This window comes from Xanthomonas dyei (assembly GCF_002939865.1).
Classification (GTDB): domain Bacteria; phylum Pseudomonadota; class Gammaproteobacteria; order Xanthomonadales; family Xanthomonadaceae; genus Xanthomonas; species Xanthomonas dyei.
The window spans coordinates 1-112,759 of sequence record NZ_MDEE01000015.1 but is presented as its reverse complement, the minus strand read 5'-3'; the positions used below and the strand labels follow the sequence as shown (position 1 = coordinate 112,759).

The window sequence follows — 112,759 nt, the reverse complement described above, 5'->3', positions numbered from 1 at the left end:
AGCGTCGCCGAACGTCAGTTGCATGGATGATTCCTCAACACGAGGCGGGTAGTGTCGCGCATCTGCCGTGCTTTGTTCAGAGGTTCCTTAGGTTCGCCGCGATAGCGCGATCGATTACCAGGCAAACGGCGCGGTGACCGTGCGTGCCCCGAGCAAAAACGCATCGGCCACATGCACGAACGGAGCGACATCCACCTCCGATTCGCCGGCACGCACCAACTGCACAAACCGCCGATACAGGCCATCGTATTCGCTCGATGCGGGCACGACCTGCGCCTGCCCGTCGATGTGCAGTTTGGCACCGCCTTCGCTGAGCATCAGTACGCCCTGGGTGGTTTCCACTTCGATATCCCAGCGTTGGTGGCCGGTCTGCAGGAAGTCGAATTCCGCCGTCACCGGCACGCCGGTGGTATCGACAAACGCGAGCCTGGCATACAGCGGCGCCTGACGGTTTTGCGGTGTGTGCAGCTCGGCCTCGCGCAATGCGAAGCTGCGCGGCAACAGGTGAGTGACGATGGACAACGCATTGATGCCGGGATCGAACACGCCCATGCCGCCGGGTTCGAGAATCCAGTCCTGACCCGGATGCCAGTGGCGGATGTCTTCCTTCCAGGTGATGTGGGCACGCACGATCTGCTTGTCGGCCAACCACGCGCGCGCAGGCTCCACGCCGGCCGCGCAACGCGAATGCCAACTGGTGAACAGGCTGCGCTGCGCCTGCTGCGCCACCTTGCGCAGGTCGTCGATCTCGGCAAGCGTGGCGGCCGGCGGCTTTTCCAGAAACACATGCCGGCCAGCGCTCAACGCTGCCTGCGCCAATGCATGCCGCCCCACCGGTGGCGTGCACAGGGCGACGGCTTCAAGCTCCGGATGCGCGGCGAACGCTTCATCCAGGGTGTGATACGCCGGGACGCCATCGACCGTGCCATGCCGGCTCACCGTGGCCACCAGCTGCACGTCCGGGCGCGCGGCGATGGTCGGCACGTGCTGGTCGCGGGCGATCTTGCCGATCCCGACAAGGGCAATGCGCAATGCGTCTGGATGCTTCATCGAAACCTTCGTGCTGATAGAGGAGGTGGACCCGCCGCGCTGTGCTGCCTGCGGCGAAGGGAGCTGGCCGACGCAACGTCTGGTCAGACCTCCTGCCACACGTGCGACGGCGCAGTGTACGACCCGGGCATAGCCCGCTGCGAGACATCGCTCCTGCTTGTTTTGCTATACCTGCGTGGCTGCCATGCAGCGGCTTCGTCAGTACTGCGCAGCTGCAACGCCTGCTGAAAGATGCGATACACGCCGCCGCGCCGATTGCGGCACGCGTCTTGACGGCCCGCGGCCATTGCAGCGATTAACGCCCTGCATCCGTACGGATCGGGGTCGCCGGCCGGCACACAGGCGCCACTCATCGCAGGACTGCATCGATGCTGCATCACGTCTCCATTGATGTTGGCAACATCGCGGCATCGGCGTCCTTTTACGACGCCGTGCTTAGAGCACTCGGCTAGGTGCGGGTGTGGTCGGACCTGGAGCCGGGCACGCCGGATCAGGCCGTCGGCTACTGGAGTCCCGGTGGCGAGGACTGGCCGGCTGTGAAACAACAACAGGCAACGCAACGCGCACCGAGCCGCGGATTCCATCTCGCATTTGCGGCCAGCACCGCTGCTGCGGTAGATGCCTTTCATCTGGCCGCACTTGAGCACGGCAGTCGCAGCAGCGGCGTGCCGGGTTGGCGACCCGACTATGGCAACGCGTATTACGCCGCGTTCGCCATCGACCCCGATGGCCGCCACATCGAAGCGGTGGTCGACCCCACCGCACAAGCGCCTGCCAGCGGTATCGGCTCGCATCGTCATGCTGCTGCGCTTGCGGTCGTCCGTTGTCTGCGGAACTCGCAGCGACGACCGAGTGCGGACTACATCTCCAGCACCACTTTGCCCAGATGGCTGCCCTGCTCCAGATAGCGATGCGCGGCGGCCGCCTCGCCGAGCGGGAAGCGCTTGTCGATCAGCACGCGGATCTTGCCTTGTTCGATCCATAGCCACACCACGCGCTCGACCTCCGCGGCAAGGCGCGCCTTTTCGTCGGCATTGCGCGGACGCAGGGTCGAGCCGGTGAGGATGGCCTGCTTGCGCATCAGCTGCGGAATCGGCACCTCGATGGTCGAGCCGGCCTGCGAGGCGATGTAGACGATGCGCCCGCGCGGGTTGAGCGCTTCCAGCGTATCGGCAAAGACCGCAGCGCCGACCATGTCGAGCGCCACGTCCACGCCGCCATGCGCTTTGGCCACGTCCACAAACGATTCGCTGGTGGAATCGATCGCCACATCGGCGCCCAGCTCGCGCGCCTGCGCCGCCTTGCCGGCCGAGCGCGCAGTGGCCAACACGTGCGCACCGGCGGCCTTGGCCATCTGGATGGCGGTGACGCCAATCCCTGAAGTCGCACCATGCAGCAACAGCCATTCGCCGGCCGCCAAGCGGCCATGCTCGAACAGGTTGGTATAGGCAGTGAAGATGGTTTCCGGCAACGCGGCCGCCTGCACCAGATCCATGCCGGCAGGAATCGGCAGCACATGCCGCGCATCGACCGCCGCATATTGCGCATAGCCACCGCCGCCCAGCAGCGCACAGACACGCTCGCCCACCTTCCAGCGACCGGCCGGCTCCACGATCTCGCCGGCCACTTCCAGACCCAGCGTTTCCGGCGCGCCCGGCGGCGGTGGATAGTGCCCGGCGCGCTGCAGCAGATCCGGGCGGTTGATGCCCGCCGCATGTACGCGGATCAGCACCTGCCCCGGCGCCGGACGTGGGCGCGCCTGTTCGGTGGCATACAGCGCGTCGGCGTCGCCCTTGCCATCGCGGATGGCGATGGCGGTCATCGTGGTGTCGGACATCAAGGCGCTCCGTTAAAGGGGCGCCCAGTGTAGGCAGGCAGATGTCAATACGTGGCGTAGAGCATGCGATGCGGCTGCACACCAGGCCTGCATCGCGCGCGACTGCGTGCAGCGGACGCGCGTGGCGATGCTCACTCCTGGTCGGGAGCGACGCCCTGGTCGATGTACTGGCGGATCGCTTCGAACACCTTGGACGTACCGTCGTCCTGGCCCGACGACAGACGCGCCGCAAAGTCGCTCAGCAACTTGCTGCCATCCACACCGGGCTGTTAGAAGGCGAACGCCAGATCGCCGACGCTGCGCGCCAACGTCACCCAGATGCGGCCCAGCGATTCGGCGATAACGTCCATTTCCTGCTCTTGCATGTCGCGCTCCGATCAAGTGGCGCGGGGTACCCAAGCCTGCTGCGCACGCCGCGTCATGCGGCGATCGCACGCAAGCAGGCTCGACCATGCAACCGCTGCACTGCGTACCTGCATGCTTGCGATTGCAGCTAACCAATCGAGACATTCGCAACCAAATATGCATTCATCGCGATGAAGCGATATTATGCGGGCACGATCCGCCGGACCCGCCGCGATGACGCATCTCAGCTTCGAGTTTTACCCGCCCAAGACCGACGACCAGCGCGCACAGCTGGACCGCACCGCGACCAAGTTGAAGGGCTATGCGCCCGAATATGTGTCGTGCACCTTCGGCGCCGGCGGCTCCACGCTCAGCTACACCTCCGAGACGGTGCGCCACCTCAAGCAGAAGCACGGCTTCGAAGCCGCGCCGCACCTGTCCTGTGTCGGCGGCAGCCGCCAGGAGATCCGCGAACTGCTCAAGCTGTATCGCGCCATCGGCTGTACCCGCATCGTCGCGCTGCGCGGCGATCTGCCCTCGGGGATGGGGCACCCTGGCGATTTGCGCTATGCCTCGGAACTGATCGCCTTCATCCGCGCCGAGCACGGCGATGCCTTCCGGATCGAAGTCGGCGCGTATCCGGAAACCCATCCGCAAGCGGTCGATGCCTTGAGCGACCTGCGCTACTTCAAGGCCAAGGTCGATGCCGGCGCCGATGCGGCAATCACCCAGTATTTCTACAACGCCGATGCCTACTTCCATTTTCGCGATGCGGTGCAGCGCATGGGCGTGGAGGTGCCGATTGTGCCCGGCATCATGCCGATCTCCAATTTCTCGCAGCTGCGGCGTTTTTCCGAGCAATGCGGTGCCGAGATCCCGCGCTGGATCGGCAAGAAGATGCAGTCCTACGGCGACGACGCCGATGCGGTGCGCGCCTTCGGTGCCGAAGTGGTGGCCAGTTTGTGCGAGCGCCTGATCGCCGGCGGCGCACCGGCGCTGCACTTCTATACGCTCAACCTGGCCAAGCCGACCACGCAGGTGCTGCAGTTGCTCGGGCGCTGAGGGCGGTCGCGCGCTATAACCACTTGCCGCAAACCGCCAGTAGAAATGCTTCAACGCACGCGGGCGCGGCCAGCTACGCCACACCCGCAGGCGTGCACTCTTTCGCGTTCCTCGCCAGCTCACGCGCGCCCGGCTACGCTGCGCGGATGTCTCGCCTCCTGCCAGTGATGTTGTTGCTGCTTTGCCTGCCTGCCGCCAACCGCGTGCAGGCACAGGAGATCCGTCGCTGCGTCACGCCGGACGGGCAAACCATGTTCACCGACCGCCGTTGCGAAGACGTGGGCGCTGCAATGCGCGCCACGCCGGCTGCGCGCACGCAGGGCAACACCGGGCTGCACCGCTATGGCTGCCCACGCAAGCTGAGCGAGCTGGTGTCGCTCCTGCAAAGCGCCGTGGACAGTCGCGACGTCAATCGCCTGTCCAGTCTCTACCTGTGGAGCGGGCAATCCGACGCAGCGGCCAACCAGGTGCTGAGCCGGCTGGAAGCCATCGTGCAACGCCCGCTGCTGGACATCGCACCGATGTATCCGCAGACCGATACGCCCACCGGAGATGCAGACACCGCCGCGGCAACCCCGTCGCTGGACGGCAGCACGATCGATGCGCCACTGCCCGCGCCCACACGCCCACGCCCGTGGGGCCTGCGCCTGGAACAGAACCTCGCCAGCGGCACGCCTGCGCGCAGCGTGTTGCGCTTGCGCCGGCAATACAACTGCTTTTGGGTGACGTTTTAAGGCGGTTTACGAACACACTGCGTGCATCACACGGACCTCGCCCCGCATGCTCACTCAGCATTGGCACGCGCTGCCGCAGTTCTTTGACCACGCTGCCTGCTCCGCCAAACGACACATCGCTGTTTTGTCAGCAGCCACACACTGGCAGCGAGGTTGGATCGGTCCATCACACACGTGGGTTGCAGCGCCAGACCGTCTCTACTGCGAACACCCTCACGCGGCTTTGCGTGCGCAGCGCTTCCCCGCGCGCCAGGATGCACGGGTGACCGGCAACGGATTCACGCAGTCGGCGACCACCACATGGTCTTGGCGTAGATTGGCCTGCGCAAGTGCGTAAGCGATCAGGTAGCCGGCCGGCCCGACCTCGGTCGCGAGTTCACCGCTCTCGCGCAGTGCCTGCTCGATCGTATCGATGCGCAGATAAAACGCGGGGCATTGCATCAGCAAGGCCTGAGCGATGACGCTCTTGCCCACGCCCGGCAATCCACCGAACACCACCAGGGTCGGTGGCGATTCGCTCACTGCGGCCACAGCGAGCGAATCGCCGCAATACCTTGTGCGCCATGCGAGCGTGCTTCGCGCAGGTCGGCCGCCTGCATGCCGCCGAGCGCGTAGATCGGCAACGACACCTGCTCGCGCAGGGTTTCGAAGCCGTCCCATCCCAGCGGTGTCGCACCCGGATGCGATGCGGTGGCCTGCACCGGGCCCAGCACCGCAAAATCGCAGCCAAGCCGCTGCGCGTGGCGCAAATCCTCCACCCCATGGCACGAGGCGGCCACCAGGTGTTCGGCGGGCAGCGGGCGCTCCTGCAAACCGGCCAACTGCTCCGATCCCAGATGCACGCCGATACCAAGTTCCGCAGCCAGCGCGATATCGCGATTGAGCAGCAGCTGCGCGCGCGTGCGCCCGCGCAGGTTCATCACCTGCTGCAACAACGCCTGCCAACGCGCTGGCGCGACCTGGCGCCCGCGCAGCTGGATGCGGGTCACGCCGTCCTGCAGGGCGCGCTCCAGACTTTCCAGCCAGCGCGCATCGTCGTCTGGCTCGGGCGTGATCAGATAGCGGTCGGGCTGACGCAGCACACCCACCACCGGCACGTCGGCCGGCGGCATCGAATAACGCGCAAGTTTGTCGGCCGCCACCCAGGTCATGGCCTGGCCTTCGCGACCGCGCGGGCTGCCTTTCCAGGATGCGATGTGCCGCACTTCCAGGCGCAGGCGCTTGTCCGGATACAGCTGCGGCACGTCCATGACCCACTCGCCGACCTGGGCCTCGATACCGAGTTCTTCATTGAGCTCGCGCACCAGCGCCTGCTCGGAGGTTTCGCCGGGCTCGCGCTTGCCGCCGGGGAATTCCCACAGTCCGGGCATGTCGCGGGTTTCGGTACGCCGCGTCAGCAGGATGCGGCCGCGCGGGTCGGTGATTACGCCGGCAACGACGTGGATGGATCGAAGGGAATCGGGCATGCAACAAGAGTGCCGCGAGTCAGCGGTTCAGCGCAATCGCTTGAGGGCGGGGATTGCGAATTCGGGATTGGTCAAAGCGCAGCACGCGTGCTTCTGCCAATCCCGACTCCCCAATCTCCAATCTCCAATCCCGGCCTACAACGGCTGCCCGATCCGCCACAACACGCCACTGGGATCATGCAGGGTGAAATCGCGCGCGCCCCACGGTCGGTCTTCCAGCGCACTAAAGCTCACCCCGAACTGCTCGTCCACCCCCAAGTCATGCACGTGCTGCCACCACCCGTCAGCATCGTCCACCCACAGATGCAGCATCAGGTTTTCGGCCAGCTCGCGCAGATAGAAATCCTGCAGCAAGAACGCACAATTCGCACCGTGTCGAAAGCAGGTCACGTTGCCCACCTCGTCCTCCTGCACGAAGCCCAGTGCGCGATAAAAGCGCTGCGACAACGCGTAGTCGCGCGCAGGCACGAACACCTTCAGTTGCTGGCTGGACAACGACATGACCGCACTCCACGCAGGACGTGGGCCTGAGCATACGCCCGCAGTCGCGCAGGCGGAAAAGCATGTCTACGGCGGGGACAATGAGTACCGCAACAGATGCGGGAGCGTAGAGCGGACCTCGCCGTGCTGACACTCATCGGGAGAGCGCTCGCCAAGCGTGCTCTCCGTCCACACTCTAGTTTCTTGAAACCGCCGTCGACTCTCCGCGAGCAACGCCCGGCAGGAGGCGCCAAAGGCGCGGGGCTCGGAAACCAGGCCATGTCCCCGCCTCCGCCACACGTATCCGGCTTCCCAGGAAACCCACGGATACGCGTCGTCAGCAGAGCTCGCTTGGTAGAGGGCGCATGCCGAAGGCGCAAGCATCAAACGCGAACACGTATCCCTGAGTACGCCATTCCGTCACCGGACTTTCGAAAACCCCCAAGAATCCCTTTCGTAGGTAGAGCCCCCTTGGTAAGGGGGGCGCGCCCAAGGCGCGGGGATCGGAAGCAATACCGTGAGCCCGCTATCCGCGTTGCGGATAGCGGGTGCGCAGCCCGCTTCGCGGGCTGCGTCACGGTCAGCTCAGCTGAGCTGACCGTGGCAGTGCTTGTACTTCTTGCCGCTGCCGCACGGGCATGGGTCGTTCCGGCCCACCTTGGGTTCGTCGCGGATGACCTGCGAGACCGGTACCGGTGCGCTGCCACCCTGCATCTGCTCCACTTCCTCGTCGGCGCCGTAACCGCCTGCGTCCTGGTGCTGGAACTGCGAGGCCATCAGGCGTGCTTGCGCCTGAAGACGTTCCTGCTCTTCCAGCTCGGCCACTTCCTCTTCGCTGCGGATGCGCACGCGCGCCAGCAGGTTGACCACTTCGCGCTTGACGTTCTCCAGCATTTCGGAGAACAGCTCGAAGGCTTCCTTCTTGTATTCCTGCTTGGGCTGCTTCTGCGCGTAACCACGCAGATAGATGCCTTGGCGCAGGTAATCCATCTTGGCCAGATGCTCCTTCCAGCCCTGGTCGAGCACCGTCAGCATCACGTGCTTTTCCAGCGCGCGCATGGTGTCGTTGCCCACCGCCGCTTCCTTCTCTGCAAAGTGCGCATCCACCGCAGTCTGCACCTTGGCGGCAATCTGCTCGGCGTCCAGTTCTTCCTGCGTGCGTGCCATTTCGCGCAACGCCATCGGCATGCCCAGCTCCGATTCCAGCGTGGCTTCCAGTCCCTGCAGGTCCCACTGTTCGTCCACCGAATTGGGCGGCACGAAGCGAGCCACCAGGTCATAGATCACATCGCCACGGATGCCATCGACGTTGTCCTTCACCGACTCGGCGTCCAGCAACTCGTCGCGCTGCGCGTAGATCACCTTGCGCTGATCGTTGTTGACGTCGTCGAAGTCCAACAGGTTCTTGCGGATGTCGAAGTTATGCGCTTCCACCTTGCGCTGCGCCTTTTCGATCTGCCGGCTGACCAGGCGATCTTCGATGACGTCGTCTTCCTTCATGCCCATCATGCGCATCGCCTTCTGGACCCAGTCCGAGGCGAAGATGCGCATCAGATTGTCTTCCAGCGACAGATAGAAACGCGACGACCCCGGGTCGCCCTGACGACCGGCACGGCCGCGCAACTGGTTGTCGATACGCCGCGATTCGTGGCGCTCGGTCCCGATGATGTGCAGGCCGCCGGCCGCCTTGACCGCGTCATGGCGACGCTGCCAATCGGTCTTGATCTTGAAGCGCGCGTCTTCGCTCGCATCCTCGCCCAGCGCGTGGTACTCCGACTCGAGCGAACCGCCCAGCACGATGTCGGTACCGCGACCGGCCATGTTGGTGGCGATGGTCACCGCGCCCGGCTGACCGGCGTTGGCCACGATGGTGGCTTCGCGCTCGTGCTGCTTGGCATTGAGCACTTCGTGCTGCACGCCGGCCTTGCGCAGATGCTCGGACAGCATCTCCGAGGTTTCGATCGAGGTGGTCCCCACCAGCACCGGCTGGCCGCGCTTGGCGCAGTCTTCGATGTCGGCCAGCACCGCGTTGAACTTGCCCTTGCGGTTGAGGAACACCTGGTCCGGATGGTCCTTGCGCACGGTCGGGCGGTTGGTCGGAATCACCACCACTTCCAGGCCGTAGATGCTCTGGAATTCGTAGGCTTCGGTGTCGGCCGTACCGGTCATGCCGGACAGCTTCTTGTACATGCGGAACAGGTTCTGGAAGGTGATGCTGGCCAGCGTCTGGTTCTCGCGCTGTACCGGCACGCCTTCCTTCGCTTCGACCGCCTGGTGCAGGCCGTCGGACCAGCGACGCCCGCTCAGCGTACGGCCGGTGAATTCGTCCACGATCACCACTTCGCCATCGCGCACGATGTAATCCACATCGCGCTGATAGATCGCATGCGCACGCAGCGCCGCGTTGAGGTGATGCACCACGCTCAGGTTCTGCGCGGCGTACAGGCCGTCTTCGGCGTTTTCCAGGATGCCGGCCTGCATCAGCAGTTCTTCGGCGTGGCCCATGCCCGCCTCCGACAGATGCACCTGCTTGCCCTTCTCGTCGATCCAGTAATCGCCCTCGCCTTCCTCGCTTTCCTGCTTGGTCAGCTGCGGCACGATCCGGTTGACGCGGATGTACAGCTCCGGCGACTCGTCGGCCGGGCCGGAAATGATCAGCGGGGTGCGCGCTTCGTCGATCAGGATCGAGTCGACTTCGTCGACGATCGCGTAATGCAGATTGCGCTGATAGCGGTCCGCGCGCGACAGCGCCATGTTGTCGCGCAGATAATCGAAGCCGAACTCGTTATTGGTGCCGTAGGTGATGTCGCTGCCGTAGGCCTCGCGCTTGTCGCTATGCGGCATGCCCGGATACACCACGCCCACGCTCAGCCCCAGCCAGTTGTACAACTTGCCCATCTGCGCCGCGTCGCGACGCGCCAGGTAGTCGTTGACGGTGACCACATGCACGCCCTCGCCCTGCAGCGCGTTGAGGTACACCGGCAGGGTCGCTACCAGGGTCTTGCCTTCGCCGGTGCGCATCTCGGCGATCTTGCCCAGATGCAGCACCATGCCGCCGATCAGCTGCACGTCGTAGTGGCGCATGCCGAGCACGCGGCGGCTGGCCTCGCGGCACACCGCAAACGCCTCGGGAAGGATCTTGTCCAGGGACTCGCCGGCGGCAAGCCGCTGCTTGAACTCCGGGGTCTTGGCTTGCAGCTCGGCGTCGGAGAGCTTCTCGATCGTCGGCTCCAGCGCATTGATCTGGGTGACGAGGCGGGTGAGCTGGCGCAGCTGGCGTTCGTTACGACTGCCAAAGACACGGGTAAGCAGACTGTTGATCATTGAAGAAACCGGTTGAAAAGGAACGGTTTGACCGACGCCGGTCCCCAAGACCCGACCGCCGTAAACGAAACAGGGCGCACTGCGCCCTGTCATGGCAACACCCTATTGTAGCTTGGGGCGAGCCTTCACGAATCAAGCACCTCCATCGGAGCGTGCCATGCCTTCGTCAACCGCGCCCTCGGCGCCCCACTGGTGTATTGGTGTCGCCCAGGAACTTGCGCGGATTGACCACGCGGCCATCGGCCCACACCTCGAAATGCACGTGCGCACCGGTGGAACGACCGCTGGAGCCGGCCCTGGCCACCTGCTGGCCGGCACGCACCAGATCGCCTACCTTCACCACCAGCCGCGAGTTGTGCGCGTAGCGGGTGACGTAACCGTTGCCGTGATCCACTTCGACCACATTGCCGTAGCCGCCACGCACACCGGCGTAGCTGACCACGCCGTCGGCGACCGACATCACCGGGTCGCCCACGTTGGCATGGAAGTCCACACCCTTGTGGAAGGCCGAACCGCCGTCGAACGGATCGGCGCGGCCGCCAAAGCCGGAGGTGATGTAGGTGTTGCGGATCGGCATCCGCGAGGGCACCGAATTCTGCTCGAGCTGATGATCGAACATCAGCGCCGCCAGTACGTTCAGTTGTTGGCCGGAGGCGGAGAACTGCTGTTCGACTTGCCCTAGCGTCTGCTTGAGCGATTCGACCGGCATGTCGCTGACCGTCTCATCGCCGCCACCGACGCCGACCGGCTCGTCGAAGTCGAACTCGCCGTCCTTCAACTTGCCCATTTCGGTCAACCGCTCGCCCAACGCATTAAGGCGGGTAGCCTGCGCTTGCAGCTCGCCCATGCGTGCGGCCAGTGCATTGACCTGCGCCTGCGAGGCGCGCTGCGCCTGGGCCAGCTCGGCCTGCTGCTGCGCGACCTTGGCCTGCAGCGCGGAATTGGTCACCATGCCGGTAGCGGCGCTTGCACCGACGCCGATCAGCATGCCCAGGCCGAGCACGGCACCGAGCACCACCATCGGTCGGTCCGACGCAAAACCCTGGAACTGTCGAGCCACACGCTGGGCCCTGGTTTGCCGAGATTTGATTACAACTTTTTTTAACGCCATATGAGTGTCATGTCCAAGCCCAAGTCCAACGCACGCAACCCTTCCGCTCCGCAGCAGGCCATCGAGGCCGCGCTGGGTGAAAAGGCTGGCGACCCCTTGCGCCGCGCCTTGTGGCTCGATGCGCTGGACCGGCAGTTGCGCCCCCTGTTACCGCCCCATCTGGCCACCCGTTGCCGGTTGGCCAATGTCCGGGGCGAACAGCTCGTTTTTCTGGTTGATTCACCGATCTGGCATGCCAAGGTGCGGCTCGCCGAGACCCAACTTCTTGATGCCGCCCGGTCCATCGGGTTGAAGGCCACCGCAGTGACCGTCAAGACGGCAAGCACTCCACTGCATTCCCCAATGCAGCAGAACCGCGACCGTCCACGGCCGGTGTCCGAAGCCACGCACAAGGGTCTGCGCGAGGCACTGGCATCCTTGCAGGACGTCGTGCCGACCAAGCGGTGACGTCCCTGCCGCCATCTCCGGGCGGCCAGCAGTGCGTGAAAAGATTGCGAAGACCACGCACGACCCGACGCATCCTAGCGGTCATGGCGCCCGCAGGAGTTAGAGAAGTCTTAAAAAAGAGTTAAGAACGGGACCTAAATCCGACCTGGCTCACGCTTTCGGTGCCGATTGCGGCATTCCCTGACACATAGCCACGGGGTAGACACAGTCGGCGAACGGCCAGCGGCGGGGGGCGGGGGCGTTTAGCCGATCTCATGCAGCTACCCATCGCCATCGGGCAGAAGCCGTGCGAACCTGAAGGCGGCGCGGCGGGTCTTGCCTGTCTCAGGCGTAGACGGGGCTGGCGTAGGTCACCGGCGGTTGCTCGGTTCCTTCGGGGAAGCTGACCCATTCCCAGGCGGCCTGGTCCGCCAGCAGCGCGCGCACCAGCTTGTTGTTGAGCGCATGCCCGGACTTGAAGCCTTCGTAGGCGCCCAGAATGGCGCCGCCGGCCAGATAGAGGTCGCCGATGGCATCCAGGATTTTATGGCGCACGAATTCGTTGGTGTAGCGCAAGCCGTCTTCGTTGAGCACGCGGAACTCGTCCAGCACGATGGCGTTGTCCATCGAACCGCCCAGGCCCAGATTGCGCTCGCGCATGTACTCAAGGTCGCGCATGAAGCCGAAGGTGCGGGCGCGCGAGATTTCCTTGACGTAGGCCGAGGTGGAGAACTCGATTTCCTGGCGCGATTGCTTGGCCGGGATCATCGGGTGATTGAATTCGATGGTGAAGCCCAGCTTGTAGCCGTCGTACGGCTCGAAGCGCGCGACCTTGTCGCCCTCGCGCACTTCCACCGGCTGTTTGATGCGGATGAAGCGCTTGGCCTTGTTCTGCTCGACGATGCCTGCCGACTGCAGCAGGAACACGAACGGGCCGGACGAACCGTCCATGATCGGCAACTCGGCCGAGGACAGTTCGACGATGACGTTGTCCACACCCAGGCCGGCCAGTGCCGACATCAGGTGTTCGACGGTCTGGATCTTGGCGCCGTTGCAGGTCAGACCGGTACACAGCGTGGTCTCGGTGACCAGCTCGGCATCGGCGGGGACTTCGATGACCGGTTCCAGGTCCACACGCCGGAACGCCACGCCGTGATCGACCGGGGCCGGTCGCAGCGTCATGTACACCTTGTCGCCGCTATGCAGGCCGACGCCGGTGGCGCGAATGGTGTTTTTAAGAGTGCGTTGCTGGGTCATATGCGAAGTCTGGAGGAACAATGCAGACAGACGCTGAACCGACTGTCTATTGGGTAAACATTATCCGAATTTTAACAAATTACGCGTGATGAGAGGTGTCATGCCACTGTCTTGCCATTGCAAAAGCTGCCGGATCGTGACCGATCCGGCAGAAAAGGACATGGCATTACAGCCCCGACAGCGGTCGGGTGGGGCGGGCTACGCCGCCGTGGCGACGCAGCCGACGCCCATCAGTCGGCCTGGCGGCGCAGGAACGCCGGGATATCCAGGTAATCGTTGGGCAGGTCTGCGGCCGGCGGTGCAGCATTGCCGGCACTGTGGCCGCTGCCGACCGAGTCGCTGCTCGGACGACGCAGGCCCAGGCCCATGCTGCCGCCGACGGCCTTGGACACCGCGTCGCCGCTGGTGGTGTCGAAGTCGCCGAATTCCGGCTGGCCGGTGGTGGCATTGCGCACCAGCTTGATCGGCGCGCGCTGGTCCGGACGCTGGGTCTGGCGGGCAACCGCACGGTTCAGGCCGGTGGCCACCACGGTCACGCGCACTTCGTCCTGCATGTCCGGGTCGAGCACGGTGCCGACGACCACAGTGGCATCTTCCGAGGCGAACGCTTCGATGGTGCGGCCGATCTCGTCGAACTCGGCCATGGTGAAGTCCGGGCCGGCGGTGATGTTGACCAGGATGCCGTTGGCACCGGCCAGGTTCACATCGTCCAGCAGCGGGTTCTGGATGGCGGCTTCGGCAGCGGCCTGCGCGCGATCGTCGCCGCGTGCCGAACCGGTGCCCATCATGGCCAGACCCATTTCCGACATCACGGTGCGCACGTCGGCAAAGTCGACGTTGATCAGACCCGGACGCACGATCAGATCGGCGATGCCCTGCACGGCGCCCTGCAGCACGTCGTTGGCAGCGCGGAAGGCCTGGATCATGGTGGCATTACGGCCAAGCACGGTGATCAGCTTTTCGTTTGGAATGGTGATCAACGAATCGCAATGCTGGCTCAGTTCCTCGATGCCCTTGAGCGCTACCTGCATGCGGCGACGGCCTTCGAACGGGAACGGCTTGGTGACCACGGCCACGGTCAGGATGCCCATCTCCTTGGCCAGCTGCGCAACCACGGGGGCCGCGCCGGTACCGGTGCCGCCGCCCATACCGGCGGTGATGAATACCATGTCCGCACCCTGTAAGGCGTCCATGATGCGCTCGCGATCTTCCAGCGCCGCCTGACGGCCGACTTCCGGATTGGCGCCTGCGCCCAGGCCCTTGGTCACGTTGGTGCCGAGCTGCAGCTGCAACTTGGCGCCGCAGTTCTTGATCGCCTGCGAGTCGGTGTTGGCGGTGATGAATTCCACGCCATCGACGTTGGTGTTGACCATGTGCGCAACCGCGTTACCGCCGCCGCCGCCCACGCCAACGACCTTGATGACCGCGTTGGGAGCCATCTTTTCGATCAGTTCAAAATGTGCCATGTCAGTGTCCTCTTGAGATGCCGTGAATGGGGAATCGGGAATGGGGAATCGGAGTGCTCCGTTCGCCAGCCCAACACCCGCATGTCGGCGAATGTTGTTGTTTGAATACCGGGAATGGGGGAGTCGGGAATGGGGAATCGCAGCAACGAATCACCTTCACGCCAACCACTGCCTCCTCGGCGGAACCACAAAAAAATTACGTCCTGCCCGCTCTCACCGCTCTCCACTCAAACCTGCCGCAACCGCTCTGCCTTTGCTTCAACCAATTCCCGAATCCCAAATCCCGATTCGTCAGAATTCGCCGCGATACCAGTTCTTCAATTTCTTGAACAAGCTTCCTGCGCGGCCGGTCGGGATCGACGGGCGGCGCGGGTGTTCGATCTGGCTGCCCATCAGCAACAGGCCCACGCCGGAGGCGTGCACCGGGTTGCCGACGACTTCGCCCAGGCCGGTGACGTGCTGCGGAATGCCCACGCGCACCGGCATCTGCAACATTTCTTCGGCCAATTCGACCACGCCTTCCATCTTCGACGCGCCACCGGTGAGCACCATGCCGGCGCGCACCATTTCTTCGAATCCGGAGCGGCGTAGTTCGGCCTGCACCATTTCAAAAATTTCTTCGTAACGGCCCTGCACGGCCTGCGCGAGCGCATGACGCGGCATGCGGCGCGGCGGGCGGTCGCCCACCGACGGCACCTGGATGCTTTCTTCGGCGGTGGCCAGCTGCGCCAGGGCGCACGCGTAACGCACCTTGATCTGCTCGGCTTCCGGCGTGGGCGTGCGCAGCATGTGCGCGATGTCGTTGGTGACGTGGTCGCCGGCGATCGGCAGAGAGGCGGTATGGCAGATCGCGCCCTGCACGTACACCGCCAGGTCGGTGGTGCCGGCGCCGATATCCACCAGCACCACGCCCAGCTCGCGCTCGTCGGCGGTCAGCACGGCAACCGACGACGCCAGCGACGACAGCACCAGATCGTCCACCTGCAGGCCGCATTTCTGCACGCACTTGGTGATGTTGGCGGCGGCCGATTGCGCGCACACGACCAGATGCGCATGCACCTCCAGGCGCACGCCGGTCATGCCGACCGGGTTGCGGATGCCTTCCTGCGAATCGTCCAGCACGTATTCGCGCGGGATCGCATGCAGGATGCGTTGGTCGGCAGGAATGGCCACGGCCTTGGCGGCGTCGAGCACGCGCTCCAGGTCGCTCCAGGTCACTTCGCCATCGCGGATCGGCACGATGCCGGGCGAGTTCTTGCACTGCACGTGGTTACCGGAGATCGATGCGTACACCGAGCGGATTTCGCAGCCGGCCATCAGCTCGGCTTCTTCGACTGCGCGCTGGATCGACTGCACGGTGGATTCGATATCCACCACCACGCCGCGCTTGAGACCGCGCGACTCATGCGAACCGATGCCGATCACTTCGATCGGATTGCCGGGCGAGTACTCGCCGACCAGCGCGACGACCTTGGAGGTGCCGATGTCCAGTCCAACGATGAGGGATTTGTCGCCTTTGCGATTCATGTCTTAAAGCCGGGAATAGCGAATGGGGAATGGGGAATAGTCAACAGCGGTGCACGAATGCGGGGAGTATTGAGAACAAGTGCGTGAGGCGCAGCGGGCGATGCCTGCTTGGGCTTCTTCTCCATTCCCGATTCCCCATTCTCCATTCGCCTTTCAACGGTAAAGCCGTTGGTATAACGCAGGTCGGCACGCGCGATCGGGCGCTGCGGGTCGGCCAGCTGCGGCAGCACGCGCGCGAACCGTTGCAGACGTGCGCGCGCATCGTCACGTCCGATCATGATCTGCAGACCATTGCTCAGCCCCAGCGACCAGCTGCCACGCGCGTCCATCTCCAGACGTTCCACATCCAGGCCGGTCGGCGCAAACAAGGCGCGCGATTCGTTGTACAGCGCGACCACATCCTGGGTCTTGCTGTCCGGCCCGCCGAGTTGGGGCAACTTGAAATCCTTCAACAACGGTGGGGTGCGGAATAACCGGCCCTGTTCGGACAGCATGCGGTCGGTGCCCCAGCGCGCGAACGGCTTGTGTTCGGTCACGCGCACTTCCAGCACGTCCGGCCAACGCTTGCGCACCTGCGCACTTTCCACCCACGGCAACTGCGCAATGGCGTCTTGCGCCTGCTGCAGCTTCACTGCAAAGAAGCCGGCGCGCGCGTACGGCAGCACCACCGCGCGCAATTGTTCGGCCGGCACCCGTTTGAAATCGCCGGACACCCGCAACTTCGCCAACGGCCAGCGCTCGGCACCCACCCACCCATTGAGCACGGCCACCACCGGCAACGCGACCAGCGCCACCGCAATCAACCAGGCCAGGATGCGCAGGGTGGCGTTCATTGGCACGCTCCGCGCGCTGCGGGACCGGGGACCGGGGACCGGGGACCCGTAAAAGCCCGAGCAAACGCGCGGATGCTTTTGTTGTTCCCGGGTCCCGGGTCCCGGGTCCCCTGTCCCGGATTCATAGCGTCTGCTCCAGCACGCGCCAGACCAGCTCTTCGAAATCGATGCCGAGCTGACGCGCGGCCTTGGGAACCAGCGAGTGGCTGGTCATGCCCGGAGCGGTGTTGACTTCGAGCAGATACGGCTGGCCGCTGCTGCGATCGCGCATGACATCGACGCGCCCCCAGCCGCGTGCGCCAGCGGCGCGAAAAGCGTCCAATGCCAGCTGACCGATCTGGGTTTCGGCATCGCCATCCAGACCCGGGCACAGGTACTGGGTGTCGTCGGCCACGTACTTGGCGTTGTAGTCGTACCACTGGCACTTGGGCACGATGCGAATCGACGGCAGCGCGGTCTCGCCCAGAATGGCCACGGTGAGTTCGTCGCCTTCGATCAGTTGCTCCATCAACAGCGCACCGTCGTAGCGCGCAGCCAGCAGCACCGCTTCTTCGAGCTGGGCCTGATCGAACACGCGGCTGATACCGACGCTGGAGCCTTCGTTGGCCGGCTTGACGATCACCGGCAAGCCGATCTGCCGTGCAGCGGCGTGGATCTGGTCTGCGCTGGCGCCGGCAGCCAGACGCGCGTAACGCGGCGTCGGCAGATCCAGCGACAACCACACCTGCTTGGTGCGGATCTTGTCCATGCTCAACGCCGAGCCGAGCACGTTGGAGCCGGTGTACGGGATGCCGAAGGCTTCCATCAAGCCCTGCACGATGCCGTCTTCGCCGCCGCCGTTATGGCCATGCAGCACGTTGAACACACGGTCGAAGCGCTGCGCGACCAGCGCCTGCGCCAAGGCGGGAATACCGTCCACCGGCTGCGCATCGACACCGCGCGCGCGCAGCGCGTCCAGCACGTTACTGCCGGAATTCAACGACACTTCGCGCTCGGACGAGGTGCCGCCAAGCAGCACGGCGACGCGCCCGAACGCGGCGGGGTCGCTGGTTCGCGACGGTGCGGGACCGGGGACCCGGGACCCGGGACCCGTAACAGCAGAAGACGCGGGCTGCACGATCTGCTCTTCACCGGTCCCGGTTCCCGGGTCCCGGGTCCCGATAGAGGACGCGCTCATGCCTGCTCTCCGACAAAGCCGTGATGGATGATGTGCTGGGCCACATAACCGATGTCGCCGGCCCCCATCATCAACAGCAGATCGCCGTCCTGCAGCACGTCCGGCAACACTTCGGCCAGGCCGGCAATCTGCCCGACCACGACCGGCTCGCTACGGCCGCGCGCACGGATGGCACGCGCCAGGGCACGCGAGTCTGCACCGGGAATCGGCGCTTCGCCGGCCGGATAGACTTCGCTCAACACCAATGCATCGACGGTGCTGAGCACGGCGGCGAATGCGTCGAACTGATCGCGGGTACGGCTGTAGCGGTGCGGCTGGAATGCGACGACCAGGCGCTTGTCCGGCCAGCCACCGCGGGCGGCGGCGAACACCGCTTCCAGCTCGCGGGGATGGTGGCCGTAATCGTCGACCACCCGCACGCGCGCACCGGTGCTGGTGGTGACTTCGCCCAGATCGTTGAAACGCCGGCCGATGCCCGCAAAGTTTTCCAGCGCGCGCGCAATGGTCTGCGGCTCCACGCCGAGCTGCCAACCGATCGCGGCAGCGGCCAATGCGTTGAGCACGTTGTGACGGCCCGGCAAGGCCAGCGTCACCGGCGTGGTGGAGCCTTCGGGCAGGCGCAAGGTGAAGCGCATGCGCGGGCCGTCCTGCACTACATCTTCGGCGCGCACGTCGGCGTTTTCGCTCATGCCGTAGCTCATCACATGGCGCGGCGTCTTGCCGGCCAGCGCGGCCACTTCCGGGTCGTCGATGCACAGCAGGGCCAGGCCGTAGAACGGCAGGCGCTGCAGGAATTCTGCGAATGCCGCCTGGATGCGCGAGAAATCGTTGCCGTAGTTTTCCAGGTGATCCGAGTCGATGTTGGTGATCACCGCCATCAACGGATTCAGACGCAGGAAGCTGCCATCGCTTTCATCGGCTTCGGCCACCAGCCACTGGCCGCCGCCGAGCTTGGCATTGGCGCCGGCCGCCAGCAGTTGCCCGCCGATGACGAAGGTCGGGTCCAGGCCACCTTCGCTCAGCACGGCCGCGGCCAGGCTGGTGGTGGTGGTCTTGCCGTGCGTGCCGGCGACTGCAATGCCGCGGCGGAAGCGCATCAGCTCGGCCAGCATCGCCGCACGCGGCATGATCGGAATGCGCTGGCTGCGCGCTTCCATCAGCTCGGGGTTGTCTTCGCGGATCGCGCTGGACACCACAACGCAATCGGTGCCGAGCACGTTGGCGGCCGAGTGGCCGCGCATCACGCGCGCACCGAGCTTGGCCAGGCGGCGGGTGGCTGCATTGTCGGCGTTGTCCGAGCCGGACACTTCATAGCCCAGCGTCAGCATGACCTCGGCAATGCCGCTCATGCCGGTGCCGCCGATGCCGACGAAGTGCACGCGCGGAAATGCGCGGACCAGATCGCCACTGTCCTGCAGACGGCGGATCACTGGGCACCTCCGATGGAGGTGGCGGGACCGGGGACCCGGGACCCGGGACCCGGGAAGAGCGAAGCAGCGGCAGCGCGTTGCGCCTGCCCATGATGATTATCTGCGTGCATACCTGTCTGCTGTGGATTCTGTTGTTCACGCCCCCCGCGTTGCGGATCGCGGGTCCCGGTACTTCCATGCCGTTGATCGTGCTTGCCACCGGTCCCCGGTCCCCGGTCCCCGGTCCCGGCTTCATACAAAACAATGTCGGCGATACGCTCGGCGGCATCCGGCTTGGCCAGGGTGCGGGCGGCTTGCGCCATCGACAGGCGGCGCGCGGGGTCGGTGAGCAGGGCCTGCAAGACCTGCTGCAGGCGCACGGGCAACGTGTCGTCCTGCTTGAGCAGCACGGCGGCGTCGGCGCCGACCAGGTATTCGGCATTGCGGGTCTGGTGATCGTCGACGGCGGCGGCAAAGGGCACCAGCACGCTGCCGACACCGGCAGCACACAGCTCTGCCAGGGTGGAGGCGCCGGCGCGGCACACCACCAGGTCGGCCCAGGCGTAGGCGGCGGCCATGTCGGCGATGAACGGTTCGACGCTGGCATTCACTCCGGCCTGCGCGTAGGAAGCCTCGGCTTCGGCGCGCAGTTTTTCGCCGCACTGGTGGCGCACTTGGACATCCGGATGCCCGAGCGCGGCCAGTGCCGACGGCACGGCTTGATTCAATGCGCGTGCGCCCTGGCTGCCGCCGAGCACCAACATGCGTACCGGGCCACCCCGCCCAACCAGGCGTGCGGCCGGTGCAGGAAGCGCGGCGATTTCTGCGCGCACCGGATTACCCACCGCTTCTTCGCCAGCGAAACTGCCGGGGAAACCGGTCAGTACGCGGCGCGCAAAACGCGACAACACCTTATTGGTCATGCCAGGCGCGCGATTTTGTTCGTGCACGAGCAAGGGCACGCCGAGCAGGCGGGCAGCCAGGCCGCCTGGGCCGGCCGCAAAGCCGCCGAAGCTGACCACCGCGCGCGGCTGCCGCTTGCGCAACACAAAGCCGGCAGCGCGTACCGCGCGCATCACCCGCACCGGTGCGCCAAGCAACTTGATCACGCCCTTGCCGCGCAGGCCGCTGATGGCCAGCGTGTCGATCTGGATATCGTGCTGCGGCACCAGCCGCGTTTCCATCGCACCGTCGGCGCCCAGCCAGGTCACCGGCACGCCGCGCGCGCGCAGCACCTTGGCCACGGCCAGACCCGGGAAAATATGCCCACCGGTGCCGCCTGCAAGGATCATCACAGGTTGAATCCCCGCAGATGGATGCGCGGGTTTTTGCGAGGGATTCGCGTCATGCACGCTCATGCGATCCTCCCGAAGGTCGGTTCCACACGCGGCTGCATGCGGCTGGTGCCACGCAGGATGGCCGATGCCGGCGCCACCGACGGTGCTGCCGTTGACGTCGCTGCCACCGGTGCAGGCGCAGCAGCGGTCTCGCGCTGCGGCTTGCGTCCCGCTGTATAAGCAGGCGGCGCCGGATCGACCACCGGCTCAGCCGGCTCGGAGGGCACAGTGCCCGCGCCCTGCGGCGACAACTTGCTGCGCAGGCGCTCGGCGCGATCCATTTCATAGGACACGCGTAGCAGCAGGCCCATCGCCACGCAGGTCATCAGCACCGACGAACCGCCGGACGAGATCAGCGGCAGGGTCAGGCCCTTGGTCGGCAGAATCCCTAGGTTCACGCCAATCGACACGAAGCTCTGCATCGCCACCCACAGCCCGATGCCGAAGGCCACGTAACCGGAGAAATGGCGCTTCATTTCCACGCAGCGCATGCCCACCCAGAACGCGCGGCCGACCAGCAGCGCGTACAGGGACACCACACCGCAGACGCCGATGAAGCCGAGTTCTTCGGCGATCACCGAGAAGATGAAGTCGGTATGCGCTTCTGGCAGATAGTTGAGCTTCTGCACCGAGGCGCCCAGGCCCACACCGGTCCACTCGCCACGGCCGATCGCCATGAGCGCATTGGACAGCTGGTACCCCGAACCGAGCTGATCGACCCACGGGTCCATGAAGGAGGTCACGCGCCGCATGCGGTACGGCTCGAAGATCACCAGCGCCACCAGTGCCGGCAGCAGCAGCAGGATGGGCAGGATGATGCGCCCGATCGGGGCGCCGCCGAGCACCAGCATGCAGGCAGTGACACTCAACAGCAGCATCGACGAACCGAAGTCCGGTTGCAGCAACAGCAGTGCCACCAGAAATCCGACCACGAACACCGGCTTGAGCATTGCCTGCCAGGTTGCATTGACCTCGTCGCGGAAGCGCACCAGGTAACTGGCCAGCCAGATGATGTAGAGCACCTTGACCGCTTCGACGACCTGAAACTTCGACACGCCCAGGTTGATCCAGCGCCTGGCGCCGTTGACGCTGCTGCCCAGGCCCGGCACGAACACCACGATCAGCATCACAAAGCAGCCCAGCAACAGCATCTGGTTGTGCTGCTCGATGGTCTTGAGTTCGGTGCGCATGGCCCAGAACGCCAACCCGATACCGACGCCCAGAAACAGCAGGTGGCGGGTGAGGTAATAGAACGGGCTCTCCGACAGTTCGATCGAACTGGACGCAACCATCACCACGCCCAGCGAGGCGAGCGTGGCCGCCGCGCCGAGCAGCCACGGGTCGTAACGGCCGCCGATGGCGTCCAGTCGTGTGGCCTGGCGGGACATGTCGTTCATCAGCGCACCTTCAACGTGGCAAGGCCGATCAGCACCAGCACCACCGAAATGATCCAGAAGCGCACGATCACGCGCGGTTCCGGCCAACCTTTGAGTTCGAAGTGGTGATGGATCGGCGCCATGCGGAACACGCGCTTGCCGGTCATCTTGAAACTGGCCACCTGGATCATTACCGACAGCGTTTCGATCACGAACACGCCACCCATGATCACCAGCACCAGTTCCTGGCGCACGATCACCGCGATGGTGCCCAGCACCGCGCCCAACGACAGCGCGCCGATGTCGCCCATGAACACCATGGCGGGATAGGTGTTGAACCACAGAAAGCCCAGCCCTGCCCCGGCGATCGCCGAGCAGATGATGATCAGCTCGCCGGCGCCGGGAATCAGCGGGATTTTCAGGTATTCGGCAAACACCACGTTACCCGAGGCATACGCAAATACGCCCAGTGCGCAGGCCACCAGCACGGTGGGCATGATCGCCAGACCATCCAGACCGTCGGTGAGGTTGACCGCGTTGGAGAAGCCGACGATCCAGAAATAAGCGATCACCACGAAGCTCACGCCGGCCAGCGGCAGCGCGATCGACTTGAACATCGGAATGTAGAAGGTGATCGCCGCCGGTACGTCGGCGGTATAGAACAGAAACAGGCCGGCGGCCAGGCCGAAGATCGACTGCAGCAGATACTTCCAGCGCGACTTCAGACCATTGGGATCGCGGCGAACGATCTTGATCCAGTCGTCGTACCAGCCGATCGCACCGAAGCAGAGCATCACCGCCAGCACCAGCCACACGTAACGGTTGCGCAAGTCGCCCCACAGCAACACCGACAAGGTGACGGTGAGCAGGATCAACGAGCCGCCCATGGTCGGCGTGCCGGCCTTGGAGAAATGCGTCTGCGGGCCGTCCTGACGGATCGGCTGGCCGCCCTTGAACTGGGCCAGCTTGCGGATCACCGCAGGGCCCATCCACAACGACAGGAACAACGACGTCAGCGCCGCCAGAATGCCGCGGAAGGTCAGATAGTTGAACAGCCCGAACAGGCTCTCCAGTTGCTGCAGCCAGCGGGCCAACTCAAGCAGCATGGGAGGCATCCTCCGACGGTGCGAGCAGCGCGGCGACGATGCGATCCATGGCGCTGCCGCGGGAGCCTTTTACCAGAAGGGTGGTGGAGCCGGGACCGGGGACCGGGGACCGGGGACCCGGGAGGGCATCCATAGACTGCGATTGCTGATCGTGAATCAAAACATTTCCCTGCATATTTTCTGGTGCGTGCTGTTGCTTTTCCCCGGCCCCGGCTACACCCAGGTCCGCGTGCAATGCATCGATCAATTCCGCATGTGTGGCAAACACGCGACCGCCCTCGCCGAACGCCTGCGCGGCAGCGGCACTGAGCTCGCCCAACGCGTACAGACGCTGCAACTTGGCCGCGCGTGCGCGACGTCCGGCCGCGGCATGCAGTACCGCGCCTTCGGCGCCGAGTTCGCGCATGTCGCCCAGCACCAGCCAGCCAGCGCCAGGCGCGGCGGCCAGTGCATCGATGGCCGCATCCAACGAGCCGGGGTTGGCGTTGTAACTATCGTCGATCAGCACTGCGCCACCGGGCAAACGATGGGCGATCTGCCGGCCAGCCACTGGGCGCGCCCGCGCCAGGCCAGCGGCGATGATCGGCAGCGCGATCCCGGCGCCCATCGCCAATCCGGTCGCAGCCAATGCGTTGAGCACGTTGTGGCGGCCCGGCAATGGCAGCGCAATCTGCGCCTCGCCCTGCGGGGTTGCCAGCGTGAACCGTGCGCCATCGGCCTGCAGTTGCAGCTGACGTGCGGTGATATCGGCGCTGGCCTGCAGGCCATAGCGCAACACGCGACGGCCCTGCACCGGCTGCGCGTGCAGTTGCTGCTCGAACCAGGCGCCGAAGGCATCGTCGGCATTGATCACCGCCACGCCATTGGAGGGCAGCGCGGCGTAGATCGCACCCTTGGTCTGTGCGACGCCGAGCAGGCTGCCCAGGCGCTCCAGGTGCGCCGGCGCGATGTTGTTGACCAGCGCAACATGCGGCCGCGCGACGTCGGTGAGGTAGGCGATATCGCCCGGCTTGCCGGCACCCATTTCGTAGATCGCAACATCTGCGTCGTCCGGTGCGGCGATCACCGCCAGCGGCAAGCCGATTTCGTTATTGCGATTGCCCGGCGTGGCATAGACGGTGGTGCCATCGACACGCCCTGCTTCGGTCAGGATCGACAGCAGCAGTGCCTTGACGCTGGTCTTGCCGTTGGAACCGGTCAACGCGATCACGCGGGTGGCGCGATCGCGCTGCATGCCGGCGGCAATGCGTGCCAGCGCCAGCTCGGTGCTCTGCACCAACACCTGCGGCACGCTCAGCGTGGGCAACAAACGATCCACCAGCAAACCGCTGGCGCCCTGCGCGAGCGCATCGGCAGCGAAGTCGTGTCCATCGAACCGCTCGCCGCGCAGCGCCACATACAGGCTGCCGTTGGACAGCGTGCGCGTGTCGTTGCCGACCGCATCGATCATGGCATCGTCGCCGTGCAGCTCGCCGCCAGCCCAATGCGCGATCAACGACAGCGGGGTGAGCTTCATGCGCGCACTCCCAGCACGGTGCGCGGCAGCAAGGCCTGCGCCGCCACCGCTGCATCGTCGAAGGCATGCTGCACGCCGGCCACTTCCTGGTAGGGCTCGTGACCCTTGCCGGCGATCAGCACGATGTCCGACGCGCTGGCCATGGCGATGGCCTGATGGATCGCAGCGGCGCGATCGCGCTGCACGATGGCCGCATCCGGGCGCGCAAAGCCGCGCACGATATCGGCAACGATGACATCGCCGTCTTCGCCGCGCGGGTTGTCGTCGGTGACGATCGCCACATCGGCATTGAGTTCGGCAATGGCGGCCATCTGCGGGCGCTTGCCGGTGTCGCGTTCGCCGCCGCAACCGAACACGCAGATCAGCCGGTCCTGCGCATGCGAGCGCAGGCTGGTCAGTGCCTGTTCCAGCGCGTCGGGCGTGTGTGCGTAATCGACCACCACCAGCGGTGCGCCATGCGCGCCGCCGAGACGATTCATGCGGCCGTGGATCGGCTGCAGCTGGCCCAACACCTGGGCGATCTGCGCCGGCGCATGGTCCAGCGCGTGCAAGGCACCGGCGACCGCCAGCAGGTTGTCCACGTTGAAGCGACCCAGCAATGCCGAATGCACGGCGTGGACGCTGGCATCGATCCGCAGCGCGAAGCTGATGCCGTTGTGATCCAGTTGCAGGGCGTCGGCGCGCACCGTGGCGCCAGCCTGTCCGCGCGAACTCACGCCGATCGCGCGCAGCGCAGGATCGAGCGAGGCCAGCAGCGTGCGGCCGAAGGCGTCGTCCAGATTCACCACCGCAGCCTGCAACCCAGCGCGCGTGAACAGCTTGGCCTTGGCCGCGCCGTACTGCGCCATATCGCCGTGATAATCGAGATGATCGCGAGTGAGATTGGTGAACACAGCCACGTCGAAATGCACCGCATCCACGCGGCCCTGATCGAGCGCGTGCGAGCTGACTTCCATCGCTGCGGCTTGCGCGCCTTCATCGCGCAGCTGTGCCAGCAACGCGTGCGTGGACAGCACCAGCGGCGTGGTGAAACCGGTCGGGACGGCGCTGCCATACAGGCCGACGCCCAGCGTACCGAGCGTGCCAGTGGGCGTGCCGAGCAAGGTCAGTGCCTGCGCAAGCAACTGCACGGTGGAGGTCTTGCCGTTGGTGCCGGTGACGCCCACCATCCGCAATGTGTGCGACGGATGACCATGAAACTGATCGGCCATGCTGCCAATCCGCGCACGCAAGCCGGGCACGGCGATGGCGTCGGCAGGCGCCGGCAGATCGGCAGGCGCGGGCGGCTCGAACAACACCGCTACCGCACCATTGGCGCGCGCCTGCTCGACGAAGCCCAGCCCATGCGCGCCGAAGCCGGCGATCGCCACGAACGCATCGCCTGGGCGCACTGCACGGCTATCCATCACCAGGCCGGACACCTGCACATCGCGCGCAAGGGTCAGGTCCGGCAGCAGCTGCGACAGCGGCATGGCGCGGCTCACTGACGGCTCTCCTGCAACGGCGCAGGCTGCGCAGGCGCTGGCGGCGGTGCGATCGCGGTCGGAATGCCGGCCGATACTTCGTCCACCGGGTCCGGTACCAGCGCCGGGTCCAGATCTGCCGGTTGCGGCTTGACGATCGGTTGACCGGTCTTGCCGGCGGCCTGCGCGGCCAGCCACGACTGGATATCGTCCGGCGGCACGTCCATCAACCGCAGCGCACCTTCCATCACCTTGTGGAACACCGGTGCCGACACCAGGCCGCCGTAATACACCTTGCCCTGCGGATCGTTGATGACGATGACGGTGGCAAAGCGCGGGCGCGTGGCCGGCACCAGACCAGCGAACAGCGCGTTGTAATGCCCGCGCTCATAGCCGTTGGCGCCGTTCTTGCGCGCGGTACCGGTCTTGCCGGCCACGTGATAGCCCAGGATCGCCGCGCCCTTGGCACCGCCCTGGGTGACCACGGTTTCCATCATGTCGATGACCTCACGCGCCACCTCGGGGGTGATCACCTGACGGGTCTCGTTGTGCTGGCCACGCACGAAGGTGGGCGGCGTCAGCTTGCCGCCGTTGCCCAGCGTGGCGTACGCCTGCGCAATCTGCAGCGGCGTCACCGACAGGCCGTAGCCGTACGACATCGTGGTCTTGGACGGGCCGCTCCAGCGCGCCGGCTGCAGCACCACACCGGCCGATTCTCCCGGAAACCCGCTATGCGGCGCGCTGCCATAACCGAAGTTGCGGATCGACTGATAGAACGTCTGGTCCGGCACCTTGGCCGCGATCTTGGCCGCACCGATGTTGGAGCTGCGGGTGATCACGCCGGTGACGTTGAGTACGCCGTTGTTGCGCGGCACATCGCGAATGGTGAAGCGCCCCACCGACATATAGCCGGGGTTGGTATCGATGACGGTGTCCTTGGTCACCACGCCGGCAGTCAGTGCGGTGGCCACGGTCAGCGGCTTCATCGTCGAACCCGGCTCGACCAGATCGGTGACCGCGCGATTGCGCCGCGCCGACGGATTGATGCCGGTCACCGAGTTGGGGTTGTAGGTCGGCAGGTTGACCATCGCCAGCACTTCGCCGGTGGCGACATCCATCACCACCATCGACCCGCCAGCGGCATTGTTTTCGACCAGCGCGTTGCGCAGTTCCTTGTAGGCCAGGAACTGGATGCGGCGGTCGATGCTCAGCGTCAGATCCTTGCCCGGCTGCGCCGGACGCACCAGATCCACGCTCTCCACGATGGCGCCGCGCGCATCGCGCACCACCTTCTTGGAGCCGGGCTTGCCGCGCAGCCATTCGTCGAAGGCCAGCTCCAGCCCTTCCTGGCCGCGGTCGTCGATATTGGTGAAGCCCAGCACGTGGGCCATCGCTTCGCCTTGCGGATAGAAGCGACGGAACTCGCGCTGCGAAAACACGCCCGGAATCTTCAACTCGACGATCGCATGCGCCTTGTCCGGGTTGATCCGGCGCTGCAGGTACATGAATTCCTTGCCGGCCTTCTGCGCCAGCTTGGCGTTCAACTCGTCCAGCGGCTGGCCGAGCGCCTTGGCCAACTCGGGAATGCGGTCGGGGTTGCGCAGCAGTTCCTGCGGATTGACCCAGATCGATTCCACCGGCGTGGACACCGCCAACGGCTCGCCATTGCGGTCGGTGATCATGCCGCGCGAGGTGGCGATCGGCAGCTCACGCAGATAGCGCGCTTCGCCCTGGCGCTGATAGAAATCGCGGTTGACAAGCTGCACGAATGCAGCGCGCCCGATCAACGTCACCGAACACAGGCCCAGCGCGATGCCGACCAGGGTCAGCCGGCCGCGCAGATTGAAGTTGCTGCGGGGGCGGTTGCGACCGGCTTTCATGGCGCACCTCCGTGTGCGCGGAGTGCCCGTGCAAAACGGCTGTCGTGCCGTTGTGTCATGGGCGAAGATGCATGTGCGCCACCCTGCGGGCAGCTTGCCCGTACACAACGGCTGTTGTGCGACTTCGTCATGGGCGCACCACCACGATGTCGTTGGTCTCCGGGAACTTCATCCCGATGCGCGCACGCGCGACCTGATCGACACGGTTGCTTTCCGCCCAGGTGGCCTGCTCCAGCTGCAGCCGGCCGAATTCGATGTTCAACTCGTCACGCGTGTGTTCGAGCTTGGACAACTGCACGAACAGCTTGCGGTGCATGTGGCGCATGTACACCACCCCGATCGCCGAGGCGATGCTGCAGGCCAGCAGCACAATCAGCAGCAGGCGGCTCATTGGACGTCTCCGTTCGGAGACGCCGGGAATCGGGAATCGGGATTTGGGAATCGGGGAGCAGCGCTGTCGCCGTTATCCATTCCCGATTCCCCATTCCCCATTCCCAGCTTCTCGGCCACGCGCAACACCGCGCTGCGGGCGCGGGGGTTGATGTTCAACTCGGCGTCGTCGGCCTTGACCGCGCCGCTGATCAGCTGCAGCGTCGGCACGAACGGCTGCGCTTCGGGCAGGCGGCGGTTGCTCGGCGGGGCCTTGGCGTAGCGGGCCATGAACTGCTTGACGATGCGGTCTTCCAGCGAGTGGAAGCTGATCACCGCCAGCCGGCCGCCCGGCTTGAGCGCGCCCAAAGCGGCGTCCAGCCCGGCTTCCAGATCGGCCAGCTCGCGGTTGATGTGGATGCGGATGGCCTGGAAGCTGCGTGTGGCCGGATGGGTCTTGCTGTCGCCGCGCGGCATCACCGAGGCGATCAGGTCGGCCAGCTGCGCGGTGCGCAACAACGGCTGCTCGGTGCGGCGCGCCACGATGGCGCGCGCGATGCGGCGGCTCTGGCGCTCTTCGCCATAGGTCCACAACACATCGGCGATCTCGCGGTCGCTGGCGTGGGCCAGCCACTGCGCAGCGCTCTGGCCGCTGTCCGGATCCATGCGCATGTCCAGCGGGCCGTCCTTGCCGAAACTGAAACCGCGGCCGGCCACGTCCAGCTGCGGCGAGGACACGCCCAGGTCGAGCAGGATGCCGTCGACGGTCGCAGCGGCGACCACCTGACCGAGCCCGGCGAAGCTGCCGCGATGGATGGACACGCGCGCATCGCCGCCGAACGTCTGTTCGGCCACCGCGATCGCTTCAGGGTCCTTATCCATCACCAGCAGTCGACCTCCCGGGCCAAGGTGTTCCAGCACGCCGCGTGCGTGTCCGCCACGCCCGAACGTGCCATCGAGATAGGTTCCGCCTTCGGTCACCTGCAGGCCATCCAGAACCTGCGTGTACAGCACCGGCACATGGGCCGCCGGCGGCTGCGACACCGGGTGACCGGGCTGCGCTTCACCGCGCATCCGGGCACCCCGGCTCACAACCTGAGATCGAGCAATTCATCGCCCAGATCCCCGTCAGACAATGTCTGCTGGATCAGTGCGCGATGTGCCTGCTCGCTCCAGAGTTCGAATTTGTCGCCCATGCCAAGCAGCACGGCCTTCTTCTCGATGCCGACCGCGTTGCGGTGGCTGGCCGGAATGCTCAGACGGCCATTGGCGTCCAACTCAAGCACGGCAGAGGAACCCACCAGTTTTTGCTGCAGCGTGCGGACCACGCGCTGGGTGTTGGGCTTGGACATCACATCGTCGCGCACCCGCTCCCACTCCTTCTCCGCATACAGCCACAGGCAACCGGCTTCGAACGGGTTGTAGGTGAGCACCAGGCGGTTGCCGCTCACACGCGTGACCAGGTCGCGATACGCGGTTGGTACCGCCATGCGCCCTTTGTCGTCCACCGTGATGGCAGTCTCGCCCTGAAACACCGAATGCAACCTCGAATACCCGCTGGGGGATCATTGAACCACGAAAAACCACAAAACACCTGGTTTTCCCTCCGATGCCCACCTTAGCAGCGCGCCAAAGGTTGTCAACAGTTTTCAAGGTCGCAAATCGCCAGTCGCATCAATGAGTTGCAGCACTCTTTAGAGACTTGTTCAAAGCTTATCCACAAGTTGCTGTTTCGTCTCAGATTTTGAGATTGAACAAAAATTCAGGGGCGTGAAGGCCGCGTAAACCCGACCCGCGTCTCACTTCACACTGCGCCAGCAGCACCCTGCGACTGCGCAGACGGGCGACAATCGCCGGCATGTGCTTAGTCGCTCTTGCCTGGAAAACTCACCCGCGTTGGCGCCTGCTGCTGGTAGGCAACCGCGATGAATTCCACGAACGCCCCACCGCACCGCTTGCGCGCTGGGCGGCGCCTGCCGACAGCGTGCTGGCCGGGCGCGACCTGCGCTCGGGCGGAAGTTGGGTCGGACTGGGCAGCGACGGCCGAGTGGCCGTGGTCACCAACGTGCGCGACCCGATGGCCACCATGTCCGGGCGCTCGCGCGGTCATCTGATTGCCGACTATCTATCCGGCAGTTCCGACGCTACTGCCTATGTCCAGGAACTGGCTGCGGACGGACACGCGTTCCCACCATTCAACCTGCTGCTGTGCGACGCCGAGCGCTGCGAACACCTCAGCAATCACCCGCCGCTGGCACGCACGCTGGCTCCCGGCATCCATGGGATGTCCAACGGCCCGCTGGACGCGCCCTGGCCCAAGACCGTTGCGCTAACTGCGGTCTTGCATGACTGGTGCGCCACAGGCAGCGAGGACCTGCAACCGCTGTGGACCGCCTTCGGTAACGCCGCCGTCGCTTCCGACGATGCCCTGCCTCACACCGGCGTCGATCTACCCACCGAACGCCTGCTCTCGGCCGCCTTCATCGCCGGCCAGAGCTACGGCACCCGCGCCAGCACCATCGTGGCGGTGGATCATGAAGGCAGCGGCTTCATCCACGAACGCCGCTTCGGCCCCGGTGGAACATTCCAGGGCGAAACACGGCTGGACATCTTCGGTACGCGTTGACACTGGGCAATCATGCGCATAGCGTGCGCATGAACGACAGGAGGCCGCCCATGAGCCGTTACTACGACAGTTCCGCGCAAAAGAAACCGCTGAACCTGACCATCAACTCGGACCTGGCCGCACAGGCACGGGCGATGACCGGCAACCTGTCGGCAAAGGTCGAAGAACTGTTGGCCGACTACGTCGCCAAAGAGCGCGACAGCCATAGCGCCAGAGCGATGGAGTTGCAGCGCGCCGCAAGCGAATGGAAGACCTTCACCGACACGCACGGCTCCTTTGCCGACGAGTTCTCCACCTTATGACCGACCAGTTCGATGTCTACGCAAACGTCGGACAGAACAAGAACATCCCCTACGTGGTCGTGGTCCAGTCGAAGATCTTCGACGCCGCCCCCCGTCGCGTCGTCGTACCCTTGGTGATCAAATCCAAGCACTCGCCGACCCCGTCTCGCTTCACCCCGGAATTCACCGTCGCCGGCCAACGCGTCATCCTGCAACCCCTGGAAATGACCTCGGTGCCGCTTGCAGTGCTCAACAACCCTGCCGGCTCCCTCAAGGACCAAGGCCAGACCATCATCGATGCCCTGGAGGAGCTGTTCACCCGCTCATTCGGCTAGCCATCTCGCCAATACGGGCAAGCGAGCGCATCGCGCAAGCGCCTCGACCAACCACCTAACTGCAAGCCTCCTTGAGTCAAGGGGGCGCGGCGACAGCCGCGGGGGTTCTGGCATGCCCATCAAATCGCTGGACGCGCCATTCAACCAGTCACTCGGCTAACCATTCCGCAATTGGGGCAAGCGAGCGCATCGCGCAAGCGCCTCGACCAACCACCTAACTGCAAGCCCCCTTGAGTCAAGGGGGCGCGGCGACGGCCGCGGGGTTCTGGCATGCCCATCAAATCGCTGGACGCGCCATTCAACCAGTCACTCGGCTAACCATTCCGCAATTGGGGCAAGCGAGCGCATCGCGCAAGCGCGTCGACCAACCACCTAACTGCAAGCCCCCTTGAGTCAAGGGGGCGCGGCGACAGCCGCGGGGTTCTGGCATGCCACGGAGCGGGACCCGCGTTTTGTACCGCCGCAGGCGGTACGAAGCGTGGGCGCCTTTTTTGGGCCTACGCCCAAAAGAGGCGGCGGAGCCGGCCGATAAGCCGGGTTCTGTCGTGGACAGTCATTCGTCTAGGCGCTACGTCACCGCAGCGCTCAAGCAACCTACCCGGATCCAGCGCGGGCCACGCCAATGGATCCCTATTTGGTCTTGCTCCAGGTGGGGTTTGCCGTGCCGGTCCGTTACCGGACTCGCGGTGCGCTCTTACCGCACCATTTCACCCTTACCACGCGCCTCTTGCGAGACCGTTCGGCGGTATCTCTCTGTTGCACTTTCCGTCGGCTTGCGCCGCCCAGGCGTTACCTGGCACCTTGCCCTATGGAGCCCGGACTTTCCTCGGCACCCTTGCGAGTGACGCGACTGTCTGGCCGACTCCGCCGGGGCGCATTCTACGCTATCCCCACAAGCCAGAACGGCGCAGCGTTTCCAACCTGCCATTGACCGTAGGAGCGCACCCGGACGCGAGCAGCCTTACCGAGAAAGCGTCATCGCAGATCACAGTGCGCTCGCGACGACCACCCTAGCCGCCATACAACGCCTTGCGCGGCGCACCGGTCAGCTCGGCGGCGAGCTTGGCAGCGGTGGAGGGCGGCAGGTGTTCGGCGAGTTTGGCGTAGACGCGGCGGCCTTCGGCGAGTTGGCCTTCGGCGGCGTCGGCGGCGCCCTGCACCATCACCACAAACTCGCCCTTGCGCTGGTTGTCGTCGGCTTCGACCTTGGCCTGCAACTCGGCCAGGCTGCCGTCGAGCACGGTTTCGAACAGCTTGGTCAGCTCGCGGGCGATCACCGCCGGGCGGTCGTCGCCGAAGGCCAAGCGCAGGTCGGCCAGCGAATCGACGATGCGGTGCGCCGATTCGTAAAACACCAGGGTGCGGGTCTCGCCAGCCAGGTGCGCCAGGCGCTCCCGGCGCGCAGCGCTCTTGGCCGGCAAAAACCCCTCGAAGCTGAAGCGGTCGCTGGGCAGACCGGCCACGCTGAGCGCGGCAATCGCCGCGCAGGCGCCCGGCACCGGGCTGACCTTGATGCCGGCGACGCGGGCGGCGCGCACCAGCTTGAAGCCGGGGTCGCTGACCAGCGGGGTGCCGGCGTCGCTGACGATGGCCAGCGACTCGCCCTCGCGCAGGCGCGCCACGATGCGCTCGGACATGGCTTCTTCGTTGTGGTCGTGCAGGGCCAACAGCGGGCGGTCGATGCCGAAATGGCTGAGCAATTGGCGGGTGTGGCGGGTGTCTTCGGCGCAGATCGCGGCCACGCCACGCAACACCTCCTGCGCGCGCGGCGACAGGTCGGCCAGATTGCCGATCGGCGTGGCGACCACGTGCAGGGTTCCAGGGGACATCATCAGCGGTCTTCCGGGGCAAAGGGTAGAATCGTAGCGGTTTTCAACGGACCGCCCTGGCGGCCCCTGTCCAATGGATCTGAAATGAACAAGCGTGTTGCAAGGATCTCCGCCCTGTCGTTGCTGGTCATGCTGGCGGCCGGCTGCGCCACCAGCAGCGTCACCCAAACTGCCTCGCCGACGCAGAGCGCGGCGCTGGCGTTGCTGGACCAGGGCAAGCCGCGCGAAGCGGCGCAGCAGCTGGAAGCCGAAGCCGCCGGTGCCAGCGGTGCGCAGCGCAGCCGTCTGCTGGCCGCGGCCGCATTCGGCTGGCACGACGCCGGCGACGATGCCCGTGCACGCACGCTGCTGGCGCAGGTCAACGCGCGCCATCTGAGCGGCGAAGAGCGCGCCCGCTTCGCGCTGCTCACCGGCGAGCTGGCGGTGATCGACAAGCAGGCCGCGCAGGCGCTGCAGGCGCTAGGCGACAGCCCGCAGGGGCTGACCCAGCCGCTGCAGACGCGCTGGCTGGTGGCACGCGCCGCCGCACTGGAAGCCACCGGCGACCTGTTTGGCGCCGCCGCCGACCGGGCACGCGCCGATGCCAGCCTGACCGGCACGCCGCGCAGCGACAACCAGCGCGCCATCGTGCGTCTGCTGGCGGCGCTGGACGATGCCACGCTCAAAGGCCGCACCGCCGCGCTACCGGCCGGCGACCCGCTGTACAACTTTGCCGGCCGCGCGTTGATCAGCCGCGGCCTGGCGTTGCCGCGCGCATTCGATCGCGATGCGCAATGGGGCTTCGACACCAGCAAGCGTCCGCCGGCCGAGCGCGACGGTTACCGCCCGCCGGTCAAACTGGCAGTGCTGCTGCCACTCACCGGCAATCTGGCCACCGCCGCCGCGCCGGTGCGCGATGGGCTGCTGGCTGGCTACTACGCCGAAACCCGCCGCCGCCCGGAGGTGCAGTTCTTCGACACCGCCGGCACCGCCGCTGGTGCCAACGCCGCCTACGACAAAGCCGTGGGCGCCGGTGTCGATTACGTGGTCGGCCCGCTCGGTCGCGACGAAGTCAGCGCGTTGTTCGCGCGCGGCCAGCTCGCCGTGCCGGTGCTGGCGCTCAACCGCCCCACCGACAACAAGGCGCCGCCCGCTGGCAGCGCGGGTTTCTCGCTGGCGCCGGAAGACGACGGCATCATGGCCGCCGAATATCTGCTCTCGCGCGAACGCCGCAACGTGCTGATCGTGGGCACCGGCGACGACAACGGCAAGCGCACCATCAAGGCCTTCCGCGACCGCTTCACCGAGCGCGGCGGCAAGGTCGCCGGCAGCATCAGCGTGGCCGATGCACCGGGCGACATCGGTGCGCAGCTGCGCAACTACGGCACTGCCGATGCGGTGTTCCTGGCGGTGCGCGGCAACACCGCGCGCGCGCTGGCGCCGCAGCTGGCCTTGAGCGGGTTTGCCGGCAAGTCGCGCGTGGGCACCTCGCAGCTGGTGGCCGGCACCGGCAAGGTCGAAGACGACCTGGCGCTGGACGGCATCATCTACCCCAGCGAAACCTGGACCGCGCTCGGCGTCTCCGGCCTGCCGGCGGCCAGCCAGGTCGCCAGCACCCTGCCCAGCGCACGCGGCCCGGCCGCACGCCTGTTCGCGTTCGGCTACGACGCCTGGAAGATCAGCGCATACCTGGAAAAACTCGCCACCGGCACCGACGGCGGCCTGCGCGGCGCCACCGGCACCTTGCATCTGGACGGCTTCGGCAATGTGCTGCGCACCCCGGCATGGTCCACCTTCAACGGTGGCCGCCCGGTGCCGATCGCCGACGGTCGCTGAGCCATGCCGGCAGCGCGCCAGCAACGTGGTGCGGCAGTGGAAGCGGCCGCACGCGTGATGCTGGAGCAGGCCGGCTTGCGCCTGGTGGTGAGCAATGCCAACTACCGCGGCGGCGAGCTGGATCTGGTGATGCGCGACGGGCCGGCGCTGGTGTTCGTGGAAGTGCGTTACCGCCGCGACATCCGCTTCGGCGGCGGCGCGACTTCGGTGGATGTGCGCAAGCGCCGCAAGCTGGTGTTGGCGGCGCAGTTGTTTCTTGTCTCTCACCCCGCGCTGGCAGCGCTGCCGTGTCGCTTCGACGTGGTCGAGGCCAGCGGCGAACCGCCGGTGCTGCACTGGATCCGCGACGCTTTCCGCGCCGACGATTGCTGATGCTTCAGAAGTTCGACTAACGACGTTCGATGCCGACCATCATGACCCACGCCGCAGTGCCGTTGGCACTTTGGTACGCCAGCGACCGCGGACGCATTTCGCCGCGTTTGCTCGGTGCCGGCATCGTGGCGGCGATGTTGCCCGATGCGGACGTGCTGGCGTTTGCGTTGCACGTTCCGTATGCCGATGCGTTCGGTCACCGCGGCGTCAGCCATTCGTTGTTGTTCGCCAGCGTCGTCGCACTGCTCGGCGCGGTGGCACATCGCAGCCTGCGTGCGGATGTCGTGCAGGCAGCGGTGTGGCTGTTTGTCTGCAGCGCATCGCACCCGATCCTGGATGCGATGACCTCCGGCGGGCTCGGCGTGGCGTTGGCCTGGCCGTGGAGCGAAACGCGCTGGTTCGCGTCGTGGCGGCCGATTCGCGTCTCGCCGTTCGCCAACGGGTTTTTCAATGCGCGCGGCTTGAACACGCTGCTCTCCGAGCTGCGTTGGGTCTGGCTACCGCTCACCGTCGCCGCACTGGGATTTCGATGCATCCAGCGCGCCGCACCACAGGATCACCCGCAATGACCGATGTACTTCCCACCGCGCTAGCCGAGCTGTTGGCCGCGCGACTTGGACCCGATGGCTGGTTGACCGGTGCTGATGCGCGCCGCCGTTATGGCGAAGACGATTCGCATCGCTGGGCACTGCCCGCCGCGGTGGCGTTGCCGCGCGATACCGACGATGTGGTGGCGATCGTGCAGGCATGCCGCGCGCATGGCGTGCCGATTGTGGCGCGCGGTGCGGGCACCGGCACCACCGGCGCTGCGGTGCCGTTTTCCGGCGGCGTGGTGGTGTCGATGGCGCGCATGAATCGCATCGTGGCATTGCGCCCGGAAGACCGCTGCGCCGTGGTGCAGCCGGGCGTGCTCAATGGCGATCTGCAGCAGGCCTTGCAGCCGCATGGTTTGTTCTGGCCGCCGGACCCGTCCAGCGCGGAGATCTGCAGCATCGGCGGAAATTTATCCACCAACGCCGGCGGGCCGCGCGCGGTGAAATACGGCGCCACCCGCGACAACGTGCTTGGCCTGGTGGCAGTGACCGGCACCGGCGATGTCATCCGCTGCGGCGGTGCGTACACCAAAAATTCCACCGGCTACGACCTCACCCATTTACTGGTTGGCAGCGAAGGCACGCTGGCGATCATCGTCGAAGCGACCTTGAAGCTGACCCCGCGCGCAGTTGCGCAAGCCGGGCTGCGCGCGTTGTACCGCGATGCCGCCAGCGCTGCGGCCGCGGTGTCGCGGCTGATGGCGCAACCCACCACGCCGACGATGCTGGAATTCATGGATGCCAGTGCGATCGCGTTACTGCGCCGCAATGGCAGCGACGTGCCCGAGGCTGGCGCAATGTTGTTGATCGAAGCCGATGGCGATCACGACACGCTGCCTTACGCATTGCAGGCCATGCACGATGCCGCCGATGGCGAGGGCGTGCTCAGCCTGGACATCGCCGCCGATGGCAGCGCGCGCGACAAACTGTGGGCGGCACGCCGAGCGTTGTCCCCGGCATTGCGCACCATCAAGCCCGGCAAGATCAACGAAGACGTGGTGGTGCCGGTATCGCGCATCCCGGAGCTGGTTGAAGGCGTGGAAGCGCTGGCGGCGGAATTCGCGCTGCCGATCGTCGCCTTCGGCCATGCCGGCAACGGCAACCTGCACGTCAACATCATGTACGACCCGGACGATGCCGACGAAGACGCGCGCGCGCATGCGGCATTACCGCGGGTCTTCGCGCTGGTGCTGTCGCTGGAAGGCACGCTCTCCGGCGAGCACGGTATTGGCGTGGCCAAGCGCGATTTCATGACCCAGGCCTTCAGCGCACCGACGCTGGCGGCGATGCGCGCGATCAAGGCCGCGCTGGATCCGGATGGGATCTTGAATCCGGGCAAGGTGCTGCCGCCGGCCTAGTGCGGGTATTGCTTCAACGCGTCACACCGATAAAGCGCAGCCCCACACCCGGTTCGGTGACGATGTAATGCGGGTCGGCAGCGTCGTCGTGCAGTTTCTGGCGTAGCTTGCCGACCAGGATGCGCAGGTAGTGGGTGTCCTCTTCGTGCGTAGGGCCCCACACTTCGCGCAGCAATTGCGGTTGCGTCACCACGCGGCCGGCATGTTTGAGCAGCAGCGCGAGCAAGGCGTATTCCTTGCGACTCAACGGGATGGCTTCGCCATTGAGGGTGACTTCGCGCAGGCCCAGATGGATGTGCAGGCGGCCATCGTCGAATACGCTTTCTTCCACCGTGGTGCCGGCACCGGCCTGACGCAACAGCGAGCGGATGCGCGCCATCAGTTCCTGCACGCCGAACGGCTTGGTGACGTAGTCGTTGGCGCCGGCATCGAGGGCGGCGACCTTTTCGGTTTCGCCGGCGCGCACGGTGAGCATGATCACCGGCACGTTGGACCACTGGCGGATCTCGCGCAGCACTTCATGGCCGTCGCGATCGGGCAGGCCGATATCCAGCACCATCAGTTCGGCGCCCTGCCCGGCCAACAGCGCCAGCCCTTCTTCGCCGGTGCCGGCCTGCAGCACGCGGTATCCCTGCGCGCGCAGGCTGATATCGAGAAAACGGCGGATCTGCGGCTCGTCGTCGACGATCAGCACGCGGGCGGGCGGGATGGCAGGGGTGTCAGTCGGCATCGGGGCGAGGTGGCGCGGCAGGAACGAGCAACGGCAGCGTAATGCGGATCGTGGTGCCGTGACCATGTCCCCCGGCCAGCGCCTCGACGCTGCCACCGTGCGCGCCGATCATGCCCTGGCAGATGGTCAGCCCCAGGCCGGTGCCGTGACGGCCGCGGTCGCCGCGTTCGACGCTGTAAAACATGTCGAAGATGCGCGCGCGCTCGTCTTCGGGAATGCCCGGCCCCTGGTCGCCGATATCGATCTGCAAGGCGCCGCTGCGCCGCTGCGCCTGCACGGTGACGGCCATGCCCGGTGGCGAAAACTTCGCCGCATTTTCCAGCACGTTGAAGATGGCTTGTTCCACCAGCGCCGGGTGCACCCAGATCGCCGGCAGGTCGGCGGCCAGGTCCAGTTGCAGGCGCACATCCGGTTGGTAGCGCTGCAGGCGGCGGGTGGCCGAGCCGATCAACTCGTCCACGCCGATCCAGTCGCGATTCAAGGTCAGCCCGGTGTGGCCGAGCTTGGTCATGTCGAGCAGGTTCTGGATGTAGCGATCCAGCCGCTCGCCTTCGAGCTGGATGGTGTCGAGCAAGGCGTAGCGATCCTGCGCATCCATCGCATCGCCATAACTGGCCAGGCTGCTGGCCGAGCCGATCATCGAGGCCAGCGGCGAGCGCAGGTCGTGCGAGACGGACGACAGCAATGCCGAGCGCAGGCGCTCGGTTTCGCCACTTACACGTGCGCCTTCCAGATCGGCGACCAGCCGCGTGCGCAGCGCGGCCTGGCCGATGTCGTCCACCATCGCTTCGGCCAGCCGACGTTGCTCCAGGCCAGGACGCTGCACGGCCTGCCGGAAGCGCAGCGCCGCCACGCCCAGGCTGCCGCGCTCGTGGCGTACCGGCAGGCACCACCATTGCGCACCGGCCAGCGTATCGGTGAAGCGGCCCGCAGGTTGCCCATGCCGCTGCGTCCACTCCGCCGCGCTGCGGTCGAGTGCGCCGAAGCTGGCCGGTGCGTCGCTTTCGCGTTGCTCCAGGCGCAGCCAGACCTCGGCATCCAGTGCGGTGGTCAATGCTCGGCGGCCGGCTTCCAACACCTGGCCGAGATCGGCGGCCGTGCTCAGCTGGCGGCCAAGCGCCTGCAGCGCGTTGGCATGCGCATTGGCCGCACGCAGTGCCAGCACCTGGCTCCGCAGCCGCGAGGCCAGGCGCCCGGCGACCAATGCGGCGATCAGGAACAGACACACCGTCACCACGCCCTGGCGCGCACTGATGTGCAAGGTGAAGCGCGGTTCGATGAAGAAGAAGTTGTAGGCGACAAAACTCAGCAATGCTGCGATCACCGCCGCGGCCATGCGGGTGCGCGACGCGACCAGCACCACGGCGACGATGAACACCATCGACAGATCGTCGATATCGGTCCAGCGCTGCAACAGCCACGCCACAGCCACCGCACCGGCGGCGGCGATGGCGGCAAAAGCCAGGTCGTAGCCCTGCAGCCAATGGCGTGGATTGCGCCAGCGCTGACGCGCGCGTGCACGCGCATCGGCGGAGCTGACGATGACCAGTTCGTAATGCGCGCCACGTTGCAGCAATTGCTGGGTCAAGGTGCGGTTGAACATGCGCGCCAACGGACGCTCGCGGGTACGCCCGAGCACCAGGGTCGAGATGCCGTTTTGCGATGCGAAATCCAGCAAGGCCTCGGCGACATTGGCGCCATGCAGCAACGCGGTGTCGCCACCCAGGCGACGCGTCAGTGCAAAGGCGCGGTCGATCTCCAACTGCCAGCCGGCATCGGCCACGGTGCGCGTCTGCACGGTCACCACCGTCCACGGTGCATCGCGGCGTTCGGACAATCGCCGCGCCACCCGCACCAAATACTCCGAGCTGCCACGTCCATCGATGGCCACCACCACGCGGCGGCGCAGTGCGGCGGTACCGGGCAACCCACGCGCGGCCTGGGTATCGCGCAGATCGCTGTCGACGCGGTCGGCGGCGGTCTGCATCGCCAGTTCGCGCAGCGCGGTCAGATTGGATGGCGAAAAAAACGCCTGCAAGGCCTGCGTCGCCTGTTCGGGCAGATAGACCTTGCCCTGCTGCAGGCGCTCGATCAGTTCGCGTGGCGGCAGATCCACCAGCACGATGTCGCGCAAGCGATCGAACACCGCATCGGGCACCGTTTCGGACACGCGCACGCCGGTAATGCGCAGCACGATGTCGTTGAGACTTTCCAGATGCTGGATGTTGACCGTGGTGTAGACATCGATGCCGGCATCGAGCAGTTCGACGATGTCCTGCCATCGCCGCTCGTGACGGCTGCCGGGCACGTTGCGATGGGCCAGCTCGTCGATCAGTGCCAGGCGCGGCTTGCGCGCCAGCAGCGCATCCAGATCCAGTTCTTCCAGCGTGCGGCCTTGGTAGCTGACACGTGTGCGCGGCAGCAGCGGCAAGCCGTCCAGCAATGCGGCGGTTTCGCTACGCCCGTGGGTCTCCACAATGCCGGCCACTACGTCCATGCCCTGTCGCAAGCGCTCGCGCGCCCGCGACAGCATGGCGTAGGTCTTGCCCACGCCAGGCGCTGCGCCCAAAAACACCGTCAGGCGCCCGCCGTGTTCGCGTTGCAGTTCGCCGATCAGCGCGTCGGCTTGTTGGGTGCGGGCGTCAATCATCGGGAATGGGGAATGGGGAATGGGGAATCGCAAAGCCTACAGCTGCACGATGATCCTAGTGCTTTTGCTTCACCCCATTCCCGATTCCCGTTTCTCCATTCCCGGCCTGATCCAACGCAAGATTCAACGCCAGCACATTCACCCGCGGCTGGCCAAGCAGACCGAACTGTGGCGCTTCGGTGACGCTTTGCAGCAATGCGGCGACGCGTTGCTCTGGCCAGCCGCGCGCGGCGGCGACGCGGCGCACCTGCACCTGCGCGCCCGCAGGGCTCAGATGCGGGTCCAGGCCGCTACCGGATTGGGTGAGCAACTCGCTCGGCACCGCATCCGGTGCAATCCCGTCGCGTGCGGCGACATCTGCGCGCGTGGCGGCGATGCGTGCCTGCAGGTCGGGATTGGAGCGCGCCTGGTTGCTGCCGGCGGCCGCAGTGAGGTCGTACTTGGCGGCCGATGGACGCGGCTGGAAATAGCGCGCAGCGGTGAACGGCTGCGCGACCAAGGCCGAGCCGACCACGCGCGTGTCCTGGCGCAGCAACGAGCCATGCGCCTGGGCCGGAAACAACGCGTCGGTGATGCCGGTGGCGATCAGCGAATACGCCAGGCCCAAGCCGAACAGGATGAACAGCGCGAGGATCATCGAGGCGCGTAACGCCCCGTCGTCGCGCAACGGCAGCGCAGTGGAACAATGATTGGCGGAAGACGTGGTCATGGCTCAGGCACCCAGGGTGGCGACAAGCGCCAGATCGATCAGTTTGATGGCGGCAAACGGCAGCACGATGCCGCCTAGCCCGTAGATCAGCATGTTTCGGCGCAACAAGGCGGTGGCGCTGGATGGACGAAACCGCACGCCACGCAAGGCCAGCGGAATCAACGCCGGAATGATCAGCGCATTGAAGATCAGCGCTGCCAGCACCGCATGGCGCGGGCTGGACAGCTGCATCACGTTGAGCGCGGCCATCGAGGGAATCGCCGCGGCAAACAACGCCGGCAGGATCGCGAAATACTTCGACACGTCGTTGGCCAACGAGAAGGTGGTCAACGCACCGCGCGTGATCAACTGCTGCTTGCCCACTTCGACCACCGCCAGCAGCTTGGCCGGATCCGAATCCAGATCGACCATGTTGCCGGCCTCCTTGGCCGCCTGCGTCCCGGAGTTCATCGCCAGGCCGACGTCGGCCTGGGCAAGCGCCGGTGCATCGTTGGTGCCGTCGCCCACCATCGCCACCAACCGACCGCCAGCCTGCTCGGCACGGATGCGTGCCAGCTTGTCTTCCGGGCGCGCCTGCGCGATGTAATCGTCCACGCCGGCTTCTGCGGCAATGGCGGCAGCGGTGAGCGGGTTGTCGCCGGTGATCATCACCGTCTTGATGCCCATCGCGCGCAACTGCGCGAACTTTTCCTTGATGCCCTGCTTGACCACGTCGCTCAATTCGACCACGCCGAGCACATGCCGGCCTTCGGCGACCACCAGCGGTGTGGCGCCGCCGCGTGCCACTTCTTCGATACGCCCGTTCAACTCCGGCGACACCGTGGCGCCCTGTGCCTGCACATACGCCACGATTGCATCGCCGGCACCTTTACGAATTGCGCGACCGGCCAGATCGACCCCCGACATGCGCGTCTGCGCGGTGAAAGCGATGAAATGCGCAGCTTCCGGTTCGACGGCCACGGCACCTTGTTGGCGCGCGAGCTTGACGATGGATTTGCCTTCCGGCGTGGGGTCGGCCAGCGAGGCCAGCATCGCGGCATCGCGCAGCTGCGCACGATCGATACCGGCCAACGGATGAAACGCGGTGGCCTGGCGGTCGCCGTAGGTGATGGTGCCGGTCTTGTCGAGCAGCAGCACGTCCACATCGCCAGCCACTTCCACCGCCTTGCCGGATTTAGCCAGCACATTGGCCGACAACGCGCGGTTCATGCCGGCAATGCCGATCGCCGGCAACAGGCCGCCGATGGTGGTCGGGATCAGGCACACCAGCAATGCGATCAGCAGCAGCGGGTCCAGCGTGACACCGACAAAGCCTGCGATCGCCGGCAGCGACGCCACCACGATCAGGAAGGTCAATGTCATTGCGGCCAGCAACAAGGTCAGCGCGATTTCGTTCGGCGTCTTCTGTCGATTGGCGCCTTCCACCAGCGCGATCATGCGATCCAGAAAGCTGTGGCCGGGTTCGGCCGTGACCTTGAATACGATCTCGTCGGACAGCACCCGTGTGCCGCCGATCACGCCACTGCGATCGGTGCCGGCTTCGCGCAGCACCGGTGCCGATTCGCCGGTCACCGCCGCCTCGTTGATGGTGGCAAGGCCGCGCACGATCTCGCCATCGGCCGGGACGAATTCGCCTTCGGACACCATCACGTAATCGCCCGGGCGCAGTTCGGCCGCCGGCACGCGGGTTTCGCGCCCACCCAATGCGGTTTCGACGCGGCGCGCGATGAGGTCCTTGCGCGCACGGCGCAACGATGCCGCCTGCCCACGGCCACGTGCTTCGGCAATGGCTTCGGCAAAATTGCCGAACAACACGGTGACAAACAAGATCACCGTCACTGCCCAGCCAAAACCGGCATTGCCATAGCCACTGGCAGTGATCACCGCTGCCAGCAGCGTGCCGCCCATCACCACCGCCATCACCGGGCTACGCAGCAGATGCCGTGGCGACAGCTTGATAAAGGCCGCACGCATCGCTGCGATCAGCACCGCAGCATCGAACAACGCTGCGTCACCGCGCTCGCGTTTTTCAGTTGTATCGATCGTAGACATGCTCATTCTCAGGACGCCGCCAGGGCGAGGTGTTCAGCGATGGGGCCCAGCACCAGTGCCGGCATGAACTGCAGCACGGTCAGCACCAGCACGATCGCCATCAAGGTCAGCGCAAAGGTGGGTGTTTCCACCTGCAGGCTGCCGGCCGATTCGGGCGCGCGCCGCTTTACCGCCATGCGCGCAGCCACCATCAACGGCAGGATCAAGGCCGGGTAGCGGCCCAGGGCCAGCACCACCGAACAACTCAGATTCCACCAATACGTGGCATCGCCCAGCCCTTCAAAACCCGAGCCGTTGTTGGCGAAAGCCGAGGTGTACTCGTAGAACACCTGGCTGATGCCGTGGAAGCCCGGATTGGAATTACCGGTCAATGCCGGCACCGCCAATGCCACCGCGGTAAAGCCCAACACCACCAGCGGCTGCAACAAAATCAGCAGCGCCAGCAATTGCACTTCGCGCGCTTCGATCTTGCGGCCGAACAATTCGGGCGTGCGCCCGGTCATCAAACCGGCCAGAAACACGCTTAATAACAGGTACACCACAAATTGCTGCAGGCCACAGCCGATGCCGCCCCAGATGGCGTTGATCAGCATATCCACCAACGTGACCAGGCCACTCAGCGGCGCCAGCGAGTCGTGCATTGCATTGACCGAACCGTTGGACGTCTGCGTGGTCAACGCCGCCCAGAGCGCGGAAGCATCGGCGCCGATACGCACTTCCTTGCCTTCCATCAAGGCCGGCGAGGCGGCACTGGCCGAATGCGCTTCGGACCAAACCAACAAGGCCGTGGATGCCGCCGACATCGTCAACATGGTGCCGAATACCAACGCGGTGAGTCGCTTGCGCCCGGTCAGATAGCCGACCATGAACACCACGCTCATCGGCAGCAGCACCAGTGCCAGGGTTTCAAGCACGTTGCTCAATGGCGTGGGGTTTTCCAGCGCCACCGAACTATTGGGGCCATACCAGCCACCGCCATTGGTGCCGAGCTGCTTGACCGCCACCATCGCCGCCACCGGTCCCACCGGAATGGTCTGCGTGGTCATGCCGGCGCTGCTGTCCAGCGGTGCGGCAGTGGCCGCGCCTTGCAGCGTGGATGGCACGCCTTGCCAGCCGAGCAACAACGCCCACACCAGAGAGAGCGGTAACAGCACGCGCACGCTGGCACGGATGACGTCGGCCCAGTAGTTACCGACGTCGGCCTCGGGTAGCGCCTCTGCGCTTGACGTTGGCGGGTGCCCTGCATGGCGCGCCAACGCCGTCTCCGGCTCGTCCTGGCCGGCCACCAATGGCCGGGCGCCCGCCGTCGCGTCCGATAGCAACGCGGCATCGGACACGCGTGCGACGGCGCGCCCACCGAACAACGCGCGCAAGGTCGCCACCGCCAACGCCAGACCCATCATCGGCGTTACCACCTGCAGACCGACGATGCCGGTCATCTGCGCCAGATATGAGAGCTGCGCCTGGCCGGAGTAATGCTGCTGATTGGTATTGGTGAGGAACGACACCATGGTGTGCAGCGCGGTATCCCAGCGCATGTTGGGGATGCCATCCGGGTTGAACGGCAGCCACGCCTGGGTCATGAACACGCCCCAGGTCAACAGCCCGACCACCAGGTTGCTGAGCAGAAACGCGATGGTGTAGCCGCGCCACGACATGCCCTGCTGCGGGCGGGTGCCGAGCAATGCGTACAACGGCCGTTCGACCCAACCGAACAGCGCGTCGCCACGCATCGGTGCACCACGCATCACCGCCGCCAGATAACAGCCCAGGGGCCATGCCAGCACGATGGCCAGCGCATAAACAAGAAAGATTTCACTCATTGGAGCGCACTCGCATCAGAAGTCTTCGGGCCGCAGCACCACGTACAACAGGTAGGCCGCGGCAACGAGTACGGCCACGCCGCACAGCAGGGACAACCAGACAGGCATGTCGGCTACTCCCCGTGACACGCACAAGGGCGCAAGGCCGCTGCGCTGCGCGCAGACGCGAGCTGCAGCTGCATGACAACAGGGCAAGGCGCTGCCGCACCGCGCGCGCAGCGCCGATGGAGCAGACAGGTCAAGGGATGCATCAGGATCGTCCACGGCGGAACCGCTCCGCCACTGCGCGCAGTCTCGTCCCGAGCTGCGTAAAGTCGCTATGGACGTGCCATGGGCGTCGCGTAAATTCCGCATAAAAGCGGTCGAGCGGTGGTTGGTCGATGCCTGGAGTGTTTGCTTGCCTTGGTGCGGTTACGGCTTGGAAGCTGGCGATTGGTTGGTTTGGCTGAGGGTGGGTGATCGAGCGGGGGTTAGTCGAGGCGGTTGGTCGAGGGCGCACTGCCCTGGCCGGTTCCGGGACACGCCGTGAATCCGTCCGTGGAGGCTCGGTGGCGGCATCCATGCCGCCACACGGTCCCGGAACCGGCCAGGGCAGTGCGCCTGTCGAGTTGGTTGCGTGCGGACGGAATGGCGTGCAGCGGTGAAGAAAGGTGAGGCTGGCGGATTCATCAAACTGGCACCACTGTAGTTCAAACAGCGCTATAGGCGGCGCCGTCTTTGCTTATGCGTAGCGTTATTCAATGACAAGAGCGCGGTGAGTAAATTCATCTGCGCGCACAGCATCCACACGCGAACGATGCACTGCTTTTTAACCATGCATGCCTAGATCTCGAATGGCCCTTGCCCGCCCACCGTCGCAGGACCTTATGCGGCATGGATGCCGCATAAGAGCCTACAGGGACGTACTTGCGGCGTGTCCTGCGATGGTGGGCGGGCAAGGGCCCTGCAGCGACCGCACAGATCAGCGGCTTCTCGCCGTCGCTCATCGAACGCAACGACATGCAAAAGTGCGAGCACGCTTTGGCAGCATCTGAAAACCCAAGCCAGCGTGATCGCAGGGCGCGTTGCCCTACCCGCTTGCGAAGTACGCCATCAACCGATCACTCAGAGCTCCCTAGCGGCATCCATGCCGCCAAAGGGCCCACAAGAAAATCCCATTTGTTCGCAATCTGCACACCAGCCACGCAAGTGCAGTCGCAAGACGAAAACGCTTACTGGCGATCATCTACCACGCGAACAGAGGCCAAGTGTTGCCCTGAAGCCTTACCGCAGCGGTACGTTCAACACCGATGGCGTTGCCACCGGCGAGGTAAACGTCACCAAGCCGCCGCCATCGCTTGCGTCGGTGTAGCGCGCATCGCGGGTATCGATGACCAACACCAATCGCTGTCCTGCGGGGATTTCGGCGGCGGCGGCCTGCAGCGACCAGTCCAGGGTCACCGCGCGGCCGGGCGTTGCATCGCGCAGCGAGTACGGCGCATGCGTGATCAACGAGGCAACGCCCAACGCGTCCATGCGGTACAGATACGCAAACAGGCTCACCTTCGATTGCGTGGGCACCACCGTGATGCGTAACGATGGACTGCCCGCCAGCTGACGCACACCGCTAGCCGGCGACCCGACCCACACCGCCGCGCCAGCGCGGGTGACCAGCGGAATCGAGGTGGTCACCGGCAAGCCGATGCCTTGCAACAGGCCGCTGACCAGCACCACGCCCGAGTCGGCCAGGGTCGGCAGGTCGGTGGCAATGCGCGATTGCCACCCGCTGGCCGTGCCAGCGATCAATCCGCCGGTAGGGCTGAGCAGCCCGGCCGGTGCAGACAGACCCAGGCGCGTGGTGCCTTGCTGCACCGATGCCCAATCCGGATACGTCAGCCATTGCCCGGCGCGCGGCGATAGCCGCACCGGCGCTTCGGCATCCACGCCATTGCGCACTTGCTTCAGATAGCGATCGAACCAACGCGTGGCCGCGGTGTAAACCTCGTTGGGCAGGCCCAAAGCGCCGGGCAGTTCCGTGGTGGCGTGATCGCCCTGGCTCAGCAGCAGTTGCTTGGGCCCGCGCAGCTGATTGAAGAAGGCAATGGTCTGATTCGGCGGGAACAAGCCGTCGTTGAAGGCATTACCCAGCAGCACTGCGGTGCCGCGCGCGTTGAGCGCGACCACGTCGGTGACCGGGCTGCGCGAGGCCGCCTGCGGCAGGAAGCCCTGCACCGCACCATCGAAATCACCCTGCGCTACTTTCGTACCGATCTGCGCCAGATCCGGGCCCGCGCGTCCGGTCAACGCGCCCGCGCCGACCAGCAACCCGACACCCTGCTGGCTGACGGTGCGATTGGAATACAGCGAGGCCTCCAGATCGGCCCAGCCACTGAGCGCGGCCACCGCCTTGATGCGCGGGTCGCGCTCGGCGGCCAGCAGGCTGATGCCCGCGCCATAGGAGATGCCGGACGCGCCGATCGCATTCGGGTTGGCCGGCGTATGCGCCAGCGCCCAATCGATGACCGCACTGACGTCTTCCACCGTGTCCGGCCCGGCGATGTCGATCTGCCCGGCCGAATCCCAGAACCCGCGCGAGGTGTAGCTGACGACGACATAGCCATCGCTGGCCAGCTGAGTGGCGCGGCCCAGATATTCCAGATTGGGCAACGACCAACTGGCCGGCATCACGATCAGCGGAAACGGCCCGCTTCCCTGCCCCTGCGGCACCAGCACCAACGCCCCCATCGGCGCGCCATCCCAGCCGGGGATGCGCTCGTAGGTCTTGCTGAAGGCGCCCGCCACGGCCGATGCCGACGACACCAGCAACGCCACCGCGGCGATGCCACGGATCCAAACCTTGTTCATGCTGCCTCTCCCACGCAAGGCCGGGCCGGGATAGCCCAGCGGCAATTGCCATGCATCCGTGGTTCGGGGGGAGAACGCCGCGAACGTACCAGACGGTACGGTATGGGTTCAAGGCGGGGATTCGGNGGGATTCGGGATTCGGGATTCGGGATTCGGGATTCGGGATTCGGGAGTCGGGAGTCGGCGGCCGGCGTTGAAAAACCGCGTACAGCGTCCAAGCACCAGTCGTCGAGGACCGTCAGCGCAGCGGCACCAGCCGCCAACCCTCAACCGACGAAGTGCTGATACCCGCGCTGGGGCGGTTGCCAGGGATGTCCATCGGCGTCGTGCACCACCACGCCTGGTGCGGTAACGATCTGGCCGATGCGCGTGGCAGCCACGCCAGCAAATGCCATCGCCTGCAGCACGGCCTCGCGGTGCTGCGGGGCGGCGGTGAAACACAGTTCGTAGTCGTCGCCGCCGCCCAATTGCCAGCCGATGCACTGCAACGCGCTGATGGCGTCGCTGCGCGGCATCTGCGGCAGATCAGTCAGTGCCAGGTGCGCGCCCACACCGCTGCGCTCGCACAGATGGCCCAGATCGGCCAGCAGGCCGTCGGAGACATCCACGCACGCATGCGCAAGCCCACGCAGCCGCAATCCTGCCTGCACGCGCGGCTGCGGACGCAGCAGCCGGCCGCGCCATGCTTCATGCAATAGATCCGCCGCCACATGCGTGACATCCAACGCACCGGCCTGCCACAGCGACAACGCCGCCGCCGCTTCGCCCAGCTGGCCGGTCACCCACACGTCATCGCCCACACGCGCGCCATCGCGTCGCAGCGCAGCCCCCGGCGGCACGCTACCGATGGCGGTGACCGCGCACGACAACGGCCCGCGCGTGGTATCGCCACCGACCAACGCGATGTCATGCGCATCGGCAAGTGCGAAGAATCCGTCGGCAAATGCGTCCACCCACGCCAGATCGTCGTGCGGCAAGGACAGCGACAAGGTGCACCAGCGTGGCTGTGCGCCCATCGCGGCAAGGTCGGACAAATTCACCGCCAGCGTCTTCCAGCCCAGATCGTCGGGCAGCGTTTCGTGCGGAAAATGCACACCGGCATTGAGCGTGTCGGCGGTGATGGCCAACTGCTCGCCGGCCGGCGGCTGCAGCAGCGCTGCGTCGTCGCCGATGCCCAATGGCACATCGGCACGCGCGGCGATGCGCGCGCGCAGACGCGCAATCAGATCGAATTCGGGCATGGCAACGGGAATCGGGAATCGGGAATCGGGAATGGAGAATGGAGAATCGCAAATGCGGCGGGTGGTCGCGAGCAGTGGGGCTCTTCACGATTCCCCATTCCCGACTCCCGATTCCCGCGACTCAGGCGCCGCTGGCGCCCGACTCGACCTTGCGCCACTCCACTGCAGCGCGATCCAGCACGCCGTTGACATAGGTGTGGCCGTGTTCGGAGCCGAAGCGCTTGGCAGTTTCGATCGCTTCGTTGATCACCACGCGGTACGGCACGTCCTGCCGATGCAGCAATTCATAAGCGGCCAAGCGCAGCACCGCACGTTCGATCGCATCGACCTCTTCCACGCCGCGATCCAGATACGGCGTCAACGCAGTATCCAGCTCGGCGCGATGGGTGAGCACGCCTTCCACCAGGCTTTCGAAGTACGCCAGGTCGGCCACTTCGTGCGCCTGCTCATGCGCAAACTGGCCGATCACCTGCTTGGCGAAACCGCCGGAGATCTGCCAGGCATACACCGCCTGCAAGGCGCGGCGGCGCGCGCGCGAGCGCAGCACCGGGTCGATGCCGTCGCGACGGCCGTGGCGGGCATGTCCACCGGATTTGCTCATGGCAACAACTCCATCAAATTCACCAGTTCCAGCGCGGCAAGCGCGCATTCCTCGCCCTTGTTGCCATGGCTGCCGCCGGCGCGCGCCTCGGCATCTTCCACCCGCTCCACCGCCAGCACGCCGTTGAGCACCGGCACGCCGGTCTGCAGCTGCACGCTCATCAGGCCTTCGGCGCACAGGTCGGCCACATGTTCGTAATGGCGGGTATCGCCACGGATCACGCAGCCCAGCGCAACGATCGCGCCGTGCTGGCCGGACTGCGCCACGCGGTTGGCGGCGATCGGAATTTCCCAGGCGCCCGGCACGCGGATCACGTCGATGGCGTCCTCGCCGATGCCGTTGCCGGCCAGGCTCTGGCGCGCGCCGGCAACCAGCACGTCGGTGATACGGGCATTCCAGCGGCTGGCGATGATCGCAAAGCGCGCGGTGGTGGGGCGAAGATCGCCTTCGTAGTGGGTCATGCGGGTCGGCAACTCGAGGGGGCGGGAAGTTTAACAGCTGCCGGGCCCAGGCCCGGCCGACATCGACGGCAGCGGCCCGCCGAAGCAGGCACTACCGGGCGTCCGGGACGCTAGGGCGCGCCACCTGCAGCGCGTTGTGCCAGCGGCATGCGGTTGCCGATAGACCACGGGCGACATCACCGCCACCCGCTCCTTCGACGCCCGCACGCCCTGCAACCACGCGCTACCCGGACTGGATGCGCTACGGCACCGCTGTCGGCAGCACCGAATGCACTGCTTGGCCCGCGTGGCATTCCAGATACTCCACCACCTCCAGCCCGAAGCCGGCCAGGCCGACCTGGCGGCGCGGGGTTCCCAGCACGCGCAGCTTGCCCAGGCCCAGCTCGGCCAGGATCTGCGCGCCGGCGCCATTGCGACGCCACTGGCTGACGTCCTTGGCATTGGTGGCGGCCTCGGGCTGCTGGCGCAACCGCGCCAACAACGATTCGCTGTCGCGCGGTGCCGACAGCACCACCATCACGCCCTGCCCTTCGGCGGCGATCGCACGCAAGGCATCGGTGGCGGCCACGCCGAAATCATCGCGCTGCCAATGCAGCAGATCGGCCAACGGGTTTTCCACCTGCACACGCACCAGGGTAGGCGTGTGCGGCTCAGCGGCGCCGCGCACCAAGGCAAAGTGCAGATCGTGGGCGATGCGGTCGCGGTAGGTCACCAGTTTGAACGGGCCGAACTCGGTGGTGATCTCGCGCTCGTCCACACGCTCGACCGTGTGCTCGTTGGCCAACCGATAGGCGATCAGATCGGCGATCGAGCCCATCTTCAGCCCATGCTCGCGGGCGAACACTTCCAGCTGCGGGCGGCGCGCCATGCTGCCGTCCGGGTTGAGCACTTCCACCAGCACGCCGGCCGGTTCCAGCCCGGCCAGCATCGGCAGATCGCTGGCGGCTTCGGTGTGCCCGGCGCGGGTCAGCACGCCACCGGGCTGCGAAATCAGCGGGAAGATGTGACCCGGCTGACTCAGGTCCTGCGGCTTGGCATCCGGGCGCACCGCGGTCCGCACCGTGTGCGCACGGTCGTACGCCGAGATACCGGTGGTGACGCCCTCGGCCGCCTCGATGCTGACGGTGAAGTTGGTCTGAAACTGCGCGGTGTTATTGCGCACCATCGGCGCCAGGCCGAGTTGCGCGCACCTCTCGCGGGTCAGCGACAGGCACACCAGCCCGCGCGCGTGGGTCACCATAAAATTGATGTCCGACGGCTTGACCAGCTCGGCGGCCATAATCAGATCACCCTCGTTTTCGCGGTCTTCGTCATCGACGATCACCACCATGCGCCCGGCACGCAACTCTTCGATCAGCTCGGGAATCGGCGCGAAATTCATGCCGCACCCCGCGTGCCGAGCAGGCGTTCGACATAGCGCGCGACCAGATCGATTTCCAGATTCACCGCAGCGCCCACCGCAGTGGCCGCAAACGCGGTATTGGCGACCGTGTGCGGAATCAACGCCACTTCAAAGCCGTCCAGGTCCACGTCGTTGACCGTGAGGCTGACACCATCCACGCAGATCGAGCCCTTCTTGGCCACGTAGCGCAACACCGCCGGTGGCGCCGCAAACCGCCAGCGCTGCGCACGCGCATCCTCGTGCACCGATTGCACCTGACCCAGCCCATCGACGTGGCCGCTGACCAGATGCCCGCCAAGGCGATCGGTCGGGCGCATCGCACGTTCCAGATTGATCACCGCGCCTTCCGGCAACGCGCCCAAGGTGGTCAGCGACAGGGTTTCGGTGGACGCATCGGCCTGAAAACTGGCCGCGTCGAACGCGATCACGGTCAGGCAAACGCCATTGACCGCGATGCTTTCGCCCAATTGGACCGCGTCGAACGGCAAGCTGCCGACAGCGAAGGTAAACCGCACATCGCCACCCTGCGGTTGGCGCGCCGCCAGACGGCCCACGCCTTCAATGATTCCGGTAAACATCAGCGCGCCCCCGTTTGCAGTAGCGATCGGGGTGAGTTGGCGCGATGGAAGGTCGCGATGCAACGCGACAGGTGATGCAAAGGCATAGTCGTTTCTCGCAGAAGTTGAGCGAAAAACGCCGCAAGGCAAAGCAAACAGGCGCGCGCACAGCCGCAAGGGCTGCGCGTTGGCCGTCTTCTTTCATCCGGACTATACCGTCGGCTCCGGCATCGGACCGGATCTGCTGACCTTCGCACCACGCCCGCGCATAACGCCCCGGGCACCGCTGCGAAGCGCTCGCGGGCTCACACGCTTGCACGTGCCTACCGCCGGTGGGGAATCGCACCCCGCCCTGAAGACGTTCGTAAGGACCGGCGAGCCGGCCGGCGCAGTTTAACAGCGCGCATCGGCGCCATTGCTGACCACCAGCTAAGGCCAGCAGGACGCTGTGTCGTGTCAGGAATTTCCCCATAGCCAGTTTTGTGAAGAGTCTGTTAAATTGCGCACCGCGGCGGGAGACGTCGCGCTTTTTTCCAGCCTGCAACAGGCCGGAAGACACGGACATCAACTCAGAGAGAACACTTATGCGCACCACCTTGATTCTGGCTGCCCTGCTGGCAGCAACCCCGTTTGCCGCCGCTGCTGAAGGCCTGAGCTACAGCTACGTCGAAGGCGGCTGGAACCGCACCGAAATCACCGTGAACGGCGATTCGGACGATCTCGACGGCGGCTACCTGCGCGGTTCGTGGAAGATTGCCGAGCCGGTCTACCTGCTCGCCGGCTACCAGCGCGCCACCAAGGATTTCAACCTCGGCTCTGGCTTTGTGCTCGAAGGCACCTTGCAGCAGGCCAGCGTCGGTATCGGCTATCGCCAGGAAATGACCGAGCGTGTCGAGTTCATCGCCGACATCAGCGTGCTGCGCTCCAAGGTCGAATCCGACCTGCGCCTGCGTGGCCGTTCGATCGACGACTCCTCCGACACCAGCAGCCTGGGCTTCGGTAACCTCGGCCTGCGTGGCAAGCCCTCGCCGCGGACCGAAGCATGGATCAAGGCCGGCTACATCGACGGCAGCGACGTGGACGAAGGCGAATTCGTCGGCACCCTCGGCGGCCAGGTCAACTTCACCCCGACCTGGGGCCTGGTGGCCGAAGCGCAGTTCATCGACAACGCCAACCAGTACCGTGTCGGCGTGCGCGCAAGCTTCTGATCGACGCGCTACAGCTACAAAAAAGGCTCCGCTTGCGGAGCCTTTTTTTGTCAGCCACTCCTGGCACGATTAGGGTGCCCCTGAAGGCAAAAGTGTTTCGCCACGGCTGCAAGCACAACCAGCAGAATTGGCGGTGGAAGCCGCGTCTCTAGCGCCTGCAACATCGCACGCACGCTTGCTGCGATTTGCATCCAGAAACGTCCAGAAGCCGGAGCATGCCGTCGACCACGACACCACGCCGCATCCTGCTACTGATTGATCGTGGTTTCGATGACATCGACGATCTCACTGACGGGGATCGTGAAAACTCCAGCATTGCCCTCTTCAAAAGCAGTCCGCCAGGTTGTGTAGCCCTCCAGATACTCCGGGTTCACCGCGGCTTGGCCGACAAGCGTCGTCACCGAGCTTTCGAGTGTCGTTCTGGACACCGGAGAATGCGGCAACTCCGTTGAGATGGCGTTGGGCGCACGCGCATTTTTTACCCGAACGTCGCGAATGCTGATATGGAACACTTCGCCAATCTTCGGTTCGATCTCGATCCTGTTGATCTGCAGCGTCGAACCTGGCTCTTCGGCCCTGTTGCGATACTCCCAGACTTGCCCTTCCGCAAACTGCCGGGCGTGTGCAGTGTCCATGTTCATAGTGAGAAATCCGATGACAAGAAGGGAAGTGAGCTTCATCTAAAGAGGCTTAAGAGCACGTGTCGGTCGGTAGTGTCTAACCGTCACCTGCATCGCTGGTCACTTCGGACCCGCCCTGCCCCGGCAGGCGATGCATTCGGTAAGGTCACCCTCAGGCCTCAACGCTTACAGAACACGTGAGTTACAGAATCAGCAGCCTGCAACGTTCTCTTGTACCAAAGCCAGCGCTCATTCAACGGCACCAGGCAGATAGCGCAGCCGCAGGTCCTGGCCAAGTTGGCGCACATCGGCCAGATGCAGCGTGCGACGCTGCGCCATGGTGTCGATGCCAAGTCCGGCCAACAGCGGTCTGGCGGCATCGCCCAGCACCACCGGCGCCAGATAGAGCAATAGTTCGTCGACCAGACCGGCTTGCAGCAGCGCACCGCTCAGGATTGCACCAGCTTCGGCGTGCACTTCGTTGATACCGCGCTCGGCCAGCAGCGCCAATACCGATCCCAGATCGGAGCGACCGTCGTGCAGTGGCATCCCGACGAACTCGGCGTTGTGCAGCGACGGCGCTGGTGCAGCGTTGCCATGTAGATAGAGCGTCGGTGCATCGCCCTGACGAATGTTCCCGCATTCCAGGGTGCGCAAGCGCGCATCCAAGACGACCCGCAACGGCGGCTCAAAAGGTGTGTCATCGCCCAATCGCACGGTCATCGCCGGATCGTCGGCAAGCACCGTGCCGGCACCGGTCAGGATGGCACCGGCACGCGCGCGCCAGCGTTGCACGTCGGCACGTGCGTCTGCACCGGTGATCCACTTGGACTCGCCGCTGGCCAGCGCAGTGCGCCCATCCAGGCTGGCGCCCAGCTTGACCCGCAGCCACGGACGGCCACGCTCCACCCGCGCCAGAAATCCGCGATTGAGTTCGCGCGCCTGCGCCTGCAGCACGCCGCTGACCACCTCGATCCCCGCCTCGCGCAGCAGCGCGAAACCACCGCCGTTGACCTGCGGAAACGGGTCGGCCATCGCCGCGACCACGCGCGCCACGCCCGCCTCGATCAAGGCCAATGCGCACGGCGGCGTGCGCCCATAATGTGCGCACGGCTCCAACGTCACATACGCGGTCGCTGCGCGTGCACGCTCGCCGGCAGCGCGCAGCGCAAACACTTCGGCATGCGGGCCACCGGCACGTTGATGGAAGCCTTCGCCCACGCACACGCCATCGCGCACGATCACGCAGCCCACCATTGGATTGGGGCGCGTGGTGTAGGCACCACGTTCTGCCAGGCGCAGTGCCCGCGCCATCCAGCGGTGGTCGTCGGCCGTCACGTTCATTGCGTTGCTCCTTGCGGCGCGATGGCCATCACCACGATCTGCATCGGGCCTAATAACAGCTCGGCATGCGCGTGCCAGCCAAGCCGCTGATAAAACGGCACCAGCGCCGGTTGGCAGTACAGATACAGCAGCGGCACCTTCAATTGCGCAGCCGCCCGCACGCAGTGCGCCACCAGTGCTTCGCCGATGCCCTGCCCGCGCGCCTGCGGGTGCACGTACAACGATGCCAGCCAGGGCGACCATTGCCGGATGCGGCCATCGTCGTTCTCCAGCAGGCTGACCGAACCGAGCCAATGCGACTGATCGAGCGCAACCCAGGTGGTGGGAATCACGCCATCGCGGGTATGGCTGCGCAGTTCGCTCAACGCTTCGTCGATGTTCCAGTCCGGCAACAGACTGCCGAAGGCCTGCAGATGCGCCTGCGCGATGGCAGGCAAATGTTCTGGCGTGTCCGCTACGCAGGCGATGCGCATGCGCTCAGCGCTTGGCGGGTTTGCCGGCACGTTCCAGCGCCGCTTCCAGCAGCGGCAATTGCTCGCTGCCGACCGGGAGCTCGCGCTCGAGCTTTTCGATTTCTTCGCGGAAGTCGGCCACGTCCTGAAAACTACGATACACCGAGGCAAAGCGCACATAGCCCACATGGTCGAGTTTGCGCAGCTCGACCATCACATATTCGCCCACGCGCAGCGAGCCCACTTCGCGCTCGCCGGACATGCGCAGCTGATGCACCACCGCGCGCACCGCCGCTTCTATCTGTTCCTCGGACACGGGGCGTTTCTGCAGCGCGCGGTCGAAGCTGGTGCGCAGCTTGCGCGCATCGAACGCCTCGCGCCCGCCATCGCTCTTGACCACGGTGGGCAGTTTCAGTTCGATGGTTTCCAGCGTACTGAAACGCTCGCCGCACGCTTCGCACTCGCGGCGCCGACGAATCGTCGTACCGTCTTCGGACACCCGCGAATCGATCACGCGGGTGTCGTTGTGCTGGCAGAAGGGGCAGTGCATCAGCGGAGCCGGGACCGGGGACCCGGGACGCGGGACGCGGGGAAAAGCCAGGAGCGCCCGTTATCCAGTTGGACAGGCGCACGCGCAGACACGGGAAACATGGCTTTCCCGTGTCCCCAGTCCCCGGTCCCCGGTCCCGGCACCTCAGCCATACACCGGATACTTCTTGCACTGCGCAGTCACTGCGTCGCGCACCTTGGCCAGCACTGCTTCGTCGGCCGGTGCATCCAGCACGTCGGCGATCCAGTTGGCCAGGTCGATGCTGTCCTGCTCCTTGTAACCGCGCGTGGTGATGGCCGGGGTGCCCAGGCGCAGGCCCGAGGTCACGAACGGCGAGCGCGGGTCGTTGGGCACCGAGTTCTTGTTGACGGTGATGTGCGCCTTGCCGAGCGCGGCCTCTGCATCCTTGCCGGAGACATCGCGGCCGATCATATCCACCAGCATCAGATGATTTTCGGTGCCGCCGGAGACGATCTTGTAGCCGCGCGCGATCAGCGTGTTGGCCATGGCCTGGGCGTTCTTGACCACCTGCTGCTGGTAGGTCTTGAAGGCCGGCTCCAACGCTTCCTTGAACGCAACCGCCTTGGCCGCGATCACGTGCATCAACGGGCCACCCTGGATGCCGGGGAACACGATCGACTGCAGCTTCTTCTGCAGCTCTTCGCTGGCACCCTTGGCGACGATGATGCCGCCGCGCGGGCCGCGCAGGGTCTTGTGGGTGGTCGAGGTCACCACATGCGCGTGCTCCATCGGGCTGGGGTACACCCCGGCGGCGACCAGGCCGGCGACATGCGCCATATCCACGAAGAGATACGCACCGACGCTGTCGGCGATGGCGCGGAAGCGCGCCCAGTCGATCTTCTGCGAATACGCCGAGAAGCCGGCGATAACCATCTTCGGCTTGTGCTCGGTGGCCAGGCGCTGGACCTCGTCGTAATCAATCAGGCCCTGCTCGTCGACGCCGTACTGCACCGCGTTGAACAACTTGCCCGACGCGTTGACCTTGGCACCGTGGGTCAGGTGGCCACCATGGGCCAGACTCATGCCCAGGATGGTGTCGCCTGGCTGCAGCAGCGCCAGATAGACCGCCTGGTTGGCCTGCGAGCCGCTGTGCGGCTGCACGTTTGCATAGTCGGCGCCAAACACCTGCTTGATGCGGTCGATCGCCAGTTGCTCTGCAATGTCGACGAACTCGCAACCGCCGTAATAGCGCTTGCCCGGATAGCCCTCGGCGTACTTGTTGGTCAGCTGGCTGCCTTGGGCTTCCATCACCAGCGCGCTGCAGTAGTTCTCGCTGGCGATCAGTTCGACGTGATCCTCCTGGCGGCCGACTTCAGCGGCGATGGCCTTGGCCAGTTCGGGGTCGTAGGTTTCCAGTCGGGCGTCGCGCGAGAACATTCGAAACTCCGGGGCAGCTGCAGCCAGTAGGGCCGCCGATTGTAAGCCCCCGCCGCACGGGTGACCAATGGTGCTGCTGTTGCAGGCAATGCGCCCGGTCGGTCGGCGCGCGGAACAAACGACAAAGGCGCACCGACGTGCGCCTTTGTGTGATGACCGGCCCGATTGCTCGGCGAGCGCTCGGATGTCTGCTCAGTTGTTGAGAACCAGGTCGGCGATGACGCCGGTGGCGATGGCGACCAGCAGCAGATTGCCGGTGTTGTCGCGCTGCCAACGGTAGCCGTACGGCGGGCGACGCAGGTTGTAGCGGTCGTAGTCGTTCACAACATAGACGGGACCGTGGTAACGCTGGCCGCGGGACCAGTACGGGCGCGGCGGCGGGCCAGCGCGGTAGTAGGTGGGGCGATCGTAGACATAGACCCGGTTGCGGTCGTAGCGACGGTCCTGGTAGCGGGCATCGCGATAGCCCTCGCGGTAGCCGCTGCTGTAATAGCGGCGGTCGTCGCGACGGTCGTCGTGCCAGTCGCGGCGGTCGTTGCGCCAGTTGCCGTGATCGCGGCCGCGGTCGTGGCGATCATCGCGGTCGTGACCACCGCGATCGTGGCCGCGGCCCCAGTCGTCGGCAAACGCTGCCGGGGCCACGGAGCCCAGCGCCAGGATGGAAGAAAGCACAACAGTGACAATGCGTTTGCGGTTCATGACCAACTCCTGTTTGCGATGTCGCAATTTCATTAAGACGCTGCCTGCCTTAATGCATTCTTGCTGGAATCGATTACCAAAATGCCTATTCAGGTAATAGGTAGGCTGCCGTTTAGCTCCCTCCCCGCCCGGCGCGGCCCTGGGCACTTGCCCGTATAATCGGCGCAATCCCTTTTCCGCTGCCTCCGGCCTCGGCCGGCGGGCTGCCTGCGTCCACGGAGCCCCCATGTCGCAATATATCTACACCATGAACCGCGTCAGCAAGGTGGTCCCGCCCAAGCGGCAGATCATCAAGGACATCTCGCTGAGCTTTTTCCCGGGCGCTAAGATCGGCCTGCTGGGCCTGAACGGCGCGGGCAAGTCCACGGTGCTGAAGATCATGGCCGGCGTGGACACCGATTTCGAGGGCGAAGCCCGCCCGCAGGCCGGCATCAAGGTCGGTTATCTGGCCCAGGAACCGCAGCTCAACCCTGAGCACACCGTGCGCGAAGCGGTGGAAGAAGGCGTGGGCGATGTGCTGCAGGCCCAGGCCGCGCTGGATGCGGTGTATCTGGCCTACGCCGAAGAAGGCGCCGATTTCGACGCGCTGGCCAAGGAACAGGAACGCCTGGAGGCGATTCTGGCCGCCGGCGATGCGCACACCCTGGAAAACCAGCTGGACGTGGCCGCCGATGCGCTGCGCCTGCCGCCGTGGGAAGCCATCGTGGGCAAGCTGTCCGGTGGCGAAAAGCGCCGCGTGGCGCTGTGCCGCCTGCTGCTGCAGAAGCCGGACATGCTGCTGCTCGACGAACCGACCAACCACTTGGACGCCGAATCGGTGGAGTGGCTGGAACAGTTCCTGGCGCGCTACACCGGCACCGTGGTGGCGGTGACGCATGATCGCTACTTCCTGGACAACGCCGCCGAGTGGATCCTGGAACTGGACCGCGGCCGCGGCATTCCGTGGAAGGGCAACTACACCGACTGGCTGACCCAGAAGGACGAGCGCCTCAAGCAGGAAGACAACCAGGAAAAGTCACGCCAGAAGGCGATCCAGAAGGAACTGGAATGGTCGCGACAGAACGCCAAGGGCGGCCGCACCAAGGGCAAGGCGCGTCTGGCCCGCCTGGAAGAACTGCAGTCGGTGGATTACCAGCGCCGCAACGAGACCAACGAGATCTTCATCCCGCCGGGCGAGCGCCTGGGCAACTCGGTGATGGAGTTCAAGAACGTGTCCAAGAAGTTCGGCGACCGTCTGCTGATCGACAACCTGTCGATGATCGTGCCGCCCGGCGCCATCGTCGGCATCATCGGCCCCAACGGTGCCGGTAAGTCGACCCTGTTCAAGATGATCACCGGCCAGGAAAAGCCCGATTCCGGCGAAATCGTGGTCGGCCCCACCGTGCAGCTGTCCTACGTGGACCAGAGCCGCGATGCGCTGGAGGGCAACCACAACGTGTTCCAGGAAATCGCTGGCGGCCTGGATATCCTCAACATCAACGGGGTGGAGATCCAGTCGCGCGCCTACATCGGCCGCTTCAACTTCAAGGGCCAGGACCAGCAGAAGATGGTCGGGGCGCTCTCCGGTGGTGAGCGCGGCCGTCTGCACATGGCCAAGACGCTACTGCAGGGCGGCAACGTGCTGCTGCTCGACGAACCGTCCAACGATCTGGACATCGAAACGCTGCGTGCGCTGGAAGATGCGTTGCTGGAGTTCCCGGGCAACACCTTCGTGATTTCGCATGACCGCTGGTTCCTCGACCGTATCGCCACGCACATCCTGTCGTTCGAAGGCGACTCGCATGTGGAGTTCTTCCAGGGCAACTACCGCGAGTACGAAGAAGACAAGCGTCGCCGCATGGGCGATGACGCGGGCCCGAAGCGTCTGCGCTTCAAGGCGCTGAAGTAAGGGGTTTTACGTTTTCACGATCAGGGCGCCGCTAGGCGCCCTTTTTGTTTGTGGTGTTGGGGGCGGCGGGTGTGGATGTGTGGCGTGGCGTGTGGATACGGTATGCGGTATGCGGTATGCGGTATGCGGTATGCGTTAGTGCACGCAACGTTTGGGGGTTACGGCGCGTCCGGGCGATTGAAGGTGCGTTCGCTATGATTGGGGCATCACTGGTGGTCGAGGGCACGACGCGCTTGCCGCTTCCGGGACACGCAGTGAATCCGTCCGTGGCGGCTCGGTGGCGGTATCCATGCCGCCGCACGGTCCCGAAACCGGCAAGCGCATCGTGCCTGTCGCGTCGGTCTAGGACTGGTCGAATCGAGTTGCGCCGCGCGACCAAAGGCCGCGGTGCGCGATGAGTATCTGCGCACTACGTTGGCGAAGCATAGCGATGCATGCGCTACACAACGTGCGTTAGCCACAGAACTACGCCTGGTCAACGCTGAGCAGGCAGCGGGCGTTGCCGCGCGTCATACGCGCGATCACTTCGGTCCGGCAGCGCCTACGTAGGTGCCCGCGCACGAATGACCCAACGCGCTACAGATCGTAGGACAACACGTCTTCGAAGCCGAAGGTGTCGAAGTTTTCGATACGCGAGGGATACAGGCGACCAACCAGGTGGTCGTATTCGTGCTGCACGACGCGTGCGTGGAAGCCTTCGGCCTCGCGTTCGATCGGGCTGCCGTCGGGGGCGAAGCCGCGGTAACGGATGTGGCGGTAACGCGGGATCACCGCGCGCAGGCCGGGAATCGACAGGCACCCTTCCCAGCCGTTTTCCATCTCGTCCGACAGTGGCTCGATCTGCGCATTCGCCAAGGCCGTGCGCGGTACCATGGGCGCGTCCGGATACCGCTCGCTGACTTCGAAGCCGAACACCATCAGTTGCAGGTCCACCGCGATCTGCGGAGCGGCCAGACCGACGCCGCGCGCGTCGTCCATGGTCTCGAACATGTCGGTCACCAAGGCATGCAACTCGGCACTGCCCAGGTTGGTCACCGGTGGCGCCACGCGCAGCAGGCGCTTGTCGCCCATGCGGATAATTTCGCGAATCATATCGATGCTCCTCAAAAACACGACAGCGATTTTAGAACGGCCAACACACGCTAGCGAGCGGCTGCCGGGCGGAATGGGTGGCGCCAACCGGAATGTAGGAGTGATGCATAACGCTTCCTGGCACCGGCCGCGCCTGCCTTTGGTCAAACATGCCGTGGTTAAACGGTCGCCTTGTTGGTCGCTCTCAGCGCGGCAGACGCAGCGAGAGTAGCGGTGCAGACTGCCATGGCGCCAAGCCGCCAATCCGTCCGGCCTGGTGGTCGCGCAACCGTTTTATTGCTTGCTTTTAGCGCAGCAGTCGCAGAGTGCCTAGTGATGCAGTGCAGGACTGCGATCCGCTGCAGCGCTCAAGCGCCGATCCGCTGCCCGCTCTCGTCCAGCACGGCTTCGCCGTCTTCCTTGGCGAACGCACTGGTGGCTGGAGGCAACAGGTCGAGCACCTGCTCGGATGGACGGCACAGGCGCGTCCCCAGCGGCGTCTGCACGAACGGGCGATTGATCAGGATCGGGTGCGCAAGCATCGCGCTCAACAGTGCAGCGTCCTCCAGCGCGGGATTGTCGAGCCCAAGTTCCAGATACGGCGTGCCCTTCTGACGCATGGCATCGCGCACCGACAGACCGGCATCGGCAATCAGCGATTGCAACGTCTGCCGGCTGGGCGGGTGCTGCAGGTAGTCGACAATCTGCGGTTCGATGCCGACATGCCGAATCAGCGCCAGCGTGTTGCGCGACGTGCCGCAGGCGGGGTTGTGGTAGATGACGGCGTGCATGCGTGACCTGTTCGGTTCGATGGATGCGTGTGTCGCTGCGATCGTTGACGATCGTAGCGCTGTGCAGGACGCGCAGTGTACGAGTGGACGTGTCGAGCCCGCACACGCACGCCTGCGCTTTCATGCGGGCCTGTCTGCGTGCCCGCTTCGGCCTATCGCGGTGCTGGCTGTTGATTTCTGACTGCTGGTCGGTGGCTGCTGCTTGCCGCTCGCAGGCATTGGGTCGGCGGTGTCGACTGCGTCGTCGCGGCGAAATCCTGACCCACTCCCACGGAGCAGGAACGTACGGCGCGCGCGACTGACGCCGCTTGCCTTGGTACGTCCGCGCCACCCGCACGGCCGAGGCGAGGAGCGAGATGGAGCTGCGCGCGCAACCATCTTGGTGAAGCGAGGTCCAGGAGGCGCGGCCCGCCCCTGCCCCCTCCCGGCCGCTTTCTCCCTGGGAAACAGGGAGCTCGGCGATCTGCCGCACACCGTCGCCAGGGCGTCAGATTTCTGACCAAAACGTCCCAGGACCGCCACAGATTTCCGAAAAGCATCGTGACGCAAGCGCGAGGCTGACGTTTTCAGGACATCTATTCGCATTCAGCGCGCCAACTGTCAAAAGATTGACACAAATCACGGATTCATGTCTCAGTCATGAACAGACTGAAACGGAAGTATCTCCCGAACTCCGGTGTGTCGCACGGCGTTCTTTCTGCGGTTGGACCCAAGGAAATCCCAACGATGATGAGCTTTCGCAAGCCCGGATGGATGCTGTCCGGTGTGCTGTGTGTTGCCTGCCTGCCGGCTGCTGCGGGGGCGCAGGACGTCGCCGCCAGCTCCAAGGTCGGCATCGATCCCGTCACCGGCAAGCTGCGCCCGCTGACTGACGCCGAGAGTGCGGCGCTGGACCAGCAGGCCGGCTCCGCCGCCCGCAGTGCGGCGACCCGCACGACCGTGCCGCAGACCGAGGCGGCCGCACGCGCCACCGAGCGTCGCCTGCCCAACGGCACCGTGGCGCGCAAGTTGCCGGCCACGCAAATGAGCTCGCTGACCGCGACCCGCCAGGCCGACGGCCGCATCGTGATCGAGCACAGCGACGACGCAGACACCCAACCCGCCCACGCCGAGCACGGAGCGCTGCCGCATGAATAAGCCCTTGTTGCTGTTATCCCTGGCCGTGGGCGCGGCGCTGGCGCCGCTGCATGCATCCGCTGCCAACGTCACGCTGATCAATGGCGATGCCGGCACCGTGGTCGGGTTGAACGACCCCACCGCCGCCGCCCCATTGGGTGGCAATCCCGGGCGGTCGGTCGGCGAACAACGTCGCATCGCCTACCAATACGCCATGGACCTGTGGGGCGCGGTGCTGCAGAGCAACGTCGAAATCAAGGTGTATGCCTCGTTCGCACGGCTGACCTGCACCGCCACCGGCGGCACCCTGGGGCAGGCCGGCCCGAACTGGATCGTCAACAACTTCCCAGGCGCCAAGGCCAATACGCTGTATCCGTCCGCGCTGGGCGATGCGATCGCCGGGCAGGACCTGGTGCCCGATCCGGCCGATCCGGCCGACGTGTTTTCGCAGTTCAACGGCGATCTGGGCAAGGACGACTGCCTGGCCGGTTCGGGCTGGTATCTGGGCCTGGACGGCAAAACCCCGGAAGGCCAGATCAACTTCCTCAACGTGGTGATGCACGAGATCGGCCACGGGCTGGGCGCTGCGGGCTTCCTCAACAAGACCACCGGCGTGCTCGGTTCGGGCAGCGGCCTGACCGACGTCTACACCTCGCAGGCCTTCGATAACGTGCAGAACAAGCGGTTCGACGACCCGACCATGACTGATGCCTTGCGCGCCGAAGCGATGCGCACGCCCGGCCGCACGGTGTGGGCCGGCACGCGCGTCAACCGCGAGGCGGCGTTGATCCTGGACCCGCGTACGCTGCTGCAGGTCAGCGCGCCAGCCGCTGCGGCTGGAAAGTTCGAAGTAGGTTTTGCCAGCTTCGGGCCGTTGGCCAGCGCCGGCAACTTCCCGGCGCGCGCAGTGGTGACGGTCAATGACGGCGTTGCCGCCGCATCGGCCACCGATGGCTGCGAAACCCCGTTCGTCAATGCGGCCGAGGTGGCCGGCAAGGTGGCGCTGATCGACCGCGGCACCTGCGCCTTCGCCATCAAGGTCAAGAACGCCCAGCTCAACGGTGCGGTGGGCGTGATCGTGGCCAACAACGCCGCCGGCGTGCAGACCATGGGCAATGCCGCGCCGCCGATCACCGACATCACCATTCCGGCGATCATGGTGTCGCAGGCCGATGGCGCACGACTCAAGGGCGCCACTGCGGTGGTGGCCGGCCTGTACGAAGACCCGGACCTGCTGCAAGGCACCGACAGCGCCGGCCGCACACGGTTGTATGCGCCCAGCGTGGTGGCCGGGGGGTCGACGTTCTCGCACTTCGACACCGATCTGCAGCCCAACGCGTTGATGGAACCGTTCGATACGCCGGAAGTGCAGGCGCATCTGAACGTCGACCTGACCCCGGCGCTGTTTGCCGATATCGGTTGGACCGTGAACCGTGGCCTGACCCGGCTGGGCAACTGCAGCACGCTGGTGCCGACGGTGGAAACCGGCGGTCTGATCGTCGGTGCGAACCTGACCGCCGAGAGCAGCCTGTGCAAGACGCAAAATGCCGGTAACCGCTTCGGTTATCTGACCTGCATGAACGATCACATCCGCGAACTGGAAGACCAGGGTGCGATCAGTCGCCTGCAGCAGGCCGCCACGTTTATCTGCGCGACCAAGGTACGCCCGTAATCCAGGCGTAGACGATCAGATGTCATGCGAACGGCGCCGCGAGGCGCCGTTCGTTTATGCGTAATCAGCTGTGTACTGGATGCAGCAATGTGCGTCGATGCAGTGCGCGCCATCGCACCTCGACGTGGCGCAGAACGATGCACTGCGTCTGCGCAACGGCTACAGCCACTGGCCTCGTTAGGGAGGCTCTGCACAACGCGTCCGCGTGTTTTCGATCAACACCGTTGGCAATTTTCACTACGCGCAACTGCTAGATGTTCAGCAGGGAAGGCCGCCGCGTTTGAGCGACATCCCAGGCCTCGTCATGCCGCGCATTGTTCAGCCCTTCCTTCGCTCACACCACGCGTTGCCGTGCCTCACCGATCTGCGGCATACGGCGAGGTCAGCACCTGCGGGGCGCGGCCCAACGCGGCGCCCAGGCGATCCATCACAAAGCGCAGATAGAGATTGCTGCTGAACTGGTTGTAGTCGCGCGCATTGTTGAAGGTCATGCGCCCGCCCAGGAACAACTGCGGGGCCACCTGCCATTCGGCTGCGCCACTGAGGTTGTAGGACACGCCAGTGCGGCTTTCGCCGGCATACACCGGATCGGTGTAGCGGTCGACCAGGCCGAGCAGCGCCGCCAGCGATGCGGCATCGTAGGCCGCCTGTTGCAGGGTCGGGTCGGTGGGGAAATACGGCGTGGGGTCGGTCTTGAAATGCTGCACGCCGACGCTGGCATCGACCTTCCAGTTGACGCTCTGCCCGGCGCTGCGCCCGCTCCAATGCACCGGGAAACCGAGGTCCACATAGTCCTGCGGGCTGAAGTAACCGCCGTGGCCGTACGTAAATCCACTGAGGTTCTTGTCGTACTGCATGGCGGTCAGATTGACGCCGGCGGTCAGCGAGTGATGCTGGGTTTCCAACGCATGTACGTAGAAGCCCAGGTCGGCCTGGCGGTGGTCGTTGTCGGCCACGTTGTTACCGATCAAGCGGTGCGCGGCAAGGTTGGCATACCCACCGAGCAGGCCGTTGTCGGCGGTGGCCGAGAGCACGATGCCGTTGCTGGTGACACCGCCCCATTCGCGGCCGCTGCGCGCATCCTGCGCACCAGCGAACGACAGCACGCTGTCGGTGACCGCGCGCCGCGAGGCATCGGCCGACCAGCTCACCGTGTCGCCGATGTCGCCGCGATAGCCGACGCCACCGACGACGTTCTGCTCCTGGAACCCGATCGGCGTGCTGCCCACATCGGCGCTGAAACCACCATTGCGATAGCGCACGCCGACACCCACGCCGGTATCGTCCTGGCTGAGCCGGCGCGCACCGTTGCCGGTGGCGGCCATGCTGTTGAGCGTGGCGGCCAGCGAAGTGGGCGTCTGCTGCGCGGCAGCGGTGCTGCTGGCCAATGCCTGCAACGCGGCACCGTCGCCGGCGGCCAGCTGTTCGCTGATGGCGGTGTTGCTGAGGATGTCGCGCGCCAGCTGCGCGATCGGCGTGTTGGACGCGTTGACGCTGAGCAGATATGCCGGCAGCGGCTCGTTGGCCAGCGCGGCCAATGCCGCCGGCGTGCTGTTGTTGTTTTCGGTCAGCAGCTCGCCGAACAAGCCGGTATTCAAGGCATAACGGCGCAGGCGTTCGCGTGTGGCGACATTGTCGCCCTGGGTGGCGAGCAACTGATACACCGACGAGTTGGTCAGCGTGTCGATCGGGCTGCGGTCGGCGGCAAGCGCGTCGTTGACTGCCGTCTGCGGGCCGGCGCCGAAGCGGCTGGCGGTGGCGTAATCGGTGGTCAGCGTGCCGGCATCCACCACGGTGGGCGTCAGCGTGACGCCGAGCTTGCCTTCGCCCACCGCGAAATCGGCCTGTACCGGCATTTCGATGTCGTCCAGCCGGCCAAGGCCGTCCTCGCCATCGCGCGAACGATACAACGCGCCACCGGCGAGGTTGTCGCTGTTTTCCGATTGCACGGCGCGCAGTTCGTCGAGCACGCTGTTGCCGCTGCTGGGCGCGCGCGTTTCTTGCGCGGCAACGCTACGCGAAGGAGCCGTGCTGTCCTGCACGAACGCGGGAGCGCTGCGCGTGGGCAAGCGGGTGCGGCTGTTGGGCGCCGGCAACAACGAGGGTGCGGCGCTGGCGCTTACCGGCTGCGGCAGCGTATCGACCGGGTTGCCGGCGTAGGCATCGACGGCTGCGGCGGTGGCGAAGCGTGCAGTTGCCGGTTGGGTGGCGGCCGGCGAGTCGAGTGCGACATCGGCAAATGCGTTACCCGCCGGCATGCGCTCGGACAGCACCGCCGGCGAGCGCGGCATGGCGCCGGTCATGCCGGAGAACGGATTGAGCGGCCGGCCGGCCGAGGCGACTACCGCCGGGCCACGTGCGCCCGGCAGGCCGTTGTCGAGCTGACCGGCCTGGCGCTGCTGCGCGGCCAGCGATGCGCGGAAATACTGCTCGGCCTTGCGGTTCTTGCCTGCGCTGCGATACACGCGGCCGGCGGCGGCGAGCACGTCCGGCGATTCCGGCGCCTGCGCCAGCGCGCGCTGCAGATAACTCTCGGCGTTACGCAGATCCGATTGCGCGGCGGCGCTGTTAGCGGCAGCGGTGAGCATGTCCAGATCGTTGGGGTGGCGCTGCAGGATCTGCTGATAGATCGCCAGCGCCTGGCGCTGATCGCCGGCGGCGGCATACAGCCGTGCCAATGCCGCCTGGGCGTCGCGGTTGTCCGGTTGCTGGGCCAGGATCGGCGACAACGCGTCGTAGGCACCTTCCAGATTGCCGAGCTCGCGCAAGGCATCCACCTGGCGCAGCGTGTAGGCGCTGCGCAAGTTTTGATAGCGACGCAATTGTTCCGGCGTCATGGTGGTGGATTGCAGCTGGCGCAGCACCGCCGACAACTCGGCGTCCTGACGCGCACGCAGCAGCACGCCGGCATATTGCAGGCGGTCTTCGGTGCGCGGGTTGGCGCCGGTGACCAGCCGCTGCGCCAGCACCAGCGCGCGCGAGGCATTGCCGGCGTCGGCATGCGCGCCGGCCAGGGCAGCCAGCAATTGCGGATCGTCGAGCTGGTTGCCCAGCGCGGTTTCGGTACGTGCGAGCAACTGCTGCGCCTCGCCCACCCTGCCCTGCTCCACCAGCAGCCGCGCCTGACGCGCCTGCAGTTCGATCCAGGCGTTGATGCGCAGCTGGGTCATCTCCTGCGTGCGCGCTGCGGCAGGGATGCGATCCAGGCTGTCGTACGCGCCCTGCCAGTCGCCGCTTTCCTGCGCGAGCAAGGCGTTGGCATGCAGCGCTTCGGGTTGGTCGCCGTGCACGGCAAGCAGGCCATCCATGACGCTGCGCGCCTGATCGGGGCGGCCGGCCTGTTGGTACAGGCGGGCCAGATCCAGCCGAATCCAGGCATCGCCGGGGCGTTCGACCATGGCCGCTTCCAGCTCGGCCTGCGCGCTGACGGCATCGCCGGCCTCCAGCGATTGCCGCGCGCGGGCGCGCTGCACGTTGGAACGCAACAAGGCTTGCCCGCCGGATTTGGCGCGCTCGGCGGCCGGCAGGCGATTGAACAATTCGCTGGCTTCGGACATGCGGCCCTGACGGCTGTATAGCCCGACCAGACCCTGCAAGGCGCCGGCATTATCGGCATCGCGCGACAGCGCCTTGCGATAACTGGCTTCGGCCGCAACCGGGTCGCTGGCGCTTTGCAGACCGCCCAGCGCGACATGGCCGGCCGGCTCGTTGGGCAACAACTGCACCGACTGCTCCACCAGCTGGCGTGCCTGCGCGATGTCACCGCGTGCGCGTGCGGCCTCGGCCTGCTGCAGCTGTTGCCAGTAGCGCGCGCTGTCCAGCGCACCTTTCCATTTGCCATTGCTGGCAGCGGCCGGGCGCAGCAGTTCCTGCGCTTCGGCAAAGCGTTGCTGACGCAGCCGCACCGAGCCCAGGCCGCCTAATGCGTCCGGGTCGCGCGCACGGGCGCGCAGTACCTGTGTGAAGCGCTGTTCGGCCGCGCTCAGAGTGCCGGCATTGAGCGCGCGAAAGCCCTCGGCCAGCGCGATGCCGTTGGGATCGGCGGGCGCAGCGGCAGCGGCCGTGCGTTGTTCGCGCAATTGAGCGAGTTTGGCGGTCACTTCCGCATCGGCGGGGGTACCGGCCAGAAATGCCTGATACAGCGGTGCATCGGCGGTGCTGGCGTTGAGCCACAGCAGCGCCTGGCGCCAGCTGGTGCGCGCCGGGCCGCCCACATCGGCGCGTTGGGCCAGCGTGCGCAATTGCGCGATGCCTTCGCGACGGGTGGGTTCGCGATAGCTCAACACCTGGGCCAGCGCCAGCTGCACGGACGGGTTGGCCGGGTCGCTGGCCTGCAGCGTGCGCAGACCATCGCGCGCACGCTCCCAACCGGTCGGCGTGCCGGCCAGCGATTGGTAGTACTCCAGCGCAAGCGTCGGCGGCGGCGCCTTGCCGGCAAACACGGCCTCGTAGCTGCGCGCAGCTTCCACATAACGCCCGGCCGCGGCGGAGCGGCGTGCGTTGCGCAGGTTGGGATCTTCGCCGGCAGTGGCGCTGCCGCGCGCACCGATCGCCACGCGCAGGCGCTGCGCCTGCGGCGATTGCGGATGTGCGGCTTCGAGCTGCTGCAGACGCTTGCGCGCCTCCGACTGACGGCCCTGCGCCAGATCGATCTGCGCCAGGCCAAGCAAGGCGTCGGGCTGGTCCGGGTCGATGCCGAGCAGCTTTTTCCAGGTGTCGGCGGCCAGATCGTCGCGTCCCTGGTCGTGCCAGTAGTTGCCCTGCCCGACCAGTTGCTGGGTCGCGCTGGTCTGCGCGTGCACCGGTGAGACGAGCAGGCACAGGTCGATCATGCCGGCGAGGTAGAGCGGGGTCAGGTTTTTGCGGAGCATGCAGGCGTTCTCCAGGCGGGCAGCAGGCGCCCGTCTGCGGCAAAGCGGTAGCGGTTCTCAAGCCAGCCCTGTCCGAACAGGGCCAGCGTGCGTTCGAAATACGGCAGCGCGGCGGCGGCCGGTGTGGCGGCGAGTGGAATCCGCTGCGCCTGCGCCTTGAGCAGCGCGGGCTGCCGCAGCGCGCTCAGGTACGGCAACAACGCGGCGGAAAAGCCCACCGGCACGGCGCCGGTGCCCACGCCGCGCGCGGTGTCGATCTTTTCGGCAAAGCCGGTGCCCGCGGCGAGCAGGTCGGACGGGCCGGACAAATCCTGCAGCAACTTGGCGCGCAGCGGCTCGCCGGCGTCCAGCATGCCGGCCCACAGATACACGCGGATGGCATCGTAACTGCCGAGATTGCCGCGCTTTGGATCGGCGCCGAAGGCCTTGCCGTCCCACAGCGTCCAATCCGGCGCAAAGCCGACCGGCGCACTGTCGTGCAGCACGCGCGCGGCGTTGGCGGCGATCGCCGCCCACGGCCCCTTAGGGTCGGCGTTGGCACAGCGGCGCAACACCTGGATCGGCAGATAACTGGGGTTGAGCGTCCAGCGCCCGGGTTCGACAAAGCCGCTGCGGCCGGGCAACAACATCGGCCCCAGGCCGGGCAGCGCCGCCACTTCCTGGGTGCGCATCAGTTGCAGGATCTGCTGGCCGGCCTTGCCGTAACCGGGACGGTTCCACAGCCGGCCGGCTTCCAGCAAGGCGTAGGCGATCCACAACTCGCCATCGCTGGCGGTATTGGCATCGAGCACGCGCCACTCGCCGCTGCCATCGCGGCCCCACAACCAGGCCGGCAAATTGAGATCCGGGCGGCCGCCGCACAGGTTGTGCCTGGTCCAGCCCAGCACCTTGTCGAACAGCACCTGGTCGTTGGCCACCAGCGCGAAAAACAGCGCGTACGACTGGCCTTCGGAGGTGGAGCGTTGATCGGCGTTGAGGAAGTCCACCACCCGGCCATCGGGCTGGATGTGCTTGGACACGAACGCGTTCCACAGTGGCCAGGCGCCGCACTGTGCCGGCGCTGCCGTCGCACCGGCCGGCAACAGCGCGGCCAGCGATGCCAGTGCGCCTGCGCGCAGCAGGCGGCGGCGCGTCATGCCATTGCCGCGCGCGCGCGCGTTCATGCGCCGTGGCCGTCGTTGAGGCGCTCGGCGGTGTGCCGGCGTAACAGCACGCGCGCGGCCAGGGCCAGCAGCAATGCCAGCAGCACCACGGTCAGGGCCAGCCACACCGGGTGATGCGAGAAGTACCAGCGCAGCCAGGTCGGCAGCGGCAAGTGGCCCACGTAATAGGTCTGGTTACCGACCAGGCTGGTGACCTTCTTCTGCTGCAGCAACACCACGCTGCCCTGGAAATCCTTGAGCAAGGCCGGGTCGAACCAGGCATTGAACAGGCGATTCATGTTGGCCGGGTCTTCGGTCTGAAACGCGACCACGCTGCGGCCGGATTTCAACGGCGATTCGAAGCCCATCAGCAGCACGTCGTCGGGCTGCGGCTGCAACGCGATGTCGGTGGTGGTCGGCAGGTCGGTACGGCGCGCGTCGAAAGACAGGAAGCCGGGAAGTTTTTCGAACAGCCAATCGGTCAGACCGATGCGGCGGCTCTGCCCGTCCTGGGCCACCGGCAGCTGCGCGCGCCACTGCTTGAACAGCGGTTGCGACTCGGCGCTGCCCAGCAGCAACAGATCGCGATCGGCGTGTTGCTGCACCGCGCTGGCGGCGATGATCTGCGCATGCAACGCCGGGTAGCCGGTGGACGCACCGAACCGGCCGAGCAAGGTCAGCACATTGCCCAGATCCTGGTCGCCTGGATTATTGGGCAGCACGATCGCCGATTCGGACAGATCGGCCAGCCGCGTGAACGGGTAGCCGGCATTGGCGAACGCAGCCAGATTCGGCATCGCCATGTAGTGGTCGAAACCGCTCAGGTCGATGGTGGAATCGGCATCGATGGCGCCGGACACATCCGGGAAGGTGTTCTTGCAAGCCTCGCCTTGCGGGCGATCGAAAAAGAAGTGGAAGCGCAGCTGGCTATTGGCCGAAAACGCGCCCACCGGCAGTTTCAGATCCTGATGCACCGGCATGCTGCCGCGCGTGCCCAGGCTGTTCCACCAGCGCATCGGCGTGGACTCGGCGAACGGGCGGCCGGTCAGCGGCAAGGTGGTCACGAACGATTCGTTGATGCTGACGTTGAGCGCGGACTTGTTGTCCTCTTCCGGCAGCGTATAGCGGTATTTCAGCGCCACCGGAATGCCGTCGCGCTCCCACACGAACAGGTCCGGCGGCAGTTGCAGACCGACCCGGATCAGGTCCGGGTGATAACCGGTGACGTTGAGCGCGCCGGCCTGGGTGACCAGGTCGCCGAAACGCACCGGATGCTCGCTGGAAATCCATTTGGGCGCGTCGTACGGCCGACGCGGCGTCGGCGCGGACATCTCGCCGATCCGCGCCACCGCACCGGTCAGCGGCGCGCGCAGCGCCAGCGCGGTGGCCGCGCGTTGCAGATCTTCGGTGTTGCGGCCGAGCACCAGCAGCAGCTTGCCGTTGGGATCGGTCGGGTTGACCACCACCGCAACCGTCGGCCCGCGGATATCGGCCACGCCGCTGTCGGCAGTGGCGAACTGCGCAGGCAAGGTAGTGGGCGTGGCGAACACCACGGCATTGCCGGTCGCCGGCAAGCTGCTGGTCGAGGCAGGGAACACCGCGCCGCGATAGCCGGCCAGGGTGCCGAACCACGACGCCACCGTGCCGGCCGCCTGCAACGTGGCCATGTCCGGCTGCTGCGGGAAATAGAACGGCAGCTCCAGCCGCCGCGTATCGCGCACATCGAAAAACGGCACCGGAAGCAGCGCCAGGTTATTGGCCAGCGCCAGCGGCGTGGTGGTCAACGACAGGCTGGTGGCCGCATCCACATTCGCCCACAGGCTGCTGTGGTCAGGGTCTTCGCACTCGCGCGTGTAATGTCCGATGAGTTGCAGGTTGAGCTGGTTGTAGTCGGTGATCAGCCGCGGGTCGACCGGCAGATCGGCCGACAACAACTTGCCGGCGTTGGCTTTGTCGGTGGGCAAGGTCGCAACGGTCACGCCGTTGATGGTGACTTTGACGTGCGACAGGTCCGGCAGCAGCGACGGCGAGTAGCTGTATTTCAGATTGAGCGTGGCAGCGGTGACGATCTCGTCGCTGCGCACACTGAAGGGCACGCCGGCACTGCCCTGCACGCCGCGCAAGGTGATTTCGTAATCGATCCCCAGATCGCGCAGCGTGGCCACGCGCGCACTGCCAGCCGGCAGCGGTGCGGGCGTGGCAGGTGCCATCGCGGTTGCAGCGGCGTCGGCAGGCGCGGCGGGCGCGGTCTGTTGCGCCTGCGCCAGACCGGCCAGAAGCGTGAGCGCGCAGGTCAACACGGCCGGGGACATTCGCATCAGTTGCTTCTTGGCAGAGAAAAGGGAAACACCATGCATCACGCTCACGACTCCAGATCCACCGCGCGCGCCGGGCGGAAGCCCTGGCGCGTGCTATCCACCATATGCCGACCCAGGCGCCCGAATCCGCGCGCACTGGCGGCCAGCACCTGGCCCATCGAGCGCCAGAACGAATCGCGATCGTGCTGGCCCCATTGCGACAACCAGATATCGGCACGCGCAAAGGTGGACGCCACCAGCCAGCGTTCCTGTTCCATCGACATCTGCGTGAACTGGATGCTGACCTGACCATCGCGGTCCTGCCGCACCACGGCCGGCAAGGTCTGCTCCACACCGCGATGACTGAGCCCGATCTGCACCGCCGAGCCGGGTTCGATCGGCTGCGGTTGCGCGAGCTTGATCGCCATGCCGCCGGTGGAAAAATTCACCGAGCGGCAGGCCAGCGCGCCGCCGTCGGGCAGGTACAGAGTGACCGGGACATCCAGCGGCACCCGGTGTGCGCTGCGCACCTGGCGGGTTTCGCTGGCGGTGGCGATCGTGGCGCCCAGCAGCACCATGTTGTAAAGCGTCCAGGCCAGGTTGAACCAGATCGTCTGCTGCTCGCCGCTGCCGCCGACATAGACCAGCCGCAGCACGCCGGCCACCACGCCGGCCACGTTGAGTAGCAGCAGGAACAGGTACGGCTTGGCGATCTGCGCATCGAAGTAACTGCGCGCCACCAGCCCGCCCTTGGGCGTAACGTTGAACTTGCCGAGCTTGGGATTGAGCAAGGCCACCAGCGTCGGGCGGAAGATGTACCAGGCCAGCGTGGTCTCGTAGACCTCGTTCCACAGCAAATGCCGGAAGCGGCTCTGCACACGCAGATTGGTCAGATTGGCCTGCAGGATGTGCGGCAGCGCGTAGGCCAGGATCATCAATGCCGACGCCTGGATCACATGCGCGCCGAAGAACAGATACGCCAGCGGTGCGGTGAGATAGATGATGCGCGGCAAGCCGTAGAAGAAATGCAGCATCGCGTTGAGATAGCACAGCCGCTGCGACAGCTTGAGCCCGCGGCCGAGCAACGGATTGTCGATGCGCGCGATCTGCGCCATGCCGCGCGCCCAGCGGATGCGCTGCGCCACATGCCCGGACAGGCTCTCGGTGGCCAGACCCGCTGCCTGCGGCACTGCCAGATATGCGGTGCGATAGCCGCGACGCTGCAACTTGAGCGCGGTGTGCGCATCTTCGGTGACGGTTTCCACCGCCACCCCGCCAACCTCTTCCAGCGCGGCACGCTTGATCACCGCGCACGAACCGCAGAAGAACGTGGCATTCCATTGGTCGTTGCCATCCTGCAACAGGCCGTAGAACAGCTCGCCTTCGTTGGGCACCTTGCCATGCGTATCGAGGTTGCGCTCGAACGGGTCCGGCGAAAAGAAATAGTGCGGCATCTGCACCAGCGCCAGCTTGGTATCGCGCAAAAACCAGCCCATCGCCACCTGCAGGAACGAGCGGGTCGGGATGTGGTCGCAATCGAAGATGGCCACGTATTCGCCGCTGCATTTTTTCAAGGCGGCGTTGATGTTGCCGGCCTTGGCGTGCGCGTTGTTGGTGCGGGTGACGTAGTTGATGCCGACCTCTGCACAGAACTCGCGGAATTCGTCGCGGCGGCCGTCATCGAGCAGATGGATGGTGATTTTGCCGGCCGGCCAATCGATCACGCTGGCGGCCAGCACGGTGGTGCGCACCACCGACAACGGCTCGTTGTAGGTGGGAATGAACACGTCCACGCTCGGCCACAGGCTCTGATCGGCGGGCAACGGCACCGGCTTGCGATTGAGCGGCCACAGCACCTGAAAATAGCCCAGTACCAGGATCACGAACGCATACAGCTCCGCACCGAGTAGGCCCAGGCCGAGGATGAAATCCACCGCGCTGCCCACGCCCATGGTCTGGGTCATGCGCCACCAGATGTAGCGGCACGACACTGCCAGCGACATCCCCATCATCATCAGGATGACCACCCGCCCGCCACGGTTGCGCACCGCCAGCGCCACTGCGAACAGCACGCCGGAGAACACCAGCTGCTGGGTGACATCCATCGGCACTGCCACCACGAACACCAGCAGCAACGCGCCCAGCAACCACAGCGCCCAGGTTGCCAGCGTGGGCAACGGTGATGCGGAACGAAGGCGGGCAGTGGTCATCGGGCAATCCTGGGAACGTGGCAGACGTGCGGCAACGCAGCGGCAAACGCATGACGCGCTTGCCGGGCATCACGGAAGTGAGGTGTCAACGCGAGCGCAGGCGGTGCAGCGGGCTGTGCGCAGCGCTGCGCGCGTCGGCCTGCAGCAGGCGCTGGAACAGCTGTTCCAGCGGTGTCTGCGCCGGCCGCTCCAGCGACGTCAGCCCGCGCGTGCCAGGCTCATCGCGCTGGCGCAATTTGCGTAGCGGCGCCAGCGCATCGTCGGGCGATAGGTTCGCTGTCTGGTCGGTAGGCGCTGCTGCGTGCATGGCGGACGACGGCTGGGCAGCAGACGACGCGCCTGGTGTGGCCGCTGCAGCTGACGTTGCTATTGCTGAGGTTGCTGCCACTACCTGCACCGGCGCGACCACAGCCTCCAGCGCAACCGGCGCGGCTTGCAGCGTTGCCGGCGCCTCGGCGGGTGTCACGCCCGGTTGGCGCGGCGGCAGCTGGGTGTAGGCAAAATCGTGGTATCCCTCGCTCGCCTGCGTCCCCAGACGCGCGAACAGGCCCGAGACATCGTCGTGCCCCGGCGCGTTCTTGGTGTTCTTCGGTGCCATCACACTCCCCTTGCCCGATCGCACATGGTCATGCCGTCCGCGCCAAGACAAACAGGCGCAGATCGACGGTATCGGCCGGCGCGGTCTGCACCGCCAGGCCTGCCAGCATCCCCAATTGCTGGAACCACCCTTCGTAGACCCCTTGCAGGAACCCGTCGCTCCAGGCAGCCCCGTCCAGCGCCAGACTCAACGGCGCACCGCCGTGCCGGATCTGCACATGGTCGGCGTGTTCGTCCATCGTGCACTGGCCCCAGTCGCAGCTATCCCAGATCGCATTGGCGGCCTGTTGCACCTCGTCCAGCGCGGTGCAGGACGTCAGCCTGTGCTCGCGCGCGAAGCGGCGGCCGATCCGGGCCATCAAGGTGGCCAGGTCGTGCTCGGGCAGCTCGGCGCCGAACTCCTCGGCCATCGCCCGCACAAAACCCAGCCACTGCCGGGAGCAGCTCCGCGTGCGGTACAGCGACAAGGGGTCCAGTGCAGGCATTCAACAGGCTTCGCGAGAGAGGGACGTCACAGACGACGGTTGCACTAAAAGTGATGCAAGCGTGATGCCAATGTTAACGTTTGCCAACTAGCGATTGAGCGATGTCTCTCACTTTTCCGGGCATTCCCTGACAGCTGCCCGCACTTTTCGGCAGCTACTGCCGGCCTGCGTCAATCACTACCGCCACCGGTCACGCGCGGTCGGGCATCGGCGGCAGACCGAACACATCGCGCAGATAACGCAGGTAGCCGACGTCCTCGCACATGCTCTTGCCCGGCGAATCGCTGAGCTTGGCCACCGGCTGGCCGTTGCAGCGGACCATCTTGATGACGATCTGCAGCGGCGTCGGCCCCAGATCGTTGGTGAGGCTGGTGCCCACCCCGAAGGCCAGCCGGCAGCGGGTGTGGAAGTGCGCGTACAGGCGCATCACCTTGTCGATGTTGAGGCCGTCGCTGAAGACCAGCACCTTGGTCCTGGGATCGATGCGGTGGGCTTCCAGATGCGCGATCACCCGCTCGCCCCATTCGAACGGGTCGCCGGAGTCGTGCCGCATGCCGTCGAACAGCTTGCAGAAATACAGGTCGAAATCGCGCAGGAATGCGTCCAGTCCCACGATGTCCGATAGCGCAATGCCCAGATCGCCGCGGTATTCGCGCGCCCACGATTCCAGCGCGGCGACCTGGCTGTCGCGCAGCCGCGGCCCCAGCGCCTGGAACGCCTGCAGGTATTCGTGCGCCATGGTGCCCAGCGGGGTCAGCCCGTAGTGCTTGGCGAAATACACGTTGCTGGTGCCCACGAACTGCTCGCCCAGGCCATCGCGCAGCAGCGGCAGCAGCTCGCCATGCCAGTGCCGCGAATAGCGGCGACGGGTGCCGTAGTCGGCGATCTTGCAGCCGGCCGGCATGTCGCGCAGGCTGCTCACCTTGGCGTGCAGACGGCTGCGGCCCTCTTCGAAATCCGGCTCGGAAGTATTGCGGAACCACACCTCGTTGATGATCGCCAGCAGCGGCACTTCGAACAGGATGGTGTGTAGCCACGGGCCGCGGATGGTCAGCTCGATCTCGCCCGGTTGGGTGGTCGATGCCGACAGCTGGACGTACTTGCGGTCCAGATGGAACAGCCCCAGAAAGTCGGCGAAGTCCGGTTTGATGAAACGCAGGCTGCGCAGATAGTCCACCTCGTCCTCGCGCAGGCGCAGCCGGCACAGGGCATCGATCTCTCGCGAGATCTCGTCGATGAACTGCGCCAGATCCACGCCGGGCGTGCGGCACTTGAAGCGGTAATCGACCTGCGCGGCCGGATGCTGATGCAGCACCGCCTGCATCATGGTGAATTTGTACAGGTCGGTGTCGAGCAGCGAATGGATGATCATGCCGCCGGATTATGCCCGCAGCGGCAGTGGCCGCGCGTGCAAGTGGGCGTGACCCGGCCGCCGGCCGCGGCTCTGGCCCTGCGCTCAAGCGCGGGGGCCTTGTCGAATTTTTGCGGGCGTCTGCAGTGGCCGCAACGCCGCAGAGCGCAGATCCCCGACCACAGATGCAACACCTGAGCACACGCAACGAGTGGTGACCACCCACACAACGGCCGTGCTGCCATGGCGCCGAGCACGGCCGCACGGCCACGCGTCAGCGCATCAACGCGCCAGCACCTGCTGTGCCGGCTTGCCCTGCACGGTGAAGTCGCTATCGCCCGGGCCACCGGCGGCGGGGTCGGTGTACCAGCACCACAGCCCGATGCCGTCCACGCCGTGCGCCTGCAACACCTTTCGCCACTGCTGCAGCACCTGCAGCTGCAGGCGGGTATCCACCGCGGCGGTGCGTTGCTCCGGGCTTTCCCACGGTGCGGCCAGGCTGCCGCGTGCCGAGCGCAGGCCCAGCTCGGCCACCCACACCGGCTTGCCCACGCGCTGCCCCAGGTCCTGCAGACGTTGCGCGGCGGCATTCATCTCGGTCGCGCGCGCGCCGGCAGCGTCGGACAGACGCGGGTACAGGCTGGTGCCGACCGCATCGAACAGCGACCAGTAATGGAAGGTTTCTGCATGCTCCATCCCGTCGGCCACATACAACAGCTTGCCGCGATAGACCTTGCGCACCGCCGCGACCAACGCAGGCCATTGCGGCGCGTCCTGCAGCTTGCGCAGTTCGGTACCGACCACCAACGCTTCGGCGTGTTCGTCTTCCGCCAGCTGTGCCAACGGCAGCAGCGCTTTTTGATATGCGGCAAACCAGGCTGCCTGGTCGGCGGGCGCCACCTCGCCGGCCCAGTGGCCAGGCACCCACACATGCACCTTGAGCGTGGGCTGCAGGCCGGACCGATGGCTCTGACGCAGCGCAGCGCGCATGGCCTCCAGGCTGCTGTCGCTGCCCAGCACCGGGTCGTTCGATTGCGGGTTCGCCTGCCAGACGAAGGCCACCAGCAGCGCCTTGCGCGCACCGGTGCCGGCCAACGCATCCAGCGACTGCGCAGCAGCAGCGCTTTCCCATGGCGCATTGGCCGAGACCTTGACGTTGGCACCCATCCACATCGGCGCGGCCGCGTTGCATCCGTTGGCCAGCAGGCACACGGCAAGCAACGCTGCGAGGATTAGAACGCGTTTGCACATGCGCCAGACACCTCGGTGGTCGACGCTGCCGTGCCCTGCACGCAGGTGCCGGTACGCAGCGCTGCGTTAGCCACGTCCGGCTGCAGCGCGGTCGCGGTTGCAGGGCCGGTTGACGTGGCGGCGGCGCGCATCTGCGCGGGCACGTGCGTCTTGATCGCGGCATCCGCCTCAACCAACGGCGTCAGCGTATCCGCCGCCGCAGGGGTCGCCACACGCGCGACCGGCAGCGACACCGGTGCGGCCATGACCACCGCGTCGCCCTGCAGCAGCGACTGCGCATCGGCAGGCGCTGTACGCATCCAGCTACCCCAGCCCTGCGGTTGTACCCAGGCCGCGCCGATCAGGCCGAGCAGCAACAACCCGGCTGCCTGGCTGCGCTGGTCGGCCTGCAAGGCGCGCAGCAACAAGGCTGCCGGCACCCACAGCAGCAGCAAGGCATCGAAGCCCGCCCAGCCGAACGCAAACGACAGCGCGGCCGCGCAGATCACCGTGCCGACGCTGGCCACCACGCCACGCGCCAGCGCACCGTTGCGCGCACGCATCACCAACGCCAACACCGGGAAGCAGGCCAGCGCCGCCACGCTCCAACGCACCGCCGGCAACCAGCCTTCGGCCTGTGCGGCCAGCGGCAACGGCAGCGGACTGGCCCCTTGCGAGATGCTCGACAGGGTCGGCCACGGCGCATTGAACACGGTCAGATTGACGTAGGCCCACATGCCGACCAGAAACGCGAACGGCAGATAGCACACCAGGTAGAACGAGCCCGGCGCCTTGCGCAACATCTGCGGCGGCATCACCAGCAGCAGCCACGGCGCGACCATGGTCGACAACGCCAATGTCTGCAGATCCAGGCACAGCAAGATGCACAACCACCCGGCGATACGCAGATAGGTGAAGGCCTCCACCGGCGCCTGCAGGCGGCGCAGCGTGCGGCACAAGCCGTAGAACGCCAGCAGGCCCACCGCCTGGCTGCCGCCGACGGCGATCGGCAGCAGGAACAGCGGGTTGCAGCCCACCAGCAGGGTCAGCCCGCTGGCCCAGCCACGCCCGAACACGCCGGCCAGATCGCGCCATAGCAGCGACAGGAACAAGGCGTTGGCAGCCACCGCCAAAAACGGCCACACCTGAAACGGCAGATCCCAACGGTGCAACGCCAGATCGACGGCCCAGGCCAGCAGGCCGCTGGCCGGCACACCGACGCCGGGCGCGCTGGTCGGTGCAACACCGCCCATCGACTGCACCAACAACGGCTGGCTCAGCAGCGACAGCGCCACCACGGCCACCAGAAACGCCGGCAAGCCGCTGTCGCGACGCGCGACCGGCTCACTCTTCGAGTGCGGCGCGGCGTTCGTTTTCCGAATGCTTGCTGATGCCATGCGTGGTCTTCTCCCAATAGAACGGATTGTGGATCAGCTGCCAGAGACCCTTGTAGGCGGCGATCGATTGCAACGCCCAGTAAAACGGCACCGTCAGCGCGTACGGCGCCAACTTGAAGTAGTCGCGTTTGAACGCGGCCACCAGCGTGATGTAGATGAAGAACGCATTGGCCAGCAGCAGATTGACCAGCGAGACCGCGGCAAGCCACGGCGGGAAGAACCGTTCGAACATGGTGGTACCGGTGACCATCCACACCGCATACAGCGCCCACAAGACCGGCACGCCCAGCGCGGTGAAAAATCCGCCGCCGATAAAGAACTGAAAGCCCCAGAACCCCTTGAACCCGGTGCTGCGATACAGATGCACCGGGTCGCGCATATGCACCAGCCAGGTCTGCATGTAGCCCTTGAGCCAGCGCGAGCGCTGCCGGATCCAGTTGGGAATGCTGACGTTGGCTTCTTCGAACGTGGTGGAATTGACCACGTTGACGCGGTAGCCGTTCTGGATCAGCCGCACGCCCAGGTCGGCGTCTTCGGTGACGTTGTACGGGTCCCACGCGCGCACTTGGCGCAACACGTCCAGACGGAAGTGATTGGAGGTACCGCCCAGCGGAATCGGGATGCGCAGGTATTCCAGCGCCGGCAGGTAGAAGTCGAACCAGAGCGTGTACTCCAGCGTGAACATCCGCGTCAGCCAGTTTTCGTCGGCGTTGTAGTAGTTCAGCCGCGCCTGGATGCACACCACATCCTTTTCCGCCTTGCGGAAGGCGGCCACCACGCGCTTGAGCTGATCCGGCTCGGGCTTGTCTTCGGCGTCGTAGATGGTGAGCAGTTCGCCGCGCGCGAAATGCAGCGCGTAGTTGCAGGCCTTGGGCTTGGTCTTGGGCTGCGACGGCGGCACCCGAATGATTTCGAAGAACGCTTCCAGGCCGAGTTTCTTGGCCGCGTCGATGGTCTCGAAGTCGTCGGCTTCCAGCACCAGCTTCACGTCGAGCTTGCTGATCGGGTAATCCAGCTTGCGTAGCGCGTTGGCCAGGATCGGCAACACCTCCGGTTCCTTGTACATCGGCACCAGCACGGTGTAGACCGGCAAGTCGTCGTCGCGCAGCGCGGCTACTTCGTCTTCGGTCACCTTGATGTCGATGCGGTGGCGCGAACCGAACCACACCAGCAACAGCTTCAAACCGAACGTCGCCAAAAAGCCGAGCGCCACCAGCACGTTGACGGTGATCAGCGCAGGCACCGGGAACAGCACCATCGCGATCAGCAACACCGCCGCGATCGCCCACAAGGTGAACTTCTGCCCACGCGTGACCACCTGGCGCGCCGAGTAGGTCGGTGCGTGCGAGGCGAGCAGGTTCAGCGCGTTGTCGGTGAGCTGCTCGTCGGCGTAGCGCTGCAGGCTCCAGATCACATCGAACTTGGCGGTGCCGACAAAGCGCACGTCTTCGCCGTAGTGCGCGCGCGCCCAGGCGAACACCGCCGGGTCGGGATCGGCCACCGCCAGTACCAGCACACCGTCCTCGCGACGCCACGGCAGCAGCAGACGCTGCGCGTAGCTATCGAGATCGCCGGCGGTGAGCAGCTCGGCGTCCGGCGGCTGTTGCACCAGATCGATGAACTCCAGCCCGAAGTGCGCGGCAACGATGGCGTAGAAGCGCTGCGCCGGCACGCCGCGCTGGGCCAGGATCACATCGCCCAGACGCGAATTCCAGCGCTGCTGCAACGCCAGCGCCGAGCGCAGCTGTTCGTCGCTGATGACGCCTGCCGTCACCAGCGCGCGACCCAACAGACCGCGTTCGCGGCCGATGTCCGGCGCCCGTCCCAGCGCGTCCATTTCGTCGCAGGTGACCGTCATTGTCGTGGCGTCCTCAGAACCGCCACCAGGCGGCCACGAACGGCCCGCCTGCGGCACCGGTGTTGCGGCCCATCACCGGCTGCTGGTATCCCAGCTGCCACTGGCTGCCGCCCGGCGCGGTGTACAGCGTCGACAGCTGCAGCTTGGTGAGGTCGTAGTTGGTGCCGGTGGCGACGAAGCCAACGCCGCCAGCAGAGCCGGGGACATCAAAGTTGCTACGTCCGTTGCCCAGGCCCTGGATCACGTTGAGCTCGCCCAGCAGCAGCCAGCTCGGAGTCAGGCTCAGACCGGTGGACGCATCCACCCGCACTTCGTCGGAGGCAGCACTGCCGCGCAGGCGCACTGCGCCGCCCAGATCGACGTAGCCGTTGCGCCCGCCCAGCGTGTAACCGCGGCCGCGGCTGTAACGCAGCTCCAGGCCATAGTCGCCCAGGCCAAGCGCAGGATCGGAATTCGCCTCGGGATTATTCGGGTGATAGGTCTTGCTGCGGCCATACGCCGGGATGCTGACCAGCGCCTGCACCGAGCTGCGCCACACATCGTTCTGCGCGCTCGGCAGCGCATAGCGCAGGCCGATTTCCTGATCGGCAAAGCCGGTGGTCGTGGTCCGCTGCCGACCGTTGACGGCATCGTGGTTGCTGAAACCGATGTCGTTGAAATAGAAATTGCCGATGACGCTGAGCTTATCGGTCAGGCCATGCTCGACATAGACGTTGAGCTGGTCCTGGCGACTGCGACCGTTGCCATCGAATTGCTGGCCGTCGCCGAAGGTCGTGCGGTGGTGACTGTCGTCGAACCAGCCACGGCCATCGCTATGCAGCGCCTTGACGATCACTAACGTATCGCCCTGCGGCTGGGTCCAGGCACCGGCGATGGCGCTCCCCGGCAACGCGGCCAGCGCGCAACTCAAGGCGAGTGCATACACCGCGGCCACCGACAGGCGGCGGGTGTTAGGGGGCGGAGTAGACGATGTGGCAACCGGGCTGGACTGCACGCAGGTAAGGCACGACGGACGTACCCGCGAGCGCGGGTCGTTCTGTAAAGACATTTGTACGATTCCTGATGGGGGACCCGTTAGGGACAGGAAGCACAGACTAGGTCACACTTCGCGGCGAAACGTATCACAGTTTCGGCCGCTTCCCCATCACCGATTTATCACTAATTTAACGCCAGTCATTTCATTTCTGTCGTAACAATCGCGGCACCTGAGCGGCGGCGTGGGTCCAGATCGCCAGCCACACCCCGAGCTGGGTCAACGGCCCGCGCTGGCCGGCCTCGAACTTGCGAAAATACCGCCACAACCCGCGGTGCTTGTGCCATTCCACGAAGAACGGCCGCGAGCGGCTGGACACGCCGCGCACATGCACCACCTGCAGATCGTTGGCCACCGCGACCAGCGCACCGGCCTGGCGCGCGCGCCGGCACAGGTCCAGGTCCTCGGCGTGCAGACGGTAGCTGCCGTCCCAGCCGTCCAGGCGATCGAACAGGCTGCGCTGCATCAGCATCAAGGCACCGGAGATCGCATCCACCGGCTGCAGGGCAAGCGACGGATTGGCGGGCACCGCCAGCTGGGCAGCGGCCCGCGGGGCGCGCAGCATCGCGGCGAAGTCAGGGTCGCGGCGACGCACGGCTGCATCCGGCCGGCCGTGTTCGTCCACCTGCTCCACTCCCAGCAGCACCGCGGCATGCCCGGTGGCGCGCGCGCATAACTGCACCAGGGTGTCGGCTTCGACCATCAGATCCGGGTTGATGAAGACCAGCCAGGGCGCCTGCGAGTCGCGCGCACCCTGATTGCAGGCAGTGGCAAAGCCGGGGTTATCCGGGTTGGCGATGAAGTGCACGCGCGCATCGGCCAACGCATGCCGCTGCACCACGTCCAGAGTGTCGTCGCTGGACGCGTTGTCGACCACCCGGATCTCGCTGATGCCATCGGCCGCACGCAGCCGCGACAAGCAGGCATCAATGGTGCTGCTGCTCTGATAGGTGACGACGACGGCGGCGATCTGGACTGGAGTCATCTAGTCATTATCCGGTGCCGGGACCGCGCAGCGCCATCGCGGCGACGGGCCGGCATGGCGGCCGGCGGCGGCACGGGGCATACTGCGCGACCGACCGCCGCCACGCGGCGTGGTTCGGCGCCGCTTGCGGCACTCCCACATTTGATCTTGAGATGACGGCCAGCGAACTTTCGGTTTCGCGCTGCCCTTCCACTCCATGTCGCGCGACCGCCTGATGGCGCCAGCGCGACAACGACGGCCCGGCAGCGCCGTCCGTGTTGTTGCCGGTCTGCGTGCCGGCCCCGTTGGATCGGCTTCGCGCAATTGGTCTATACCACTCACCCTCTGCTCGGCATGTCTGCAGAGGGTGTGCGCATGAGCGCGACCCATCAGGTCCATGGCATGAGCCTGGAGCTGGCCCTGCCCGACTGGCCGGCTCTGACCGTGGATGAAATCCGCCAGGTGCTGCAGCGGTTCTCCGGGCTCGGGGCTGACGAAGGCGTGCGTTGGCACAGCGCGCGTCCGTTCTCCGCCGCTGCCTGCGTGCAGACCGCATCCGGCGCGGTCATCGTGAAGCGCCATCACTGCAGCGTGCGCAGTGTCGCTGCCTTGCGCGAAGAGCACAGCTTCATGGCCCATCTGCGCTGGGCTGGCGCGCCGGTGGTGGAGGTGCTGTACGCGGCTGACGGCCAGACTGCGCTCGCGCAGGGCCAATGGGTCTACGAAGTGCAACGCGTCGGTGCCGGGCGCGACCTGTATCGCGATGCCTTGTCGTGGACACCGTTTAGCCAGGTTGGGCACGCACAAGCTGCAGGGGCTGCGCTCGCACGGCTGCATCACGCCGCGCAGGGCTTCGATGCACCGCCGCGCTCCACCAACGTACTGGTCGCCAATCTGCGGCTGTTCGTGCAGCAAGACCCGCTGCAGGCGCTGCAGCGCGTGTTGCCCGCGCGGCCGCATCTGGCCGCAGCGTTGCAAGACTTCCCCTGGCAACACGATCTAATCACTCACCTGCTGCCCTGGCATGCGCGTGCCTGGCCGCTGCTGTCTGCGCCCGATGCGATGCCGCCGCTATGGACGCATGGCGACTGGCATGCGTCCAATCTGCTGTGGAATACCGACCACGGCGCCGCCGAGGTCAGCGCGATCTTCGACTTCGGATTGAGCGACCGCAGCAGTGCCTTGTTCGATCTGGCCACCGCCATCGAACGCAACCTGATCCCGTGGCTGCAGCTGGATACCGGCGCGCGTGCGCAGGCGGACCTGCAACAACTCGATGCCTTGCTGGATGGCTATGCGCTGCATCGCCCACTGAGCGCTGCACAGCTGCGCTGCCTGGCCGCCCTGTTGCCGATCGTGCATGCCGATTTCGCCTTGAGCGAGATCGAGTACTTCGCCGGCATCACGCGTTCGCCCGACAACGTGGACATCGCCTATCACCGCTATCTGCTGGGTCATGCGGACTGGTTTGCCAGCACCGATGGTCAAGCGCTGCTTGCGCATCTGAATGCGCGCGCAGCGCTACTGCGATGAGCGGCAACCCCGTTTCTTTCCTCTCTTTCTTTGCGAGTTCCGTGCATGTCCCGTCTGTCGCTAGCCGCACTTCCCCGTCGCCCGCTGACGCTCGCCCTGGCGCTAGGTCTGGCCACGCCTGCGTTGGCGCAACAGCAGCAACCCGGCGAGTCAGCGGTGCAACTGGATACGGTCAACGTGCTGGGCGAGCGCAGCGATAGCAGCACGGCGCTGACCGGCTTCGGCGCAACGCCCCTGCTCGATGCGCCGGCCTCCATCGCGGTGATCGAGCGCCAGCAATTGCTCGATCGCCAGGCGCGCGTGCTCAGCGAGGTGTTGCGCGCCGATGCCTCCGCCGGCGATGCGTATGCACCGATTGGCTATTACGAAAACTTCGTGGTGCGCGGCTATTCGCTCAACGCCGCCAACAGCTATCGCATCAACGGGCTGAGCGCGGTGGGCGAGCAGTCGATTGCGCTGGAAAACAAGCAGCAGGTGCAGATCCTAAAGGGCCTGGCCGGGCTGCAGTCGGGCGTCAACGAACCGGCCGGGTTGATCGACTACCGCACCAAACGCCCCGAGCATGTGCGCAGCGTGACCCTGGGTACCGACGAGCAGGGCTCGCGCTATGTCGCCGCCGACCTGGGCGACTGGTTCGGTGCCGAGCGCACGCTGGGCCTGCGCGTGAATGCCGCACGCGAAGACATCGACAGCTATGTCGATCACGCCGACGGCTACCGCAATTTTCTGTCGCTGGCCGGTGACTGGAAGATCAGTGCGCAATCGTTGTTGCAGCTGGATGTGGAATATCAGCATCGGCAACAACGCTCGGTGCCCGGCTACCAATTGCTCGGTGGCACGCATGTGCCGCGCGACATCGATGTGCACCGCCTGCTCGGTTATCAGCCGTGGGCGCGGCCGGTGGAAATGGACTCGCTCAACGCGCAGCTGCGCTATGCGTATCAGTTCAACGACGATTGGCGCGCCACTGCCGAGGCTTCGCGCAGCCGTTCGGTGATCAACGATTTCTCCGCATTCGCCTGGGGCTGCTACGGCGCGGCAAGCTGTGCCGACATCGCCACGCCCAACGTCTTCAGCGCGCAAGGCGAGTACGACGTCTACGACTACCGCAGCCCCGACGACACCCGCGTGCACGATCAACTGCGCGCCACCCTCGAAGGCCACGTGGTCACCGGCGCGCTGGAGCATCACCTGAGCATCGGCGGCGACTGGCTACGCCGCACCATCGACCGCTTTGGCTCGGTCAACGAGTTCGTCGGCAGCGGCAGCATCGATCGCGACCCGGAGGTTTTCGCACAGACCGATGTGGCGCTGGACCCCAAGCAACGCCGCCTGGATAGCCGTCAACGTGCGTTGGTGCTGGCCGACCGCATCGGCCTGGGCGCGCAGTGGGAACTGGCGTTCGGCGCACGCGCTGTCCGCTTGGACGAGCGCGCCTTCGACCGCGATGGGCTGCTGGAACGACGCACCCGCAAGGATGCGGTGTTGCCGCAGGCCGCGCTGTTGTTCAAGCCGCAGCAAAACGTGTCGCTGTATGCCAGCTACGCCAAGAGTCTTGCCGCCGGTGGCACTGCACCGTGGTTTGCCGACAACGCCGATGAAGTCCTGCCGCCGACCAAGGCCTACCAGCTGGAAACCGGCGCCAAGCTCGAACTGGATGGCCTGCGCCTGGGCGCGGCGCTGTTCGACATCCGCCAGGCCTATCAATTCACCCAACAGCAGGCCGATGGAGGTTTGCTGTTCGTGCAACAAGGCCGGCTGCACAACCGCGGGCTGGAACTCTCCGCCGACGGCGCAGCTACCGAGCAACTGCGCCTGTTCGTCAGCGTCGCCGCCATCCGCGCACGCGCCGAAGAGACCGACATTGCCGACTACGAAGGCCATCAGGCGATCAATGTGCCCAAGCTGCGTGCCAGCGTGCAGGCCGACTACAGCGTGCCTGGCGTCGATGGCCTGGCGGTGTTGGCAGGCGTGCAATACAGCGGGCGCAAGTTCGCCGACCGGCTCGGCAATGCCAGCGTGCCGGCGTACACCGTGGCCAACCTGGGTGCGCGTTACGCCACTGCACTGGGCGGCCTGGCGACCACCTGGCGTTTGAACGTGGACAACGTGTTCGACAAACGCTACTGGCGCGATTCCGGCGAATACCAGGGCGATGCGTATCTGTTTCCGGGTGCGCCGCGCACGGCGCGTCTGAGCGTGCAGGTGGATTTTTGAGGTTTGCCGCCCCCATCCGCCCTTCGGGCACCTTCCCCCGCAGGCGGGGGGAAGGATGTCGGAGCGTCCGCAGGCGGGGAAAGGACATCGAAGCGTCCGCGAGCGGGGGAAGGACGTCGAAGCGAAAGCACCTGTGCGTTTGCGTGTTTCAGGCACTGACTGAAGGCCGCAGGCACCAGCTGAAGGCAGGGGCTCAGCGGTGCAGGCGCTGACGCGCTTGCAGTGCACGTCGGTACGGGGCACCGCGCAGCATCCACTTCCGACTGCACCACTGTTTTGCACCGGTTGCGCCCCTCCGACCGCTCTCCACTTTCCATCAGGCCTTGCATGTCCTTGCTCGAATCCATCGCCGTTGTGATCAACCTGCTGGGCGTGTGGCTGACCGCACAGCGCATCCGCTGGTGCTGGCCGGTCGGCATCGTGGCCGTCGCGCTGTATGCGTGGCTGTTCTATCAGTGGAAGCTGTACTCGGACATGCTGCTGCAAGGCGTGTATGTGCTGACCCAACTCTACGGGTGGTGGCAGTGGCAACGCGGCAACACCGTGGACACGCGTATCCGCCCCGTACCGATGCCGCAGCCGGAGCTATGGATGTCCCTAGGCATAGGCGCGGCGTTCGCAGCTGCGCTGGGTGCGTACATGCATCACCGCACCGATGCCGCACTGCCCTGGCTGGATGCAGCGCTGGCCAGCTTCAGCCTGGTCGCCAGCGTGTGGGCCGCGCGCAAGCGCATCGCCAACTGGGTGTTGTGGATCGTGCTCGACTGCATTTACGTCGGCGTGTTCGTCAGCAAGGAGTTGTATCCCACTGCCCTGCTTTACGCCGGCTTCGTGGCATTGGCGGTCTACGGCTGGCGCAGCTGGAAACCCCAACAGAACCGGAACCTGACCACGGCACGCTAAGCACAGCGCAGTTTGTGTGCGCGTTCTTCTTTACCATCGCGGCATGCACGATCTTCCTCTCATTGTCTCGCCCATGGCCCGCATCTTCGAGTGGCGGTGCGCCGCATGACCGCGTCGCGCCAACACGTCATCACCGAAATCATCGCCGCGCAGATCGCCACGGGCGAATGGGGACCGGACCAGCGCCTGCCGGTAGAGCGCGCGCTTGCCGAGCGCTTCGGCTGCACCCGCATCACCCTGCGCGAAGCCTTGCAGCACCTTGAAGCCGAAGGCCGCATCTACCGCGAGAACCGCCGCGGCTGGTTCGTCAGCGCGCCTCGCGTGCGCTACGACCCCACCAGCATCGCCGGCTTCATGCAGTACGTGGCCGCGCAAGGACGCAAGCCACGCACCGAGCTATTGAGCGCCACCCGCCAGCCCGCAGGTGCTGCGGTTGCGGCCGCGTTGCGTCTGGATACCCCGTACGAAGACGTCTTTGTGCTGCAACGCCGGCGCTGGATCGACCGCCGCGCCGTGCTGCTGGAAACCAACGTGGTGCTGGCGGCGTGGGCACCGGGCCTGCTCGAACACGACCTGGCCGGCTCGCTGTCGAGCGTGTTCAACCAAAAGTTGGGTCTATTCCTGAGCCGCGCGCAGGTGTCGATGCATCCGGCCGGGCTGGATGCGACGCAGGCCATGCTGCTGCAGTCCACCACCGGCACGCCGTGCTTCCGCCTGCAGCGGATCAGCTTTGCCGAAGATGGCCGCGCGGTCGAGCTGGATATCGAATCCTGGCGTCACGACGCACTGGACGTGGTGGTGCGCACCGAGGCGCCGACGCGGTCGGCTTCTTGAGAGGCGCTAACAAAACTACGTCACGCCGGTCTACTGCAGGCCGGCTGATCTGCTGCCTGGCTGCAGGGCCCTTGCCCGCCCACCCTCGCGGGACACGCCGCAAGTACGTGCGTGTAGGCGCTTACGCGGCATCCATGCCGCGTAAGGTCCCGCGACGGTGGGCGGGCAAGGGCCAGTCGAGATGGTCGGTATGCGTAGCTTTTAATAAAGCAGTCGGCAAACTGTCTGGTGCGGTGTCCTCGCCGCTTGCGGGACCGTGTGACGGCATGGATGCCGCCACCGAGCCCCCAGGGACGGGTTCACGGCGTGTCCCGCGAGCGGTGAGGGCACCGCGCACTCGACCCACTCAGCGTTTGATCTGGACTTCCGACGGCATCCACCAGGATGCGGCCGACAACACCCCTGCACTCAGCGCACGGCGAGCAGTCGTCAGGTTGCAGGGGACAGCGCTCAAGGACCCGCACTGTACGCGTGCTACATGCCGCACCGAACACCGGCTGCGCCCGCCTGGCGATGCGCATGCCACTTGGCAGCTGCGCTACGCGTCGAACAGCATGCGTTGCGGGTCCGGCGGTGGCAGGTCGGCGAGCAGTTGGGTCAGTTGGTCGCGTTGCGCACGCAGCGGGTCGTGCATCAGGAAGTTGGCCAAACGCGCGTGCCAGGCCGGCCAGCGTGTGGCCAGGGCATCCATGTCGCCATCGGCCGGGCGGCCCTCGTGCGGGGAGGCGACGAAGGCGGTGTCGCACAACACGTTGCGCCATCCCAGCCCGCCCATGCGCAGGCTGAGGTCCACCAGCGCGGCATACCAGGAGCCATAACTGCTGGCATCCAGCCCGCCGGCCTTGCGCCGTGCGGCGCCACGCAACAACACCGCATGCCCGACCGCCGATGGCAGCTCCGGATGCAGTGGCGGCATGGCCGCACAGGCAGCGGCCAACCGCTCCGGCGCGTCCGGCAGTGGGTTGAGTTCGCCCAGCCGCGGCCAGCTGCAGGCTTCGCCCACATTGCTCCAGGGCGTGGCCGTGGCGATTGCCGCATCGCGCGCAAAACACGCGGTGAGCTGCCGCAACCAACCGCGCAGCGGACAGGCATCCACCCCCAGCACCACCACGTCGGCGTCGCCGCAGGCGGCGAGCATTTCATCCAGATGCGCCACCTCGCCGAGCATGCGCTGGCGGCGGGTGTGGTGTGCCTGCAGCTGGGTGCGCGCCAACCAGTGATCGATCACCGCGCGGCCGCGCGGGCCGGCCTGCGCATCGTCGGCCAGCCACACCCGCGTGCCCGCAGGCGTGGCCGCATCCAATGCGCCCAGGCACGCATCCAGCGCCTCGTCGTCGGTGCCGACCGGCACCAGCACGACGGGCAGTGCCGCACTCATTGCGGCTTCTGGCTGGGTTTCAGCGGCTCCATGGCCTTGAACTTCTGGCCGTATTCGTCGGTGAGATTGCGCGCTTCCTGCGGGTTGCGCACGATCGACGGGGTGATCAGCACGATGACTTCGCGGCGGGTGTTGCTCTTTCCCTTGGTTCCGAACAACGCACCCACTACAGGAAGCTTGCTCAGGAAGGGCACACCATCGCTCGTATCAGTCGTGCTGTCGTCGATCAGGCCAGCCAGCATCATGGTGTCGCCACTTTGCACCGCTGCTTCTGTCTTGACGCGACGTGTATTGATATCCACGTTACAGGCCGCGCTATTGACGGTCGTCGTGGTGGCCGCCGTACATGCCGCCGGGCGCGAGCCCGGGGTGCTGATTTCCTGGACGATGTCCAGGAACACCATGCCGTCCTTAGTGACACGCGGGCGCACCTTCAGGATCACGCCTGTGTCGATGTACTGCACCGACGAGAAGCTGCTGTCGCTGCCCAAGCCAGTGTTGATCGATGTCGAATTGATCGGGATACGTGAGCCGACATTGAGCGTGGCTTCGGCATTATTTCGAACGAAAACCGATGGAGTCTGGAGCAGACGCACATTGGTGACACGATCAAGAGCACTGATAACCGCAGCAGCGTTCTTTCCAAGAAACGTCCAACCAAGGCCGTTATTGGTCACGCTGCCTGCGATGTCGCCCCAGATATTACGTCCGACGGCAGGCGGCAATCCTGCGCCACCGGTGCCGTTCGCCCCCGGTGCTGCATTCACCGCGTTTTCGAAATACCAATTGACGCCGTAGCTCAGGTCACCGGTCAAATTCACCTCAGCCACCTGCGCTTCGATATGCACCTGCATCGGCATCACGTCGAGCTTTTCGATGACGTCGCGGATGGAGGCCCACGATTGCGGTGTGGAACGCACCAGCAAGGTGTTGGTCTCTGCCACGGCCGACACGCCAACCTTGTCGCCCTCCACTTCCAGCGTCACTGCGCCGTTGCCGTTGCTGCGCGGTGAGAGCTGCAAGCTGCCGTTGCCCAGGCCACCGCTGCTGCCACTGCTTCCACCGACGCCGCTGCTGCCGCCGAAAGTGCTGCCCGAGCCACTGCCATCGCCGCTTTCGCCGACGCTGCCGCCGGTCATGCCCGAGCTGCCACCCATGCTGCTGTCGCGGTTGCCCAGCGCACCGCCAAGCACGCTGCTCTCGGCACCCGGTGCCAGCGAGGCGTTGGAGTCGCCGCCACCGCTGCGCCCACCGAACACTTCCGACAACCGATCGGCCAGGTCCTTGGCCTTGATGTATTTCAGCTCGTACGAGAACAGCCGCACGCCGCCACCGGCGCTGTCGATGCGGTCCAGCCACTGCTGGATCTGATCCAGATAGCGCGGCTGCGGAGTGATCACCAGCACCGCATTGGCGTTTTCCAGCGGCATGAAACGGAACATGCCGGCGCTGGGCGTCTTGCTCTGTTCGCCGAAGACCTTTTCCAGATCGGCGCTGACTTTTTCGGCCTTGCCGGACTGGATCGGGAACACGCCCACCGACATGCCCGACAACCAGTCCACGTCGAAGATCTGCACGGTGCGCAGATAGTTTTCGAGTTCGGCGCGGGTGCCGCCCAGGGTGATCACGTTGCGCGCATTGTCGGTGCCGACGATGGCGTTGGGCCGTGCGTACGGCTCCAGTACCTTCTTCATTTCGCTGGCAGAGATGAACTTCAGCGGCACCACGCGCACTTCAAACCCGCGTGCGGCAGACGGCGAGGCGGTGCTGGGCGCGACGGTGCCGGCCAGCGCCTGGTCGGCCGGCACGATGTTGTAGCGGCCACCGCTGAACACCATGCGCGCATTGTTCCAGCCCAGCACCATCTCCAGCAGGTTCAGGGCCTGCGCCGGCGAGACCGGATTGGGCGTGGCCAGGGTCACGGTGCCCTGCACGCCCGGCGCGATGACGTAGTTCTGGCCGAGCATGTCGCCCAGGATCGCCTTGACCACCGCCTGTACCGACTCGCCTTCGAAGTTGAAGGTGGCGCTGCCGCTGCTGGCCATGCCCAGCGTGGGCGACGGCGACGCCGCGGCGCTCTGGTTGATCATGGTGCCGCTGCCGCGCCGGATCACCGGGCTGGGCTTGGCGCTGGTAGCGGCATTGCCGTCGGTGCGTTGGTCGGCAGCGGTTTGGGTAGCGCCGGCAGCGCCGACTTGTGGGTCCAGGCGCGCGTCGCGGCGTACGTCCGGCGGCGGAGTGGTGGCGCAACCGGCCAGCAGGCCAATCAGCAGGGACACGGGAAACAGGCGCGGCGTCATGCGTTTACTCATTGGGTCTGACCGGGGGTAGAGCCGCTCTGGCGCTGCTGTTGCAGCTGGCGGCGTCGGGCTTCGATACGTTCGCGGATGGCACGCATCTGATCGTCGGAGGGGCGTGGAGCTTCCTGCGCGCCATCGCTGCGCTGCGGCGGCACCGTCGGCGGAGCTTGCCCGCCAGGCTGTTGCGCCGGCGGGGTGGCAGGCGGCGGCGGTTGCGGTTGCACGGCCGCGGCGGCATCGGGCGATTGAGGCGGCAACGGCGGGAGCGCGCCCGCCGCACCACGCGCGGCGGCGTTGGCGGTCGGCGGTTGCCCGCCCTGGCCGTTGAACACGTGCAGTTCCAGCGTCTGCGTGCCGCCGGGGCCTTCGATGGTGGCACTGCGCGGCTGCAGGGCCAGCAGGCGCCAGCCCTTGACCGCATCGCCGCCGAGCTGCACCCGCACCGAATCCTGCGGGTCCAGGGTCAGCGTGGCCATCTTGAAGTTCTCGGTCAGCAGCACGCCGGTCAGGCGCACCGTCGAGGTCGCGCCACTTCCATCAGTGCCGGACAGGAAGAACGGATGCGGCAGGCGGTCTTCGGCGAATGCGGGATGGGCGGCGATCTCCGAATATTTTTCGAAGGCGCCCAACCGCTCCGGCGCGGGCGCCGGCAGGGTGGGCAGGCGCTGCACCAGCGCCGGGTCGTCCGGCAGCAACTCCACGCGCTTGCCTAAGCCAGCCACTGCCAGGATGCATACCAGCAACGCCCAGCCGACCACGGTGGCCAGCAACCAGGTGCGCAAACCGATCAGGTCAAGGCGCATTGCTGGCCTCCCCGGCGGCTGCGGCGGCGGGCGCGGCATCGGTGTTCAACGGCGCAGCGATGGCGCCGGGCCGCAGATAACCGGCCAGCTCGAAGGCGATGTCCAGGCCGTTGCCGCTTTCGTTGGGCGAGAGTTGGTAGCGCTGCGCCATCACGTTGAGGTTGTCCACGAACAGCCGCGGGGTACCGTTTTCCAGGCTGTACAACACCGAGGCCAGTTCCGGCGTGCCGCAACGCAGGCGCACCTGCACCGCCACGCGGGTGAAGCGGTCCTTGCTCTCCGGCTGCAGCGGCGAGCGGTTGCTGATGGCGCAGCTGCGGTTGCCGGGGCTGGCTTCCACCACCGCGCGTTCCAGCCGCTGCACCAGCCCGGCCGAGGCAAGCTCGGCGGAGGTTTCCGGCAAAAAGCCCGGGCGGCTTTCCAGCGTCTGCCGCGCCTGGCGCAGCCGCTGGCTGACCTGTGGCGCCTGCTGCAATTGCACGCGTACGCGCAGCTCGCGCTCGCGCAGCGATTGCAGCTCGTCCTGCACGGCGATCATCGGCTGGGTGAACCACGGGTGCACCAGCACCAGATACGCCACGCCGAGCACCAGCAGCAGCAGACCCAAAGCGATCCAGCGATCGCGCTTAACGCTGCGTGGCATCGGCCGCCTCCTTCGCATCGGGGCCAGCCAGCTCGGCGGTGATGGTGAAACGGTCGACGTTGCGACCGGCATCGCTCTGCAGCACGCCGGTCAGCGACGGCGTACGCCACAGCGGCGAGCCTTCCAGACGACGCACCAGCGACGAGGCTTCGTTGCTCAAACCGATCAGCTGCAATTGCCCGCCTTCGACCGAGAATTTTTCCAGATAGGTGCCGCCCGGAAGACGCCGGCTCAACTCGTCCCAGATTTCCACCGAGGTCGGACGCGTGGCGCGTTGCTTCTGGAAGAAGGTGGCGCCTTCGACCAGATCCACCAGCTGCTGGCGTTCGGCAGCCACCTGGCGCGCGCGCGCGGCATTGGCCTGCACCTTGGCGCGCAGATCGTCGGCGGCCTGGCGGCGATTATCCAGCAGCAGCCAGCCGGCCACAGCCAGCAACACCACCGCGGTGGCGGCGAGCAGCAGGTTCCAGCGTTGCATCGGGTCGCTACGCCGCAGCCGGCGTGCCGGCGGCAGCAGGTTCACCCCCAACGGGGCGCCCTGCGCATCGGCCACATCGATGCCGGACAGCGCGTTGGCCCAGGCATCGGGCACACCGGCCGGGCCATCGATCATGCGCCGCGGCACGACGACCAATTCGGCATCGAGCTGGCCGTCTTCGCGCACATCGAGCACGCGTGCATCGAAATACACCTGGTCGGCAGTGAACGGGGTTTGTCGGTCGATTTCGAAACGTGCCACGTCCTGCAGACGCGCAGCGGCCGCAGCCGGCAGCCGCAACGGCCGCCGCAACGCATGCGCCGACGGCAACAGCCAATGCCGCGGCAGGCCATCCAGCGCAGTCGGCAGCACGGCGTTGACTTCCTGCGGCTGCACCGGCCATGGCAGACTGGCGATCGCCTCACGGCTCTGATCGCGTTGGCGCAGCAACTGCAACGTGTCGCCATCGAGCTGCAACAACAGGCGCGCCTGCGACAGGCCCAATTGCCATTGCCAGCGCTGCGGCAGCCACGCCAGCAGCGATTGCTGCCACCAACGCCAGAAGCCTCCGGCTCCCGGCATGGCGCGCACGCCGATACGACCCAAGGTGTCCCGCCATGCGGTCATTGCACTGCTGCTCCCTCTTCCCAACGCAACACGGTGTAGGCCGATCCTGGAACTGCGGACGCGCTTGTCGACACGACCGCGCGCAACACAGCCTCGCGTCCCTGACTCAGTCGCGCCCGGCTCTCGATACTATAAGTGTCTGAGCCACCGACCGTCGCCTCGCTGCCCGGCAAACCCGGCGGCGCGTCACGCTGGGCCAGCAGTTGCCGCGCATCCAGGCCCATTGCGGTCAACACCGGACCGGGCGCAAAACGCGCTTCGGGCCGCGAGCGGCCGCTGTACAGGGTGATGTTGGGCAGCAACTTGCGATACAACGCGCTGTCCATGCCCAGCACCAGGCGCAGTTCGCCCAGGGTTTCGAACGGGCTGTCCTTTGCGCCATACGGCAAGCCGGCATCGGCGTAATCGCGGTCTTCTGCGCCACCGCCGGGCTGGCTCAGCGAGTCGCCATCGCGCCAATCGACGATGGCACCGGCAATGCGCGTCTCGCGGCCTTGTTCGCCGCCCACAGCACGCACCAGCCCGGCCAACAGCGCCGGCTCGGCCATGTTCAGATCCACCTTGCCGCTTTCGTCAGTGATCCGGATCTCCACCGTGGCGTCGTCCATCTGCCAACGATAGCGTCGGCCGTCTGCACGCCAGCGTGCCTGGGTGTCGGCGCTCTGCAAGCGGGACAAGGCGTATTCCAGACCGGCGCGCGCATACTCCTGCGCCTGCGCGCCGTTGCGCAGCATCGTGCCTTGCAAGGCTTCCACGCGCGCGGTGAGCGCAAACGCACCGATCATCGCAGTGAGCAAGGCGATCAACCACAACACCAGCACCAATGCAGCGCCACGGATCCGGCTCATTGCCCCGCTCCGGGGTTGCTGGACTGCGGCAGCGCCACTACCAACGAGGGCCATGCAGCGTCGCCGCTGCGGATATCGATCCGCACCAGCAGCGGCATGCGGTCGTGCCATTCCCACTGCGGCAACCATGCGCTCAGGCGGCCGTTCTGCGGATCCATGCCACGGTAACGAAAGCTCACCTGCTGCACGCCTTGCGCCAGCGGCTCCGGCGGCAATTTGCTGCCTTCTTCGATCGACTTGCCCGACTGCAGCATGGTCAACGCAATCTGCAAGGTGCGTTGCTCGCCATCGCCGACCACCGACAACTCGTGCAGATACGGGCCACCGCGTCCCAGGTAATCCGGCACATCGGCGGCAAAGCGCATGCGCTGCGGTTCGCCGACGAACAACATCGGCTGCTGGCTTTGCGGGTCGATACTCATTGCCAGCGGCAACGCAGCGGCCAGCCGGCGGCGCAGGAATTCTTCCACCGCGCGCACGCGCTCGCTACGCTGGGCAATCGCCTCGCCGCGCTGGCTCACCGCGCTGGCCGAGCGCAAGGTGGCAAAGGCCAATGCCAGACCGCCGACCAACAGCATCGTGGCCAGCAGCACTTCGATCAGGGTGAAGCCGGCGCTGCGCGAACGGATCACAGCGCGTTGTCCTGTGCGGTGGCGGCCACCAGGCGCAAGGTGCGCCATTGCAGCATTTGATTGGGCGCTTCGCCCCAACGTACCACCAGGGTCAGTTGCAGCAGTTTGTGCGCACCAGGAGCCACCGGCGCCTGCGGATTGCGCCGCGGTTCGTCGTAGGGGCGCACATCCATCGACCAACGGAAATGCCCGTCTTCGAACGTGCCTTGTTGTTGCTCGGACACCAGTGGCTTGTCCATGCCTTGCAATGCCAGCAGCGATTGCGCATGCAGCGTGGCACGCGTGCTGTCGTCGGCCGCACGCACCTGACGTGCTGCGCCGGACAACGACCCCAGCAACAGACTCAATGCCAAGGCCAGCAAGGCAAAAGCGACGATCACCTCGATCAGGGTGTAACCGTGTTGCCGTTTCATGGCGCAGGCGTCCGTTGCGGGCCCGAACGCACTTCGCCGGTGATCCAGCCCACATCCACGCGCCAGCGCGCGTCCTTGACCTGCAGATCGATGCGACCGCCCGTGGAGGCCCCATCGGGGAAGAACTGGATGGCGCCCTGATCTTCCCGCGACTGCACCTGGCGTGCGCCGGTGAAGCGCACCTGCAGCGACGACGGCAGGTCGCCGTGATGGCCACCGGGCGCTTCCCAGCGGCGTTGCAGCGGGTCGATCAGAAAGCGTTGCGGCGTGCCGGTGGCGATCGCCTGGGTGCGCGTATAGCGCAGTTGCGAGGCGATCGCCTTGCCGGCGGTGCGCAGCCGCATGCCATCGATACCGCCGTTCAATGCGGCCGCGGCCAGCACACCGGCCATCGCGATCAACGCGATGACCAGCAGCATTTCAAGCAGCGAGGTGCCACGCGTGCGGGTACGGCCAGGACCGACTCCATGCGGATGACGCAACGGCTGACACGCAACGCGCATGGCGGAAGACTTATTGGTACTTGATGTCCGAGTCGTAGCTGCTGCCGCCAGGGCGACCATCCTTGCCCAGGCTGATCAGATCGAACGGCTGACCATCGCCCGGCGCGCGGTACTCGATGGTGTGGCCCCACGGGTCGTTGAGTTCCGCCGGCTTGGCGTACGGGCCCAGCCAACCGCTGCTGCCGCCGGGCTGGGTGACCAGGTCATCGAGCTTGCTCGGCAGCTTGCCGGTGTCGAGCTGGAAGTTTTCGATCTTGCCGGCCAGGGTCTGGATCTGCGACTTGGCCAGATTGGCCTTGCCGCGATCGGCGCCACCAAGCACGCGGCTGCCGACCAAGGTGAGCACCGCGCCGATCAGCACGATGACGATGATGATTTCCAGCAAGCTCATGCCGGCCTGGCCTGCGCGCGACGGACTACGGGTGATGGAACGCTTGATCATGAACGATTTCCTTGCACGTCGATGAAGGATGCTGCCGCTAGATGACACAGCGGCGATTGCATTGGTTCCCGCGTAGGTGTCGTGCGGTCACCGGAACGTTGTTGTGAAGACGCCGCCCGATTGAAAGCGCTGCGTACGGTTAAGCGAGTGTACGAGCGATGCGTGCCGATGCCGAGTCCCGCTTGCGCCCGCCTGACAGCGGCGCAGTCGCGTTGTCTGCCGCTGTCAGCCGATCGCATTGGTGAGGTCATACAGCGGCACCAGCACCGAAATGATGACAAGCCCCACCACCGACGCCAGCACCAGCGTAATCAGCGGCACCAATGCAGCCAGCGCACGGTCGATGGCTTGCGCGGTTTCCAGCTCGAACGTATCGGCGGTCTTGAGCAACATCGTGTCCAACGCGCCGGATTCTTCGCCCACCTGGATCATCTGCAAGGCCAGCCGCGGAAAGCGCTTGCCGCGCGCCAGCGATATCGCCAGGCCATGCCCGTTCTTGACATCGTCGGCAGCGTTGGCCACGTCCTCGACCAACGCCAGATTGGACATCACGTTGCGCGCGATGCCGATCGCCGCCAGCAACGGTACGCCGTTGCGCAACAAGGTGCCCAAGGTGCGCGTCAGCCGTGCGGTTTCCAGCCGCGCAATCAGGCTGCCGACCACTTTTTGCCGCAGCAGCCATTCGTCCAGCGCTGCACGGAAAGCGGCGTTGCGCCGCTTGCGATCCAGCCACAGCCCGAGCACACCCGGCACCACGATCAGCACCAGCCACCAGTCGCGCACCAGCAAGCCCACGCTCAACACCGCCTGGGTGAACCAGGGCAGCGCGACATCCAGGCTTTCGTACATCTGCGCGAACTGCGGCACCACGTAGCCCAGCAAAAACAACAAGGCGCACCCGACCACCGCCAGCAGGATCGCCGGATAGATCAACGCATTGATCACCTTGCCCTTGAGCGCGCGGCTGCGCTCCAGGTAATCGGCCAACCGTTGCAAGGTGTCCTGCATGCTGCCGCCGGCTTCGCCGGCACGCACCATGTTGATGTACAGCTTGGAAAACAGCCCATGCTGGCGTTCCAACGCAGACGACAGCGGCGCACCGCCGCGCACGGTGTCGCGGATGTCGCCGATCACGCGTCGGCTTTTTTCGTCTTCCGGCAGATCCATCAGGATCGACAACGCGCGATCCAACGGTTGCCCGGCGCCGATCAAGGTGGCCAGCTGCTGGGTGAATTGCACCAGCGCGGCATTGTCGAACGGCTTCTTGCGCAGCAGCATGCGCAGCGACGGCGAATCGCTTTCCCCGGTGGCCAGCCGCGTTTCTACCGGCAGATGGCCCTGTTCCTGCAGACGCAGCGCCACCTCGGCATCGCTGCCCGCTTCCATCTGGCCGTCGAGCATTTCGCCGTGGGCGTCGAGCGCTTTGTAGCGGTAGAGAGGCATCAGGAACGGCCGGGGCCGGGGACCCGGGACCGGGGACCCGGGGAAAGCGGCGTACCGCAGCACTGGAATCCAGCAGCACGTCGGTCGGCGCATACGACAGCGACGACCAAGCACTTGCCTTGGCTGTTCCCGGGTCCCCGGCCCCGGGTCCCCGGTCCCGACCACCCGGTCACTTCACCGATCACGCATCCTCCGTCACGCGCAGGACTTCTTCGATGGTGGTTTCGCCGCGCAAGGCCTTGGACAGGCCGTCTTCGTACATGGTGCGCATGCCGGCCTTGCGGGCGAGTTGTTCGATCTCGCCCATGCCGGCGCGGCGCATCACCGCGCGCCGCAATTCGTCGTTCATCACCAGGAATTCGACGATGGTGGTGCGGCCCAGATAGCCGGTCGGCGCGGCCGCCGAGGCACGCGGGCGATACAGGAAGATCTCGCCCTCCGGCTGCAGGCGGCGCAGGTTGAAGCGTTCGATTTCTTCCGGCGATGCCAGGTAGCGTTCGGCGTTGGCCAGGTCGAGCTTGCGCACCAGGCGCTGCGCCAGAATGCCGTTGATGGTGGAGGTGAGCAGGTAATCCTCCACGCCCATGTCCAGCAAACGGGTGATGCCTCCGGCGGCATTGTTGGTGTGCAGCGTGGACAGCACCAGATGGCCGGTGAGCGCGGACTGGATCGCAATGCGCGCGGTTTCCAGATCGCGCATTTCGCCGATCATGATGATGTCCGGGTCCTGACGCACGATGCTGCGCAGCGCATTGGCAAAATCCAGCCCGATCTGCGGCTTGGCCTGGATCTGGTTGATGCCTTCGATCTGGTATTCCACCGGGTCTTCGACGGTGATGATCTTGACGTCGGAGGTATTGAGCTGGCTCAGCGCGGTGTACAGCGTGGTGGTCTTGCCCGAGCCGGTGGGGCCGGTGACCAGCATGATGCCGTGCGGTTGCTCCAGCACCTTGCGGAACTGCGGCAGAAAGTCTTCGGTAAAGCCCAGCTTGTAGAAGTCGAACACCACCGTTTCGCGATCGAGCAGACGCATCACCACGCTTTCGCCGTGCGCGGTGGGCACGGTGCTGACGCGCAGGTCCAGCTCCTTGCCCTGCACGCGCAACATGATGCGGCCGTCCTGCGGCAGGCGGCGCTCGGCGATATTGAGCTTGGCCATGATCTTGATGCGGCTGATCACCGCGGCGGTGAGTTTGGCCGGCGGGCTTTCGCCTTCCACCAGCACGCCATCGACGCGGTAACGCACCTTGAGGCGGCTTTCGAATGGTTCGATATGGATGTCCGATGCGCGCAATTCCACCGCATGCTGGATCACCAGATTCACCAGGCGAATCACTGGCGCTTCAGAGGCCAGATCGCGCAGCGCTTCGATGTCGTCGCTGCTGTTGGCATCGCCATCGGCGGTCTCGACGATGGTGCCCATCGCACTGCGGCCCTGGCCATACCAACGTTCGATCAGATCGTCGATTTCCGAGCGCAGGCCAACCTGCAGGAACAACGCGGAGCCGGTGGCAAGACGCACTGCATCGATGGCGTAATCGTCGTATGGATCGGCAATCCACAGATCCAGCCGGCCATCGCGTTCGCCCACCGGGCACAGATGAAATTGTTTGAGAAAGCGCAGCGACAGGCCCTGCACGTCGGGCAGCATTTCCGGTGGGGTATCGCCGAGTTGGCGTGCATCCACCAACGGCAGGCCGAGCACATCGGCGCAGGTCTCTGCATGATCGCGTTCGGACACCAGGCCCAGACGGCCGAGCAGGGCCAGCAAGCCCATGCCGGATTCGGCCTGCAACTGGCGTGCGCGCAGCAGGTCGGAGTCCTTCAGACGACGGCGTTCAAGCAACGCTTCGACGATGCGCGTTTCCGCACTTCGATGCTCAATTGGATCGACGGCAACCGCGTTCACACTCGTCTCCACTGGTCCGGCGCCGACTGTAGCAGTTTGCCGCGACGATCAACCGCACACATCTGAATCGTCCTGAAAAACAATGCCCCCGGTGATTGGCCGGGGGCATTGGTCACACTATTTCACTACTTACTGTCGTGCAACGAGGGTCAGCTTCGCGTAATCGGATGCACCGACCAACTTGATGTAGTAAGTGCCTGCCTTCGGGGCAGTGAAGCGGACGGTTTCGCTGTTGCCCGGACGCGTGGACTTGGCATCGAAACTGCTGGCGCTGGGCTCGGCTTCATAGCTGACGTACACCGACACATCGCCGGTACCGCCGTAGGTCATGAAGCTCAGCACCGCACCGGCCTTGGCTTCGAAGCTGTACAGCGTGGAGCTGCCGAAGGTGCCACTCAGGCCGGTCAGCGGCGCCTTGTTGGTCAACGCGACGGCGGTCGGTGCGCAGGACTCGGTGGCCGGATCGCACGGTTCCACCAACACCGCTTCCAGTGCGGCCTTGGCGTCGACGATGCCGCTGCCGATCGGGGTGCTGGCCGGCGGGGTCACCGGGAAACGGCGGCTGGTCTGCTTGAGCAACGCTTCAACCGCAGCCGGGGTCAGCGGGCCGTCGCCCAGACCGATCGCCGCGCTCTGCACCAGCGCCACGACGCCAGCCACGTGCGGGGACGCCATCGAGGTTCCGCCCATGCCCATGTAGCTATAGCTGCCGGAGGTCGGCGTGGTCGCACCGTCGTAGCCGGCCTGCCAGATATAGCCGCCCGGATTGCCGTCCACGCTGCCACCGCCGCCCGGGCCGGACAAATCGACCTTGCTGCCGTAGTTGGAGTAGTAGGTGATGCCGCCGGTGATGCGGGTGGCTCCAACGGTGACGGTGTTGTTGCAGCTGGCCGGCGAATGGTTGGCCGCGTCATCGCCATCGTTGCCGGCAGCGACCACGACAGTGGTGCCGCGTGCCACCGCACCATTGATCGCCAGCTGGGTGGCCGAATCGCAGGCCCCACCGCCGCCCAGGCTCATGTTGATCACCTCGGCCGGGTTGGTGTTGGCGGGGACGCCTTCGACCGTGCCGCCGGATGCCCACACGATGGCGTCGGCGATGTCGGAGGTATAACCGCCGCAACGGCCGAGCACGCGCACCGGCAGGATGGTCGACTTGGGTGCGACGCCGGCCATGCCGATGCCGTTATTGGTCGCTTCGGCCACGGTGCCCGAGACATGGGTGCCGTGCCAGGAGCTTTCCTGCGCCACCGAGCCGGTGTAGCAGACGTTGTCGGCTTCTTCCCAGTCGCCGTAATCCAGTGCGCCGGGGACGCGGGCATCGGTCGGACGACGCGAGACTTCGGCATCGGTGATGAAGTCATAGCCCTGCAGCAGATTGCCGGCAAAATCCGGATGGCCCGGCAGGATGCCGGTGTCCAGCACCGCCACCACCACGCCAGCGCCTTGCGACAGATCCCATGCGCCCGGCGCATTGATACCGCCGTTGGGGTTGCTCAGGTGCCACTGGTACTGCGCATACAGCGGGTCGTTGGGAACCAGCTGCGGGCTCACATCGGTGGCCGCAACGCTTTTCTTGATCTCGACCGGACGCAGCATACGATCGATCTGCACGTCGGCCACGGACGGATCGTTCTTCAGCTCGACCACCACCTTGTCCACCTGCGCGGCGGTCAGCGTGCTGGACAGCTTGATCAGGTCCGAGCCGATGCCCAGCTTGCGCACATACGTCGCCTTGGCGGCGGCTGCGCTGCTACGTGCGCCGGTACTGGCGCCGACGCGGGCGACCGCGGCCTGCACGGCATTGAGCTTGCTGCTGCGATCGGTCGCAGCGGCAGTGTTGTCCTTGTAGCGCACGATCAGGCGGCTACTGAATTGGGCGCCGGCCGAAGCGGACTGGGTCGGTTCCTTGACCAGCAGTTTCGGTGCGGCAGCCAGGGTGCCGGATGCACCAAGGGCCATCATCAGGATGGCGCCGGTCAGCGGGGTGAGGCGGAAGGTCTTGTCGATCACGGTGAAATCCTCTTCGTGTTTTTCGTGAATCAGGCTTGGAACGGCGTCGACAACGCCGCGCAGCCGTGAACCGGCCTGCGGCAGTTGATCGATCGCTCCTGGTACGGCCATCACTCCATGCGAATCCGTTGGCTGGCCTAGCCACGGTCCTTGCCCGCCCCCTCAGGCCTTACCGCGGCGGCGCACATCGGCGCCGCCGCGTTTGATGCAACTGCGCACGCTGTTGCTAAGGGTTACCAGCCGAAACCGGCACCCACGCCGATCGAGCTGTCGTCGCCGCTCAGCGCACCGCCCACGGTCAACGTGGCGCGCGGGCTGATCGCACGCTGGTAGCCCACCGACAACGCCGACTCGCCGTTCTGGAAACCGACACCGGCACCGACGCGGTTCTGCGAGGCGATACCGGCCACGCTGGCGGACATGTTCAACATCGCCGAGCTCATCGCGCCCTGACGATCCAGGCGACGGTTCTGCCGACGCAGGCGGTCTTCGATATCGCCCTGATAGCTTTCGAAGCTGTCGGCCATCGCGCTGTAACGGCTGTCGGTGTAGCTGTTGGCCGCGGCCACGCCGCTGTCCAACTGGCCCTTGTTCACCGCATCGGTGGCACGCGTACCGGCGGCCACATTGGCCACCTGGCGCTCGCCGCCAACGCTACCGACCGACACCGTGTTGGCGCGGTCGGCCACCGAGCCCTGGCCCAGTGCGACGGCACCCTGTGCACTGGCACGCGCGCCCTGGCCGATCGCGGTAGCGGACGCCGCGCTGACCTGCGCACCCTCGCCCATCGCCACCGCGTTGGTGGCCACGGCCGCAATCTGCGTGTTGGCACCCACCGCGGTGCTGCCGTCGGCATTGACGCGCGCATTGCTGCCGATGGCGGTGTCGTTGGGGCCGTGCGCATAGGCACTACCGCCGATCGCGGTGCCGGTGACATGGTTGGCCACTGCCGCCGTGCCGACCGCCGTCGAGGTTGCCGCCGGCGTGATGCTGCCGACCACGGCTGCGGTTGGGGTGCCTTGCACGCCGGCAGTTGCGCTGGCGGTGTCCGTGCTGACGTTGCTTGCCGCATCGCTCGCAACAGCTGTAGCCACAGCCGGCACCGCGGCGGTACGCAGCGACGCACTACGTGCTGCCGTGCTGGCCGTTGCGGTGCCACCACGTGCATCCAGTTCGGTGACCTTGGTATCCAGCGCGGTCAATGCCGCGCCCACGTTGTTGTAGCTGGCGCCCTGAATCACGTAGGTCGGCGCAACGAAGACGCCTTGCGCGCCGATCGCCGCACCGCCACCAAGGAAGCTGGCGGCATTGCTGAGCGACTGGAACAACTGACCGCCGTTGATGGCATCGGTGCTGGCATCGGCAATCGCGCCGGCGCCCACGTTGACGATGCGACGCGTTGCCGGACCACCGCGGCCATTGCCGCTACCCACCGACACCGTATTGGCCTCGTAGGTACGCGAACCCGAGCCCAACGCCACCGAATCGGCACCGGTTGCACCGGCATTGGCGCCCAACGCCACGCTGTTGACCGCACTCTGGCGGACGAAGGAGTTGTAGCCCAGCGCCACGCTCTTTTCGCCGATGGCATTGGTCTGTTGACCCATCGCGGTGCTGTTCATGCCGCTGGCGCTGCTGTCCACGCCCACCGCACTGGCACCAGTGCCGGCGGCGCTGCTGCCGGAAGCAATGGCGACACTGCGTGCGCCACTGGCAGTGGCACCCGCACCTGCGGCGGTCGCGCGATCACCGGTTGCCACGGCTACGCCGGTGTCGGTGGTCTTGACCATGCCGCTGGTGGTCTGCACATCGGCCGCCAATGCATCCAGCTGCCCCTTGTTGACGGCATCGCTGGCGGTCTGGCCGTCGCTGACGTTGACGATGCGACGCGTTGCCGGACCACCGCGACCATTGCCGCTACCCACCGACACCGTATTGGCGTCGTAGGTGCGCGAGCCCGAGCCCAAGGCGACCGAATCGGCACCGCTGGCACCGGCATTCGCACCCAGGGCCACCGCATTGCTGCCGCTTTCGCGCACGAAGGAGTTGTAGCCCAGCGCCACACCATTTTCGCCGATGGAATTGGTCTGACGGCCCATCGCGGTGCTGTTCACGCCGCTGGCGCTGCTGTCCACACCCATCGCGCTGGCACCGGTGGCCGACGCGCTGCTGCCGGAAGCGATGGCAACACTGCGTGCACCCGTGGCAACGGCACCCGAGCCGGCAGCCGTGCTGCGCTCGCCGGTTGCGGTGGCCACCGTATCGCCAGTGGTCTTGAACTTGCTGCTGGTGTTCTGCACATCGGCCGACACCGCATCCAGCTGTCCCTTGTTGACCGCATCGGTCGCGGTCTGGCCATCGCTGACATTGACGATACGACGCGTCGCCGGACCACCGCGGCCGTTGCCGCTGCCGATCGACACCGTGTCGGCTTCATAGGTGCGCGAACCCGAGCCCAATGCCACCGAATCGGCACCGGTGGCGCCGGCGTTGGCGCCCAGCGCCACACCGTTGACCGCGCTCTGGCGGACAAACGAGTTGTAGCCCACGGAGACCGCGTTTTCGCCGATCACATTGACCTGACGACCGACACCGGTGCTGTTGACGCCGGTAGCCGACGCATCCACGCCGATCACGCTGGCGCCGACCGCATCGGCGCGGCTATTGCCACCCAGTGCCAGCGTGTTGTTGGCCAACGCCGCAGCGCTTTGGCCCAACGCGGTGGCATTGGTGCCGTCCGCATACGAGTTCCAGCCAATCGCGGTGGTGTAGTCCGCGGTTGCCCACGCACCCGCACCGAAGGCGGCCGCGCCGGTTCCCGAGGCACGCGCCGGGATGAAGCCGAAGAACGTGCTGCCACCGACCGCAACGCTTTCGGCGCCGGTGGCTTCGCTGAACTCACCCACGGCCACCGAGCTGGCGCCGGAGGCCAGCGATGCCGCACCGACGGCGGTGCTGTAATCGCTGGACGCCACCGCGCCGTAACCCAGTGCCGACGACAGCCGGCCGCTGGATTCGCTGTAGCCGCCAAATGCCGCGCTGCCGACGTTGGACGCCGCGCTGCGGAAGCCCGCAGCGGTGGCCTGGTTGTCGGATGCCACTGCCTCGCTGCCGAGCGCAGTGGTGTAGGTGGAGCTTGCCTGCGCGCCAGCGCCATTTGCGGTGGCGCCGATAGCGCTGGCCTGCGCATTGCTGCCGAATGCGCTGCTGTTTTCGGCCAACGCCTGCGCGTTGCTGCCGACCGCTGCGGCACTGGTGCCGCTCGCCAGCGCATTCAAGCCGACTGCGGTAGCCGCATCGGCCACTGCCTGCGCACCCGCGCCCAATGCGGTGGTGCCGGCGCCGGTGGCGTTGGCGCCCTCGCCTGCAGCCAATGCGTTATCGCCTTCGACGTACGCACCGGCATCGCTGTCGTCGCTGCCGCTGGCCTGGAAATACTTGCTGGTGGTTGCACTGGCTTCGGCAACTGCGTTGAGCTGATCCAGATTCACCGCATCGGTGCCCTGGGTGCCGGCCGCCACGTTGGTGATCTGACGCTCGTTGCCGGCGCTGCCGACCGACACCGCAAAGTCGCGATCAGCGACCGAATCGGCGCCCAATGCCACGCTGCTTTCGCCGGTGGATTCGGCAAAGTTGCCCAGCGCGGTGCTGTTGAGACCCGGTGCCCACGCGGCACCACCCACGGCGGTGGAGAAATCGCCGGAAGCTTCGGTCGGCAACAGGCCGAGCAAGGCGCCGCCAACCGACACGCTGTTGTAACCGCTGGCCACACTGCCCTGACCGGCTGCAACGCTGTAGGCGCCAGTGGCGGTGGCATCGCTGCCGACGGCGAGCGTGTTGGAGCCGCTGGCGGTGCTGAAGTTACCCAACGCAGTGCTGTTGAAACCGCTCGCGGTGGAGTACCCACCAACGGCGGTGGCGTAATTGGCCGTCGCCTGTGCGCCGAAGCCCAGTGCTGCGGCGGTGGTGCCGTCGGCGACGCTTTCTGCGCCGATTGCCGTGGCCGATTCGCCGCTGGCGCTGGCGAAGTAACCCATCGCGGTGGATTCGCTGCCCTGTGCCTCGCTCAGCGCACCGACCGCCAGCGAGCCATCGCCATATGCGCCTGCCGCTGCACCGAGCGCGGTGCTCTGCGCGCCGGCTGCTTCGCTCTCGCCACCCACGGCCACGGCATAGTCGCCGCTGGCCTGGCTGAAGGCGCCGTTGGACACGCTGCCGAAGCCGCTGGCTGCTGCGTTGTAACCGGCGGCACTGGCGTACTGCGCCGTTGCGCTGGCGCCGCTGCCGATGGCCACTGCACCGATCGCGGTGGCATTGCTGCTGGCGCCGAACGCGCTGCTGTAATCGCCTTCGGCAGTGGCATTGGAACCGGCCGCCGTTGCATCTTCGCCCTGTGCGACGGCAGTGCCGTCGCCGGTGCCTGCATACAGGCGCGCGGTGGTTTCGGCGGTGCCGGCCACTGCGTTGAGCTGATCCAGATTCACCGCATCGGTGCCTTCGGTACCGGCAGAGACATTGGTGATCTGACGTTCGCCGCCAACGGTACCCACGGAAACCGTGTTGGCGCGATCGGCAACCGAGTTGGCACCCAACGCCACGCTGTTGTCGACAGGTGTATACGCACCGCTGCCGAGGCTGACGCTCTGCGCGCCCGAAGCGTTGGATTGCCAGCCCAGCGCGACGCTCTCGTCGCCACCCGCGAAGGATTGGCCGCCAAGCGACGTGGCACCCTGGCCAGCCGCGACTGCATAGGTGCCCACAGCGATCGACGCGAGGTTGGTTGCAGACGCATTCGCGCCCAGCGCCGTGCTGTCATCGCCGTAGGCGACACTTTCGGTACCGATGGCGGTGCCACCGTCACCCCACGCCACACTGGCAAGGCCCAGCGCGGTCGACGCGGTCCCGTTGCCGATGCTGTCGTAGCCGATCGCCGTTGCACCGCGCTCATTTGCGACGCTGTAGCCGCCGACGGCAGTGCTGGAAGCTCCCAATGCCCTGCTGTCGGCACCGAGCGCGGTAGCGTGGATACCGCTGGCGCTGCTGTAGGCCCCCACCGCCGTGGCGTAGACGTCGCTGGCGCTGGCGTAGCTGCCAACGGCCGCGGCACCCGACGCAGCGGCCTGACTGCTTGCACCGAATGCAATGCTTTCGTCGCCCGACACGTTGCTGGAGGCGCCTAGCGCAACGCTGTCGGTGCCGCTGGCGCTGCTCTGCGCACCGATCCCGATCGCGCGCTCACCGCCGCTCAAGGCGGTGTTGCCAATCGCCACGGAGCCGGTGCCACCGGCACCCGAACTGAACCCAAGCGCCACGCTACCCTCACCGTAAGCGGTGCTTTCCGCACCCACCGACGTGCTGAGATCGCCCCATCCCACGCTGGCAAACCCCAGCGCCGTGGATTCAAGCCCGTTGCCGATGCTTTCGAAACCGACCGCAGTCGCACCGCGGCCGAAGGCCACGCTGGTGCTGCCAAGTGCGGTGCCGTAGAAGCCCGACGCGGTGCTGTCAGCGCCCAGCGCAGTGGCATAACGGTCGCTGGCGATGCTGTTGAAACCCACCGCCGTGGCGTTGTTGAAATTTGCCACTGCACCGCTGCCCACGGCAGTGGTATTGATGTCCGATGCAATGCTGCTGGAACCCAGCGCAGTGCTGTAATCGGCAAGCGCCGACGCATTGGAACCTGCCGCGACGCTGTCCACGCCTTCGGCAACTGCAGCGCCCTCACCGGTGGCAACGAACGTGCGCGCGGTGGTGGAGGCGACATCGGAGACGGCGGTGAGCTGGCCGAGATTCACCGCATCGGTGGCTTCGGTACCGGCAGCGACGCTGGTGATCTGACGCTCTGCGCCGGCCGCGCCGACCGACACGGTGTCGGCGCGCGTGGCGACCGAATTGGCGCCCAGCGCCACCGAGTTGGCGCCGCGTGCGGTGCTGTAGTAGCCCAGCGCCGTGCTCAGCTCACCGCTGGCCCACGATTCCGGACCGACCGCGGTTGCGCCTTCGCCCGGTGCGTAGGCGAAGTAACCCACTGCCGTGGCTTCGGTGCCCGACGCCTCGCTCAACGTGCCGACAGCGGTGGTGTAGGTGCCCGATGCGATCGCACCGGCGCCGAGCGCAGTGGACGCGTCGCCACTGGCCTGGGTCTGCACGAAGAAGCCCAGTCCGGGAATCAGATCCACCGGGCCGCCCACAGCCGTGCTGCTGGTGCCGCTGGCGCTGGTCTGGGTGCCGACGGCAGTGGCGTAATCGCCACCGGCGTTGGCTACTGCACCGAATGCCGATGCCTGCGCACCGGCGGCATACGCGCCGACGCCGAACGAGGACGCCGCGAAACCGTCTGCATTGGCGCTGGCGCCGACCGCAGTTCCGCCAACGCCTGCGCTGGTGGCACCGGTGGTGACCGGCACACCGCCATTGGTGATCAACGGCTGGCCATCTTCGTTGACCGCAGCGCCGCCCACGGCCACGCTGGCCGGGCCATTGGCCTGCGCGTTATGGCCGAACGCTGCGCTGTTCTGGCCGGAGGCCAGTGCATTGGCGCCCACGGCCGTCGCGTTCTCGGCGATGGCATTGGCGCCGGTGCCGAGCGCGGTGGTGGCGGTACCGATCGCATTGGCGGCATCGCCTGCGGCCAGTGCGCTATCGCCTTCGACATAGGCGCCGACGCTGTCGTCGCCCGGGCTTGCCTTGAAGAACAGCGCGGTGCCTTCGGCCACATCGGCCACGTCGCGCAGCTGCGCCACGTTGACCGCATCGGTGGCGTTGATGCCGGCACCGACGTTGGTGATGCGACGCGTTGCCGGGCCGCCGCGACCATTGCCGCTACCGACCGACACCACGTCGTCTTCGTAGGTGCGCGAGCCTGCGCCCAGCGCCACCGAATTGGCACCGGTGACACCGGCATTGGCGCCCAGCGCCACGCCGTTTTCGCCGGCCTGGCGCACGAAACTGTTGTAGCCGATGGCCACCGCGTTTTCGCCGATGGCGTTGGTCTGGCGACCGATCACGCTGCTATTCACACCGCTGGCGCTGCTGTCGGCACCGGTGGCGATTGCGCCGGTGGCGCTGGCGGTGCTGCCGGCACCGATGGCGGTCGCCTTGGCGGCAGGTGCGGAGGCACCGCGGCCGACTTCGACCGATTGCGCGCTGGCGGGCAGTGGCGTGATGAATCCGGCGCCGCCGAGCGCCAGGGTGATGGCGGCGGCCAATGCCAGGCTTTGGCGGCGGTCGATGAGCGAGGCTGGAGCAACGGCTCCGGTGCTGTCACCGGTGGCCAATTCCGAGGCCACGGCCCACACACCCAGTGACTTGTTCCAGACCTTGCGATAAATCCGATTCATCGACGCACGACTCCTGAGTTGTTGGGACTGGTTTTTGGCGAGCGCCCACCCTCGGAAGGCCTTTCGGCCACGCGATTCCCCGTGGTTGTGCGCGCTATGGGCCTTGCGGCGGTGGGCGGCTCGCGCCTGCACCCTGGATAGTCAAAAAATGAACGCTACCCAACAATAGAACTGCGTAAAGTGTTAACAGCCGCCAAATCAGGCGTCAAGTTTTTGACAGAAAGCGAAGATAAGAGTGCTTTTCGTCACACTTCTGCTTGCTTTTATTAGATTTTTGATAATTCTTTGGAAAACAGCGACCTAGATCATGTCCCTCAAGACATTTGAAGGCTGAATTGTAATGACCCATCGGTTTCTGCACAGGTCAGGTGGTTAATGTAGCGGCATAGGCTTGGTCAGGCGTCATCATCTTCAGTGCCTGATGCG

Annotated in this window: 87 protein-coding genes, 2 other RNA genes, 2 pseudogenes and 1 riboswitch; of the genes and pseudogenes, 19 read left to right on the top strand and 72 right to left on the bottom strand. The window is 65.9% G+C overall.

Annotation, left to right across the window (positions count from 1 at the left end):
* Window positions 1–114: 114 nt before the first annotated feature.
* On the bottom strand, window positions 115–1,050 hold the full coding sequence (locus tag XdyCFBP7245_RS12030) for a Gfo/Idh/MocA family protein (protein WP_104615855.1): 936 nt from the start codon (window positions 1,048–1,050) through the stop codon (window positions 115–117).
* A 368-nt stretch (window positions 1,051–1,418) separates the two neighbouring features.
* Between XdyCFBP7245_RS12030 and XdyCFBP7245_RS24505 the strand changes: the two are divergent.
* Window positions 1,419–1,811, top strand: a pseudogene (locus tag XdyCFBP7245_RS24505) (VOC family protein); the annotation flags it as partial.
* A gap of 98 nt (window positions 1,812–1,909) precedes the next feature.
* Here the strand turns inward: XdyCFBP7245_RS24505 and XdyCFBP7245_RS12015 are convergent.
* On the bottom strand, window positions 1,910–2,887 hold the full coding sequence (locus tag XdyCFBP7245_RS12015) for an NAD(P)H-quinone oxidoreductase (RefSeq protein ID WP_104615853.1): 978 nt from the start codon (window positions 2,885–2,887) through the stop codon (window positions 1,910–1,912).
* A 131-nt stretch (window positions 2,888–3,018) separates the two neighbouring features.
* Complete coding sequence (locus XdyCFBP7245_RS24750; protein ID WP_280523193.1) at window positions 3,019–3,147, bottom strand: hypothetical protein; 129 nt, start codon at window positions 3,145–3,147, stop codon at window positions 3,019–3,021.
* Between the two features lie 319 nt (window positions 3,148–3,466).
* Between XdyCFBP7245_RS24750 and metF the strand changes: the two genes are divergently transcribed.
* Complete coding sequence (gene metF, locus XdyCFBP7245_RS12005) at window positions 3,467–4,294, top strand: methylenetetrahydrofolate reductase [NAD(P)H] (protein WP_104615852.1); 828 nt, start codon at window positions 3,467–3,469, stop codon at window positions 4,292–4,294.
* A gap of 146 nt (window positions 4,295–4,440) precedes the next feature.
* The gene (locus XdyCFBP7245_RS12000; RefSeq protein ID WP_104615851.1) at window positions 4,441–5,028 is read left to right on the top strand and encodes a hypothetical protein; all 588 of its coding nucleotides are present in this window, start codon (window positions 4,441–4,443) and stop codon (window positions 5,026–5,028) included.
* A 246-nt stretch (window positions 5,029–5,274) separates the two neighbouring features.
* Here the strand turns inward: XdyCFBP7245_RS12000 and XdyCFBP7245_RS11995 are convergent.
* The 5 genes and pseudogenes from XdyCFBP7245_RS11995 to XdyCFBP7245_RS11975 form a co-directional block, all read right to left on the bottom strand.
* Window positions 5,275–5,559: pseudogene (locus XdyCFBP7245_RS11995) on the bottom strand (P-loop nucleotide/nucleoside kinase family protein); the annotation flags it as partial.
* Complete coding sequence (locus tag XdyCFBP7245_RS11990) at window positions 5,547–6,494, bottom strand: Nudix family hydrolase (RefSeq protein WP_104615850.1); 948 nt, start codon at window positions 6,492–6,494, stop codon at window positions 5,547–5,549. The pseudogene XdyCFBP7245_RS11995 and the gene XdyCFBP7245_RS11990, both read right to left, overlap by 13 nt.
* 135 nt (window positions 6,495–6,629) lie before the next feature.
* Window positions 6,630–6,995 (bottom strand): VOC family protein, encoded by a 366-nt coding sequence (locus XdyCFBP7245_RS11985; protein WP_104615849.1) that lies wholly within the window; start codon window positions 6,993–6,995, stop codon window positions 6,630–6,632.
* 564 nt (window positions 6,996–7,559) lie between these two features.
* A complete protein-coding gene (gene secA, locus XdyCFBP7245_RS11980; protein ID WP_104615848.1) occupies window positions 7,560–10,298 on the bottom strand; it encodes a preprotein translocase subunit SecA in 2,739 nt (912 codons plus the stop codon).
* A gap of 166 nt (window positions 10,299–10,464) precedes the next feature.
* On the bottom strand, window positions 10,465–11,409 hold the full coding sequence (locus XdyCFBP7245_RS11975; RefSeq protein ID WP_104615847.1) for a M23 family metallopeptidase: 945 nt from the start codon (window positions 11,407–11,409) through the stop codon (window positions 10,465–10,467).
* Between XdyCFBP7245_RS11975 and XdyCFBP7245_RS11970 the strand changes: the two genes are divergently transcribed.
* On the top strand, window positions 11,410–11,856 hold the full coding sequence (locus tag XdyCFBP7245_RS11970) for a DciA family protein (protein ID WP_104615846.1): 447 nt from the start codon (window positions 11,410–11,412) through the stop codon (window positions 11,854–11,856).
* Between the two features lie 324 nt (window positions 11,857–12,180).
* Here XdyCFBP7245_RS11970 and lpxC read toward each other — a convergent pair whose 3' ends face one another.
* The 15 genes from lpxC to mraZ form a co-directional block, all read right to left on the bottom strand.
* The gene (gene lpxC, locus XdyCFBP7245_RS11965; protein ID WP_104615845.1) at window positions 12,181–13,092 is read right to left on the bottom strand and encodes a UDP-3-O-acyl-N-acetylglucosamine deacetylase; all 912 of its coding nucleotides are present in this window, start codon (window positions 13,090–13,092) and stop codon (window positions 12,181–12,183) included.
* Window positions 13,093–13,322: 230 nt separating this feature from the next.
* The gene (gene ftsZ / locus XdyCFBP7245_RS11960) at window positions 13,323–14,558 is read right to left on the bottom strand and encodes a cell division protein FtsZ (RefSeq protein ID WP_104615844.1); all 1,236 of its coding nucleotides are present in this window, start codon (window positions 14,556–14,558) and stop codon (window positions 13,323–13,325) included.
* A 291-nt stretch (window positions 14,559–14,849) separates the two neighbouring features.
* A complete protein-coding gene (gene ftsA, locus XdyCFBP7245_RS11955) occupies window positions 14,850–16,085 on the bottom strand; it encodes a cell division protein FtsA (protein WP_003485272.1) in 1,236 nt (411 codons plus the stop codon).
* A complete protein-coding gene (locus tag XdyCFBP7245_RS11950) occupies window positions 16,082–16,918 on the bottom strand; it encodes a cell division protein FtsQ/DivIB (RefSeq protein ID WP_104615843.1) in 837 nt (278 codons plus the stop codon). Before XdyCFBP7245_RS11950 ends, ftsA begins: the two co-directional genes overlap by 4 nt.
* 121 nt (window positions 16,919–17,039) lie before the next feature.
* Entirely contained in the window at window positions 17,040–18,035 is a 996-nt protein-coding gene (locus XdyCFBP7245_RS11945; protein WP_104615862.1) for a D-alanine--D-alanine ligase, read from the bottom strand.
* A 56-nt stretch (window positions 18,036–18,091) separates the two neighbouring features.
* Window positions 18,092–19,525: a UDP-N-acetylmuramate--L-alanine ligase gene (gene murC, locus XdyCFBP7245_RS11940; protein WP_104615842.1), complete on the bottom strand. Its 1,434-nt coding sequence runs from the start codon at window positions 19,523–19,525 to the stop codon at window positions 18,092–18,094.
* Window positions 19,522–20,862 (bottom strand): undecaprenyldiphospho-muramoylpentapeptide beta-N-acetylglucosaminyltransferase, encoded by a 1,341-nt coding sequence (murG, locus tag XdyCFBP7245_RS11935; RefSeq protein ID WP_104615841.1) that lies wholly within the window; start codon window positions 20,860–20,862, stop codon window positions 19,522–19,524. Before murG ends, murC begins: the two co-directional genes overlap by 4 nt.
* Window positions 20,859–22,238: a putative lipid II flippase FtsW gene (gene ftsW, locus XdyCFBP7245_RS11930; RefSeq protein ID WP_104615840.1), complete on the bottom strand. Its 1,380-nt coding sequence runs from the start codon at window positions 22,236–22,238 to the stop codon at window positions 20,859–20,861. The genes murG and ftsW overlap by 4 nt, the downstream gene beginning before the upstream one ends.
* Window positions 22,238–23,323 (bottom strand): phospho-N-acetylmuramoyl-pentapeptide-transferase, encoded by a 1,086-nt coding sequence (gene mraY / locus XdyCFBP7245_RS11925; RefSeq protein ID WP_104615839.1) that lies wholly within the window; start codon window positions 23,321–23,323, stop codon window positions 22,238–22,240. Before mraY ends, ftsW begins: the two co-directional genes overlap by 1 nt.
* Complete coding sequence (locus XdyCFBP7245_RS11920) at window positions 23,313–24,839, bottom strand: UDP-N-acetylmuramoyl-tripeptide--D-alanyl-D-alanine ligase (RefSeq protein WP_104615838.1); 1,527 nt, start codon at window positions 24,837–24,839, stop codon at window positions 23,313–23,315. Before XdyCFBP7245_RS11920 ends, mraY begins: the two co-directional genes overlap by 11 nt.
* The gene (locus XdyCFBP7245_RS11915) at window positions 24,836–26,311 is read right to left on the bottom strand and encodes a UDP-N-acetylmuramoyl-L-alanyl-D-glutamate--2,6-diaminopimelate ligase (RefSeq protein WP_211287687.1); all 1,476 of its coding nucleotides are present in this window, start codon (window positions 26,309–26,311) and stop codon (window positions 24,836–24,838) included. Before XdyCFBP7245_RS11915 ends, XdyCFBP7245_RS11920 begins: the two co-directional genes overlap by 4 nt.
* An 8-nt stretch (window positions 26,312–26,319) precedes the next feature.
* Entirely contained in the window at window positions 26,320–28,182 is a 1,863-nt protein-coding gene (locus XdyCFBP7245_RS11910) for a peptidoglycan D,D-transpeptidase FtsI family protein (RefSeq protein ID WP_104615836.1), read from the bottom strand.
* Window positions 28,183–28,309: 127 nt separating this feature from the next.
* Entirely contained in the window at window positions 28,310–28,573 is a 264-nt protein-coding gene (gene ftsL / locus XdyCFBP7245_RS11905) for a cell division protein FtsL (RefSeq protein ID WP_005991913.1), read from the bottom strand.
* Complete coding sequence (gene rsmH, locus XdyCFBP7245_RS11900; RefSeq protein ID WP_170068623.1) at window positions 28,570–29,625, bottom strand: 16S rRNA (cytosine(1402)-N(4))-methyltransferase RsmH; 1,056 nt, start codon at window positions 29,623–29,625, stop codon at window positions 28,570–28,572. The genes ftsL and rsmH overlap by 4 nt, the downstream gene beginning before the upstream one ends.
* Before the next feature lie 14 nt (window positions 29,626–29,639).
* Entirely contained in the window at window positions 29,640–30,095 is a 456-nt protein-coding gene (mraZ, locus tag XdyCFBP7245_RS11895) for a division/cell wall cluster transcriptional repressor MraZ (RefSeq protein WP_010367651.1), read from the bottom strand.
* A 314-nt stretch (window positions 30,096–30,409) separates the two neighbouring features.
* Between mraZ and XdyCFBP7245_RS11890 the strand changes: the two genes are divergently transcribed.
* The 3 genes from XdyCFBP7245_RS11890 to XdyCFBP7245_RS11880 are packed head-to-tail and all read left to right on the top strand — an operon-like array spanning window position 30,410 to window position 31,793.
* On the top strand, window positions 30,410–31,177 hold the full coding sequence (locus XdyCFBP7245_RS11890; protein WP_104615835.1) for an NRDE family protein: 768 nt from the start codon (window positions 30,410–30,412) through the stop codon (window positions 31,175–31,177).
* A 50-nt stretch (window positions 31,178–31,227) separates the two neighbouring features.
* On the top strand, window positions 31,228–31,479 hold the full coding sequence (locus XdyCFBP7245_RS11885; RefSeq protein WP_170068622.1) for a type II toxin-antitoxin system CcdA family antitoxin: 252 nt from the start codon (window positions 31,228–31,230) through the stop codon (window positions 31,477–31,479).
* Window positions 31,476–31,793 (top strand): CcdB family protein, encoded by a 318-nt coding sequence (locus XdyCFBP7245_RS11880; RefSeq protein ID WP_104615833.1) that lies wholly within the window; start codon window positions 31,476–31,478, stop codon window positions 31,791–31,793. The genes XdyCFBP7245_RS11885 and XdyCFBP7245_RS11880 overlap by 4 nt, the downstream gene beginning before the upstream one ends.
* A gap of 513 nt (window positions 31,794–32,306) precedes the next feature.
* Here the strand turns inward: XdyCFBP7245_RS11880 and rnpB are convergent.
* Together rnpB and rsmI are read right to left on the bottom strand one after the other, a co-directional pair.
* Window positions 32,307–32,659: RNase P RNA component class A (gene rnpB, locus XdyCFBP7245_RS11875), an RNA gene on the bottom strand.
* Between the two features lie 144 nt (window positions 32,660–32,803).
* Window positions 32,804–33,625, bottom strand: coding sequence for a 16S rRNA (cytidine(1402)-2'-O)-methyltransferase (rsmI, locus tag XdyCFBP7245_RS11870; protein ID WP_104615832.1), 822 nt, complete (start codon window positions 33,623–33,625; stop codon window positions 32,804–32,806).
* A gap of 81 nt (window positions 33,626–33,706) precedes the next feature.
* Here rsmI and XdyCFBP7245_RS11865 point away from each other — a divergent pair, with 81 nt between their 5' ends.
* The 4 genes from XdyCFBP7245_RS11865 to XdyCFBP7245_RS11850 are packed head-to-tail and all read left to right on the top strand — an operon-like array spanning window position 33,707 to window position 37,760.
* Entirely contained in the window at window positions 33,707–35,437 is a 1,731-nt protein-coding gene (locus XdyCFBP7245_RS11865; protein WP_104615831.1) for a penicillin-binding protein activator, read from the top strand.
* A 3-nt stretch (window positions 35,438–35,440) separates the two neighbouring features.
* Window positions 35,441–35,809 (top strand): YraN family protein, encoded by a 369-nt coding sequence (locus XdyCFBP7245_RS11860; protein WP_104615830.1) that lies wholly within the window; start codon window positions 35,441–35,443, stop codon window positions 35,807–35,809.
* 29 nt (window positions 35,810–35,838) lie between these two features.
* Window positions 35,839–36,378 carry a metal-dependent hydrolase gene (locus XdyCFBP7245_RS11855; protein WP_104615829.1) on the top strand — a complete coding sequence of 180 codons (540 nt, stop codon included), beginning with the start codon at window positions 35,839–35,841 and terminating at the stop codon, window positions 36,376–36,378.
* Window positions 36,375–37,760 carry an FAD-binding oxidoreductase gene (locus tag XdyCFBP7245_RS11850; protein ID WP_104615828.1) on the top strand — a complete coding sequence of 462 codons (1,386 nt, stop codon included), beginning with the start codon at window positions 36,375–36,377 and terminating at the stop codon, window positions 37,758–37,760. Before XdyCFBP7245_RS11855 ends, XdyCFBP7245_RS11850 begins: the two co-directional genes overlap by 4 nt.
* A gap of 13 nt (window positions 37,761–37,773) precedes the next feature.
* Here XdyCFBP7245_RS11850 and XdyCFBP7245_RS11845 read toward each other — a convergent pair whose 3' ends face one another.
* The 12 genes from XdyCFBP7245_RS11845 to XdyCFBP7245_RS11775 all read right to left on the bottom strand — a co-directional run bounded on the left by XdyCFBP7245_RS11845 (window position 37,774) and on the right by XdyCFBP7245_RS11775 (window position 52,851).
* A complete protein-coding gene (locus XdyCFBP7245_RS11845; RefSeq protein ID WP_104615827.1) occupies window positions 37,774–38,490 on the bottom strand; it encodes a response regulator in 717 nt (238 codons plus the stop codon).
* Window positions 38,480–41,140, bottom strand: a complete 2,661-nt coding sequence (locus XdyCFBP7245_RS11840; protein WP_104615826.1) for a sensor histidine kinase — start codon at window positions 41,138–41,140, stop codon at window positions 38,480–38,482. Before XdyCFBP7245_RS11840 ends, XdyCFBP7245_RS11845 begins: the two co-directional genes overlap by 11 nt.
* 55 nt (window positions 41,141–41,195) lie before the next feature.
* A complete protein-coding gene (kdpC, locus tag XdyCFBP7245_RS11835) occupies window positions 41,196–41,849 on the bottom strand; it encodes a potassium-transporting ATPase subunit KdpC (RefSeq protein ID WP_104615825.1) in 654 nt (217 codons plus the stop codon).
* 3 nt (window positions 41,850–41,852) lie between these two features.
* The gene (gene kdpB, locus XdyCFBP7245_RS11830; RefSeq protein WP_104615860.1) at window positions 41,853–43,901 is read right to left on the bottom strand and encodes a potassium-transporting ATPase subunit KdpB; all 2,049 of its coding nucleotides are present in this window, start codon (window positions 43,899–43,901) and stop codon (window positions 41,853–41,855) included.
* An 8-nt stretch (window positions 43,902–43,909) separates the two neighbouring features.
* Entirely contained in the window at window positions 43,910–45,724 is a 1,815-nt protein-coding gene (kdpA, locus tag XdyCFBP7245_RS11825) for a potassium-transporting ATPase subunit KdpA (protein WP_104615824.1), read from the bottom strand.
* Between the two features lie 15 nt (window positions 45,725–45,739).
* Window positions 45,740–45,832, bottom strand: coding sequence for a potassium-transporting ATPase subunit F (locus tag XdyCFBP7245_RS11820; RefSeq protein ID WP_104615823.1), 93 nt, complete (start codon window positions 45,830–45,832; stop codon window positions 45,740–45,742).
* Window positions 45,833–46,987: 1,155 nt separating this feature from the next.
* The gene (locus XdyCFBP7245_RS11810; protein ID WP_104615821.1) at window positions 46,988–48,568 is read right to left on the bottom strand and encodes a CocE/NonD family hydrolase; all 1,581 of its coding nucleotides are present in this window, start codon (window positions 48,566–48,568) and stop codon (window positions 46,988–46,990) included.
* Between the two features lie 266 nt (window positions 48,569–48,834).
* Window positions 48,835–49,809 carry a thiamine-phosphate kinase gene (thiL, locus tag XdyCFBP7245_RS11795; RefSeq protein WP_104615819.1) on the bottom strand — a complete coding sequence of 325 codons (975 nt, stop codon included), beginning with the start codon at window positions 49,807–49,809 and terminating at the stop codon, window positions 48,835–48,837.
* A 121-nt stretch (window positions 49,810–49,930) separates the two neighbouring features.
* Window positions 49,931–50,410, bottom strand: a complete 480-nt coding sequence (gene nusB, locus XdyCFBP7245_RS11790) for a transcription antitermination factor NusB (protein ID WP_104615818.1) — start codon at window positions 50,408–50,410, stop codon at window positions 49,931–49,933.
* Window positions 50,407–50,871, bottom strand: coding sequence for a 6,7-dimethyl-8-ribityllumazine synthase (ribH, locus tag XdyCFBP7245_RS11785; RefSeq protein ID WP_104615817.1), 465 nt, complete (start codon window positions 50,869–50,871; stop codon window positions 50,407–50,409). Before ribH ends, nusB begins: the two co-directional genes overlap by 4 nt.
* Window positions 50,872–51,112: 241 nt before the next feature.
* Window positions 51,113–52,252 carry a 3,4-dihydroxy-2-butanone-4-phosphate synthase gene (gene ribB, locus XdyCFBP7245_RS11780; protein ID WP_104615816.1) on the bottom strand — a complete coding sequence of 380 codons (1,140 nt, stop codon included), beginning with the start codon at window positions 52,250–52,252 and terminating at the stop codon, window positions 51,113–51,115.
* On the bottom strand, window positions 52,249–52,851 hold the full coding sequence (locus XdyCFBP7245_RS11775) for a riboflavin synthase (RefSeq protein ID WP_104615815.1): 603 nt from the start codon (window positions 52,849–52,851) through the stop codon (window positions 52,249–52,251). The genes ribB and XdyCFBP7245_RS11775 overlap by 4 nt, the downstream gene beginning before the upstream one ends.
* Before the next feature lie 168 nt (window positions 52,852–53,019).
* A riboswitch (FMN riboswitch) is annotated at window positions 53,020–53,194 on the bottom strand.
* Window positions 53,195–53,414: 220 nt separating this feature from the next.
* Here XdyCFBP7245_RS11775 and XdyCFBP7245_RS11770 point away from each other — a divergent pair.
* Window positions 53,415–54,038, top strand: coding sequence for a hypothetical protein (locus XdyCFBP7245_RS11770; protein ID WP_104615814.1), 624 nt, complete (start codon window positions 53,415–53,417; stop codon window positions 54,036–54,038).
* A 248-nt stretch (window positions 54,039–54,286) separates the two neighbouring features.
* Here XdyCFBP7245_RS11770 and XdyCFBP7245_RS11765 read toward each other — a convergent pair whose 3' ends face one another.
* The 6 genes from XdyCFBP7245_RS11765 to XdyCFBP7245_RS11740 all read right to left on the bottom strand — a co-directional run bounded on the left by XdyCFBP7245_RS11765 (window position 54,287) and on the right by XdyCFBP7245_RS11740 (window position 59,101).
* Window positions 54,287–54,718: a hypothetical protein gene (locus XdyCFBP7245_RS11765; RefSeq protein ID WP_104615813.1), complete on the bottom strand. Its 432-nt coding sequence runs from the start codon at window positions 54,716–54,718 to the stop codon at window positions 54,287–54,289.
* Between the two features lie 189 nt (window positions 54,719–54,907).
* Window positions 54,908–56,002, bottom strand: a complete 1,095-nt coding sequence (ribD, locus tag XdyCFBP7245_RS11760) for a bifunctional diaminohydroxyphosphoribosylaminopyrimidine deaminase/5-amino-6-(5-phosphoribosylamino)uracil reductase RibD (protein ID WP_104615812.1) — start codon at window positions 56,000–56,002, stop codon at window positions 54,908–54,910.
* Window positions 55,999–56,475, bottom strand: a complete 477-nt coding sequence (locus tag XdyCFBP7245_RS11755; protein WP_104615811.1) for a GNAT family N-acetyltransferase — start codon at window positions 56,473–56,475, stop codon at window positions 55,999–56,001. Before XdyCFBP7245_RS11755 ends, ribD begins: the two co-directional genes overlap by 4 nt.
* A 4-nt stretch (window positions 56,476–56,479) precedes the next feature.
* A complete protein-coding gene (nrdR, locus tag XdyCFBP7245_RS11750; RefSeq protein ID WP_104615810.1) occupies window positions 56,480–57,004 on the bottom strand; it encodes a transcriptional regulator NrdR in 525 nt (174 codons plus the stop codon).
* Window positions 57,005–57,148: 144 nt separating this feature from the next.
* Complete coding sequence (gene glyA, locus XdyCFBP7245_RS11745; RefSeq protein ID WP_104615809.1) at window positions 57,149–58,402, bottom strand: serine hydroxymethyltransferase; 1,254 nt, start codon at window positions 58,400–58,402, stop codon at window positions 57,149–57,151.
* Between the two features lie 192 nt (window positions 58,403–58,594).
* Window positions 58,595–59,101, bottom strand: a complete 507-nt coding sequence (locus XdyCFBP7245_RS11740; protein ID WP_104615808.1) for an RcnB family protein — start codon at window positions 59,099–59,101, stop codon at window positions 58,595–58,597.
* Window positions 59,102–59,327: 226 nt separating this feature from the next.
* Between XdyCFBP7245_RS11740 and ettA the strand changes: the two genes are divergently transcribed.
* The gene (gene ettA, locus XdyCFBP7245_RS11735) at window positions 59,328–60,989 is read left to right on the top strand and encodes an energy-dependent translational throttle protein EttA (protein WP_104615807.1); all 1,662 of its coding nucleotides are present in this window, start codon (window positions 59,328–59,330) and stop codon (window positions 60,987–60,989) included.
* A gap of 576 nt (window positions 60,990–61,565) precedes the next feature.
* Here ettA and def read toward each other — a convergent pair.
* Together def and arsC are read right to left on the bottom strand one after the other, a co-directional pair.
* Window positions 61,566–62,081 carry a peptide deformylase gene (gene def, locus XdyCFBP7245_RS11730; RefSeq protein ID WP_104615806.1) on the bottom strand — a complete coding sequence of 172 codons (516 nt, stop codon included), beginning with the start codon at window positions 62,079–62,081 and terminating at the stop codon, window positions 61,566–61,568.
* A gap of 347 nt (window positions 62,082–62,428) precedes the next feature.
* Window positions 62,429–62,851 (bottom strand): arsenate reductase (glutaredoxin), encoded by a 423-nt coding sequence (gene arsC, locus XdyCFBP7245_RS11725; RefSeq protein ID WP_104615805.1) that lies wholly within the window; start codon window positions 62,849–62,851, stop codon window positions 62,429–62,431.
* Between the two features lie 726 nt (window positions 62,852–63,577).
* On the opposite strand from arsC, the gene XdyCFBP7245_RS11720 reads away from it, so the two are divergent.
* Both XdyCFBP7245_RS11720 and XdyCFBP7245_RS11715 read left to right on the top strand, forming a co-directional pair.
* Window positions 63,578–63,988, top strand: coding sequence for a post-PEP-CTERM-1 domain-containing protein (locus XdyCFBP7245_RS11720; protein WP_104615804.1), 411 nt, complete (start codon window positions 63,578–63,580; stop codon window positions 63,986–63,988).
* The gene (locus XdyCFBP7245_RS11715) at window positions 63,981–65,639 is read left to right on the top strand and encodes a PA domain-containing protein (protein ID WP_104615803.1); all 1,659 of its coding nucleotides are present in this window, start codon (window positions 63,981–63,983) and stop codon (window positions 65,637–65,639) included. Before XdyCFBP7245_RS11720 ends, XdyCFBP7245_RS11715 begins: the two co-directional genes overlap by 8 nt.
* Before the next feature lie 356 nt (window positions 65,640–65,995).
* On the opposite strand, the gene XdyCFBP7245_RS11710 is transcribed toward XdyCFBP7245_RS11715, so the two are convergent.
* The 12 genes from XdyCFBP7245_RS11710 to XdyCFBP7245_RS11655 form a co-directional block, all read right to left on the bottom strand.
* Entirely contained in the window at window positions 65,996–70,510 is a 4,515-nt protein-coding gene (locus tag XdyCFBP7245_RS11710) for a cellulose biosynthesis protein BcsC (RefSeq protein WP_104615802.1), read from the bottom strand.
* Complete coding sequence (gene bcsZ, locus XdyCFBP7245_RS11705) at window positions 70,492–71,673, bottom strand: cellulose synthase complex periplasmic endoglucanase BcsZ (RefSeq protein WP_104615801.1); 1,182 nt, start codon at window positions 71,671–71,673, stop codon at window positions 70,492–70,494. Before bcsZ ends, XdyCFBP7245_RS11710 begins: the two co-directional genes overlap by 19 nt.
* Window positions 71,670–73,970, bottom strand: a complete 2,301-nt coding sequence (gene bcsB / locus XdyCFBP7245_RS11700) for a cellulose biosynthesis cyclic di-GMP-binding regulatory protein BcsB (protein WP_104615800.1) — start codon at window positions 73,968–73,970, stop codon at window positions 71,670–71,672. The genes bcsZ and bcsB overlap by 4 nt, the downstream gene beginning before the upstream one ends.
* A gap of 44 nt (window positions 73,971–74,014) precedes the next feature.
* Window positions 74,015–76,159, bottom strand: a complete 2,145-nt coding sequence (bcsA, locus tag XdyCFBP7245_RS11695; protein WP_104615799.1) for a UDP-forming cellulose synthase catalytic subunit — start codon at window positions 76,157–76,159, stop codon at window positions 74,015–74,017.
* A gap of 85 nt (window positions 76,160–76,244) precedes the next feature.
* Complete coding sequence (locus XdyCFBP7245_RS11690; RefSeq protein ID WP_104615798.1) at window positions 76,245–76,757, bottom strand: hypothetical protein; 513 nt, start codon at window positions 76,755–76,757, stop codon at window positions 76,245–76,247.
* Window positions 76,758–76,785: 28 nt separating this feature from the next.
* Window positions 76,786–77,241, bottom strand: coding sequence for a cellulose biosynthesis protein BcsD (gene bcsD / locus XdyCFBP7245_RS11685; RefSeq protein WP_104615797.1), 456 nt, complete (start codon window positions 77,239–77,241; stop codon window positions 76,786–76,788).
* A 190-nt stretch (window positions 77,242–77,431) separates the two neighbouring features.
* The gene (gene pncB / locus XdyCFBP7245_RS11680) at window positions 77,432–78,613 is read right to left on the bottom strand and encodes a nicotinate phosphoribosyltransferase (RefSeq protein WP_104615796.1); all 1,182 of its coding nucleotides are present in this window, start codon (window positions 78,611–78,613) and stop codon (window positions 77,432–77,434) included.
* Between the two features lie 261 nt (window positions 78,614–78,874).
* Window positions 78,875–79,843, bottom strand: a complete 969-nt coding sequence (locus XdyCFBP7245_RS11675; RefSeq protein WP_170068621.1) for a glycoside hydrolase family 113 — start codon at window positions 79,841–79,843, stop codon at window positions 78,875–78,877.
* Window positions 79,825–81,120 carry a hypothetical protein gene (locus XdyCFBP7245_RS11670; protein ID WP_211287686.1) on the bottom strand — a complete coding sequence of 432 codons (1,296 nt, stop codon included), beginning with the start codon at window positions 81,118–81,120 and terminating at the stop codon, window positions 79,825–79,827. Before XdyCFBP7245_RS11670 ends, XdyCFBP7245_RS11675 begins: the two co-directional genes overlap by 19 nt.
* Window positions 81,121–81,166: 46 nt before the next feature.
* The gene (locus tag XdyCFBP7245_RS11665; protein ID WP_104615793.1) at window positions 81,167–83,077 is read right to left on the bottom strand and encodes a glycosyltransferase family 2 protein; all 1,911 of its coding nucleotides are present in this window, start codon (window positions 83,075–83,077) and stop codon (window positions 81,167–81,169) included.
* Between the two features lie 13 nt (window positions 83,078–83,090).
* Window positions 83,091–84,125 carry a hypothetical protein gene (locus XdyCFBP7245_RS11660; RefSeq protein ID WP_170068620.1) on the bottom strand — a complete coding sequence of 345 codons (1,035 nt, stop codon included), beginning with the start codon at window positions 84,123–84,125 and terminating at the stop codon, window positions 83,091–83,093.
* A 130-nt stretch (window positions 84,126–84,255) separates the two neighbouring features.
* The gene (locus XdyCFBP7245_RS11655) at window positions 84,256–85,095 is read right to left on the bottom strand and encodes a glycosyltransferase family 2 protein (RefSeq protein ID WP_104615792.1); all 840 of its coding nucleotides are present in this window, start codon (window positions 85,093–85,095) and stop codon (window positions 84,256–84,258) included.
* 354 nt (window positions 85,096–85,449) lie between these two features.
* Between XdyCFBP7245_RS11655 and XdyCFBP7245_RS11650 the strand changes: the two genes are divergently transcribed.
* The 4 genes from XdyCFBP7245_RS11650 (at window position 85,450) to XdyCFBP7245_RS11635 (ending at window position 90,561) form a co-directional block, all read left to right on the top strand.
* Window positions 85,450–86,607 carry a phosphotransferase enzyme family protein gene (locus tag XdyCFBP7245_RS11650; RefSeq protein WP_104615858.1) on the top strand — a complete coding sequence of 386 codons (1,158 nt, stop codon included), beginning with the start codon at window positions 85,450–85,452 and terminating at the stop codon, window positions 86,605–86,607.
* A 45-nt stretch (window positions 86,608–86,652) separates the two neighbouring features.
* Window positions 86,653–88,824 carry a TonB-dependent receptor gene (locus XdyCFBP7245_RS11645; RefSeq protein WP_104615791.1) on the top strand — a complete coding sequence of 724 codons (2,172 nt, stop codon included), beginning with the start codon at window positions 86,653–86,655 and terminating at the stop codon, window positions 88,822–88,824.
* A gap of 327 nt (window positions 88,825–89,151) precedes the next feature.
* Window positions 89,152–89,727, top strand: a complete 576-nt coding sequence (gene pnuC, locus XdyCFBP7245_RS11640; RefSeq protein ID WP_104615790.1) for a nicotinamide riboside transporter PnuC — start codon at window positions 89,152–89,154, stop codon at window positions 89,725–89,727.
* A 105-nt stretch (window positions 89,728–89,832) separates the two neighbouring features.
* Window positions 89,833–90,561: a UTRA domain-containing protein gene (locus XdyCFBP7245_RS11635; protein ID WP_104615857.1), complete on the top strand. Its 729-nt coding sequence runs from the start codon at window positions 89,833–89,835 to the stop codon at window positions 90,559–90,561.
* A gap of 388 nt (window positions 90,562–90,949) precedes the next feature.
* Here the strand turns inward: XdyCFBP7245_RS11635 and XdyCFBP7245_RS11625 are convergent.
* From XdyCFBP7245_RS11625 to XdyCFBP7245_RS11555, 15 genes are all read right to left on the bottom strand, one after another.
* Window positions 90,950–91,041: non-coding RNA, sX9 sRNA (locus tag XdyCFBP7245_RS11625), on the bottom strand.
* Between the two features lie 58 nt (window positions 91,042–91,099).
* Entirely contained in the window at window positions 91,100–91,939 is an 840-nt protein-coding gene (locus XdyCFBP7245_RS11620) for a glycosyltransferase family 2 protein (RefSeq protein WP_104615788.1), read from the bottom strand.
* The gene (gspD, locus tag XdyCFBP7245_RS11615; RefSeq protein ID WP_104615787.1) at window positions 91,936–94,251 is read right to left on the bottom strand and encodes a type II secretion system secretin GspD; all 2,316 of its coding nucleotides are present in this window, start codon (window positions 94,249–94,251) and stop codon (window positions 91,936–91,938) included. The genes XdyCFBP7245_RS11620 and gspD overlap by 4 nt, the downstream gene beginning before the upstream one ends.
* A complete protein-coding gene (gene xpsN / locus XdyCFBP7245_RS11610; RefSeq protein WP_104615786.1) occupies window positions 94,248–95,042 on the bottom strand; it encodes a type II secretion system protein XpsN in 795 nt (264 codons plus the stop codon). Before xpsN ends, gspD begins: the two co-directional genes overlap by 4 nt.
* The gene (gene gspM, locus XdyCFBP7245_RS11605; protein ID WP_104615785.1) at window positions 95,032–95,685 is read right to left on the bottom strand and encodes a type II secretion system protein GspM; all 654 of its coding nucleotides are present in this window, start codon (window positions 95,683–95,685) and stop codon (window positions 95,032–95,034) included. The genes xpsN and gspM overlap by 11 nt, the downstream gene beginning before the upstream one ends.
* Window positions 95,669–96,790: a PilN domain-containing protein gene (locus XdyCFBP7245_RS11600; RefSeq protein ID WP_104615784.1), complete on the bottom strand. Its 1,122-nt coding sequence runs from the start codon at window positions 96,788–96,790 to the stop codon at window positions 95,669–95,671. Before XdyCFBP7245_RS11600 ends, gspM begins: the two co-directional genes overlap by 17 nt.
* Window positions 96,787–97,638, bottom strand: coding sequence for a type II secretion system minor pseudopilin (locus XdyCFBP7245_RS11595; RefSeq protein ID WP_104615783.1), 852 nt, complete (start codon window positions 97,636–97,638; stop codon window positions 96,787–96,789). Before XdyCFBP7245_RS11595 ends, XdyCFBP7245_RS11600 begins: the two co-directional genes overlap by 4 nt.
* A complete protein-coding gene (locus XdyCFBP7245_RS11590) occupies window positions 97,635–98,270 on the bottom strand; it encodes a type II secretion system protein J (RefSeq protein WP_104615782.1) in 636 nt (211 codons plus the stop codon). The genes XdyCFBP7245_RS11595 and XdyCFBP7245_RS11590 overlap by 4 nt, the downstream gene beginning before the upstream one ends.
* Window positions 98,267–98,683, bottom strand: coding sequence for a type II secretion system protein XpsI (gene xpsI / locus XdyCFBP7245_RS11585; RefSeq protein ID WP_104615781.1), 417 nt, complete (start codon window positions 98,681–98,683; stop codon window positions 98,267–98,269). Before xpsI ends, XdyCFBP7245_RS11590 begins: the two co-directional genes overlap by 4 nt.
* Entirely contained in the window at window positions 98,680–99,186 is a 507-nt protein-coding gene (gene xpsH, locus XdyCFBP7245_RS11580) for a type II secretion system protein XpsH (RefSeq protein ID WP_104615780.1), read from the bottom strand. The genes xpsI and xpsH overlap by 4 nt, the downstream gene beginning before the upstream one ends.
* 10 nt (window positions 99,187–99,196) lie before the next feature.
* On the bottom strand, window positions 99,197–99,628 hold the full coding sequence (gene gspG, locus XdyCFBP7245_RS11575; RefSeq protein ID WP_039426219.1) for a type II secretion system major pseudopilin GspG: 432 nt from the start codon (window positions 99,626–99,628) through the stop codon (window positions 99,197–99,199).
* Between the two features lie 225 nt (window positions 99,629–99,853).
* Window positions 99,854–101,071: a type II secretion system protein XpsF gene (gene xpsF, locus XdyCFBP7245_RS11570; protein WP_104615779.1), complete on the bottom strand. Its 1,218-nt coding sequence runs from the start codon at window positions 101,069–101,071 to the stop codon at window positions 99,854–99,856.
* A gap of 181 nt (window positions 101,072–101,252) precedes the next feature.
* Window positions 101,253–102,980 carry a type II secretion system ATPase GspE gene (gene gspE / locus XdyCFBP7245_RS11565; RefSeq protein ID WP_170068619.1) on the bottom strand — a complete coding sequence of 576 codons (1,728 nt, stop codon included), beginning with the start codon at window positions 102,978–102,980 and terminating at the stop codon, window positions 101,253–101,255.
* Between the two features lie 129 nt (window positions 102,981–103,109).
* Window positions 103,110–104,993 carry a S8 family serine peptidase gene (locus XdyCFBP7245_RS11560; protein WP_104615856.1) on the bottom strand — a complete coding sequence of 628 codons (1,884 nt, stop codon included), beginning with the start codon at window positions 104,991–104,993 and terminating at the stop codon, window positions 103,110–103,112.
* A gap of 233 nt (window positions 104,994–105,226) precedes the next feature.
* Window positions 105,227–112,333 carry an ESPR-type extended signal peptide-containing protein gene (locus XdyCFBP7245_RS11555; protein WP_104615777.1) on the bottom strand — a complete coding sequence of 2,369 codons (7,107 nt, stop codon included), beginning with the start codon at window positions 112,331–112,333 and terminating at the stop codon, window positions 105,227–105,229.
* Window positions 112,334–112,759: the final 426 nt, after the last annotated feature.

Bases quoted from the DNA above. Each gene is read 5' to 3' on its own strand.
- XdyCFBP7245_RS11755 (WP_104615811.1), bottom strand. From the start codon at position 56,475: ATGCGCATCGCCTGCGTAGCGGACACGCCAGAACATTTGCCTGCCATC.
- XdyCFBP7245_RS11665 (WP_104615793.1), bottom strand. From the start codon at position 83,077: ATGACGGTCACCTGCGACGAAATGGACGCGCTGGGACGGGCGCCGGAC.
- XdyCFBP7245_RS11740 (WP_104615808.1), bottom strand. From the start codon at position 59,101: ATGAACCGCAAACGCATTGTCACTGTTGTGCTTTCTTCCATCCTGGCG.
- kdpA (WP_104615824.1), bottom strand. From the start codon at position 45,724: ATGAGTGAAATCTTTCTTGTTTATGCGCTGGCCATCGTGCTGGCATGG.
- XdyCFBP7245_RS11845 (WP_104615827.1), bottom strand. From the start codon at position 38,490: ATGCCGACTGACACCCCTGCCATCCCGCCCGCCCGCGTGCTGATCGTC.
- ftsL (WP_005991913.1), bottom strand. From the start codon at position 28,573: ATGAGCCGCCTGCTGCTGATTGTGCTGCTGGCCTGCAGCATCGCCTCG.
- XdyCFBP7245_RS11880 (WP_104615833.1), top strand. From the start codon at position 31,476: ATGACCGACCAGTTCGATGTCTACGCAAACGTCGGACAGAACAAGAAC.
- XdyCFBP7245_RS11690 (WP_104615798.1), bottom strand. From the start codon at position 76,757: ATGGCACCGAAGAACACCAAGAACGCGCCGGGGCACGACGATGTCTCG.
- nrdR (WP_104615810.1), bottom strand. From the start codon at position 57,004: ATGCACTGCCCCTTCTGCCAGCACAACGACACCCGCGTGATCGATTCG.
- XdyCFBP7245_RS11865 (WP_104615831.1), top strand. From the start codon at position 33,707: ATGAACAAGCGTGTTGCAAGGATCTCCGCCCTGTCGTTGCTGGTCATG.
- XdyCFBP7245_RS11915 (WP_211287687.1), bottom strand. From the start codon at position 26,311: ATGCCGCTGTCGCAGCTGCTGCCGGACCTGACCCTTGCGCGCGATGTG.
- XdyCFBP7245_RS11975 (WP_104615847.1), bottom strand. From the start codon at position 11,409: ATGGCGTTAAAAAAAGTTGTAATCAAATCTCGGCAAACCAGGGCCCAG.
- XdyCFBP7245_RS11860 (WP_104615830.1), top strand. From the start codon at position 35,441: ATGCCGGCAGCGCGCCAGCAACGTGGTGCGGCAGTGGAAGCGGCCGCA.
- XdyCFBP7245_RS11620 (WP_104615788.1), bottom strand. From the start codon at position 91,939: ATGAGTGCGGCACTGCCCGTCGTGCTGGTGCCGGTCGGCACCGACGAC.
- pncB (WP_104615796.1), bottom strand. From the start codon at position 78,613: ATGATCATCCATTCGCTGCTCGACACCGACCTGTACAAATTCACCATG.
- nusB (WP_104615818.1), bottom strand. From the start codon at position 50,410: ATGAGCAAATCCGGTGGACATGCCCGCCACGGCCGTCGCGACGGCATC.
- mraY (WP_104615839.1), bottom strand. From the start codon at position 23,323: ATGCTGCTTGAGTTGGCCCGCTGGCTGCAGCAACTGGAGAGCCTGTTC.
- xpsH (WP_104615780.1), bottom strand. From the start codon at position 99,186: ATGCGCGTTGCGTGTCAGCCGTTGCGTCATCCGCATGGAGTCGGTCCT.
- XdyCFBP7245_RS12015 (WP_104615853.1), bottom strand. From the start codon at position 2,887: ATGTCCGACACCACGATGACCGCCATCGCCATCCGCGATGGCAAGGGC.
- XdyCFBP7245_RS12030 (WP_104615855.1), bottom strand. From the start codon at position 1,050: ATGAAGCATCCAGACGCATTGCGCATTGCCCTTGTCGGGATCGGCAAG.
- XdyCFBP7245_RS11775 (WP_104615815.1), bottom strand. From the start codon at position 52,851: ATGTTTACCGGAATCATTGAAGGCGTGGGCCGTCTGGCGGCGCGCCAA.
- XdyCFBP7245_RS11890 (WP_104615835.1), top strand. From the start codon at position 30,410: ATGTGCTTAGTCGCTCTTGCCTGGAAAACTCACCCGCGTTGGCGCCTG.
- XdyCFBP7245_RS11710 (WP_104615802.1), bottom strand. From the start codon at position 70,510: ATGCTCCGCAAAAACCTGACCCCGCTCTACCTCGCCGGCATGATCGAC.
- bcsD (WP_104615797.1), bottom strand. From the start codon at position 77,241: ATGCCTGCACTGGACCCCTTGTCGCTGTACCGCACGCGGAGCTGCTCC.
- XdyCFBP7245_RS11655 (WP_104615792.1), bottom strand. From the start codon at position 85,095: ATGACTCCAGTCCAGATCGCCGCCGTCGTCGTCACCTATCAGAGCAGC.
- ettA (WP_104615807.1), top strand. From the start codon at position 59,328: ATGTCGCAATATATCTACACCATGAACCGCGTCAGCAAGGTGGTCCCG.
- XdyCFBP7245_RS11840 (WP_104615826.1), bottom strand. From the start codon at position 41,140: ATGATTGACGCCCGCACCCAACAAGCCGACGCGCTGATCGGCGAACTG.
- arsC (WP_104615805.1), bottom strand. From the start codon at position 62,851: ATGCACGCCGTCATCTACCACAACCCCGCCTGCGGCACGTCGCGCAAC.
- rsmH (WP_170068623.1), bottom strand. From the start codon at position 29,625: ATGCGCGGTGAAGCGCAGCCCGGTCACCCGGTGTCGCAGCCGCCGGCG.
- XdyCFBP7245_RS11885 (WP_170068622.1), top strand. From the start codon at position 31,228: ATGAGCCGTTACTACGACAGTTCCGCGCAAAAGAAACCGCTGAACCTG.
- XdyCFBP7245_RS11715 (WP_104615803.1), top strand. From the start codon at position 63,981: ATGAATAAGCCCTTGTTGCTGTTATCCCTGGCCGTGGGCGCGGCGCTG.
- secA (WP_104615848.1), bottom strand. From the start codon at position 10,298: ATGATCAACAGTCTGCTTACCCGTGTCTTTGGCAGTCGTAACGAACGC.
- bcsA (WP_104615799.1), bottom strand. From the start codon at position 76,159: ATGACCACTGCCCGCCTTCGTTCCGCATCACCGTTGCCCACGCTGGCA.
- XdyCFBP7245_RS11720 (WP_104615804.1), top strand. From the start codon at position 63,578: ATGATGAGCTTTCGCAAGCCCGGATGGATGCTGTCCGGTGTGCTGTGT.
- XdyCFBP7245_RS11660 (WP_170068620.1), bottom strand. From the start codon at position 84,125: ATGTCTTTACAGAACGACCCGCGCTCGCGGGTACGTCCGTCGTGCCTT.
- XdyCFBP7245_RS11770 (WP_104615814.1), top strand. From the start codon at position 53,415: ATGCGCACCACCTTGATTCTGGCTGCCCTGCTGGCAGCAACCCCGTTT.
- ftsA (WP_003485272.1), bottom strand. From the start codon at position 16,085: ATGAATCGCAAAGGCGACAAATCCCTCATCGTTGGACTGGACATCGGC.
- XdyCFBP7245_RS11970 (WP_104615846.1), top strand. From the start codon at position 11,410: ATGAGTGTCATGTCCAAGCCCAAGTCCAACGCACGCAACCCTTCCGCT.
- gspM (WP_104615785.1), bottom strand. From the start codon at position 95,685: ATGCCACGCAGCGTTAAGCGCGATCGCTGGATCGCTTTGGGTCTGCTG.
- XdyCFBP7245_RS11595 (WP_104615783.1), bottom strand. From the start codon at position 97,638: ATGAGCCGGATCCGTGGCGCTGCATTGGTGCTGGTGTTGTGGTTGATC.
- XdyCFBP7245_RS11990 (WP_104615850.1), bottom strand. From the start codon at position 6,494: ATGCCCGATTCCCTTCGATCCATCCACGTCGTTGCCGGCGTAATCACC.
- ftsZ (WP_104615844.1), bottom strand. From the start codon at position 14,558: ATGGCACATTTTGAACTGATCGAAAAGATGGCTCCCAACGCGGTCATC.
- gspD (WP_104615787.1), bottom strand. From the start codon at position 94,251: ATGAGTAAACGCATGACGCCGCGCCTGTTTCCCGTGTCCCTGCTGATT.
- XdyCFBP7245_RS11855 (WP_104615829.1), top strand. From the start codon at position 35,839: ATGCCGACCATCATGACCCACGCCGCAGTGCCGTTGGCACTTTGGTAC.
- XdyCFBP7245_RS12000 (WP_104615851.1), top strand. From the start codon at position 4,441: ATGTCTCGCCTCCTGCCAGTGATGTTGTTGCTGCTTTGCCTGCCTGCC.
- murG (WP_104615841.1), bottom strand. From the start codon at position 20,862: ATGAGCGTGCATGACGCGAATCCCTCGCAAAAACCCGCGCATCCATCT.
- xpsN (WP_104615786.1), bottom strand. From the start codon at position 95,042: ATGCGCCTTGACCTGATCGGTTTGCGCACCTGGTTGCTGGCCACCGTG.
- ftsW (WP_104615840.1), bottom strand. From the start codon at position 22,238: ATGAACGACATGTCCCGCCAGGCCACACGACTGGACGCCATCGGCGGC.
- def (WP_104615806.1), bottom strand. From the start codon at position 62,081: ATGATTCGCGAAATTATCCGCATGGGCGACAAGCGCCTGCTGCGCGTG.
- XdyCFBP7245_RS11645 (WP_104615791.1), top strand. From the start codon at position 86,653: ATGTCCCGTCTGTCGCTAGCCGCACTTCCCCGTCGCCCGCTGACGCTC.
- ribD (WP_104615812.1), bottom strand. From the start codon at position 56,002: ATGAACGTGACGGCCGACGACCACCGCTGGATGGCGCGGGCACTGCGC.
- XdyCFBP7245_RS11555 (WP_104615777.1), bottom strand. From the start codon at position 112,333: ATGAATCGGATTTATCGCAAGGTCTGGAACAAGTCACTGGGTGTGTGG.
- XdyCFBP7245_RS11850 (WP_104615828.1), top strand. From the start codon at position 36,375: ATGACCGATGTACTTCCCACCGCGCTAGCCGAGCTGTTGGCCGCGCGA.
- glyA (WP_104615809.1), bottom strand. From the start codon at position 58,402: ATGTTCTCGCGCGACGCCCGACTGGAAACCTACGACCCCGAACTGGCC.
- thiL (WP_104615819.1), bottom strand. From the start codon at position 49,809: ATGCCCGAATTCGATCTGATTGCGCGTCTGCGCGCGCGCATCGCCGCG.
- XdyCFBP7245_RS11675 (WP_170068621.1), bottom strand. From the start codon at position 79,843: ATGTGCAAACGCGTTCTAATCCTCGCAGCGTTGCTTGCCGTGTGCCTG.
- gspG (WP_039426219.1), bottom strand. From the start codon at position 99,628: ATGATCAAGCGTTCCATCACCCGTAGTCCGTCGCGCGCAGGCCAGGCC.
- XdyCFBP7245_RS11985 (WP_104615849.1), bottom strand. From the start codon at position 6,995: ATGTCGTTGTCCAGCCAGCAACTGAAGGTGTTCGTGCCTGCGCGCGAC.
- ribH (WP_104615817.1), bottom strand. From the start codon at position 50,871: ATGACCCACTACGAAGGCGATCTTCGCCCCACCACCGCGCGCTTTGCG.
- rsmI (WP_104615832.1), bottom strand. From the start codon at position 33,625: ATGATGTCCCCTGGAACCCTGCACGTGGTCGCCACGCCGATCGGCAAT.
- xpsF (WP_104615779.1), bottom strand. From the start codon at position 101,071: ATGCCTCTCTACCGCTACAAAGCGCTCGACGCCCACGGCGAAATGCTC.
- XdyCFBP7245_RS11635 (WP_104615857.1), top strand. From the start codon at position 89,833: ATGACCGCGTCGCGCCAACACGTCATCACCGAAATCATCGCCGCGCAG.
- xpsI (WP_104615781.1), bottom strand. From the start codon at position 98,683: ATGAAACGGCAACACGGTTACACCCTGATCGAGGTGATCGTCGCTTTT.
- metF (WP_104615852.1), top strand. From the start codon at position 3,467: ATGACGCATCTCAGCTTCGAGTTTTACCCGCCCAAGACCGACGACCAG.
- XdyCFBP7245_RS11650 (WP_104615858.1), top strand. From the start codon at position 85,450: ATGAGCGCGACCCATCAGGTCCATGGCATGAGCCTGGAGCTGGCCCTG.
- XdyCFBP7245_RS11920 (WP_104615838.1), bottom strand. From the start codon at position 24,839: ATGAAGCTCACCCCGCTGTCGTTGATCGCGCATTGGGCTGGCGGCGAG.
- pnuC (WP_104615790.1), top strand. From the start codon at position 89,152: ATGTCCTTGCTCGAATCCATCGCCGTTGTGATCAACCTGCTGGGCGTG.
- kdpC (WP_104615825.1), bottom strand. From the start codon at position 41,849: ATGACCACGTCTTCCGCCAATCATTGTTCCACTGCGCTGCCGTTGCGC.
- XdyCFBP7245_RS11950 (WP_104615843.1), bottom strand. From the start codon at position 16,918: ATGAACGCCACCCTGCGCATCCTGGCCTGGTTGATTGCGGTGGCGCTG.
- ribB (WP_104615816.1), bottom strand. From the start codon at position 52,252: ATGAATTTCGCGCCGATTCCCGAGCTGATCGAAGAGTTGCGTGCCGGG.
- lpxC (WP_104615845.1), bottom strand. From the start codon at position 13,092: ATGACCCAGCAACGCACTCTTAAAAACACCATTCGCGCCACCGGCGTC.
- bcsZ (WP_104615801.1), bottom strand. From the start codon at position 71,673: ATGAACGCGCGCGCGCGCGGCAATGGCATGACGCGCCGCCGCCTGCTG.
- kdpB (WP_104615860.1), bottom strand. From the start codon at position 43,901: ATGTCTACGATCGATACAACTGAAAAACGCGAGCGCGGTGACGCAGCG.
- XdyCFBP7245_RS11820 (WP_104615823.1), bottom strand. From the start codon at position 45,832: ATGCCTGTCTGGTTGTCCCTGCTGTGCGGCGTGGCCGTACTCGTTGCC.
- XdyCFBP7245_RS11765 (WP_104615813.1), bottom strand. From the start codon at position 54,718: ATGAAGCTCACTTCCCTTCTTGTCATCGGATTTCTCACTATGAACATG.
- XdyCFBP7245_RS11810 (WP_104615821.1), bottom strand. From the start codon at position 48,568: ATGAACAAGGTTTGGATCCGTGGCATCGCCGCGGTGGCGTTGCTGGTG.
- XdyCFBP7245_RS11600 (WP_104615784.1), bottom strand. From the start codon at position 96,790: ATGACCGCATGGCGGGACACCTTGGGTCGTATCGGCGTGCGCGCCATG.
- bcsB (WP_104615800.1), bottom strand. From the start codon at position 73,970: ATGCGAATGTCCCCGGCCGTGTTGACCTGCGCGCTCACGCTTCTGGCC.
- XdyCFBP7245_RS11910 (WP_104615836.1), bottom strand. From the start codon at position 28,182: ATGAAAGCCGGTCGCAACCGCCCCCGCAGCAACTTCAATCTGCGCGGC.